Origin of the sequence: Desulfovibrio sp. (assembly GCA_016208105.1) — a bacterium.
GTDB lineage: Bacteria > Desulfobacterota > Desulfovibrionia > Desulfovibrionales > Desulfovibrionaceae > Fundidesulfovibrio.
Map to the genome: position 1 here is coordinate 1 of JACQYS010000011.1, position 115,343 is coordinate 115,343.

Below are 115,343 nucleotides of genomic sequence, written 5' to 3' on the forward strand. Positions count from 1 at the left end.
GCATCTTCAAAAATACCTCGATGAATTCTGCTACCGATTCAACCGCCGTTTCTGGCCTGGGCAGGGCTTCGACCGCCTCTTGAGGGCCTGCTCCAGTGCCACCCCTGTCACCTATGCGGAGTTAAGGGGATAGCCACGTATTTTTATCGATACATGAAATTTGTCAATAGGTATTTTCGAAACACTTTCTATGCATTGTATTTACTTATCAATTTTATATCGCCTGTGATTGCCACCATTTCCATATCATTTTCGGCGTTACAACCAACTCGTCGCCTCGACAAAATTCTATAAATTTAGTGATATATTCAGATATGTTAACAAGGTTGCGAGTAGGTCCATGGCCAACCCGCCCCCCCCGGAAAGGGCCATCATCACCGTCGATCCCATCCGCGAAAGCAAACGCATTCGCGCCATCAAGAAGATTTTGACTGACAAGTCGCGCACGTGGCCTTGTTCATGACCAAAAATAGTCGCGGGCCGGCTATTTCCTCAAAAACGCCTCCCTGGTCTTCACCGCCGTGTCCGCGAAGTCCGAGAACACCCCGTCCACGCCGAGCGTGAAGAACTGGAGATACTCCGCCTGGGGGTCGCCCTTGTAGTCGGCGGCCAGAAAGCGCGCTTCGTTTCTGAACGTGTAGGGGTGAACCAGCAGCCCGGCCGCGTGCGCGTCCGCGACCAGGCTCCCTGGAGCCTTCAGGGTCTTGTCCGGGTTCTCGCCCACGATGAGCCGCTTCCACGGCCCTATTCCCTTGGCGAACGTGGCGATTATCTTAAGCTCCTCGGGCCTGGTCAGGTCCGCGTAGGTCCGCGTGTCCCCGGCCATCACGAAATCATAGGGCCGCATGTCGGGCTCTCCCATGAGAAATATCAGCGGCACGTCGATCATCTTCTTCAGGGCTTTCAGGTTGGCGTACTCGAAGCTCTGGATGAACACCGGCGAATCCGCCCTGTCCCAGCCAGCGCGTTTAAGCGCCTCGACCAGCGGCTCCTCCAGGGGAAGGCCGATGGAGCGGAAATACGTGGGGTGCTTGGTTTCGGGATAGATGCCGATGGTGCGCCCCGTTTCGGCGCTCTTTTTCTTGGCCAGCTCGATGATCTGGTCGAGCGTGGGGATGTCGAACTTGCCGTCAAATGAGTGGTCCCGAAACTCCAGGCGCTCCTTGGCGCGCAGCGTTTTCAGCTCGGCCAGGGTGAAGTCTTCGGTGAACCAGCCCTCAACCTCCTTGCCGGCGATGATCTTCTTGGTTTTGCGGTCCGGGAATTTCTGGGCCGCGTCCGTGGTGCCGCCGATCTCGTTCTCGTGGCGGGCCACCAGCACGCCGTCCTTGGTTGATACCAGGTCCGGCTCGATGTAGTCCGCGCCGAGCTCCACGGCCAGCTCATAGGAGGCCAGGGTGTGCTCCGGGCGGTAGCCGCAGGCGCCCCGATGGCCGATGACGAGGGGGGATGTGGTGGCTGTCAGGGCTTTATCCTCCATGAGCGGAAACAGGAATGCTGTTGCGGCCAAGAGCGTGGCGAGAAGACGCATTGTGCCCTCCGTGTGCGGCTTTACGTATGTTCTCCTGGCCCATTTTCGCAAGCACCGGCATGTTGGCGTTGACAACCGGTGACGATACGGGGGATTTCTCGCGGCGCGCCAGGCCCGAACCCCACGCGGGCATTTACCCCGGCCGCATTTTGTGGAAACATCCGCCGAGCTTACGCATCAAGGACCATTCATGAAAGACCTCATGCTCGTGCACATATTCGGCGCCGACCGCCCTGGAATCGCCTCCACCGTCTCGGGCCTCTTGGCCCAGTACGGCGTGGACATCCTGGACATGGGCCAGGCCGTCATCCACGACGCCCTGTCGCTCGGCATTCTCATCCGCATCCCCGAGGGCGGAGAATCCGCTGCCGTGGTCAAGGACCTGCTCTACGGCGCGCACGAGATGGGCATCAGCTGCAAATTCACCCCCGTCAGTTCCGAGGGCTACTCGAGCTGGGTGGAGTCCGCGGGCAAGCCCCGCTGGATCGTCTCGCTTCTGGGGCTCACCATAAGCGCCGCCCAGGTGGCCGCCGTGTCCCAGGTGATCTCCTCCAACGGCCTGAACATCCAGTCCATCAACCGCCTCACTGGCCGCCCGCCCCTGGACGAGGCCGACGCCATGCGCCCGGCCTGCATCGAATTCTCGGTGCGCGGCGACCCGGGCGACGTGCACGCCATGCGCAAGTCCTTCCTGGCCATAGCCGCGCAGATGGGCGTGGACATCGCCCTGCAGGAGGACAACGCCTTTCGCCGAAACCGCCGCCTGGTGGCCTTCGACATGGACTCCACGCTCATCCGGGTGGAAGTCATCGACGAACTGGCCAAGGCCTGGGGCGTTGGCACTGAGGTGTCCGCCATCACGGAATCGGCCATGCGCGGCGAGCTGGACTTCCGCCAGAGCCTGAAAAAACGCCTGAGCCTTCTGAAGGGCATGCCCGTGGAGACGCTGGACAAGGTGTCGGCCCACATCCCCCTGAATGACGGCGCGGAAAAGCTGGTGCGCAACTTAAAGCGCTTCGGCTACAAGACAGCCGTTATTTCCGGCGGGTTCACCTATTTCGGCGAGAAGCTCCAGGCCAAATTGGGCATCGACTACGTGCACGCCAACAAGTTGAAGATCGAGGACGGCAAGCTTACCGGTGAGGTGGACGGGGAGATCGTGGACGCCCAGCGCAAGGCCGAGCTGCTTCGGACCATCGCGGCCAGCGAGAACATCTCGCTCATGCAGACCATCGCCGTGGGCGACGGCGCCAACGACCTGCCCATGCTCAATCTTGCCGGCCTTGGCATAGCCTTCCGGGCCAAGCCAGTGGTGAAGGAGGGGGCCGGGCACGCCATCTCCACCCTGGGGCTCGACGCCGTGCTGTATCTCTTGGGGTTCAGGGACCGCGATATAGAATAACACCGGAGGTTCGCCATGACCGACGTCAGCCCGCGCCCGCAAGGGATGTCCTTCGACTCCTCGCAGATGAAGCTGTTGGCCTGCGCGCTCATGGTGGTGGACCATATCGGGATCATCTTCTTCCCGGACGTTACCATACTCCGGGTGATAGGCCGGACCGTGTTTCCCCTGTTCGCCTATCTCATCGCCGAAGGCTTCCGCCACACCCGCGACGTCACCGGCTACCTGGGGCGGCTCTCGCTCTTCGCCCTGGCCTCCCAGGCCGTCTACCATTTCGCCTTCCGCTATCCCTTCCCCCAGGGCAACGTGCTCTTCACTTTGGCCGTTGGGCTCTACGGGCTTTACGTCTACGAGAAGACCAAGAGCGTCTGGAGCGTGGCCTTTCTGGGCATGGCCTGCGAGGTGGGGCACACCAGCTACGGCATGCCGGGCGTTCTCTTGATGCTGGCCATCCACATCAATTTCGACGACATAAAGAAGATGGCCCTGTGGGTGTTTCCGGTACTGGTGCTTATTTCCATCCGGGGGATTCTGTGGTCCTGGGCCACGAATCCCGAGTACGAGATGAGCTGGGCCGGAATCTGGGCCCACAGCAAGGCGTCTGTCGTGGAGCCGTTCGGGGTGGCCTTCCTCTTCTTCGTGGCCCGCTACAACCACCAGCTCGGCAAGCACAAGATGAAGTACTTCTTCTACCTGTTTTATCCGGTGCACCTGGGACTCTTGGGGCTTCTTCGAATGGCGCTTGGCAAGTAAGCCCGCATATTTCCAAACACGAACGGCCGGTCCGCAGCGATGCGAACCGGCCGTTTTGATTTGTATTTTTACAGGAGCGGCGAATTATTCAAAGGAGAGCGCGGTAGTCGATGTTGAGGGCAGCCGCGAGCCGAGGTCACAACCGGCATTGCTTTTGTCACTCTTGTTTCAGCAAAATACAGATTAATGTATTTCTTCTGTATGCCTTATAGAATCTTCCCTTGTATGGTCATTTTGTGCTACAGTTATGCAATAAATATTTAATTTATTGTAGGGGCTGACAAAATCGGGCGCAAGGCCGCAAGTTTGCTCAGGAAATGCCTGGCTCCAACCGCCCTCGTCAGTCTTCGAACAGGCCGCTGGTCAGTATCGCCTTTACTCAGCAGGGCCATGTAAGGGGCAAGGAAATCACCTGATTACCAAGGGGGGCACATGCGCTTTAAATCGCAGGTTTCAAATGGCTTCAAGGTCTTCGCGGTCACAGGTACAAACACCGTCTCCTTTGCCATCGATTATCAACAAGCCGACTTGAAAGGGCTTCTGGGCTTTGGTGTGGAGAGGTATGATCCACAGGAAAATGAGAAGTATTTTCTCTATGGATTCAAGGTGTTCAAGTCCGTCATTCCAGACCCGTTAGACGATGTTGCCGCTTCGACGCGCGATCACCCCATACAAAGTTTCGTGTACGACGATTTTACCGCCAAGCCGGATCGTCTCTACGTCTATACGTTCCATCCCTTGAAAGGCAAACCGAAGAATCTCGATCGATCGGCGAACCCCATCTCCATAGTGGTCAGGACCGAAAAAGCTTTTTCCTCCCTGACTCATGATGTCTTTTTCAATCGTGGCGCCGCCAGCAGCCAAGCCTATGCCAGACGGTTCGGCAACATGAGCCCCGAAGAGCTCGAAAATACGGGGCAAGGAAAAAAGAGCCTTGAAGCGAAACAATGGTTGAGCCGCGACCTCAAGAAAGCCCTTCTGGAATTCATAGCACAGGCTAAACCGGGCGACACGCTGCTTGGCTGCTTCTACGAATTCCGGTTCCCTGAAGCGGCGGATGCATTTAAAAAAGCCATCGACAGAGGAGTCGCGGTTCGCCTGATCATTGACGGCAAAGAGAATGGAAAGCCCGGGGAAGAACCCTTTCCGAGAGCGGAGAATCTCAGTCAGATTCAGCGTGCGGGTCTTGTCTTGGATAAAGACGTCATTCTCAGGGAGGCGAGGCCCTCCGATATTCAACACAACAAGTTCATCTTGCTTCTTAAAGGGACGGCTCAGACCCCGTCGGCTGTGTGGACCGGCTCGACCAACTTGTCGGATGGTGGAATTTACGGGCAGACCAACGTGGGCCATTGGATTCGCGATAAAGAAACGGCAACTGCATTCAAGGCGTACTGGGATATGCTCTCCTCAGACCCTGGTGGGCGATCCGGCGATGATCCGAAAACGGTCCGCGCCAAGAACGATGCCTTGCGCAAGAGCATGGCATCCCTCGTAAATGTTCCGGGCCGCTGGCAGGATATTCCCAATGGCATCACGCCGATTTTCAGCCCGAGAACCGGCTTGGCGGTGCTCGACATGTACGCGCAGATGCTCGACGATGCGAAAAACCTTGCTTGCATTACCCTGGCCTTCGGCATCAACAAGGCATTCAAGGGACGAATCGCCGATAACACCGGACAGAACGCCCTGACTTTCTTTCTCTTGGAGCGCGAGGACAAGCCGGTCGCCGGCAGCAAGGATACGTTCGTCCGACTGAACGCGGCCAACAATGCCTATACGGCCTTCGGTTCTTTTCTTCGGGACCCGATTCACCGGTGGGCGAAAGAGACTTCCACAAAGGCCATGGGTCTCAACACACACGTAATGTTCATTCATTCCAAGTTTCTGCTCAAGGATCCTCTCGGTGAAGACCCGATCATCGTCACTGGTTCAGCGAACTTCTCGGCCGCATCGACCAACGCCAATGATGAGAATATGGTGGTCATTCGTGGAAACAAACGCGCTGCCGACATCTATTTTACGGAATTCAACAGGCTGTTTTTTCACTACTACTTCCGGTCAGTCGTTGCGCGTGCCGCCCGAGGAAAGAACCCGTCCCATGGATTCAGCCCATTTCTTGATGAAACAGACGGCTGGCTTTCCAAGTACAAGCCGGGGACGCTGCGCCAAAAACGCGTGGCTGCCCTGACGGGAATGACCGGGGTGGCTATTCTACAACAGCCGTGATGTCATTCGTAAAGGACGAGTGAACGAACCAGCCGGTGTGTTGCGGTCCCTGGCTTTGAAGGAGGGGCCTTTGACCGTCCGCGCTGTTCCTACTATAGTTAGGCAGAAATTTGATTCGCAGGGGAAAGCTTCATGAACGCCCAGTCTGCCTCCGAACGGCGGATTTCAGCCGCGCTGCGTGACCTGTCTGCCCAGATTAGCCCTATCTTGCAGCGGTATCGTGTTGTGTCGGCTGCGGTGTTCGGCTCTGTGGCGCGTGGCGAAACAGGGCCGGAGAGTGACGTGGACCTGCTGGTGGAATTGCCCGACGACGCGACGCTCTTGACCCTGTCCCGCCTTGAAATGGAACTGACGCGCGAACTGGGGCGGGAAGTGGATGTCGTTACGCCGGGCGGCCTGAAGAAGATGATCCGCCCGCAGGTGATGGCGGAGCAGGTGCGTATTTATGGATAAGGCGCGTCGCGCCATACCGGTGTTGCTTGGTGATATGCTCGAGTATGCCCGGAAGGCCGTGGATATGGCCGGTGGGATGGGATGGGAACAGTTCGGCGCGGACGAGAAAACCCAATTAGCCACGGTTCATTGCCTGGAAATTATCGGCGAGGCCGCGGCCAAGCTGCCCCGCGATTTCCAGGACCAGCACCCGGCCATCCCATGGGCCGAGATAGTCGGCATGCGCAACCGGCTTATTCACGATTATTTCGAAGTGGATATGGAACTCTGTTGGCGCACCGTCAACCTGAGCCTGCCTCTGCTTATTGAGCAATTGCGGGAGATTGTTCCGTCTGAATAAACATGAGTATGGGCGTCGGGAACGATATGGCTGAAGGGGCTCAGGGCTTGTAAGTTGCTGATAATTTGTGGGCGTTGTCCCTGGAGTAGGGTGCAATCCACGCAATGGGCAAAACGATGAGGCCGGTTCGTGTTTCCACGGACCGGCCTCTTTATTTCATTGCGGAGCCGCGTCTCTACACCTCGAACAGCATCTCCAGATCGTTCCTGGTCAAGCTCTTCCAGGCGTCCTGGCCGGGAATAATCGCATCCGCGATGCCCTTCTTCATATCCTGAAGCTTCAGTATTTTCTCCTCAACCGTGTTCGAGCAGATGAGCTTGTACGAGAACACCTGCCGCTTTTGTCCGATGCGGTGGGTGCGGTCCGTGGCCTGGTTCTCCACGGCCGGGTTCCACCACGGATCGTAATGGATAACGTAGTCCGCGCTGGTCAGGTTGATGCCCGTTCCGCCCGCCTTGAGCGAGATGAGGAAGATGGGAATCTCCGGGGTGTTGTTGAAGCGGTCCACCTGCTCGAAGCGGTCCTTGCTGGAGCCGTCCAGGTAGGCGAACGGGGTCTGCTCGATCTGCAGCCAGCTGCGGATGATGTGCAGCATCTGCACGAACTGCGAGAACACCAGCACCTTGTGGCCTTCCTCCACGATCTCGGTGACCAGATCCTTGAAGGCGTCGAACTTGCCCGAGGGCAGGTTGGTGTTCATGCCGGGCATGTCGAGCTTCAGAAGCCTGGGGTGGCAGCAGATCTGGCGGAGTTTCAAAAGGGCGTCCAGAATCGACATCTGGGACTTGGCCATGCCCTTTTCGTCCACGTCCTTCAAAACCTGGTCCCGGAGCTTCTTGGCCAGCTGGGAGTAGAGTTCGGCCTGCTCGTCGATAAGCGCGCAGTACTGGACGTTCTCGATCTTGGGCGGCAGGTCCTTGGCCACCTCGGACTTGGTGCGGCGCAGGATGAAGGGCTTCACGCGCCCGCGCAGGTAGTCGAGCGTTTCCTCGTCGCCGTCCTTGATGGGCTTTACAATGCCCCGCTGGAACGAATTCTGGCTGCCCAGGAAACCGGGCATCAGGAACTCGAAGAGGCTCCACAGCTCGAACAGGTTGTTTTCGATGGGCGTGCCCGAGAGGCACAGGCGCATCTTGCCGTTCAGGCGGCGAACCGAGCGGGCGGTTATGGTGTTGGGGTTCTTGATGTTCTGGGCTTCGTCCAAAATGATGGAGTTGAACTCGAAGTTCAGAAGCTCTTCCAGATCGCGCCGCAACAGGGCGTATGTGGTGACCACCAGCTGCGAGTCCGCGATCTTCTTGAACATGCCCTCGCGCTTGGCCCCGTACACGATAAGGCGCTTCAACTGGGGCACGAACTTTTCGGCCTCGCGGTCCCAGTTGGGCAGCACCGAGGTGGGCACCACGATAAGGTTGGGGGCGTTGGAGCCCCTTTCCACCAGATGCTGGATGAAGGACAGGGTCTGCACGGTCTTTCCAAGGCCCATTTCGTCGGCCAGGATGCCGCCGAAGCCGTAGTCGCGCAGGAAATTGAGGTAGGAGAGGCCCTGAATCTGGTAGGGGCGCAGGCTCGCGTTCAGGTGGACTGGCGGCTTAAGCGGCACGATCTCCTTGAAGCTGTGGATCTTGTCGCGCAGGCTGTTCCAGAATGAGTCGGTATGGGCCTCGGGCAGGTCTTCCAGGATCTTGTCCAGAACCGGGGCCTCGAACTGCTTGAAGCGCTTCTGGGGCGGCTTGTCCGGGTCGTAGCCCAGGGCGCGAAGCTTATGCCCAATGCGCTTGAGCCAGCTCTCGGGCAGGCTGGTGTAGGAGCCGTCCTTTAGCTGCACGTAGCGCTTGCCCTGGGTCCAGGCCTTCCAGATTTTGTCGATGGGCACGCGCTGGTCGTCGTACTGCACGGCAAGATCGAGCTCGAACCACTTTTCCTTCTCGTCGGATTCCACGTCCGCCACGATAACGGGCTGGGACAGGCGCACCTTGTAGCGGGTGAGGTTCTTCTCGCCGTAGACCCGGTACTTCTCCACAAGCTTGGGGTAGGCGTCCAGGAGAAAGACGATGGCTTCCTCGGGCTCCAAAAACCAGTTGGCGTTGTTGCGCGGCTGGAATTCCATTTCCTGAAGCTGGGCGATGAGCGCGGCCTCGGCGTCCTGGTCGCGCGCCAGAAGGAAGCTCTTGCCCTCGAACTGGTAGGACCCGGTCTGGAGCTCGGGGTTGGGGCCTTCCTGGAACACCTCGCCGTGCTCTGTCTCGTAGACGTTCTGCACCTGCATGGTCAGCAGGCTGCCTTCCTCGTCCAGGAACAGCTTGGGATTGTACTTGGCGGGCAGGAAATTGGGCTTCATGCGCTCCAGGAATTCCTGCTGCCCGTGAAGGTCGGAGGCCGGAAGCTTGATCCAGACCCTGTCCAAAAACTCTGAGACGTCCGCACCGGGAACCAGCGGCGGGTTCTCCACCATTTCCCGTATGAACGGGGCGGGCAACCCTGTCTGCACCGGATAAAAGCTCTTGTTCCAGCACACCCACAGGGGCAGCTGGCCGTAGAAGTAGGTCTCCTGGCCCTGGATGGAGAAGGGGGCCTTGCCGGGCCTGGCCAGGTAGATGTCGAAGCGCAGGCCCTGGGCCTCGTCCATGATGGGGCGAAGCTGCAGGCGCATGGTGGAGGACTCGATGCGCACCGGGTGGTCGGTGTCCTGCCAGTAGAGGTAGTATTCCTTGCCGATGGACCACAAAAACCAGGAGATGAGCCCGGCCGGTATGTCCACCCGGTGGCCCTTGTAGTCCAGGAAGTGGCCGATCTGCTCGGCGATGGAAGGCAGGCTGGGGGCGGTTTCGCACCAGTCGGGATTCTGGATGATCTGCTCCAGGGTGATTTCCTGGTGCACCTGGGAGAGCCCGGACTTGTTCTGGCGGCCCCGGTAGAAGGCCACCTGAAGACGGCCGGGTTCGGGGAAGAAACGATAGATGATGTAGTGCTTCCCGGCCTCGGGCTCGAACGCGGTGGCGAAGAAATGGCGGAAGCTCTGGCGCCATTCCACGTTGGCGGCCGGCTCGCCCTGGCTGTCCGGGCTTTGTTTGCTGTCCAGGCTTTTTATGAACTTGAGAGCCGTGGCGCCCACGTGGCGGCACACGCCGGAGAAGGATTCAGGGCAGTTGCAGAAGAAATTGATGGTTTCGTCTTCGAGGTTGAGCCCTATCTCGGAAGTGTAAACCTGGAAGTCTTCCCCCTGGACTTGTCCCTCGACATCCCAGTAGTGTTCGCGCTTCTTGAGGTCGATTTTCTGGACGCCGTCGTTGGCGACGATTGAATGCGAACCGTCAATGATATATTCCGGGACCGTCTCCCGGACGAACTCCTGGAGGAGTTGTTTGGCTTTGTTCTCCTCGCTGGTGAGGGCCATGTCGTTTAATGCTCCGTTCGAAACAATATTAGGTTCAATTATAGCCAGAACCCAGTGCTAACCCCACACTCTATGCATTTCCAGAAGCAAAGCAAGCATTTCTCCCTTTCCCGGGGGATTGTCAAAGTATTCGGGGCATTGTTTTGCCTTTTTCCCCTGTTTTTTTGGGGATGCGAGTCGCCCAAACAGCCTGCCCCATCCAACCAACCCGTCCAAAACGGTCAAGATTCCCAGATTCCAGAGCACGGCGGACGCATCATCATGGCCACTTTGGGCGAACCCTCCAACCTCATTCCGCCGCTTTCCACGGATTCCGCCTCCCACGAGGTGGCCTCGCTCATCTACGTTTCGCCCCTTCGCTACGACAAGAACATCAAGATCGAACCCTATGCGGCCGAGTCCTTCGAGATAAGAGACGACGGCAAGCACCTTCTCTTCAAGCTGCGCGAAGGCATCCGCTGGTTCGACGGCACGGAGCTCACGGCCGAAGACGTCGAGTTCACCTACAAGCTCATGATCGACCCCAAGACGCCCACGGCCTACGCGGGCGATTTCCTGGCCATCAAGGAGTTCAGGCTCACCGGGAAATACACCTTCGAGGTGTTCTACGACAAACCCTTCGCCAGGGCCGTCTCCACCTGGGCCCAGGACATCCTGCCCAAGCACGCCCTTACGAACGAGGATTTGACCAACACCAAGTACGCCCGTCAGCCCATGGGCGCCGGGCCGTACATGCTTTCGCAATGGGTGGAGAACCAGCGGGTGATATTAAAGGCCAACCCGGACTATTTCGAAGGCAAACCCTACATCGACGAAGTGGTCTACCGCTCCGTGCCCGACCAGACCACCCAGTTCATGGAATTAAAGGCCGGCAACCTGGACTACATCGGGCTCACGCCGCCGCAGTATCTGTTCCTCACAGGTGGCCCCAAGTGGGAGCAGGGCTTTCGCAAATACAAGTACCTGGCCTCGGCCTACACCTATCTGGCCTACAACCTGGAGCATCCTCTGTTCAAGGAGCGCAAGGCCAGGCAGGCTCTTGCCCATGCCGTAGGCAAGGAGGAGATCGTCAAGGGCGCGCTCATGGGCCTGGGCCAGCCCACCATCGGCCACTACAAGCCGGATTCCTGGGCCTACAACCACGCCATAGCCGATTACGAGTACGACCCGGGCAAGGCCCTCATGATGCTCTCCGAACTGGGCTGGAAGCGCGAGACGCCCACCGGGCCCTTGAAGAAGGACGGCAAGGCCTTCGCCTTCACCATCATCACCAACCAGGGAAACGACCAGCGCATCAAGACCTGCGCCATCATCCAGAACCAGCTGGCGCGCATAGGCATCGAGGTGAAGGTGCGCACCATAGAATGGGCCACGTTCATCAAGGAATTCGTGGATCTGCGCCGCTTCGAGGCCATAGTGCTCGGCTGGACCATCCCCCAGGACCCGGACGCCTTCGATGTGTGGCATTCCTCCAAGGCCGCCAAGCCCGGGCTCAATTTCGTGGGCTACGCCAATGCCGAGGCCGACGCCCTGCTGGAACAGGGCCGCAACATGGTGGACCCGGTCAGAAGAAAGCCGCTGTACGACAGGTTCCAGGAGATTCTCCACGAGGACCAGCCCTACTGCTTCCTTTACACGCCGTACGCCCTGCCCATAATAACCGAACGAGTCCACGGCGTGGAACCGGCTCCGGCGGGCATTTCCTGGAACTTCGTCCGCTGGTGGATTCCGAAATCCCAGCAAAGAAACGCATACTCACAATGATCCGCATAAACGAGATAATGGACAAGGTCGCGCCGTACATGAACCAGGCCGACCAGGACCTCATCACCAAGGCCTACGTCTATTCGGCCGCGGCCCATGCGGGCCAGGTAAGGCTCTCGGGAGAGCCGTACCTGTCGCACCCGCTCGAGGTGGCCAACCTGCTGGCCGAGATGCGCCTTGACGCCCCGAGCATAGCCGCCGGACTCCTGCACGACACCGTGGAGGACACCATCGCCACCATCGACGAGGTGGAGGAGCAGTTCGGCGAGGAAGTGGCGGACATCGTGGACGGGGTCACCAAGATAAGCCTCATGACCTTCGAGTCCAAGGAGGAGGCCCAGGCCGAGAACATCCGCAAGATGGTTCTGGCCATGGCCGAGGACATCCGGGTTATCCTGGTCAAGCTGGCCGACAGGCTGCACAACATGCGCACCCTGGAGTTCCAGAAAACGCTCAAGCGCCAGCTGATAAGCCAGGAGACCATGGACATCTATGCGCCCCTGGCCAACCGGCTGGGCCTGCACAGACTTAAAGTGGAACTTGAAGACCTGTCTTTCAAGCACTTGAAGCCCGACATCTACGACCAGCTCAAGCAGGGCGTGGACCAGCACGAGGTCCTGGACGAGGCCTACATCTCCAAGGTGATCTCCATCATCGCCGGGATCATGGAAGAGAACGGCATCAAGGGCCGGGTGCACGGGCGCAAGAAGCACCTGTGGAGCGTGCACAACAAGATGAAGGCCCAGGGCCTGGCCCTGGACCAGGTGCACGACATCGTGGCCTTTCGGGTCATCGTGGGGAGCCTCAAGGACTGCTACGCCGTATTGGGGCTGGTGCACTCCATGTGGAAGCCGGTGCACGGGCGCTTCAAGGACTACATCTCCATGCCCAAGGCCAACATGTACCAGAGCCTGCACACCACGGTGATGGGCCCGGACGGCGAGCGCATCGAGATACAGATACGCACGGAGGAGATGAACCAGCTGGCCGAATACGGCGTGGCCGCGCACTGGGCCTACAAGGAGCGCGGCAAGGCCGGAAGGATGGCCGCCCGCGACGCCGAGCGCTTCACCTGGCTCAGGCAGATAATGGACTGGCAGCGCGAGGCCACGGACTCCAAGGAGTTCATGCATTCGCTGCGTTACGACCTCTTCCAGGAAGAGGTGTACGTGTTCACCCCCAAGGGCGAGGTCCGTGAGATGCCCGAAGGGGCCACCCCGGTGGACTTCGCCTACGCCATCCACACCGAGGTGGGCAGCCACTGTTCCGGTGCCAAGGTGAACGGCAAGCTGGTGCCCTTGTCCACGCCGTTAAAAAACGGCGACACCGTGGAGATAATCACCGACAAGCACCGCAACCCCAGCAAGGACTGGCTCAAGTTCGTCAAGACCGCCAAGGCCCGCACGCGCATCAAGCACTGGGTGAAGACCCAGGAGCGCGAGGAGGCCATATCGCTGGGCAAGGAACTCTTCGAGAAGGAGGGCCGCAAGCTGGGTGTTGGCGTGCAGCGCCTGATCAAGGAGAACGCCCTGGCCCCGGTTCTGGCCGAATACAATTTCCCGAGCATGGAAGAGCTGTATGTGGCCATCGGCTATTCCAAGCTCACGCCCAGGCGGGTGCTCAAGGCGTTTCTGCCCAAGCCCGATCCGGGAAAAGTCGAAAGCGCGGCCGAGGCCCAGGCCGCCCAGGTGGCCCAGGCCGCGGAAGTGGCCAAGGGCAAGGCCGGGGAATCGATCCGCATCAAGGGCGTGGACAACGTCCTGGTGAGCTTTGCCGGATGCTGCACGCCGCTGCCGGGCGAACCTGTGGTGGGCTACATCAGCCGGGGCAGGGGGGTCATCGTCCACACGCACGACTGCCCGAACCTGGGGCGCCTCGAGCCCGAGAGGCTTCTGCAAGTGTCGTGGGAAGGCCAGGAGGACACCCCGTATCCGGCCAAGATCGCCATTTTGACCCACAACAAGAAGGGCGTGCTGGCCAAGATCTCCGCCATACTGGCCGACGACGAGGTGAACATCGATTCCGGCACCTTCAATTCCCTGGTGGACGGCCGGACCGAGATCGTCATGACCGTGGAAGTGAAGGACTCAAGCCATCTCTACCGCACCATCGAGCATATCCAGAAGCTGCCCGAGGTCATCGAGGTCAAGCGCACCGTGGAGGACACCTCGGAGGGCTGAGAAGGCTGGGGTATTAATTTTTATTAAAGCCAGTAGATTCAGTTCTGATGTTATAGTCGTGTTTCGCATCGTAGTGAGGTGAATCATGCAGGTCGATGGTGTTAAGTTTAAAAATTATCGCTGTTTTAAAAATGAATGGGCTGGTTTTGATGACTTTTTTCCAATTAATATTGTTATAGGGAGAAATAACAGCGGAAAATCATGCCTTCTTGATCTTATTAATTTTATTGTTAGTGGTGAAGATTGTAAAAAACCACCTACTTGCCTTTTTTCATACAAAATTGAGCTTAGTGAGGAAGAATTAAAAAATAGATTTCGTGATCATGTTTCTGGAGGCGAATTGCGCGGAAATCATTGGCATAGTCATGGTGTACATCTTGTTGGTTGCGAATTGTATTTTGAAAAAGATAGTGCTGGAAATATTGCAAATATTGTGTGCGATAAGATATCAAATGGAGCTGATGCGAATGACATCTCCGCAAGAATCAATTTTATAAAGAATATTTTAGATGCCAAACGTCACAAGTTTCATAATAAAAAGATACTTAAGGTTGCTGCAGAGCGAGATATTGTAGTTGAGTCTGCAACCAGTGATATGACGCTGACTATGAATGGATTGGGTGCAACGAATGTTATTCATAACTGTATCAATAGTTCAAAGCTTCCCCGCGATATAATACAAAAGGAGTTGTTGGATAGTCTTAACTTGATCATGGGAAAAGATGCCAATTTTACAGAAATACAGGTGCAGTTTGACGAAAACAACAAGTGGGAGGTTTACCTTGGTGAGGAAGGTAAAGGGTTAATTGCTCTTTCACGATCAGGAAGTGGTTTGAAAACGGTAATATTGGTTTTGTTAAACACAATAGTAATTCCAAAAATACTGAAAAAAAATCCAAGTGACTGCGTCTATATATTTGAAGAGCTCGAGAACAACATGCATCCTGCCTTGCAACGTAGGTTGATTGACTATATTGAATGGTTCTGTTGCAGTAATAATTGCTTTTCATTTTTAACAACGCATTCAAGTGTTGCGTTGGACAAATTTTATACATCGAAAAATGCACAATTAATTAGGGTTGAGCACGATGGGGAGTCTGCAAAAACGTATTGCCTGAAAGAGCATTTTGATGGGCTAGGTGTTATAAAGGAACTTGGAATAAGAGCATCTGATTTGTTGCAAGCGAATGGCATTGTTTGGGTTGAAGGTCCGTCTGATGCAATTTATATAAATAAGTGGATTGAGATCGTTAGTGAAGGAAGGCTTCAAGAAGGTCGAGACTATCAGTGCGTTTTTTACGGTGGATCGTTGTTATCGCACTTTGAGTGTGTTTCCCCTGATGAATCTAATGAATTAATTAATTTAATTACAGTTAACCCGAACTCAATTATTATATGTGACGGAGACAGAACTGCAAAAACTGGAAGTGGTTCGCGTGTGAAAAGGCGAGTATCTAGAATTATTAAAGAGATGCATGGAAATAGATATGGATATGTTTGGGTTACAGATGCAAAAGAAGTTGAGAGTTATATTCCTGTTGAAGTACTAAAAATTATATGGAAAAAATCTTCACTCCTTCAAATTGATCAATTTGAGCCTTTTTGGCGCATCCCCACAGAAAACAATCCTGATGTAGGGTACTTTCAAAAGCATTGTCCAACAAAAACTGTAAACAAAGTTGGGCTAGCTCGAGCTGTAGTCGACAATCTTAACTATGACAATCTTTCTCGTGTATTCGATTGGAAACTTAACATGGATAAAATCCATGCAATCATTAAGAGTTGGAATTCAAACTGATCATGATGAATAATAATCTTGGGGGCAGGAAAGCAGACCGATAGAGGTCTGCTTTCCTTTTTTTGAGATCAGATCGACTTCATCGAGCCGTGTTCTTCCTCCGACAGCAGCTTGTCCAGGTCGATGAGAATCAGCAGCCTGTCCTCCAGCTTACCCACGCCGCTTATGTACTCGGACTCTACCCCGGACACCACGGCCGGGGGCGGCTCCACGGTGCTCGATTGAATCCGCAGGACCTCGGAAACGGAATCGACCACGAATCCCACGATCATTGAATGGATCTCAACGACTATTATCCTGGTTTGGCTGTCGTGCTTTTTGGATTCCATGCCGAAGCGCTTGCGCAGGTCGATGATGGGAATCACCTTGCCGCGCAGGTTGATGACGCCCTCGACGAAATCCGGCGCCCTGGGAACCTTGGTTATCTCCATGGTGCGGATGATCTCCTGGACCCGCAAGATGTCCAGGCCGAACTCCTCATTGGAGATGGTGAAGGTCACCAGTTGCAGCAGTGTGCCTGAGTCGTCTTGTCTGGCTGTGTCGCTCATATTCCGGGGCTCCTGTGAAATCGCTCATTTTGCGCAAGCGGGCGCCTGCTGGCTGTGGCCGCACTCGGCCTGATATCCAAGGGACTCATGCCCATCTTGAATACTTCCTGAGCCTGCTTCAAAACTTCGTCAATACATTTGATGGCGCTTGCCCAAGAAGTTGAACCGTATTCGGCCTGTTTCTTGGTGTTGGCCGCTTGATTTCCGGCATTGGAGGCGTGGCCCCGATAACATGATGCAATGAAACCGGGGGCGTACGATTGTTACGTTTGAATGGCTCTAGGAAGTTTCCGAGGCCAAGTAAACGCATGGGCGGGCTGGCGAGCCGTTTATTCATTTTTTGCCAGGGGATGAATCCGGGGTTTGAGTGTCCTCAGGCCGGATTTTCGGGGTGGGATGCTGCCGGTGGGTTCGGGGAACGCTTTATGGGGAGAGTCCAAACCACGCCAGGCGGGCCTCCTTGATTACACTTTTGATAGGGATTAAATTGTACCAGCCCAAAATATTGTGGCTTTTGGGGAGCTGGTTATAGTTAAGCCATGGATATCTCCCTCATCATCGCCGCTCTCGCAGGGGGTCTCGTGCTCCTGATATCCGCCAAGATGGTCAGGAAAAAGGTCCGCAGGCCATCCGAAGTCCGCATCAAGTTCGACCAGTACAAGTGCCGGGAACTCATCTCCAGGGTGGAAGGCCACCAGCGCTAGCCAGGGGCGTGGCAGCGAGCCATGCGCCAAAGAGTCGCCCAGCCTTGGTTCCGATCATTCTTCTCTCCCCCGTTTGTTTCTCCCCTGGTGCCCACGCGTGCGGGCCGCACTGGATGCTGTCAGGAGACGGCTAACGAAGCGTTGGCAGACTGTCTTTGGGGTAAGGCAGGAATGGCTGTTCGGCTACGCGTCGGCTTCGGACTGGGGCGATCCGGCGAGCTTGCCGTTTCCCAGGCTCATGGTGAAGCGCGCACCGAAGCCGAGGGCGTTGTCCAGGTAGCGTATGCGCGAGGGCAAGAATTCATGGATGGCCGCCTTGGCCATTGAGCGGGCCACCTGGGAGGGGTCGCTCATGAGCGCCTTGGCGAACGGAAATCTGGCCAGGTAGGCCGCAGTGGCCCGCACCTTGTCCGCAAGCTGGGTGATGGGCCTGGCCTCGCCTTCCATCTGCAGGCCGCGGATGTCCTGCCAGGATGAGGCCGCCGGGTGCGCCGTGGCCGCGCAGGCCGGATTGGCCGCCAGATTGAGGCAGTGCCTGGAGCCTGGCGAGGAATAAAACACCAGGCCAAAGCCTATGCGGGCGAAATAGACGTCCGTGGCCCAGGGCGAGCCTCCCGCGCAGGTGGCCAGGGTCATCACCGGAACCGAGTCGAGAATGGCCGTCACGGCCTTTTCGAAGTCCTCGGGAGTCATCACCGGCCCGGAGTCCGAACAGGGTGTGGTTGCACCGGACCCGTCTAGCATCTTGCCCACGGCCTGGTCCACCACGTCCATGATCGTCCTTTGGCCGTGAGCAATAGGCGACGCAGTGGCAGGTTTATTCCGCCCAAGTGCGCGACGAACGAGGCCATCTGAAAGGCCGCGCGGGCGGCAGGCCAGGAAAAAAAACGCTCCGCCACACAAGCATCCGTGGCGGGGCGTTTTATGCTTGTCGCCCGGTTTGTCGGCGGGCCTGCCCCGGCTGTCTGTTATTCGTCAAACGCCGCAACAAAGCTCCCTGGCTTGACTCATTCAGATGATGTCGACGCCTCCGAACAGCATCTGCTTCATGGCACCTAAGCTCATGCCGTTCACAACCATGTTGTTCTGTTGCTCGACCATGATATTCTGTTCAACTGCTTGGATGTTCTGGTTGGCGATGACCTGCTCCTGCTCAGCGATCTGATTGTTCTGGTTGACGATGGCCTGCTCCTGCTCGACGATCTGGTTGTTTTGGTTGACTATGGCCTGTTCCTGCTGGACTGCATTTAAATTTTGCTCAACGACGACCTGTTCATGCTGCACGTTCATGTCGTTGTGATCCTCGACAACGTTATTCTGTTCCTGAACAATGTTATTCTGCTCTTGGATAACGACATTGTTCTGTTCAATGATGATCTGCTGCTGCTCGGCTATCTGCTCTTGCTGCGCAACAACAACCTTCTTTTTTATGTGCAGATATTCGCACATGGACTCAATGCCGGTTTTCGAGGGTGTGTAGTCGTACTTGCGCGGTATGACGATGTCGTGGCGGGGGCCAAGAGAGATGTTCAAGGTTTCGCCCAATACGGTGGCCATCTTCATCCCGCCCGTGAAGCTCGAAGACTCCCCGAAGGTAACCGTGTTCCAGACCTGGCAGTTGACGCTGAAGGAATTCCCCGTGCTGATGGCTATTCCGTTTTTGGATGCCGCGTTGTTCCAGTTCCAGTCGCTGTCCGAGCTCGTGGCGGGCGGATCGTTGGGAGCGCCGATGCGCACCCAGGAGTTTTCCACGGGCGTGTGCAGCAAAAAGCGCTGGCTCCCTTCAAGATCCTCGATGTGGAACCTGTTGTCACCGGCGGTTGTGAGCCTGCACTGGGTGTTGTTGTCCTCGTTGACCACCATCTTCTGGGTCATGTTGGGCACGGCCCCGGCGATGACGGGCTTGTCCGGGTTGCCGTCGCGGAAGACCACCAGCACCTCCGTGCCCTTGTGCAGGGGGAAGTGCATGCCGTGGCCGTTGCCGCCGTAGGGGGTCATCATGCGTATCCAGTGCGAGGCCTTGCCTTCATTGCGGCCGGACAGGTCCAGGGGAAAGACCACCTTGTAGCGGCCCATGGAGTCGACTTCGGCATATTTGCCTTCTGCTTCGCCGTCGATCCAGGCAGTGACCGGGCCGGCCACGATGGGCCTGGGCGTCTTGGGCTCCGGCCTGAACTGCACGTCGGACGGGATGGCCACGAAGGTGTTGCGGTAGAAGGGCTTGTCCTGCGCGGCCTTTGTGTTCTGGCCTGCCAGGGTGGCGATGTAGGCCTCCTGGTGCCCTTCGTGCTTGAGTTCGATGGTGGTGTATTCCCGGTTGAAGTCGGAACGGTAGTGGTCGGAGAGGTGGAAGGTGAAGCCGGGGCGCAGAAATGGGGCGGCCGTTTCGCCGTGGAAGCGGCGGCCCTGGCAGGCGAGGCCGTCGGCCCTGGCCTTGGCCACGTAGTTGGCCTCTGAATTGGAGCGGAGGTCCTCCACGTGCCGGTAGATGGTGCCGAGCCCGGTCTCGCTCACCTCGTGGCGCCCCTCCACCTGCCTGAGCGTGCGGTAGTTGTAGTCCCGGATGAGCACCTCCTTGGGCAGGCGGTGCAGGGCGCACCGGAACGACCTGGCGGTCTCGGGGTCGAGCTGTGTGTCCAGGGCCGAAGGCGGGCGATAGGACAGGCCTCCCTCGCCGGTCAGGGGAACGTGGGACATGGCCGTGTCCGTGACCACGAGCTTCTCCCCGTTTTGCGTCTGCTCGAAGAAGAAATAGAGCCCGGCGCGTTCCATGAGGCGGTTGAAGAAGTTCCAGTGGGTCTCGTCGTATTGGCAGATCCAGTCGCGCTTTGGGTAATTGGCGGCCAGGCGGAATTCGAAGTCCAGGCCAGGCTGGAGGGCGGCCTGCTTGAGAATGCTTTCCAGCACGTGGTGCATTTCGTCGTCGAGAAATATCTGGGTGGTGCGAATCTGGGTGAGCCACCAAGCCCTGGGCACTACCAGGGCGCGGTAGAAGGTGAGGCCGTGGTTCTGCTCGAGCTGGTCGAAGTCCAGGACCATGCCGTTTAAGCCAAGTTCCTGCTTGCCAGGCCGGTGCACGCTCAGGCGCGTGCGTCCGCTGAGCACCGCGCCCAGGTCGATCTCATGGGAGGCCGAGGCCAGGAGAACGTCGAATTCGTAGAGCTGGGAGAGGCCTTCCGTGCCCGTGAACTTGACTACCTGGAACGAATCGTCGGGCAGGCCGGAAATGGTGAAATGGTAGCTGGGGGCGTCGGTTGGCGGCATGGTGGATCCTTGGCTGCTGAATTGACCGGATAATTTCCCGGCGTTCGCCTCCGCCAGTGGAGGCACGGCCTGGCCGAAATCCTGGAACAACAAGCGCGGATACCAAAAATACGACTAAGGAGTTCCAACCATTTCTACACGAAGAATGGCGCTAGCGGAATGGGTTGCCGGCGATAGGGTGAATAAATGTCGGAAAAGCAGTGCATTGGCTTGAAATCATTGGCTTGGAATGTTTGAGCCAAGTGCAGGCGAGTCTTTTGTGCGACTACAGCTAGGCGAATTCCAAAGTCTTAAGCGCGTTGTCCGGCTCGCTGATTGAACACACGCAAGCGGGCTCACATGATCAAGCCCGCTTACGCGTTATTGCAGGCTATTTACACTGCATCGTAGATGCGAATGTCAGGTGCTGATTTCAGATACGGGGCGAGCGAGTTCACCACGTCTTGCGTGAAGGGCGTGCTTTTGGCGATGTTTCATCATTTCCCGCGCAAATCCCCCAGGAGTGGCATTCTTGCCTCGGGCTTTGGTCCAACACCGTCCGCGGAACCTTCCAGACCGGCCTTGAACGCTGAAATAAGCGCCTTGGTGGCGTCTATGAACTCCTGGTCGTGGAAGGTCCGGTTGATTGTGGCGTGGAGCACGATCTTGCCGGGGTGCGGCGGGTATCCCGTGGTCACGGTCCAGGCCAGGGCGTTCGGGCAGTCCGGCACCCAGAAGCGCACGCCGCCCATTACCTCGTCGCGCCGGATGTGGTAGCGGCCCCACTGGAAAAAGTAGACCACACGGCCAAGCTCTTCTTCCTCATCCACCGACTCTATCTCGTCACAATAGTCCGGCAAGGCGCTCAACGTGAGCATTTGGCGGATTCCCTCGGGAGTGGCAGCCACATCCGCGAACTCGAAAAACTCCATCTCAACCTCCTGTGTGCAACGCCTTTGGAAACCATGAACACGCCGGCAGCGTCAATGCGCTCCTTCCGCTACTCGTTCTGCGCAATCATGGGGCTTCGTCGCGACAGCATGGTGCGAACCATGGCCAGTCCCTTTTCGCCAGGGACCCGCAGGGCCACCTCCGTGGCGCAACCCGAAGCGCAGGAGGCGCACAAGGTTACGGACCCGGGTGACGCGTTGCGAAATCCGCCAGGGATGAGCGCGTAGCGGCCTTGAACCCCCTAGACTCGGGTACGCCAAACAAAAGCGGCCTACGCCAAGAGCGTAAGCCGCTTTTTAAGTGTGCAGTGGCGTGAACGGGGGGCTATTGCTTGGGCTTGGCCCTCTCGTCCAGCCAGTCGAGAATGCGTTCGCTGGAGGCCAGGGGCGCGCCCAGCTGGCAGTGGAACTGCGTGCCCCGCAAGGCGTCGAACTCCATGTAGGTCTTCTTGGCCTTCACACCATTGAAGAACAGTTTGGACTGGGCGTTGGATGCGGCCACCTGGTCCTCGCTTGAGTTCACCACCAGCATTTCGGTCTCTATCTTACCCATGGTGTCGGCCTGGTTGAATTTCCTAAGCTTCGTGAACAGCGCGCTCGGGGTCTTGGCGTCGAAGGTCCAGAGCATCTGGTTGATGAACTGGGCCTGCTCCGGGTGCTTGGCCATCTCCTTGCCCACCAGCTCGTCCACCCGGGCCGCCTGGGCCGGAACGTCCACGCCCGCAAGCACCTCGGCCGGGAACTTGGACAACACGCCGTCAAAGGGGCTGACCACGCCGCCGTCGGCGATGCCCCAGGCAATGCGCTTCTCGAAGGCCAGGGCGCGCGGCACCAGATAGCCGCCCATGGAGTAGCCGATGACGGCCATGCGCCTGGAATCCACCTCGGGCAGGGTGACGGCGAAGTCCACCACGGGGGTGACCACCTTCTCCCAGTCGTGCCGGAAGGGCAGGCCCTGCTTGACGATCATCTCGCCCTGGCCGGGGCCTTCGAAGATCAGGCAGGCGTAGCCGCGCTTCGCGGCATGGGCGGCGATGATGAAGTAGAGGTCCTCGGCGGTGCCGTCCAGGCCGGTCTGGATGATGAGCAGCGGGCGCTTGCGTTTGGTGGTGTCCGGGGTGACCAGGTAGCCGGGCAGGGTGGTCTTTTCATACGGAATGCGCACGGGCTTAATGCGCCCCTCGGAGAGCTGGGCGGCCTTCAGAAAGGTGTCGCGGCCGTCCTGCCAGGCCACGGCGCCGCGCGGGTCGCTTCCGAAGAGGTAGATTCCGCTGGCCCGGTAGTATTCGGTGGCGCGGAAATACTGCTGCATGGCGCTTACGTTATGCCCGGCGGCGGCGTCCCGGTCGGCCGCGTCGCGCAGCCTGCGGGCCATGGCGTTCCAGGCCTGATACCAGCTCTCCTTGTCGTAGTCCTTCACCTGGCTTGTGATGGTGAGCATCTCGCCCAGGTCCGCCCCGCCCGCCGCGATGAGCCCGGCCCTCCACAGACATTGGAACACGAAGGCGCCGTCGTTGAAGAGGAACTTGCTCATGGCCCGGTCGGAGATGTCGCGCGCGGGTTTTTCCGGCTTGCCGCGGTAGTTGTCCCAGTGGGAGACCTCGCCGCTTATGTACACGTGCCCCTGCTGGGGGAAGTGGGTGTGGATGAAGACCCACTTCTTGTCGAGGCCCGTGTTCTTGGCCAGGGAGTCGGCGATGGCGGTCATCATCTTGGCCACCATGTCGTCGGTCATGAAGCCGGGCACGTAGAGGTCCACGAACATGGGCTTGTCCGTGGCGGGCTTGCCCATGCAGTGCACGGCGTCGAAGGTCTGCCAGTAGTAGGTGAGGAGTTCCTCGCCCAAACCCGTTGACTTGGACACCTCGCGGCTGACGGCGGCCAGCACGGCCGGGACGTCCAGGTTCGATTTCGTATAGGTGATGCGCACCATGGGGTCGGCAGGGTCGATGCCGCCCTCCGCGCGGGCCTGCCCGAAGGGGGCCGACACGGCGGCAAGAATGATGAGAAGCATGGCGACGGGATATCTGCGAATGAAATCCGACATAGCAGGAGTTCCTCCTTCAGGGCCTGGAATGGCGCTATTCGCCATACAGGTCATGAAGGAGAAACCTAGCAGTCCGTCCTTACAAAATCCTTACATCGGGCGGGGAGAGGGATAAAGCGCGGAGGATTTGCGGAAATATGGGAGAGGAGGATTGCGGGGAGTGGGGGGATTCTTCGTCCCGTATCGATTGTCCCGCGCTTTCGTTGCAATTTACCGTGTTTTTCGTAAATACGTTGGAGACCAAAGGAGTGTTCAATGCCAGAGTACTCTCCCAGTCGTCCTTTGTCAGAGAAAACGGCCTGGCCATCGGACAGGCTGATACTTCTGGGCAAGTCAGCCAGCTGGATTCTGTTGGCCTTGAGCCTCGCCGGTACCACCTTCGCCTGGTATCTCGCCAATGGAGCGGTCTCCTCGCATGCGCGGGCCAATTTCGAGTTTCGCACCACGGAAATAACCAACGCAATTCGAGACCGCATCGGAGCGTACGTGCTGGCCCTGCGAGGAGGGGCGGCCCTTTTCAACGCCTCGCGCACCGTCACGATGACCCAATGGAAAGACTTCGCCGCAACCATGGATCTCAACACGAATTATCCCGGCATTCAGGGGCTGGGATACTCCCCGGCCATCTTTCCCGACACCAAGGAGCAACACATAGCCGAGATGCGTTCGCAGGGTTTTCCCGACTACGCCATCCGCCCGCCCGGAGACCGCGAGGCCTATACGCCGGTGATCTACCTGGAACCGGACAACGCCCTCAACAAAAAGGCCTTCGGGTTCGACACCTTCAGCAACGACGTGCGCCGCGCCGCCATCGAACGCGCGCGGGACACCGCAAAGCCCACCATAACCGGCAAGATAACCCTGGTGCAGGAAGGCACCACCAATGTTCAGCCGGGTTTCATCATGTTTCTGGCGGTGTACAAGAGCCAGGAGCCTCCGGCCACGGTGGAGGAACGCCGGCTATCGATCAAGGGATACGTCAATGCGCCGTTTCGCATGTACAATCTCATGAACGGCATAATACCAGACACCCAGAACGATGTTGCCTTTGAGGTTTTCGATGGCTCGGAAATGGCGGATGCTTCGCTCATGTACCGCAGCGAAGCGCTGACATCGAATCGAGAGCAGATACGTCCCGCATCGTTTGTTTCCATTGAACGCATGGAGATTCTTGGCAGGCCGTGGACCGTCCGCTTGTCTGCTCTTGAAGAATTCGAGAATGCCATTGATCGTCGTGTGCCATATTTTATCGCATGTTCAGGACTGATTGTCAGCCTGTTGCTCTTTGCGGTTTTTCGGGCCTTCCTGCGCGATCGCGTCAATATCCTGCTGCTGGAACAGGCAAGGAAGCATGAATCGGAACTGCTCCGTGGGATACTGGACAATTTCCCGATGCCCTATATCCTGGTTGATGCAAAGCAACGCATACTCAAAACAAATACTCGCTTCATTGAGATGCTTGAATTGGATGTTTCAATAGAAGGCTGCAACGGAAAGACTCTTAAGGAAATATCCTGCCATGATGCTGAATATATAGAGTTGATCGAAAAGAGCATTTCTGACGGGGCGGTATTGCAAAATGCGGAGGTGCATACAAAGAGTTGCAAGGGAAAAGACAAGGTCATGCTGGTGAGCATTTCTCCCTTGTACGACATCGACAAGGTCTGCATAGGCGGACTGTGCATCTACATGGACCTGACGGAACGCCGTCAGATGGAGATCAAGCTTGCCAGCGTGGGCAAGATGGAGGCCATAGGCCAACTGGCCGCAGGCATAGCGCACGAGATAAACACCCCCACCCAGTATGTGGGAGACGGCGTCACCTTCCTGCGGGATTCATTTGCGGATATTTCCAGGGTGTTAACCCAGGTTGAACACTACGCTGCCCAGCCTGACGCGGTGGGAGAGGTTGCGGCACAGGCCATGAAGGAACTGTTGCATGATGTCGAAGCTGAATTTCTCCAGAAAGAAATACCCAGCACTATAAATAGAATTTTTGAAGGCATTGAACGCATCAGCACCATTGTTCAAGCCATGCGCCGATTCTCGCATTCTTCCGGAGACAGGATGCTGACAGTAGACCTTGAGAACGTTGTACGAACGACTGTGGAAATTTCACGCAACGAATGGAAATACGTCTCCACAATGGAACTCGATTTTTCCAAGGACCTCCCAAACGTCCGCTGCCAGCAGGATGAAATAAGCCAGGTTCTGCTCAATATCATTGTGAATGCATCTCACTCTGTAGCGGACGTGGTAAAGAACAAGAATGAACTTGGAAAAATAACCATACGAACCAGAAAAGTTGACGATATGGCTGAAATTTCCATCAGCGACACGGGTTCAGGCATACCTGAAGAAGTGCGCGACAAGGTTTTCAACATGTTCTTCACCACAAAGGATGTCGGGAAAGGCACCGGACAAGGGCTGGCCATCGCCTACGAGAGTGTGGTCAACAAGCATGAAGGCTCTCTTACATTCAGTACAGAAGTTGGTGTGGGAACAACATTCTATGTGCGCATTCCGATAGACGGCCCTAAAAACAGCAAGAATGAATTGTGAGAGACGTAAGCGAAGTGTTCGTTTCTCAATGCCGCAACAACTGGTTTTTAACGTCTCACTCCAAGCGATCCGAAAGGGCGACAGCCGGGGCGACCTGCCCCGGTTGGCGTGGTCCATGCCAATGGCAGGGGGGGGCAGGCACCCGGCCCTCTCACCCCGGAAAGACCACCTTCAGGTGCTCCTGGCGGTGGTCGAATATCTCCCGCAGCTTCTTGCGCACATGCAGGGCATGCATAAGGCTCCCCAAGGGCCAGAAGGGCAGGGAGTAGTGCACCAGGTCGTACATCTCGACTCCCCGGTCGATTTCGCGGAAATGGTGCTGGTGGTGCCAGAACCGGTAGGGGCCGAAGCGCTGCTCGTCCACGAAGAGAACGGGTTCCACCACGTGGGTGATCTCGGTGATCCAGTTCATGGGGATGCCGGCCAGGGCCGTGATCCTGTATTCGATGATCATGCCCGGGTGCATCCGTGGCGGCACGTTCGAGCGGATGTCGAAGCACAGCCACTCGGGGGTCAAGTCGCACAGGTTGTTCGGGTCGCTGAAGTATGCCCAGGCCTCGCTTAGGGTAATGGGCAATATCTGGGTGCGGCTCAAGGCGTGGAGCGTCATGTGGTCACCATGGCGAGCATTACTTGCACAGGAATTCGTGCGGATATGTGCAGGCTATCACGTTTCGCCTGCGCTTTGCCGCAATATTTTGCACAAAACCATTCATACCGTTTTGGTGTTAATTTGTAATGATTTCAAATAGCTAAACAATTATCTTGGTCTGATCTTTGCTTGAAGTATGGCCAAATACCAGATTGGAGTTCACGATACTCCATTTCTGCACAAGTTGTCTGTTTCATAACACTCTATCAAGGAGCAGCAACATGAAACGGCATGTTCTTTTGACTGTCGCCGTCCTGGCAATTCTGGCGCAACCGGCACTGGCCTGGGGGCCTCCCTGGGCTTCCGACTCGCAGGCATGGGGCCCGCAGTGCACCACGTGCATCGCCACCGGCACCACACCCGCAGGCATGGGGACAGGCAGTGTTGCCACCGGCCAGCAGCAGGGCGCCACGCCGCTCTATCTCGGGCTGGGCTACGGCGACGGCACGCAGCCCATGCCCCGGGACGGCACCGGTTTCGGCAGCCCCTGGTAGGTGAGCCCGGCCTTGGCGGTCGCGGCCGGGAACAGTGGACGGCCCGGCGGGCGTGAGTTTACGCTGGTCATTCCCGGCTTACGGGCTTCCGCCCGCTCCAGGTGAGGAGCCTGTACAAGGAGACGGTTGGGCAAGCGAGTGTCCAACGAACAAGGGGTTTGGTCTTTCGGGACCAAACCCCTTTCGCGTCTGCCGCCTGGGCGGACTTCACCATGGACAGCCCGGCCTTCCTCAACGCTCTTTTGCGAAAAAGGCCGGCGGATCACCCACCGGCCCCAGGTTGCATACTTCTAGTAGAACTTGAAGATTTTCACCAAGCCCGTCACCGGCAGGCCGCCGGAAGTGACGGTCACCTTGTTCTTGTCGCCGGTGCCCAGGTACAGGTTGCTCCCGTTGGCGGTGTAGATGGTGGAGCTTACCGGGTTGGTCTCCTCGGCCCTCTGATTCAGCCGGTACATGAAATGGCCCGCGTAGCTGTAGTAGGAACCCTCGATGTGGAAGTAAGCCAGGGGGCCGGAGCCGATGAGGTTGGGCGGAACAAGGCCGTGCGACCCGTAAAGCACGTCGGTGCTGGTCTGGAGCACATGCCGGGCCACGTGGTTGTGGATGCGGTAGTGGTTGGCGTCCGTGTCGCCGTCAACCAGCATCCTCAGCGGATTGGCGTTGGCAACGAGCGCCGAGCCCCTGAAGAAGAAGCCGGACCAGTCCTCCAGGTCGATGTCGAAGCATACGGGCTCGTTCGCGAATTGCTCGTGGAAGGTGAGTTCCATCGGGTGCCCGGTGATCAAGTCGTCCCACGCCATACAATCCTCCTGTGTTTCTGGGGTGGTTGCCCCGTTTGCGACGCTGTTTCCGAAAAGTGCGTCATGTCGGGCCGTTGCCCGCTTTGGCCCGGCAACGCCGCCAGCGGGGCCTTCCCGCAGGCGCTAGTAGCCGACGCTTCGCCAGGCGGCGTCCAGCCCGCTCATGATCGGGTCCTTGGTCCAGGCTTCCAGCAGGGCCTCGGTGTGCGGGCAGGGGATCTGCGTGATGGGCTGGAGGCACGGCTCGCGCGGACGCTCCACCTTGCGCTTGGCGTACCTGGCATTGGGCTCGCGCCCCGCCTTGGCAGCGTCCAGCAGCTCCTCCACCGTGAAGCCGTAGCGGATGCCGTTTCTGGCCAGGTAGACCGAGTGGAAGTCCTTTTTGAGCACCTGGAAGTTCTCGGCCTTGCGCACCTGCAGGGTGTCGCTCACCTCGTAGCGGGAGAATCCGGGGATGGGGCGCCAGGCCACGGCTACCGTCCTTCCCTGGCGGCGCGCCAGGCGTCTGCCCTCTGGTGCCAGCCCTCGTCCGGCCCCATGCCGGCCACGAACTCGCGCCACACGGCCTTGTCGATAACGGCCTCGAAGGCCCGCATGTCCGCGTCGTCCATGCTCCGCAAGGCCTCGAACCCCTGGGGATCGTCCGCCAGCGTGCCGTCCTCGTGGTAGGGCCGGGCCTTCATGGAGGTGACGGAGTAATGAAGCGGGGCCTTGGGCGGGAAGCTCACCAGGGCCTCGATCCGCCAGGTGCCGATGTCGGCCGTTACCTCCACGCAGCGCATGCTCACCGGAGCGCTTCCGTGAAGATGGGCTCGAGCCACAGGAGAGCCAGGGCGGCCAGCACGGCGGCCGTGAACACGAAGGTGAAGAACACTTCCCAATGGATGGCTTGCATGAGTTTTCGCATGGTCATCCTTCCTTTTTGGACGCACCCCTCCCACGACGGGCTCGCGCCAGCCTGAAGCAGCCAGTCCGAATGATGTGACGAGCGATGCGGGCGCCCCGAACGCACTGGCGCACGTGGGGCGCCCGCCGACTTGCCGCCCCCGGCAACACCACGCTCCGGGGGGTAAGTGTTTCATTTCGTTCCGCTAGGTCCCCAGCCGCCTGGCGCATCCTGCGCCAACCTGTCCGTCTCGACGCGCGCCCGCTTGGATTGCAGCCTTCCCCTTCCCGCCGTGGCCTCTTGTTTGGCCTTGGCCCCCGTGGGGTTTGGGTCGTTCGCATGGCCTCACCGCGTTTGGCTCGCCGGGAAACATATAGAAGATAATCCTCTTGTTGTAAATATCAAAAAAGAGGATTATCCTCGCTTAGAAGAGGTAGGGATTCTATAGGATAAACGAATTATTTTGGTGAGTCAGGCAGTAACTGAAGACTGGCGGGGATTTTGCAAATATTGTTTTCTATACATGCGCGCCGTACGCAAAAGAGGAGAATGACATAATCCTCTAAGCGTATTCGTAGAAATAAGGCGGTACGACGCTTTCGTGGGGACCTTAATCGGGAATGGAGTATCGAGAATGGCGTTTCTGAAGTTTTCGAGCGATAGCGATCTGAGTGAAAATCTCGACTTGTCTATAAAGTTCCTGGAGGCGGTCAGCCGGGCGATCCAGTGCGACGCCACGGACGAGGCAGATGTGGCTATCCTGGCCCTTTCCCAGGAGGTGGTGTGTAAGTCCTTGCGCGGCCTATTGTCCGCCAGCGGGCTTCTCTGATCGTCTGCCCTGCTTCTCGCGGCACGTGGGGGAAGGGTCGTCCCGTTCAAGATCCCAGCCGTTTTTCAGGGCGTAGTCCACTTCTATGAGCAGAGCGTGCAGGGGTTCGCCCACCACGTCGGCCAGGGCGATGGCTTCGCCAAGATTCAGACGCTGGGGTTTCTTGGGGCGGTCAAAATTTCGTATGTCGCGCCAGGTGTTCACTCCGTTCTTGCGGTCGGAGAAGGCCGTATTGGCCGCCTTGGAGTGGTTGATGCCCGCTTCCTTCAACTTCTTGCAGATGATGCTTACGAAGCAGCGTTCGACGACGTAGCCCCTGTCCATCACGCCTCCTTTGGTTAGCTTATAATTAGCTGATAATCCCCTAGCTGTCTTCCGGACAAATTCCTCCTTGTCTGCCAGAGGAATATCCTCTAAATACCCTCCATGAACATCATGTCGCTCCGGCGCGCTGGAAAATCCACCCGCCAACATATGTGGCAAGCGCCGCGCAAAGTAAACAGGACCGCTGGGGAGTAGGGCGTGCCGCTTGAATGCCGCCAGTGCGCGCACAACATGGCGCCCCCGCCGTATTTCTGCATGGCCGGCGTCACCTGGGTTGCCGGGCTATGCCGGTGTCCGGAGTTCAGGCCTGCCGCATCCGCCAAGAAAAAGGCCAACGAGGTTGTTCACGTGAACGAAGACCACTCCCTTTTGCCCGGGGCTAGCACGGAAGTGCAGTTGAACCACGCCGACGCAAGGGCCCGCAGGCAGGCCGAGCTCCAGGCCAGGGGCAAGCCCTGGACCTGCGCCAAGCGCAGAATAGCCGTCACCCGTGAGCGCTGCGCCATGGACAAGATCGCAGCCGTGGGCGCGGGCGTTCAGGGCCATCCCTGCCGCGAGTGCGGGCTGCCGCTCGCCCTCAAGTGGGTAACCAGGGACGATCTGTCCCGGGCCTTGCGGGCGTGCGAACGCGAGGAGCGGGGGTAGGGCGGATGCGCGCGCGGCAATTGAAGCCCGGATTCTTCAAGAACGAGGACCTGGCCGAGTGCTCCCCCTGGGCCCGGCTGGTCTTCGCCGGGCTGTGGACCATGGCGGACCGGGCCGGAAGGCTGGAGGACCGCCCCAAGCGCATCAAGGCCGAGCTTCTGCCGTTCGACCCCGAGCCCATCCTCCCCATCCTGGACGAGCTGGAGCGCTGGGGGTTCGTCAGGCGTTATAGGGCGGACGGGCGCGACCTCATGTGGATTCCCAGGTTCGGCGCCCATCAGAACCCGCACAAGAACGAGAAGGAGAGCGAGCTGCCGCCCCATCCGGACGACCCGTGGGGACAGGCGGACGATCATGGCGCGAACGGGCCTAACGGCCGTGACGGTACCGGTCACGACGGCGCACCAGACGGGCACGGTGCCAGCACGGTGCAGGCACGGTGCGAATTCGGAACCCGCCGGGCCTCTTCTCCGACTCCCTCATCTCCTAAAGCTTCTTCTCCGAACACGTCTTCTCCGATGCATGGGGCAAAGGTTCCTGCCCGGTCGCGGCCCCATGCGGCCGCTCTCCTCTCAGAGCCGCCCGGGCCCGTGTCCGGTTACGCGCCAGGCGAAAGAAGCGACGCAAGGGGAGGGGGAAGGGTGGATGCCTACGAGGCCCAGGCCTATGCGGTCTCGCTGGAGATCCAGCAGATCGGCGAGGGCTATCCGCCCGAGCGGTTCGATCCGGGCGCGGCGGACACGGCCCTGAAGGAGCTCTCCAGACGCCGCCAGTGGCCTGGGCTTGGCCGGGTGCTTGATGATCTCACGGCCAGGCTCGCAAGCGACCAGTGGACCCGCGAGAACGGACGCTTCGCGCCCATGCTGTCGCGCTACATCCGCGAGCGCATGTGGCTGATGAAGGTGCCCGAAGCCAGGGCCGAGCCGGACAGGTTCGCGTCGCCCGAGTCCAAGGCCATCGACGACATCGCCGAAAAACTGCGCCGAAAGGAGCACACACATGAACAGCCTGAATTGCCGGATGGTGACCCCGCAAAGCGCCCTGGAAGTGCTGCAGCGCCTGGCGCTGCATTTCCCCCAGTCCAAGCAGGTGAGCGTGCTGGACCTGCTGGCTGAGGATTACGCCCGGGCCTGCCGGGACATGACCCGGGAGGACTTCGAGGAGGCGGCGCTCAAGTGCCTGGAAACGGCCAGGTATTTCCCCACCGTGGCCAGCCTGCGCGAGGCCTGGGACGAGAACAGGGCGCAGAGGCGCCGGATGGATGCCGAGGGCCGCGAACGTGAGGGAGGCCTTCGAGGCGAGCGGGGCTGCGAGGGTGAGATGTGTACGGACCGGGCCCGTGAGGTGCTGGAGGCCTTGAGGTTCGGGCACCGCCCGGGATTTATGCAATAGGTCAAACGACTAACCGCGAGGGCAGGGGAGATGGAGATGATGAGGTTCGACCTGGTGGGACGCAAGGCCATCCTGCACTACCTGAAGCTCACCAACTGGGGTCAGGTGGAGAGCCGCATCCGCCGGGGCCTGCCCGTGGTGAAGGAAGCCGGGGAGCTGCGCTGGCTTGCCTGCTCGAAGGATTTGGACGCGTGGATAGTGCCGCCGCCCAAGGGGTGAGAGGCGGGAACTAGCGGGCCGGGATTTTCAGCCCGGCCCTGCGAACTCTAAGTCTGCTTACGGTGTTCCATGTACTGGCGCAGCACGTTGTTGATCATCGTCTGGTAACCACGTTTCCCGCCTGTTTCTTCCTTGAAAAAAGCGATTACATCTTCATCAAGAAACATATGAACATCCTTTTTTTTGATGATGTTTGGTTTAATGCTTCCCCAGGGAACAGCCCTGGCGAACATCTCCCGGGGAACAGGCTGGGCGTCGGGGTCTTCAAGAGCGGCCTGGCGCAACTGCTCAGGGGATTTCTTTCGAATTGTCTCTAACTCGCTGTGAGTCTTTTTCTTATTTCCCATAATAGTATTGCCTCTCATCCTCATCCGCTGGACGGAACGAAATAATTCGAATGATGTTTGGTTCCCGTAATGTGAATACCACTATCACAATGATGTCTTCGAGTTCTCCGAATCCGACGTAACGAACCTCATCGTAGTCATTGCGGTCATCGGTGACCACCAGCAACGTGTCGGTAAAAAGCGGCTTCGCATCTTCGAAGTCCAACCCATGCTTGCGAAGGTTGAAGGCTCGTTTCTTGGGGTCCCAATCGAACTCGTACTCGTCACTCATTGATTAAATGTACATATAAATGGGTTGTTGTCAATGGCCTCTTCGCGGAGGCGGAAATGCCACCTTTGAAGAATCGCCAAGGGATGGCGCGGATAGGCGCAAGTGCTCCGCCGGTCTCCCCGGTGTATGGGGGGTGTGTATCAACCGCGGGCCGGGTTTCCCGCCCGCCAAAAAGCAGCAGAAAGGAGTTCAATATGAAGAAGATCATGCCGGTTCTTTGCGCATTGGCCCTGGCCCTGGCGCTTGCCGCGCCCGGCGTCATGGCCCAGACCACCACCTCGGGCGGACAGGCCTTGGTCCCGCCATTTCACCTGTTCTATTCGAGCTCAACCGAGCGCATCGACTTCTCGCTGCAGGTGGCGAACCTGTCCAACGACAGTATACACGTGCGGATAACATACATTGATCAGAACGGCACGGTGGCCAAGACTGAAGAGTTCGACCTTGGCGCAAAGCAGGCATGGGGTTCCTCGCTGTCCACAGCCTCGACTCCGGGCACCACACCCCTGGTGTTCTACGCGTCCGTGGAATGGACAGGCCCGTTCAGCACCCGCAAGCCCATGATCGCGCACGCCTACACCCGCTACTATGTCCAGTCGGGCTCCAACTACAGGGCTCAGGACGTCAATTCCCTTCCCATAAACTGCGGCCTGCCCTTCTAGAGTTCGTCAGTTCATAGGGCATAGCCCCTAACCCTTCCCACGCCTATTGTCTCTTTCCCAGCCATTGCGGCCAGTTCGCGCCATCCCAAAACGATAAAGCGCCCCACGGCGAAATGTGTCCGTGGGGCGCTTCATTTGTTCCGCCTTAGGCCAACCCTTCATCGCTCATCCGTGATTCAAGTCCTCGAATTTTTTAATGGAGATGCTGTGATCCGGGAACCTGGCCACAATATCCAGGCTCCCGCCCATGGCTTCCACAAAGCGCCGCAAGGTGCTCACGTACATGTCCGTGCGTTTTTCAATTTTCGCCACGGACGCCTGGCCGATGCTCAACACCTGGGCAAGTTCCTCTTGTGAAAGACGCCTTGCCTTGCGCAGTTCGGCCAGGTCCATTTCTTCACGCAGCAGATTCGACTTTTGTTTTACCCGCTCCTGCGCTTCGGCAGACATGGCCGCGCGCAGCTTTGCGAAAGAGTTTCTACCTGCCATGGTGTTTATCCTTCATTAATTCTTCAAGATGTTCGTCGTAAAGCCTGTCCGCAACGGGAACCATTCTTTCATAAAACCTGTCGTCGCCTGTCTTGTCGCCGCCAATAAGGAGAATCGCTGTGCGTGAGGGGTCGAATGCATAGAATACTCGAATCGGATGGCCTCCGCTTTGTATCCGCAATTCGCGCATATGCGAATGCCTCGACGATTCAACACCGCTTGAAAACGGAAACGGAAGATTCGGCCCCCTGCGTTCGAGTTCGCCAACGGTTGCGGCGATGTCTTCTTGTTCTGACCCAAGAGTCGCCCACCACTCGCCGAATTCGTCCGTGTACTCAACTTCCCATGCCATGGATGGAATGTATTCTTTGGAAGGAATATGTCAACGATCTTTTCCTGGCTGCAAAAAGATGTGACAGAGTGATGCAAGCCAACCCTTTCACCAAACCCCAAACCATCCCCATGAACTGGACCGTCTACCTCCTAACCTGCGCTGACAGCACCCTCTATTGCGGCATTACCCGCGACGTTGCCCGCAGGCTGGACGAGCACAACGGCCTCATCCCCGGCGGGGCCAGGTACACCCGGTCCCGCAGGCCGGTTGAGTTGGTGGGGAGCAAGCTGGTGGCGGACAGGTCCGAGGCCTTGAAGCTTGAACGTACAATCAAACGCATGAAGCGGGCGCAGAAGCTGGCCTTCTTTCAGAATGCCACCCCCGAGCCCGCTTCGGAAAACAGTTAGCCCCGCACCCTCTGCGGGCCGCCCAGTCTTTCAGCCAGCGTTACTTCTTCACTGCACCCTTCACCCGGGTGAACAGCTGCCCGTTCCCGACGATGCTGTCACTGCCCTTCACGTAGCCGAACCGGATGGTGCCGGACGGCCCGAACCCCACGCCGCCGTAGACGCTCAAAAGCCCGTTCTCGATGGCCGCCGGGCACAGCTGCGGCCCGCCGAACACCATGCCGCTCACGGCCACCACGAAGATGTTGTCTTCTTTGGTTATCTCCAGGGTGATGCTGGGGCTGCCCTGGGACTTCCAGGTGCCGATGAAGTCCTTGTCGCTGGCGGCCATGGCCGTCAATGCGCCCGAGAGGATAAGAATGGCCAGAATGGGTACGATGGCTTCGTTCTTGAACATGGCGCGCCCCCTCCGGTGAGAGTTGTTGGTCAGGCTCACTAGTACACTTCGGCGTGCTGCTTGTGCGCGGCCCATTCGCCGCTGTAGAGCTTGGCCATCTCCTTGGACCGGATGACCAATAGATTCTCCGCGTTGTTCTCCTCAGCGCCCCTGGTGAAGTTGAAGCTGCCGGTGATGACGGTTTCCGCGTCGATCACCATGACCTTGTTGTGGGCCATGGCGTGCATGGCGTCTATCATGACCGGGATGCCCGCGCTGCTGAGCATGGGAGCCACGCTGGCCTTGTCGGTGCGGTTGCTCTTGTCGAGTATGGCGGCCACGGCCACGCCGCGCTTCTTGGCCTCCACCAGGGCCTGGGCGATGGCCCTGTTGTTGAAGTTGAAGGCCTGCACCAGAATCGAGGTCTTGGCCTTGCCGATCTCGCGCACCACGGCGTCCTGGGCGCCGCCCTTGGGGCTGAAGAAGACCTCCACGGGCGTGTTGTTAAGCGTCATGGACTCGGCCACGGCCAGGCCGGGCGCGGCCAGGGCCAGAAGAAGGCTCAAGGCGAAGGCGAATCGGTGCATGGGTACCCCCCTCTTTTCCTCGGGTTCGGGTTTCGTATTAGCTGCCGGCCTTCCCGGCCGGCGGTTTGTCCGGAGTCTTGGTCGTCCTTTTCCGTGTGTGGCGTCCTGGCAGGGGGGCATCCCCAGCCAGCGTGTGCGCTTGGGCCTCCTGCTGCCTCTTCCAGGCCGCGAGCAATTCGCCGATGTAGCTCTGGTAGCCCTTGCCGATGCTCCGGTACCAGTTGAGCACCTCGGCATCGAGGCGGATGGAGATCATCACCCGCTTTGGCCTGGGCCGTATCTGCCCGGCCAGGTCTTCGATTCCCGGAAACTCGCCCCCCGGCTTGCCGCCCGCAGAGCTCCCCGAAATGTTCCCGGCCTCGCCCCGCCGCGCGCGCATCCGGGGTTTGCTTTCGTTTGCCTCGCCGGACGGGCCGGACGCCTCCGGCGGTGCCGCAAGCTCCAGGCCGTCCTTGGAGACCCTCTTGCGGTCTTTCTTCTTCATGCCGTCGCTTTCTTTTCGCAGGCGCTCGCCAAGTGTCTGTTTTAACAGATTGAAATAGAAGTATTACGCAGCTTTTGTGATGTTTTGTATATACTTTTTGTATATCTGTCTAGAGGGTGAAAAATATTTGTTACCCAAAAGCAGTGTTCCGGATATTGGAATTCTAGGTACGGCCGTCCAGACCCGAGCCATTTTCGGCATCACCCCCAGTGGACATTTGGGGGGAGTGCATATATGAAAATAGCGTCAAAGAGTTTAAAAAAAATCCAATAAATTAAACCGTTACTATGGTGTGTTTGGCATAGATCACTGAGCATGTACTGAAGAAACAAAGCATTGCCTTGCGCCGCGTTATGCACAGGGGGTGACGAAGCAGTAGTACGATCAACCCACTCGAGTAAGGCCAAGCAGACGAAACGACGGGGCCGGTAACGGCCTGCGAAACCGCGCAAGCGCCAAGAGTGAGGATGATATGCAGCGCTACAGCATAACCGAGTACCAGGACGCCACCCCCGCCACCCGTGAAGTCTACGACGACTTCATGCGTTCAACCGGCGACACCCAGGTTCCCCTGTGGCTGAAAACCCTGGGCCACAGCCCGGCCCTGGCCAAAGCCTACTGGGAACGCGCCAAGGGCACGCTCCTTAGCGGCTCACTGCCGCTGCCCCTAAAAGAGATGATCGTGTTCGCGGTGTCGGCCAAAAACGGCGCCCGCTATTGCTCCGCCTGCCACGCCCACTGCGTGTTGAGCCTGGACACCTCCCTCACCTTTGACGACCTGCAAAACATGATAGCCTCGGGCACCAGTGACAAATTCCCGGCCTACTACCGCAGCGTGGTGCGCTTCGCCCTGAAGGCAGCCGCGGACGCAAACGCCCTCACCGACGCCGACTTCGAGGAACTGGCCGGGGAGGGGTTCACCCAGGGGGAGATCTGCGAGATAATAGCCGTCATCGACATGACCACCATGTTCAACGTGTACACCAGCTCGCTTAAGATCGACCTCGATCCCGATTATCGCGCCATTCTTTAGCGCCTGTTTCTGCAGAGCATAGAACAGCGGAACCGCCCATGAGCGACAGGACCACCCACCAGCTGGTGCGCTACGAGGCGCTCTTCAAACTGCTCTCGGACATTCAGTCCGTGGACGACGTCCTGGTCATCGGGCGGCGAGTGGCCACCCAGTGGAAATATTTCGCCGACGTTCCCAGCTGGCGCCTGGTGATCCGCACGGGCGAAGATTTTCTGGTGATGGACGGCCTGCCCGGCGAGGCGAGCATCGCCACTGTCAGGGAGCTCGAGGCCTGGGACAGGCACCACCTGGACAGCAAGCTGCCCCGCATAATGGATGTGGCAAGCCGGACAGACGAGCTTTCACCTCCGGCCCATCTGGCCGGAGAGTCCATCAGAGCCGTCTACGTGCTGCCCGTGGTGCGCGCGGGCAGCGTCCTTGGCCTTGTGAGCGCGGCCGTCCGCCACTTTCCCGTAAGCGACCTGGACGCGAAGTTCATCCACCTTTTCGGAAACTATCTGGCCGAGCGCGTGTCGGACATCACCAGGCGCAAACAGGCCGAGCAGTTCAGGCGGCACGTGGAGCGAATCATCCGCCACGACATCAAGTCCCCGCTGTCCGGGCTGCACGCTCTGGCTTCCTGCGCCCTGGACGACCCCGTGGACGAGGGGCTGCGCGAAATGATTCCCTTCATATTAAACTCGGTCCAGCGGGTGGTCCGGCTGGTTGATGCCTCCGACGCCTTTCTCAAGATGGAGAGCGGCGCGTACCAGCCGGATGCCAAGTGGTTCGACCTGGGGCAGACCTGCGCCAACATCGAGCTGGGCCTGAGAACGCTGGCCAGGTCGATGGGGGTGCGCCTTGTCCTGCCGGACGGCGATCTGCGGGCCTACGGCGAGGAGTTCCTCGTAGAGGACATGCTCATGAACCTGGTGAGAAACGCCGTGGAGGCCTCGCCGGAGGAGGGCGTGGTCACGCTGTCTTGCCGGAAGGAGAAGGACAGCCTGCGCATCGACATCCACAACCATGGGGCGGTGCCCGAGGACGTGCGCGCGGTGTTCTTCGAAAAATACGCCACCTTCGGAAAACCCTGGGGAACCGGGCTTGGAACCTACTCCGCCCAGCTCATCGCCAGGGCCCACGGCGGCAGCATCGGGTTTGTCACCTCCAAGGAAGAGGGTACCACGGTGAACGTGGTGCTGCCCCATCCTGCCACGCAGCCGGAAGCAAGGGCGGGGCACTGGGCCACGTAGCGGCCCTTCCCAAATATTCCCGCGGGCGTCGCCGCCGCTCAACAGCCGACCATTAAGGCTTGGTGCGCATGCCGCATACTCTGGTTTCCCGGGAGTACACTCCAGGACCTTCTGACCGTATTCCGCGCCTCCTCCATGCTGTCTGATCCGGGATTCGCCCCAGTCTCAGTTCTTTCGCCATTGCCGCTTCCGGTGTGCCTGGAATGCTCTTCCCGGCGGATGCACTGCTTGCTTGGGCCGTACTGTAAATAGTGGGCGGCAAATATCCGGTTTCTTTTATTCCCCAGACACCTGAATCGGGGGTCATGTTTGGACCAATGGTTTTACATCCTGTGGATCGATTTTTGGAATAAGTTTGGCGCATTTGAACTTGCGTACACAATAATTGAAGGATATTGCCCCGATATTCCGTTCAGCACCTACTTCGTTTTCGCAACAGGAGTTCCAAACCGTCGCTTCAAAAGGGGGGGATGTCATGGCCTTTTTGCGTGATTTGAGCATCTATTTCAAACTGGCGGCAAGCTTTCTGGTCATGCTTCTCTTGACCATGGTCCTGGCGGTGAGCGGCTACTCCATCCTGGGCACCATCCACGACTCCTCCAGCGAAGTCTCAGACGTCTGGCTGCCGGCCATGCGGGCCACGGCCATCATGACGGACGCTGCCAACAATTTCCGCCGGGCCGAGTTCCAGCATATAATCACTGAATCCACTGAAGATCATAAGATGATCGAAGAGCGCATGGCCAAGGCCAAGAAGAACATGGCCGAAGCCGAGGCGCAGCTTGCGAAGCTTTCTCTGCCCGAGGAGTTCAAGTCCACCATGAAGGCGTATGCCGCCTCCTGGCAGGATTTCCTGCGGGTGAACGTCAAGCTGGTCGAGATCTCCAACAAACAGAACGACGCAGAGGCCATCAAGCTCATCCGCGGCGAATCCGCCAAGGTGTTCAACCAGGCCCTGGGCTCCCTGGACAAGCTGAACTCCATGGCCCAGGATCGCGGCATCCAGGCGGGCAACGCCGTGGACCAGACCATCATGTCCGGCAAGACGCGCACCATGATAATAGCAGGCATCATCCTGGCTCTGGGCCTTTGCGCCACCATAGCCCTGCCGAACCTCATCACCAAGCGGCTCAAGGAAACCCAGATGCACGCCGAAGAGGTGGCGGCAGGAAATCTCGACAGCTGCCTGGCGGTATGCGCCCACGACGAGATCGGTCGCCTGCAGAAGGCGCTTATGGATATGCTCTGCAAGCTAAAGGAGCAGCTCTCCTTCTCCGACGGTGTGCTCAAGGGCATGACCATTCCCTGCTCGGTGTTTTCCCCCCAGGACACCACGGTCTTCACCAACCAGCTCATGATCGACCTTCTGGAGCGTGGTGGAAAGCCCGAGGACTACTACGGACAGACCTCGGGCGGCTTCATCTGGGGCGAACCCGGCAAGGACACCATCTCCAGCATCGCCCTGCGTGAGAACCGCTCCATCACGGCCGAGCGCGAATTCACCACCCACAAGGGCAACAAGCGCCATGCCCGCATCTCCTCCTCGCCGTTCTACGACCCCACCGGCCACGTGCTGGGCACCCTTTCGGTGTGGATCGATCTGACGGCCATCAAGGAGCAGGAAGCCCTGATCGCCCAGCAGAACGAGAAGATCACCCAGGTGGCCGTGCAGGCCGAACAGGTGGCCGAGGCCGTGTCCGCGGCTTCCGAACAGCTCTCGGCCCAGATCGAGCAGGCCGCCAGAGGCGCCGAGACCCAGCGCGACAGGGCCGCCGAGACCGCCACGGCCATGGAAGAGATGAACGCCACGGTGCTTGAGGTGGCCCAGAACGCCCACACCGCCGCCACCCGTTCCGAGCAGGCCCGGGGCAAGGCCCAGGACGGCCAGGGCGTGGTGGACAACGTGATCAATTCCACGGAGATCGTCCGGACCCAGGCCCTGCAGCTTCTTGAGAAGATGGGCCAGATGGACGGACGCGCCCGGGATATCGGGCGGGTGCTGAACGTGATTTCCGACATAGCCGACCAGACCAACCTGCTGGCCCTGAACGCCGCCATCGAGGCCGCCAGAGCAGGCGAAGCCGGGCGCGGGTTCGCCGTGGTGGCCGACGAGGTGCGAAAGCTGGCCGAGAAGACCATGACCGCCACCCACGAGGTGGAGGAGGCCATAACGAGCATCCAGCGCGAATCCAAGGACAACATGCTAAGCGTGGACCAGACTGCCAAGGCCATCGAGGAGGTCACCTCCCTGGCCGCCGAGTCCGGGGACGCCCTGAAATCGATCGTATCCCTGTCGGATTCCTCCACCATGGAGGTGCACGCCATCGCCACCGCAGCCGAGGAGCAGTCCGCGGCCAGCGAGGAGATCAACCGGGCTGTGGCCGAGATCAACAGGATATCCATGGAGACCGCCCAGACCATGTCCCACTCCACGGACGCGGTCATCGATCTCTCCCGCCAGGCTTCGGCCCTGCATGAGCTCATCTTCAGCATGCGCGGGACCAGCGGAAAGAAGTCCATCGGGGCCTGATTACTCCCCCAGAGCACGGCTTTGCCTTGAATGAAATGCGCCCCGGGTGAACGGTTTCACCCGGGGCGTTTGTTTTGGCAGGCTGGCCAGGGGAGGGAAGAGCGCCCACTTTAGTCCTTCCTTTTCTGCAAAAGCTCCACGTCGAACTCGTCCAAACGCTTCTCCTTGTGCGCCTGCGCGCCGTTCTCCGCCGCTTCCTTGGCCATCTCTTCCTTGGACGGCCTGTGCCAGAGGGTCACCTTCTCGGGCAGCGGGTCGAACTTGTGGTAGGATCTGTGGTGGGCCATGGATATTTCCGCCACGAAGGCGCCGTACGCGGTGGAAAATGGAACGGAGAGTATGGGGGCAGGGCTTATGTGGCTTATCACGTGGCCTTTGCCCGTGATGACCGATGGCGTGGCCGCCTTGAGGTGGATGCCGTCCGTGGAGAGGTGCATGCGCGCCTGGCCCGCGATCATGTTGGTCAGCTCGCCCACTGCGTCCGCGATGTTTTCGTCGATCTCGGTGTAGTTTTCCCCTAGCATGGCGTTGGTGATTTTTAGGATCACGGCCTTCTCGAACGTCACCGAGAGCACGCCCGTCATGTCCCCGGTAAGGCCTATGACCCCGGTGACGTCCCCGGCGGCCGTGCGCGCCAGGTTGACGTAGGGTTTGCCGGGCTCCACCACCACCTGGGCCATTTTGAGCAGGACGTCCGTAACGGCCTGGAGAATGGGGTTTATGAAGGTGACGCTGTAGTCTGAGTCCATGGGGGATCCTCATGGTGGTTGCGCGCCGAATAAGCCTGCCCGCTTGGAGCCGGGAATGAACTAGCTTCTACAAGAAAACGTATTTCATTAAATATGTCCAGGCCCGGGAAGCCCTTATGGGCGAAGCACTTTGCTTCGAGGCTGGCCGGGGGTTCTTCCCTTGGCGAGCCGCTCCTGCTGATAACGTTTTTTTTTAAAAATCCCTCTGGACAACCTTCTGGGAGAGGCCTATATTGTAGTCGTGTTCCAGGAGACTGTTGGTTCACCTTCAACGGAGGCGATACCATTGGGCCAATCTGAAGAAGAGCAGCATTTTCTGAAGTAGAGCACCAAGAGGCCAGAGAAAAAACTACATCCTGGCAAACTCAAGATGGAGTAACCATCCGCTCTACAGGTACGGCAAAGACAGCCACTTGAAACCATTAGACTACTACAGAGTTTGAACCTACTGGCCCTGTCCTTCACTGGACGGGGCCTTTCTTTTGCAGTGCTTGCGGCTTGCAACAACAGCTCACTGCTTTGTCGCATGCGCGACGCATTGTCCGCGTGGATTGATACGGCGAGCCGCACAGGGCCTGCCAGCTCGGGCCGCCGGTGTGTGCGAGTGCAGCAGGGGCAACGTCAGTGAGGCGTCAATCCGGTGATGTACACGGCCCTCTCATACGCCCAGGTGAAAGGTGCGGTGTCGACATTTATCAACCCCACGAACGGCGTATTGAGGTCTATTATTATAGTTATCACCAAAAGGATGATGATGAACGTGCACACCTCGTATGCGGTCTGGGTTTTCTTGTTGCTTACGCGCGTGAGGTACACCTTGACGAGCATCACGTAGTAGCCGACCACAATCTCAAGGCAAACACCATATTGAAGCTTTCCTCATGAGTCGTGATTTCAGGCGCAATATATTCAAGCCGCATGCGCCTGGGCAAGCCTTAAGAATACGCATCAATCCTGAGGGCCTTTCAAGAAGGCTCGCCATAAAAGCTCATGCGGTCCGGCAACAAAGCACCGCCAGCGCTTGCCCAGAATCTCATTTATCTGTTACGGCCACGAAGGATCACGCAATCTTTCGGTGCTGGGTGCCACGCCCAACTGGAGTACGGCCAGCGCATGAAGCTCTTCCGGTTCGATTCCATCCGTCTGAACCTCATCCTGGTGGTTCTTTTCGGCGCTCTTCCCATGCTGGCCATGATCCTCTGGTCCGGCGTGGAATTACGGGAAAAGGAGGTTCGAGAAGCCAAAGCCGATGCCCTGAGGATGGTCAGGTCCTTCGGGGAGCAGCAGGAGAGCGTCACCCGTGGCGTGGAGCTTCTGCTTTCCACCCTGTCGCTGATGCACGAACAGCACCTGGACCACGCCTCGTGCACCACGCTTTTCAAGGCCCTGGTGCAACAGCATCCCGTCCATGCCAACTTCATCCTGCTCGACCCGAACGGGAACGTCCTCGCGGCCGCGCTTCCCTTTGCCGCGGACAATTTCGCCGACCGCAAGCATGTGGCAGAAACCATGAGGACTCGCGACTTTTCCGCCGGGGAATACATCGTCAGCCGGTTCGAGGCCGGGCCGGTGATCGCCTTTGCCTATCCGGTCATTGGCCAGGGGGGGGAGCTCACGGGCATACTGACCACCAGCCTGAAGCTCGACCATTTCGTGAACATGTTCGACATGGCCATGCTTCCGGAAGGCTCGAGCCTCGGCATCTTCGACGGCAAGGGAACACGCCTGCTGTTTTATCCGTACAAACCCGAAACAAACCCCGTGGGAGAGCGCATTTCCCCCCACGCCATGAGCGCCTTTTACGGCCCGGAGGATGAAGGAGTGGCCTCCTTTACTCCCCTGGACGGGGTCCGGCGCTATTTCGCGTTCCAGAAATTGCGCCTTAAGCCCCAGGACGCGCCGTATCTGGTGATAGCCGTCGGCATTCCAGAGGCCGTAATCCTCGCCAGGGCGGACAAGCTTACCCGGCAACACCTCTACGCGTTCGGCCTGGCCGCGTCTCTTTCGCTCCTGGCGGCCTGGCTGACGGGTAAATACGGAATCATAAACCCCTTGAAGCGATTCGCCGGGCTGGCCAGACGGGTGGGGGAAGGCGATCTGGACGCCGTGTCCGGCATGAGCGGAGGCAGCGGCACCTTGAACATCGTGGCCACCGCCTTTGACGGCATGGTCAAGGCGCTCAAAAGCCGCGAGGCGGAGCGGCGCGTTGCCGAACAAGTCCTGCGCGCAAGCGGCGAGCGCTTCCGCCATGTGGTGGAGGGAACGGACAACCTGATCACCCAGGTGGATGGCTCCGGGCGCTTTCTCTACGTGAATCCGGTGGCCCGCAAGGTTTTCGGCCTGGAACCCGAAGAATGCGTCGGGCGCCTGGCCTTCGAATTCGTGCACGAGAACGACCGCGAGACCACGGAGCGCGCCTTCAAGGGCTGGATAGCGGCCGGGCTCAAACACATGGTGTTCGAGAACCGGCTGGTGTCCCTGTCCGGGGAAGTGCGGCGCATGTCCTGGACCATCGACATCCACTACGACGACTCCGGGAACGTTTCCGTGGTGGACAACATCGCCCAGGACATCACCCTGCGCAAACAGGCCGAGCTGGTCCTCATGGAGAACGAGGAGCGCTTCAGGCTCCTGGTGGAGGCGGCTCCGGAAGCGATCATCGTGGCTGATGCCAACGACCACCGCGTCATCATGGTGAACAAGAACGCCGAGGCCCTGTTCGCCACAAGCGCCAAGGATATTCTGGAGCACGGGGTCTTCAGGTTCTTCGCCAAGAAACAGCCTGACGGCATGGAGCTCGAGCAATCCATAGCCCGCAACCGCGAAAGAATCCTGGACGGGGAGATACTCACCATCGAGCGGGCCATCAAAAACGCGGATGGCAAGGACCTGCTGTGCGAGGTCCGGCTGGTTAGGTTCCTGTATTGCGGCAGGGACACCATACGCTCCAGCTGGACCGACATCACGGGGCGCAAGAAAATAGAAAAACAGCTGCTGGAGAGCCAGGCCAAGCTGGAAACCGCGCTGGCGAGCATTGTGGACGCGGTGTTCATTTCCGACGAGAAGGGCAACTTCATCCACTTCAACGAGGCCTTCGCCACCTTCCACAAGTTTGCAAGCAAGCAGGAGTGCGCCAGGCACTTCGACGATTACCCGGCCATACTGGATGTCTATCTGGAGAACGGCGAACTTGCGCCGCTTGATCAATGGGCCGTTCCCAGGGCGCTTCGGGGCGAAACCGCCACCAACGCCATCTACAGGCTCAAGCGAAAGGACACCGGCGAAACCTGGATCGCCAGCTACAGCTTCAGCCCCATCCGGGGCAAGAAAGGCAAGATAGTTGGTTCCGTGGTGGTTGGCCGCGACATCACCGAGGCCAAGCAGCTCGAGAGCCAGCTGGTGCGAAGCGAGCGCGACCTGAAGGCCATTCTGGACAACCTGCCCTCGCTGGTAAGCTACTGGGACAAGGAGCTCAATTGCCGCCTGGCCAACAGCGCCTACCTGGTCTGGTACGGCCTTAATCGCGACACCATGCCCGGGATGCACCTGAAGGACCTGCTGGGAGAAGAGACGTACCGCAAGAGCCTGCCCTACATAGAGGCCGTGATGGCAGGCCAGCCCCAGCTCTTCGAGCGGGCCATGCCCTCTCCCGACGGCAGCCACGTGCGGCGCGCCCTTCTGAACTACATCCCGGACATTTCGGACGGCGCGGTGCAGGGCTTCTACGCCCTGGTAACGGACGTCACCTTCATCAAGAACGCCGAGGAGGCCATGGCCGCTTCGCTTAAGGAGAAGGAAGTGCTCCTGCGCGAAATCCACCACCGGGTGAAAAACAACCTCCAGATCATCTCGAGCCTTTTGAGCCTCCAGGAGGAGGGCTTGAAGGACCAGGCAGCCCTGGAAGCCCTGGCCGCAAGCAGAAGCAGGGTGATCTCCATGGCCATGATCCACGAGCAGCTCTACCGCTCGGAGGACCTCTCCGGCATCGACGCGGCCGAGTATCTCAGGCAGTTCGTGCCCAAGCTGGTGGCGGCGTACAGGGGCGCGCAGGACGTCACGCTGCGCCTGGACGATCTCTCCCCGGTCACCCTGGCCCTGGACCAGGCCGTCCCCTTCGGGCTCATAGTGAATGAACTGGTGACCAACGCCATCAAGCACGCCTTCAAGGGCCGCGACATGGGCGCCGTAACCATCCGCACTAACCTCGCCGGGGGCTCGGTCTCCCTGGTGGTGGCCGACGACGGCGTGGGCCTGCCCGAAGACTTCGAGCAATTGAAAACCAAAACCCTGGGCCTTCAAATGGTGGCCATGCTCGCCAACCAGCTGCACGGGGCGCTTGCGGTGGACTCGGGCCGTGGAACCTCGTTCACGCTCACCTTTCCCCACCGGACAGGCCATTGAACCTGGGGGTGCAGACGCGATTGACGCGGAATCGTCCGCATGTGAAAACACTGCCAGGATGCGCATGATGTATGGCCAAGAACTCCAAACCTCGTAAGACCTTGCATGTCTGACAGCGTAAAGACCAAGGAACAGCTCATCGCCGAGCTTGAAGCGGCCCGCAGGCGTATCTCGGAACTTGAGGCGGATGAAAAAGCCGGAAGAGAGGCCCGGGCGTCCCTTCATGCCAAGGACGCCCTGCTCGGCGCCATGCTGCGCAACCTTCCCTTCGATTTCTGGGCGCGCGACACATCTGAGCGCGTCATCATGCAGAGCGATGAATCCATAAGGGTCTGGGGCGACCTGTCGCGGGCCTCGATTGACGAGGGGGACACCGCCCGCGAAATCGTCGAATCCTGGCGAGCAAGCAACAGGCGCGCCCTTGCCGGGGAAATCCTTTCCGAAGACAGGCACTACGCTCCCACCAATGGCGAGCCCGGCATCTTTCACGCCATTCTGGCCCCCATCCGGGACAAGGACGCGATCCTGGGCATCCTGGGCATCAACATCGACATCACCAAAAGCAGGCGGGCCGAGGAGGCCCTGCGCGAAAGCGAGGAGCGCATGCGCCTGCTGGTGGAGAACGCCGGAGACGCCATCTACCTGGCCGACCAGACCGGCAGGTTCCTGGACGTGAACCCCGAGGCCTGCCGCCAGACCGGCTACTCCCGCGAAGAACTGCTCGCCATGAGAATAAAGGACGTGGATGCAGATGAAAGGCCGGATCTGGACGCCTTCGTCGAGTACCTGCGGTCCGTTGAAAAGACCTCCTTCGAAACCCTGCACCGACGCAAGGACGGATCGACCTTTCCGGTGGAGGTGCGGGCCGCCATCATTGATAATGGCGGCAAGGCCCTGCTCCTTGGCTTCGCGCGCGACATCTCCGAGAGAAAGAAGACCGAAGAGAAGCTACGGAAAAGTCAGGAACGCCTGCGCATCGTCTCCGAGAACATCTACGACTGGGAGTACTGGCGCGGACCGGACGGGAAGTATCAATGGATGTCGCCGTCGTGCGAAGCCATAACGGGCTACACCCCCGAGGAGTTCATCCAGGATCCGGATGACCTTGTCCTTAAAATCGTCCACCCGGACGACAAACACATCTGGATAAGCCATATCGAAGAAGTGAACAGCCACCAGCCGCCTCATCAGGAACTTGATTTTAGGATAATTACCCGCAGTGGCGACACCGTGTGGCTTAGCCACACCTGCAAGCCCATCTACAACCAGGACGGCGTTTACTTGGGCCGCCAGGGCTGCAACCGCGACATCACCGACCGCAAGCTGATTGAAGACGCCTCGCGGGAAAGCGAAGCCCGTTTCCGCATGCTCTTCGAGAACGCCCCCCTGCCGTACCAGTCGCTGGATGAAAGGGGGTATTTCCTGGACGTGAACAAGAAGTGGCAGGATACGCTGGGATACGCCAAGGATGAGGTGGTGGGGCGGTGGTTCGGGGATTTTCTCGGCGAGGGCTTCGTGGAGCACTTCGACCGCAATTTCCCCATGTTCAAGCAGGCCTGCATGATCGATGGCGTCGAGTTCGACATGGTCACCAAAGACGGCCGGACCGTCCGGGTCGCCTTCAACGGCAGGGTGCAACAGGGCGACAAGGGCGAATTTTTGAGAACCCACTGCATCTTCACCGACATAACTGAGCGCAAGCAGGCGGAACAGGCCATAGCGACGTCCTTGCGGGAAAAGGAAATTCTTCTTCGCGAGATCCACCACCGGGTGAAAAACAACCTCCAGATCATCTCGAGCCTTTTAAGCCTCCAGGCGGACGGGCTGAACGACCCCGTGCTCCGGAACGTACTGGCCGAGAGCAGGGGGCGGGTGATGTCCATGGCGCTCATTCACGAGCAGTTGTACCGCTCGCACAACCTGAGCGGGATCAACATGGACGACTATCTCCGGCAGCTCCTGCCCCGGCTGGTGACGGCATACAAAGGCCAAAGGACAATCTCGCTGCGCCTTGATCTGTCCGCCATCTCCCTGACGCTCGACCAGTCCATCCCCTTCGGGCTCATCGTGAACGAACTGGTCACCAACGCCCTCAAGCACGGCTTCAAGGACAAAGACCAGGGCACGGTGACCGTGGCGGCGTCGCTGGCCCCTGACCGCGTGACCGTGGTGGTGCAAGACGACGGGGTGGGGCTGCCCGAAGGCTTCCAGATCCAAACCGCCGCCACGCTGGGGCTCCAGATCGTCTCCATGCTCACCAACCAGCTTCGCGGGGAGCTTTTCGTGCAGTCCGAGGCGGGAGCCGCCTTCACTCTCACGTTTCCGCACCGGGCTCGTTGACAGCGGGCTGGTAAAGAGCGGGTCGTGCGCCGCACATTCCCGGGTCGAAAGCGAGACAGGCGCGAGCATCATTTGCTAGCATGGGCCACCAGGCCGGGAGGAGGAAGCTATGAACAGGATTCTACTCGCATCGTTGGTCGCGGCTGTGTTGCTCGCTGGCGGATGCGGGCCGGTAAAGCCCATGACGGAGAAGGATTTCAAGGGATTCTGCTACCAGTACGGCGACGGCGAGAACGGCGGGGATTGCGACACCATCGCCGTGTGCGACCCGTATACGGCAGTCATAAACAGGCAGCAGGCCTCGCTTGACGCCTGCATGCAGGAATGCGCGGCCATCCACGGCCAGCAGTTCGGCAAGTATGCCGGCTCCTCCTGCAGCGGTCCGGCGGACGCCGCCCGGGACTGGTGCGTGAAGTATTGCCGGTCGGCCTACCCGAAATAATCGGTCACTGCTGATGCTCTGCCATTACGCGGCCCGTCTCCTGTAAGGCGGGCCGTTTTCTTTTGCTCGGAGAATTCTCGGGACGATCCGCCAAGCTGCCGGAGGTCAATCTGAGGCTTTCGGGCAGGGAAGGGTGACCGTGACTGTGGTCCCTTCGGCCTGCGAAGTGGTGAACGAGATGTCCCCGCCGTGGGCCCGGGCGATGAGCCGGGCGCTGTATGTCCCAAGCCCGGTGCCGTAGCTTTTGTCCGCGGTGGCGAACTTCTCGAAGAACGTGTCCCGCACGGCTTCCGGGATGGCGCCCTGGTTGTGGATGTCGATGCGCAGCCTGTTGTTTTCGATGTGCCAGGAAACTGTGACCTGGCCGCCTTTGGGTGAAGCCTCCACGGCGTTTTTCACCAGGTTCGTCAGCATTATCTCCACAAGGAACTGCTCTCCCGAAAGCAGTGACGCTTCCTGCGCCATAGCCGGACCCGAGTCCCAGGAGTGAACGAGCCGGACCTGGCGGGCTTTGGTCAACGGCGCAAGAGACGCCTCGACGTCGTGCATCACCTCCAGCAGATCGAAGCGAACGGCCTGGGGAGCGTACGTGCCTTTCTCCATCTGGTGTATCTTCTCGGTGGAATCCAGGAGGCCTATCACGTTGCGGACCCCGCGCATGAGACCGGGAAGCAAGGCGCGGAATTCGTCATTCAATTTATCCTCGAACGCGAGTTTCGCCATGCTCTGCAGCCCAATAAGGGGCGACTTGATGTCGTGGCGGATGATGCGCTCCACGTTCTCGCGCACCTGCTCGGCCTTCTTGCGCTCCTCGATCTCAAGCTGGAGATCGCGAAGCAGCAGGTCGTAAGGCTTGGTGAGGCCGGTGACTATTATGGCCTGGTACATGAACCAGAACGAGACGATCTTGAACAGGTGCCCAAGCAGGTTGCTGGGGGCGTAGAGGTGCACGTAGAGCGTGAAGCAGAACTCCGTGGCGATGGTGGCAAGAATCGAGAGAATGAGCAGGCGCAGCACGTCGGGCTCGAACCTGTCTTTGTTGCGTAAAAGCAGCGCAGTGGCGACGACAAGGATGGCCATGATCGCGTATTCGCTTACGATCTTGAAAGAGGTCAGGCCCACTCCGGGCAGGAAGCAGTCCGGGAATACTTTCCAGTGGAAGATCGCCAGCAGGGCAACCAAACTTATGGTAAGGAAGCAGCCGAACGTTACGGCGGGGAAAACCCGGCGGCGAAAGAACAGGGGAGCGAACAACAGGGCCAGGGCCTCCATGTAGCGCGCCACCAGCCATATCTGGGGCGGGAGGTTGTTGTCGTCGAAGCCCGGGAACACGTCCATGCCCTTGTAGGCCATGGTGTGCAGCACGTCGAAGAGGGCCACGAAGAGATAGGCGATGCCGATGAACAGCAGGTAGCCGTTCTTGTGGTAGGGCCTTGAGTTCCAGGCCATGAAGAAGACGCCGCTGGCGATAATTATGCTGAACAGTTCGGCCAGGGTGTGGAAAAGAAGGTAGCTGTAGAGCGTGGTGAGGCTGAGGGCGGCCAGGGCCGCGCACCCGGCGAGCACGCCAACCCACGATGTAAAACCCGTCAAAGCTGCCACAGCCTCCCCCCTAAAATAAGTCCCGTTTGTGTGGAACGGTCTTCAGGCCTGTACCAGCCTGTTCTTTCCCCTGCGTTTGGCCTCGTACAGGGCCGCATCTGCCCTGGCCAGCACGTCTTCGATCCGTTTCCCGTGCAATGGCCAGGTCGCGGCGCCGATGCTGACCCCGACGGTGGCCGTCTGGCCTTCCAGCACGAATGGCTGTTCAATCGATTGTAAAATGCGCCCGGCCAGGAGAGGAACCTCGTTTCGCTCCTGGCCCTTTGTTTCCACCAGAACGATGAATTCGTCACCACCCTGGCGCACGAGCACATCCTCCCCCCTCAGGCAGCCAGTCAGGCGCCGGGCCACTTCCCTGAGCAGTTCGTCGCCGGCCTGATGGCCCAGGGTGTCGTTTACCGCCTTGAATCCGTCCAGGTCCAGGCAGAGCACCTCAAGCGATGCGCCTTGGCGTGTGAGGCGCGGCAGGGCCGTGGCCAGATGTTCGGACAACCCCAGCCGGTTGGAGAGCCCGGTGAGCGGGTCCCTGGTAGCCAGGCGCTGCATGCGGTCGCGTACGATTTCGCTTTTGGTCAGGCTGTCGATGAGCGAGGAAAGCGAGGCGGCCAAGGTCTTTATTTCCGGGATGTCCTGGTTCTCCGGGATGGCCACATCCTCGCCAAGGCGTATTCTGTCGGCCGTGTCGGTAATGGTCTTGAGCGGCTTTATCACCCGCCCCGCGATGAACAGTCCCGCTCCGGCGAACAGAACGGAGAGCAGTGCGCCCACCAGGAAGATGTCGCGCATGAGCACGCGCACCGGCGCATAGGCCTCCTTAACGGGCTGGCGGGCGATGACCGTCCAGCCGAGCCCGCCGTACTCCCGGAAGCCTTTCCCGAAGGCGGCCCCGGTGAGGTACTTTTTTCCGTCCGGCCAGGTCTCCACGGCCCAGACGCTTGGGGCGCTGCGGCTATGCGCCAGAAGCGGTAGGTCCAGGGTTTTTCCGTAGAGCGTGGTGTCGCCCAGAAGTATCGTTCCTCCCTGGGCCAGGATGAAGAGGTCCAGGTCGCGTTCATCCTTGAGCGAACTCAGGATGGAGGCCTCGACCTCCTTGGCCCACTGCCAGCCAAGATGGGTGGCCAGCACGCCGATCAGTTTGCCGGAAGCGTCCTTTATGGGGAGGCTTATGTCCACGAATTGCATGGGTTCGCCCGTGGGGTTGGGCAAAAGCTTGGACAGGAGCACGGCGTCGTGGACGTCGCCGATGAAAAGCCCTTTGATGCCCTCGACGTACACGGGGCGCTGGGAGATGTTCTGGTCCTTCAGGATGGAGCCCGTGGACTCGATGACCGTGCCGTCCGGCGCCAGGAAGCCGACCCAGGAGTAGAACGGGATGGCGGCGTGCAACTGGTCGATCGCTTCCCGGATGTCTCCGAACCTGCCGGGCGACTGGAAGATGTCTCGCCCGGAAAAGAGGATGACTTCCCTGGTTCTGGTCCACATGGTGCGGTCCAGCTTGTCCGCCATTTGGGCGGCTATGTCCGCCAGGTGCGAGCCGATCTGCGCCTCGGCCACCTGGCTGGCCCGCATGCCGATGAGAATGCTCAGCACGCCGCTCGACAGGATGATGAGCACGGAAAAGGTAAGGGCGAACCGGGCGCGGAGACTGAGCTTTTTTGGCATGGCCGTCCTTTTGGGGGGCACTGCAACGTCTCGTTGGGGTGGGTGCCGGACAGTGCTCCACGGCTCTGCGCGAGCCTTCCGGCCGGCAATGTGCGCACGCTGCCTGGCTGATACCGGCACCCATGATACCCCAAGACTTTTCAGGATGGTAGCCTCGCCTGGCGACTTTGCCCTGGCAATTACGGTATGGGCGGTGTATTTTGCTTTATGGTGCGGCATGTGTTTGCAGGCATACTGGCCCGGGGTTGCCGGGGCGTGCCTGGAGGCGTCAGGGAATACATCTTCGCGGAGGAACCATGAGGCATGTCGAGCGGATGGCGGGACGTCTGGCGGGGCTGTTGGCCTTCGCGGCCCTTGTTTGCCTGGCGGCCTTTTCCCCGGCCCTGGCCGCTGGCGAGGCGGGCGAACAAACGGGCAAGGTGTGGAGCTTTGTGCTGTTGGGCGACACCCGCGACGTGACCAAAAAAAGCGCCACGGGCATAAGCGCCGGGCTGGCCGACCTGGCCGGGCACATAGCGGCCGAGCCCGTGAAGCCGGATCTGGTGATCCACGCCGGAGACCTGACCAACGGCTATTGGCTCAAAGCCCCCAGCCCGCTTTTGAAGCTTGATCCTACGGTTCGCTACCGCGAGATGTACAGGAACTTCCTGGAGGCCACGGCCCCCATCCGCGAGGCGGGTATCGCCATGTATTATGTGCGGGGCAACCATGAATTCGGCGGAGAAATAAACCCCGGGGCTGGCGTGCCGGAGCTCATAGCGGCCTACGGCGAGCTGTTCGCCGCCAGGATGCCCCAGAACGGGCCGGAGGATTCCAAGGGCCTGAACTACAGCTTCACCCACAAGTCGGCCAATTTCATCGTCACCGACCAATATACCGGCAGCCAGGGCCGCAGCGTGCGCATCAACCTGCCCTGGATCAAGGGGCAGCTCGAATCCGGGCAAAGCCCCGTCACCTTCGTTTTGGGCCACAGCCCGGCCTTCACCACCAGCGTGTCCGAGGAATACGAGTTCCAGCTGGCGGCCGTGGCGGATCGCGACCCGTTCTGGCAGGCCCTCACCGCTCACAAGGTGAAGGCCTACCTGTGCTGCCACGAGCATTTCTACGCCCGGGGCGCGGTGGACGGTATCTGGCAGGTGGTGCAGGGCAACGGCGGGGCCAGCCCCATGACCTACGACCCCAAGGCGCAGGACAAACGCCTGACCAACATCTTTCCGCACAAGCGCGTGCCGGCGAAGGAGATGCTGCGCGGGTACATGGTGATCACCGTGGACGAGACCACCGGGACGGTGACGGCCCAGGAGAAGTGCGTGAAGGACGGGAAGATGGTGGTGACGGACAGCTTCACCATGTGAAGCGCCGGTACGGTGATGCGGGTCCGCCTGGTATTTCGTCTAATGGTCGGCCGCCCCGTCTGCTTCGGTCATGGGCAGGAGCACCCGGAAGGGCTGGCGCACTCCCTGGGCCTTGGCCAGGTTCTGCAGGCGCATCAGGCTAAACGAGTTCACTTCCAGCCCCTTGGCCAGAAGCAGTTCCCCCGCCTCGCTCATGAGGTCTTCGCCTAAGATCATGCCTTCCTTGAGCTCCACCAGCCGGATGTCCCTGGGCACCACGCCGGTGTCGGCCAGGATGTAGCGCTCGAACACGTCCAGGATGTGGCTGTCGTAGACGCCCGTGCGCTGCTTCATGCGCCCTATGGCGTCGAGCTTGTTGCCCAGGCAGCTCTCCAGGTTGTCGAAATCCAGGCACACCTTGAGTATCCTGGCCCCCCGGCTCATGTCCGGCGAGGTCAGCAGGGTGTCCTCCTGGTGGAGCATCATCTCGCGAACGTCTTCCAAACGGGGGATGCTCGAGAGCAGCTGATACCCCACGGTGGGATGCATCTGGAATATCTGAAGCTCTTCGGAGGAAAGCTCCTCGGCGGAACACCTGCTCTTGTGGACGATGTCCTCGGGTATGAAAATGCAGCCGATCTGGGAGAGCATGGCCGCCAGCTCGAATTTCCAAGGGTTTTTGAGCCCCAGCCTCTGAACCACGTTCTTCACGTGCCGTTTTATCCTGTCCGAGCGTCCGAAAGCCTCGGGATTTAATTGCCCGAGGATTTCCGTGAGCACCTTGATGCAGCCCTGCAGCGTGCCGTGCAGGAGCTCCTTCTCCGAGATGATCAGCCGGTGTTGTTCAAGCGCCGCTTCAAGGCAGCTGACCAAGTTCGAGGTGGAGCAGGGCTTGGTGAGGAACCTGAAGACCCGGCCTTCGTTGATGGCCGAGGTGGCGGAATCGATGTCGGCGTAGCCCGTGAGCATCACGCGCACGGTGTTGGGTGATATTTCGCTTATGCGGGTAAGCAGCTGCACGCCGTTCATGCCGGGCATCTTGAAGTCGGAAACCACAACGGCAAACGGCCCCTCTTCGGCCACCATGCGCAGCGCCTCTTCCGGCCCATGGGCTACGAACACGTCCTGGCGCTTGCGGAGCATGGTGCTTATCGTGTCCAGGATGTTTTGTTCGTCATCCACAAAAAGTATTTTGTGCGACATGTGTCAGCCCTTTGTATGCTTACTCAAATGCGCAAGTTACTCTTGAACATGCTGAACGCTCCAGGAAATACTGCGAAATAAACAGCAAAATGTAAACAACTACCCGATAGGAATCCGTATGTGTATTGTGGTGTGCCCGGGTTCCGAAGTGTCCAGGTGGATATCCCCGCCCAGTGCAGTAACCATCAACTTTGCCGAGTATGTTCCGACCCCAGTTCCATACGGCTTGTTCTGGGTGACGTATTTCTCAAAGAAACGCTCCTGTATGTCCGCCGGGACCTCGCCGCAGTTTCTGACTGAGATCAGCATGTCCTTGTCCCGTTTGACGTCTATGATGATGACATCCTTGACGCAAGACGCTTCCACTGCATTTTTGAGAATGTTGCCCAATATGCACGTCAGGAGATGTTCGTCACATTCTATCAATTGGTCAAACGCGTCAAAGTATTCCTGACCGTCTATTGTTATTTTGATGTCAATTTTCTTGCTTTCAAGAATTTTCGCTTGTTCCCCAATCGCGTCTTTAATTGTTTTGAATATTCTTACGCCGCTTACATTCTTTTTGTAGACTCCCCTTTCCATTTTCTCGAGCAGTGCTTTGGATTCGAGAATCCTCAGTATTTTCGATCCGGAGGTGTGTATCGCCTGAAGCGCCTCTTTCGTATCCAGCGGAACATTTTCAGAACCCAGGAGCATGGAACTCAAACTTACGATCCCGAGCATGGGGCCCTTTATGTCGTGGTTCATTATCACTTTTGCGCTGTTTTCGAATTTTTCAAAAATCGTCTTGTTGTACAAGGCGATGCAGTCTTCAATCATCTCTCGTAGTTCGTGCGTCTTGTAGGGCTTCTCAAGGAACTTGTAGGCAATGTTGTTGTTCACGGCGAAAAGAGCGGTTTCCAGGTCCGCAAAACCGGTGAGCATCACACGCACTGTATCAGGAGTTAGACCGCGCACGGCGCTTAAGAAGTCCACTCCACCCATGTCAGGCATCTTCAAGTCGGAAACGATAACGGAGTACTCCTCGCCGTTCTTTATCTTTGCAAGGGTGTCCCGGGGGTTTGCGCACGTCTCAATGGTGTAATACTTTTTCAGGTTCGACCGCACCGCGTCGAGAATATGCTGTTCATCGTCCACGAACAGTATGCGCTCATTCATGACACTTTCCTTCGGACAGAGATTGTTCGCACAGGCTTCGCCAGTTCTTCAGGCGCTCGGAAGTGTCCTCCAAATCCCGGGTCTCGAGCTCGAAGGGGCGAAGGGCGTAGCCGGAGTTTATCCTCACCATTTCGTGGTCCAGGACGTTGGCCGCGTACACGGACAGCTGGGGCGACAGCGTCTGGCTGTCCTGGCGCTGCGGGGTATGGTGCCAGCAGACCGTCTCGATATGGGAGCTGCTAAACCCCCACAGGCCCATGAGATAGGCGCCCACCTCCGCGTGGGTGGCCCCGAGTATCTCGCGTTCGGCCACGTGTACGGGGCAGTTCTTGGCGCGCACCATGGCGAGCACCTGGCCGAATTCCTTTTCCATGTTGGTGGCCAGAACGAGCTTGCCCACATCGTGGAGCATGCCGGCTATGAAGCTGTCGTCGCAGTCGGACTGCTGCGCCCCGTCCACGTCGGTTATGCTCCTAGCGAAGCAGGCCACCCTTAAGCTGTGCTCCCAGAGCATCTTGATTGAAAACGGGTGTTGATCCACGTCTTTAAGCGAGGAGAACAGGTGGGTGCCGAGCACCAGGGCCCGCAACGTCTGCCCGCCAAGGTGGTTCACGGCGTGATGGATGCTTGCAACGCGGGTGGGAAGGCCGAAGAAGGCGGAGTTGGCCAGGCGCAGGATGGAGGCCACCATGGACACGTCCTGGCTTACAATGTCTCCCAGTTCCTTCAAGGTGGAGTTTTCGTTGGAGAGCGCCGCGACCAGCTGATTGTAAATGGCGGGCAATGTTGGCAGCGATTCCAGCCTTGCCACGATGGATTTCAATTGGCGGCTGGCCAGGACGTCGCGCAGGCTGAGCGAGTTGTCGATGGCCCGTATCAGGTCCACGGGGCGGCAGGGTTTTCCGAGATACTGGTGCGCCAGCTCCACGGCCTTCAGAACGCTCTCTTCCTCGGAAAAGCCCGATAGGATTATGCGAACGCTTTCCGGGTAGAGGCGGCGCACCTCCCGCAAAAGCTGGGCGCCGTCCATGCCGGGCATGCGCATGTCGGACACAACCACCTCATGGGGGTTCTCGGCCAGAATGGCCAGGGCCTCCTGGCCTCCAAGGGCGAAGGACATGTCCCACTTCTCGCGCATGGGCCGAAGGCTCAGCCGGAAGCTGGTCAGGATGTTCTGCTCGTCGTCGACGAAGAGTATCTTTGGTTTCATGCGGTTCTCTAGATGAGCGGTTTATTCACCCGTCACAGGGAAGACGGATGATGAAGGTCGTTCCCGCGCCCGGCTCCGATTCGTACTCCAGGGTTCCTCCGTGTTTGTTTACCACAATGTCGTAGGCGATTGCCAACCCCTGGCCAGTGCCTTTGCCGACTTCCTTGGTGGTGAAAAACAGGTTGAACACCTTGTCGCCGACGTCCTTCGGGATGCCTGTGCCGGTGTCCCTGATGCGGATCTCCGCGAAGTCGCCGTCGGCTTTGGTGGTAATGGTGATGAGCCCCAGGTTGGATGTGCCCTGGACCACGTCGCCGATGGCATGGGCGGCATTGACGATGATGTTCAAGAGAACCTGGCTGATCTCGCCCGGCATGCACAAAATGTCGGGGAGGTCTTTGTCGAAGTCGGTTTGCGCCTCGGCCACGTATTTCCATTCGTTGCGCGAGATAACCAGGGTGTTCTCTATGGCGTTTTTCAGGTTGAAGGCCCGTTTCTCCTCCCCGCCAGCGAAGGAGAAGCGCCGCATGGCCTGGACGATGGTGCTTATGCGTTCGATGCCGTCGAAGATTCGTTCGATGGTTTTTGGGATCTCGGCCTGAAGGAAATCGGCGTCGATTTTTTCGAGAAGGTTCCTCAGGGCCAGGGCCGCCTCCTGTCCCACCTTTTCCGGTTCGTTGCTGTACCGCTCGGCCGTGGTGAACAGCTGGCCGATGTCGTCGAAGGACTCCTTGAGAAAGGTCACGGAATCGCCCACGTACTGGGTGGGTGTGTTTATCTCATGGGCGATGCCGGCGGCCAGCTGGCCTATGGCTTCCAGCTTCGCGGCGTTGGCCAGCTGGGCTTCCAGGAATTTCACCTCGGAGATGTCGTCACCGAGTATCAGGTAGCCGTCGTAGCCTCCCTCCTCATTCCAGAGAGGACCGATAGTGACGACAAAAAAGCCGTCCTGGCCGTCGATTCGCTCGTACCAGAGGTTGTAGAACCGTTTGGGCTTGAGCTCGGTGCGGGTCTGTAAAACCCCAGCCACTATCATTTCCCAATCCCAGGGGATGGGAAGGTCGTACAGGGGCTTGCCGATCACATCCGGCGCATTCAGGCCGAAGATGTTCGCGGCGGCGTCGTTCCAGCGGACCACGGCGCCCTGGCAGTCAACGCCGATGAGGATGGAGGAAATGGAGGAGAGTATCTGGTTTATCTCGCGGTGGGCCAGCTTTCTGTCTATGATCTCGCTCTGGAGAAGCTCGTTGGCGCGGGCCAGCTCCTGCGTGCGGTTGGCAACGCGTTGTTCTATTTCGGTATATGCGGCATGGAGCTCACTCTCGGCGTTTTTCATCGCCGTGATGTCCAGGTTCGTTCCAACCATGCGCAGCGCATTGCCGTTTTCGTCGCGCTTGATGAGAGCGCTCGCCTTTATATAGTGGATCGACTTGTCGATGTCCCAGAATATGCGGAATTCGAATGAGAAGTCCTCTTTACCGTTCAACGCTTGCATGATGGCTGTTCTGCTCGCGTCGAGGTCGTCCGGATGAATCCTTGATTCCCAGTCTTTATATGTGACTGCATGGTTCTGGTTCTCAAATCCGTACAGCTTGTACATCATGGGGTCCCATATCAAGGACTTGTGCACCAGGTCATAATCCCAGATGCCTATGTTGGATGCCTCTGTCGCAAGCTGCAGGCGTTCGCTGGTTACCCTGAGCTTTTCCTGCTGTTGCATGCGCTCGGAGATGTCTTCAATGGTCACTATGACGTCTGTGGGCGGTTTTCCCGGGTTCACCGGGTTGAAAACCATTCGTATATAGCTTGTTTTGTTTCCTGTTGCGGACGTGTAGATGTCCTCGAAAAAGGATGGCTTGCCGTTGAGCGATTCTTTGACCACGCTTTGCAGTTTGGAATCGGTCTGCGTGGCGACATTGAAATGAAGAAGCGCCTCTTTTGTTGAGCCCATCTGCTCGGCGAGCTTGTCGTTGCAGTTTATGACGGTTCCGTCGGACCCGATGTGCATAATTCCCAGCGGCGAGTTGTCGAACATTATCCTGTGCCGGTTAGCGCCCTCGCGAAGCTCCTTGAATATCCGCGTCGTCCAGGTCGCAAGGAAGAAAACCAACACCGACAGGCACGCGGCGAACGCGAAATAGACGTTTCTTCTCGAATAGAAGCCTGCCAACGCGTCGCTCTCGGAGACGCTTGCTATGACGGAAAGGGGAAAACCTTTCACCGCACGGATGCTTAAAAGTATCGTTTGGCCCTGGGCCTCGGTGTAGGTGATGTTGTCCAATTTGTTCGGTGATTGGTTCTTGACGAAACCGGCCATCTGGTCGTCGATGGGTTTGCCAACAGTGTCGGCCGTCATGTCCTTCTGGGCCCGGATGATGCCGTCATGGCCGACCAGTATGATCTTGCCGTGCGGCCCGATGTCGATGTCCTTGTAGAACGACGACAAATAGAAGGGGTCCAGGGAGACGACCACGACGCCTCCGAAGGACTTGTCGGCCTTCACCAGGCGGGTGGTCAGCTGGATGGACCATTTCCCGGACACCTTGCCCAGGACGGGTTTGCTGACGAAGAGATTGTTGGTGGTGGAATTCACGTGCACCTTGAAATGCTCGCGTTCCGAGAGATCGACCGGGGTGAAGTCCGCCTTGCTGCTGCCGGTGTTGATGCCCTTCTCGTCTATAATGGAAAGCAGCTGGAAGATGCTCATGGAATTGGGGTCCACCTTGGCCAGGGAGCCCAGGTTCAGCTTATCGTCTAGCTCGTAGCGGGATCTTATGGATAAGGCCAAAAGGCTGGCCTGTTCGAAGGTTCGTATGGCGTGCTCTTCCACGGCCCTGGAGATATTGGCCGTGTCCCTAAATGCGGCTTCGATATCCGATCTTTTCTCATCGACGCACTTATAATAGGTGCCGATGAAAAGCAGTATGACTATTAACGATGAGATTCCGTAACAAACCGCAACGGCGTTTTCCTGCATGAATTCGAATCGGGAGGGTTTTACGCGAGCGATCTTTCTGTTCATAAGCACTTTATCTCCGTTGTCGCGGGAGTGCGGTGACGATTGAAGCCTGTTTCGTGGTCTCCGTTCTATGCGCGGCGTCTTTATCCGGTGTGCGAATGAACCAGCCGGCAGTGTCCTCGCGGCCACATTCTCCGGGTTCGCGCCGGACATGCTGTGCGTGCCGCGTGTGTCTCTCCGGGTTCGCGTACATGGTGCTGCTTGGTTGTCATGCCCGCGGGTGGTCAGGTATGAGACAATGTATTCATAGACAGAAATCGGAGTTGAGAGAAGCGTTTGGAGTACGGAAAATATACGGAGAGAAAAAACTTTTGGCCGCCGCTGAGCTAGGAACACTGGAAGCACCATGACGGACAGAATCCTCATCGTTGATGACGAGCGACACATCCTCTCCGGGATGAAGGCCATGCTGCGCAGGAATTTCAGCGTGGAAACGGCGCTCGGAAGCGAGCAGGGCCTTGAAATGGTGCGCTCCTCGGGGCCGTTCGCCGTGGTACTTTCGGACCTTAAAATGCCCGGCATGAACGGCATCGAGTTTCTCACCAAGGTCCGCGAACTCTCGCCCGCAACCGTGCGCATAATGCTCACAGGGCATGGCGACCTGGACGCGGCGGTCAAGGCCGTGAATCTGGGCGAGGTGTTCAGGTTCTATACCAAGCCCTGCTCGTCCGAGGTGCTTGGCGAGGCCCTGAAGGCCGGCCTGGAAAAGTACCGCAAGGACGCAAGCGTCGAAGACTCCGCCTTTTTCAAGGCCCTGCAAAAGCTGGCCGCGGCGAACCGGCCAGACCCCGAAGTTTCAGCGGATAACCGGGGGGCCGAGGAGCAGGACAACACGCTCTCGCTGCGCGAACGCACCATAGCGGCTATGATACGCAAGGGGAGCTCCACCAAGGAGATGGCGGAACACTTGAACATCTCGCCAAGAACCGTTGAAACCTACCGCGACAACATCCGCAGGAAACTGGGGCTGGCCGGGCGCAAGGTGAACCTCCAGAGCGTTCTGATCTCGGTGGAGGAGTGAGGCTTCGCGGGTGGCCGTAGCCTAACCGTTCCGAAAGGGCCTGGCATGCCGTTTCCGTTACCGGAACACGTGCAACATGAGGGCGCAAGACCTTACCATCCGTACCGGGCTAAAAGCGGAAAAGGCCGTCCGGGCAGGACGGCCTTTCGCGTTGCATGCGGCGGCATGCGGTGGGGAGGAGGGGCGGAAAGGGCGGGAGCTACATTCCTGGAGCCGTGAAGCGCCAAAGGTGGGGCGGGATCTCGATGTGCATGTCGGCATCCAGTTCCTTCAGGTGGAACAGGAAATACAACGAATCGCTTGGCGGGGCGGAGTAGAGGTTCTTTTTCATGGCGTTTCGGATGATCCCAAGCGGAATTCCATACGTCCTGGACATCTCGATCATTCCAAGGCCAATGGCCGCCATGCCCTGGGTGGTGAACTGAACTGTATGAAGGGCCACCCGGATGGCCGTGCGCCCATTGAGGGTCACTGTCCGCTTGCAAGCGCAGGGGCTTAAGCTGTCGGGTATGAACATGCGAACTCCTTTTCTGTCTTTCCCGCACGGGATGGGGTCGACCTAGATGAAAATGATAATCAATGTCAATAAGGATTGCTCACACTGTGCGCTCAGGGCCACTGGCCTAGATGACGCCCGCTCAAGAAAGCCTGTCGAGAAGCATGGGAGGGGGGAAGAATACAAAAAGGCGCTCCCGCGAGGCTGAGGACGTCTCGCGGGAGCGCGGCGGGTCTATTTATTGAGCCCTTTGTGAAACCGGCCTGTGTGGCCCGTTCGCACGGCCAAGCAAACCGAAAACTCAAGGCGGCGCCGCTGACCGGACTTGCCGGGCAGGCCCCGGTGTCTACCAGTTCTCGCCGAGCAGCTCGAAGTACGCCTGGGGATGGGCGCAGGCAGGGCACATGCCCGGAGCCTCTTCGTGCGTATGCAGGTAGCCGCAGTTGCGGCAGCGCCAGGTGACCGGCTTGTCACGCTTGAACACGCGCCCGTTCTCCACGTTGGCCAAGAGGTCGCGGAAGCGCTTCTCGTGCTGCTTTTCCGCAACGGACACCGCGTTCCACACGGCAGCGATCTCGGGGAAGCCGTCGGCCAGGGCCTGCTGCGCGAAAGTGGGGTAGAGGTCGCTGTGCTCCTCGTGCTCACCCATGGCCGAAGCCAAAAGGTTTTCCGCCGTGGTGCCGATCTTGCCGGCCGGGAAACAGGCCGTTATCTCCAGGTCCCCGCCCTGGAGGAACTTGAAGAAGCGTTTGGCGTGCTCCTTCTCCTGGTTGGCGGTTTCCTCGAAGATGTCGGCGATCTGGACGAAGCACTCTTTCTTGGCCACGCCGGCGAAATAGGTGTAGCGGTTGCGCGCCTGGCTTTCACCGGCAAAGGATTTCAGCAGGTTCTGTTCGGTCTTGGTTCCTTTCAAGCTGGGCATGTCGTATCGCTCCTTTTTTGTCTTTTGTGTTTCCTGAAGAAATAACCGGCCTGTATCAAGGCAAGTTATTAATAATTATTCTTTACAAGAAACGATTATCAAGAAGCTTCAGGCTCGTCAAACCAATTTCTAGTGAAAATGCATGCGGCAAGGCTTAATCCTCTTCGTACCTGATATGTGGAGTTTTTCCAGCCTCTTTTGGTCCGGGTGTTTTCAAGCGCTTTTGTGGAGGGGAAAAGTCAGGCGCCGTCCCGCGCCTCCTGGATAAGCGCGGGACGGCGCCACGCATTGGGAGGAGGTCCCAAAGTTTGGCAACGTGCAGGTGTGATGGTCTGACTACCAAACGTTCATGACTTTTTGGCTTTCACCAGGAACATCCGCAGCACCACCACGAAGAACACCGGTATGAAGAGCACCGACCGCCTGTTCATATTGGGCTAAAAAAATGGGCGTATCGTTACAAATGCATGGGTGTTCGTAAAATGTTCCTGCCGTCATGATGGATGCTCCTAACCGAGCCAGGATGGTGCATAGGCTGTTCGTTCACTGTTCGCATTGTTGGCCAAGGCTGTTCGCAAACTGTTCCAAATTGCCTGAACACCTGAGAATCTCTGAGTTTTTCATCTCGCCAGATCGCCGGATGCCGGCTGTGGCCGAAAGCTGGATCCTTCCGGACGTGCGTTAAGCCTGGGCTTGCCTGAGAAGGCGAAAGCTGGCGCTTAAGGTGCACAAAGCGCAAAGCTTTTGCCAAAGCTTGGCTGTGGCAAGCCTTCTTGCACATTGAAAACTAGGGAATCCCTACTTGTTCAGTTGGGTATTTTGAGTATGGTCCAGGCAACAATTCTAAACGTTGGACGCCATGAGGGGTTGGGGCGTTCAAAATCCGGCATGCCGTCCCGGAGAGATTCGCCAAACCTCAAGTCCCAAGCGGAGAGTCGGCAATGCCTTTCATCGACTGGAATGACGACATGTGTGTCGGGGAACCGATGATCGACGACCAGCACAAGAACCTGGTCAATCTGATTAATGACATCGATGATGCCACCAGGCGATATGTCAGCCATGCAGAAGTGTCCGAGTACATGCAAAGGTTCTTCAAATACATGATGGACCACATGCAGGAAGAAGAGTCTCTCATGGACCAGAGTACGTACAAACAGTACTTCACGCATGTGCAGGAGCACATTGAGTTTTCTCAGAAGACCATGGATTTCTATAAGAAGTTCATCGACGACCAGAAAGTCGACATACAAGAACTGCTCAACTATCTTGTTTCCTGGTTCATAAATCACACGACTGTGATGGACAGGACGTTGGCCCTGCATCTGCTCGAGAAGGGTGTGAAGCATTAGGAAGAGCCTTTTGCCCTTCTTTTGATCATCCTCCTTATCCTGCTGTAACGCGCCTGTTCGAAGTTCTCAGCCAGTTCCAGCCGGGAGCTGGCTTCACGTCCCGTTCCAGCATCGCCTCCATCTCCTCTGCGCCCGCAGGCTCCAGCTTTTCCAGAGGCTTCTTGAGTACTCGCAGAAGTCCCTGGTCCTTTTGCCGCCATCTCAAACCATGTTCCCAAATGGGAACATCGGCTGAAAAAGCGTTCCGCATCGGCCCATAAAACCCTGGCAAATCAGGAGGCGCTTTCTGTTAACGCACGGGTATTATTGCACATGTTTCTCTGGCACCGACCTTGCTCAAGGCTGAAACACCACAGCACGCAGGAGGGACCCATGTCCGAGAACGTTATTTCGCAACCATTCGAAAAGCAGCAGGCATTCGCCCAGGCCATCATCGAGAGCCTGCCAGGGCTTATGCTGGTCACGGCGGTGGCTCTTGTGGCCAACTTCGTGGCCCCGAAGCTTGAAGCCTATCCCCTGTTCAAGACCTACCTTTCGCTCAAGGACTTCATCCTGGCCATCATCTTCGGCATCATAATCCGCAACACCGTGGGCGTGCCCGCCGTGTTCCAGCCGGGTCTGCGCTACTCCACCATCATGACCAAGACGGGCATCGTGATCATGGGTTCCAGCTATTCGCTGGCAGGCCTCGTCTCCATCGGCGGCCAGGCCTTGGCGTTCATCGCCGTGTTCCTGTTCGGCACCGCCGTGGCCATGATGTGGCTGTGCAACAGGCTCGGCATGTCCACTTCGCTTGGCGCCTGCCTGGCGGCCGGCATGTCGGTGTGCGGCGTCTCCGCCACCATCGCCATCGCCCCGGCCGTGAAGGCCAAGAACGAGGACATGGCCTATTCCATCGCCGTGGTCCTGATGTTCGGCCTGCTGGCCCTGGTGGCCTTCCCCTTGGTGGGCAAGGTCTTGAACCTTAGCGCCGAGCAGTTCGGGGCCTTCGCGGGCGTGGGCATCGTCAACTCCGCCCAGGTGCTCGCGGCCGGGTTCGGCTACAGCCCGGACGCCGGCAAGGTGGCAGGCATCTACAACATCGGCCGCGTGGTCTTTCTGCCCTTCGTGGTGCTGATGCTGGCCCTCATGGCCGCCGCTCAGGAAGCCAAGCAGGGCAACGAAGTGGCCAAGATCAACAAGCTGCAGATGATCCGCGACAAGTTCCCCCTGTTCATCCTGGGCTTTATCGCCATCGTGTGCATGAACACCATGGGCATGCTCAGCAAGGCCGAGATCAAGGTGGCCAAGTCGTTCATGGAATGGGCCTTCCTCCTGGGCTTCGCCAGCATCGGCCTCACCACCCGCCTTTCCGACCTGCGCGCGGCCGGTTTCGGTGGTTTCCTGTTCGGTTTCGGCGTCGCGGGCCTGAAGGCCGCGTTGGCCCTGGCCGCTGTCCTCTACTTCCTGAAATAACGAAAAAGGAGCAAACCATGCAGTTCTTCAAATCCATCTCCAAGTCCCGCCGCCAGGACTCCATCGTCATCCTGCTCGGTTTTGTTGTCATCGCGGTGTGCAAGGCACTCGCCTAAAGATTCCTTGCATCCAAGCATCCAGGCGGCCGCCGGACGCGTGTCCGGCGGCCGCGCTTTTCAAGGAGAATTCCATGAGACGCATCCTCCTGGGCAGCGACGGCTCACAGCAGGCACGCCACGTTGAAGACCACGTGATCTCCCTGGCCCACGACGGCGGCGGCAGCGTCATTGCCGTGCATGTTGTGGAGAAAGACCTCATGCATTATGGATTGATAGACCAGCTCGCCACCCAGGGCGACAAGGAAGGCTTCATGCGGTACGTGCGCGAACTGGGTGAACGCGAATGCCTGGAACGGCTCGGCGGCTTTCGCGAGCGCGCCCGCCAGCGGGGCGTGGAAGCCCAGCTCATGGTCCGCTGGGGCGATCCTCTAGGGGAGATACTGGCTGCCGCCACGGAAAGCGGCGTGGACGAGGTGTTTTTGCCTTCGCGCGGTTGGGGAAAGGATTTCACGAATGCGCGTCTTGCGGAAAGCTTGAACAGGAAAAGCCCCAGCAAGATCACGGTTCTTCCAGCCAATTAACGTCGATTCATGGCCGGGGCCGATGCCGCGGGCCGGAGCTGTCCATGGGGCACACGTTCGCCAAGCTGCTCGCCGTCCTGCACATCCTTCTCGCCCTGTGCGCGGCGGCCCCGAACGCCCGGGCGGACGAACCCGCCACCGGACGCATCTACAAGTTCGGCGTCATCACGCTGAACCATCCATTGGTCATCTACCAGCAGTACCAGCCCTTTCTCGACTATCTTTCCGAGCGCCAGCCCTGGCGCTTCGAGCTGGTGCTGGAGCAGCGCTACTCGGCCATTGTGGACCGCCTTCAGGCCGGCACCCTGGACATCGCGTTGCTTGCCGGGCGCACCTTCCTGCAGGCCCGCGAGCGCACGCCCCTTGAGCCCATATGCGCCGTGACCGGCGTGGACGGCACCCCCACCATCCGAAGCCTCATCGTGGTGCGCGAGGACCGCGCCGACATCCGCACCGTGGGCGACCTGGCCGGAAAGCGCTTCGCCTTCGGTTCGCCGGACTCCACCGCGAGCTATCTCATCCCGCTTGATTATATGAAGCAGCAGGGCGTTGGCCTTGAGAATTTTTCGCGCTGGGACAACCTGGGCACCCACGACGCCGTGGCCCGGGCCGTGCTCCGGGGCGAGTACGACGCCGGGGCCGTGGGCGAACCCATGGCCATGCGCTATCTGGGGTCGGGCCTTCGCATGCTGGCGGCCACGCCGCCGTTTCCGGGCTTCATAATCGTGGCCCGGCCGACGTGCCCCAACCCGTTCGGGAGGCCTTAAGAAAAACCCTGCTGGCCATCGACCCCGCATCGCCCGAGGTGGCCGCCCGTTCCACCGGATGGAGCGAGGTGCTGCGCCACGGGTTCGTTCCGGTGGACGCCTCGGTGTACGAGGCCTTCCGCGCCATGGAGACCCGCATGGGCCTGCCGGCCCCGGGCCAGCGCAGGGCGGAGGACAAGCCGTGAAGATGGGCATGCAGGCCAAGTTCATCCTGTTCGCGGTGCCCTGCATAGCGGTGTTCATCGGCGTCATAAGCTTCGTGACCATACAGCGCGAGGAGGACCTCCTCCTGCGCGACGCCACCCAGCAGGGGCTGGACATCGCCCGCATCTCGTCGGTTTTGTTCACCAACGCCAGCATCTACGAAAGCCTGGGCATGGTGGACTCCACCGGCATGACCGACTATCTGGACTATTTCGTGGCCGACGTGATGCGCCTGGATGCGCGCATCGTCTCCTTCATGGTGTTGGACACCGAAGGGCGCGTGGTGGCCCACAACAACCTGCGCGAATACGGCAAGGTCCTGACCGACGAAGCCACCGTGGCCGCCCTTAAAGCCACGGAACCTCTCGTAACCCGCAAGGACAGCGCGGACCTGGGGCCCTATCTGGACATCGCGGTTCCCCTGGCCATCGGCTCGAAGCGCTGGGGAGCCTGCCGCATCGGCTATTCGCTTTCCGTCATGTACCAGGGCTTGCGCACGCTTCGCTCGGAGGTTCTGGGCATTAGCGCGGCCATGCTTCTGGTGGCCCTGGCCCTGGTGTGGTACGCGGGCAGGCATTTCTCCAGGCCCCTGACGGCGCTTACCCGGACGATGAACGACATCACCGCTCGCGGCGACCTCACCGCGCCCATACGCGAGCTTCCCCCGCGCGAGGACGAAATAGGCGCCCTGCAGGCCAGCTTCCTGTGGATGGTCGCGCGCCTGCGCGACGCGGAGCGCGAACGCCTGCGCAGCATTGAGGGCATGCACAGGGCCGAGAAGCTGGCCACCATAGGCCAGCTAGCCTCGGGGGTGGCCCATGAGATCAACAACCCCCTGGGCGGGGTGATCCTGTGCTTTCGCAACCTCACCGCGGGCGGCATGGACGAAGAGGCCAGGCGCCAGCACGAGAAGGTGATCGACGACGGCCTGGAGAAGATCCGCCGCATTGTGGGCGAGCTCATGCACTATGCCCGTCCCTCGCCCCTGGCCGTGAGCCGGACGCGCGTAGAGGACCTGTTCGCCAGCGCCCGGTCGCTTACGGAGTTCACCCTGCAGCGAAAGGGAGTGGCCCTCGTGACCCATGTGGCCCCGGACGTGGCGCCGCTTCTTGTCGACCCGGACAAGATGGGGCAGGTGATCCTGAACCTGGTGCTCAATGGCGCCGACGCCATGCCTGCGGGAGGGACGCTCACCCTGGACGCCCGAATGGACACCCGGATGGATGGCCAAATGGATGGCCAAATGGGTGGCAAGGATGTGCTCATCACCGTGTCCGACACGGGGCCGGGCGTGGCTGCCGAGCACCGCGAGCGCATCTTCGATCCCTTCTTCACCACCAAGCCCTCGGGCAGCGGCACGGGGCTCGGCCTGGCCGTTTCCGCGGCCATTGTATCCAGGCATGGCGGCACGCTCTCGCTTCTTTCCAAGGACCAGCCGGAACCGGACGCGGCCGGGCAAGAGGGCTCCGCCAAGCCCGCACCAGGACCCGGCGCAACTTTCGTTATCCGCCTGCCTCTTTCAAGGGACATACCATGACCAAGAACTCGGTACTTCTCGTCGAAGACGAACTCTCCATGCTCCTTGGCATGCAGCACGCCCTGTCCCAGGCGGGGTACGAAGTGGCCACGGCCGGTGATGCCGAAACAGCCCAGCAGTTGTTGCGGCAACGTCCCTTCGACCTGGTCATCACGGACCTCAGGCTCCCGGGAAAGAGCGGCATGGAGCTTCTGGAGGGCATAAGCGAGCTCTATCCCGGCACCGGGGTCATACTCATCACCGCCTTTCCCGAGGTGGAGCTTGCCGTGCAGGCCATCAAGGCCGGAGCCTTCGACTTTCTGTGCAAGCCCTTCCCGCGCGACGGACTGCTCATAGCCGTTGAGCGCTATTTCCGGTTTCTGGACCTCAAGCGCGAAAACGCCAGGCTTCGCGGCGAGCGCGACGACGGAGAGTTCATCGGCGAGAGCCCGGTGATGCTCAAGGTGTTCGAGCGCATCCGGGCCATCGCCGGGTCCTGCGTGCCGGTTCTGGTGCTTGGGCCCAGCGGTTCGGGCAAGGAGCTGGTGGCCGGGGCCCTGCACCGCCTGAGCAAGCGGCGCGACAAGCCGTTTATCAAGATAAACTGCGCGGCCCTTCCGGAGCATCTGTTGGAGAGCGAGCTCTTCGGGCACGAGAAGGGCGCCTTCACCGGTGCGCAGCAGGCCCGCAAGGGCAAGTTCGAGGCAGCCGACGGGGGCACGCTCTTTTTCGACGAGGCGGGCGAGATGCCCCTGGCGGTGCAGGCCAAGCTCCTACGCGTGCTGGAGGACCAGGAGGTTACGCCGGTGGGGGGCAACATGCCCCGCAAGGTGGATGTGCGCACCGTGTTCGCCACGGCCCGCGACCTCGAGGAGGCCATAGAGGCGGGAACCTTCCGCGAGGACCTGTACTACCGCATAAACGTGGTGCCAGTGACCCTGCCCCCCTTGCGCGAGCGCGGCAGCGACGTGGCCCTTCTGGCGGAGCGCTTCCTGCGGCGCTTCTGCGCCCAGCACGACAGGCAGGTAACGTTCTCCGAGCAGGCCCGCAGCGCCCTTCTAGCCTACGACTACCCGGGCAACGTGCGCGAGCTGCGAAACGCCATCGAGCGCGCCGTCATCTTGTGCACCGAGGACAAGATCCACGTGGGCCACCTGCCCAAGCGCATCCGCGAGGTCACGGAAACCAGCCAGGATCATCAACCTGCCCAGCCCGGGTTCGTCCATCTGGCCGACGGCGTGGCCCAGTTCGAGAAGAAGCGCATTTTGGAGGCGCTGGAAAAAACGGGAGGGAAAAGAATTCAGGCGGCCGAGCTTCTGGGCATCACCCGCAAGCAGCTGTGGCTGAAGCTCAAGGAATTGGACATCAAGCTGTAGGAGCGGAGGAGGGCGCATGGCGGTGGCGCCTCTCTGGTTCTCTGGTCAGGCCCGAACTCCCGGCACGCCGCGAAGTGGTGCGATTCCCACCCACACCCGCGCTCTCCCCAGCAGAAAAGGCGGTTTCAAACACAGGGGCAACGGCCTTGTCCTCATTTTTGCCCCGGAATACGGCACGAACCGGGCATTTTTCCAACCAGGCGAAGTGGACCGGAAACCAGTCTGCTCCCACACGCCCGGGCGAGCCCGCGAATGAGCCCGGTAAACAAGATGTGGTGGGGAATGAACAGGGCGTACCAGTAGACAAGTCCGGACAGGCCGCGAGGCTGAAAGCGATTACGGAGTGTGACCCGGCTGCATCCGCCAGTTTCAGGTTCCAGGGCGATCTCCAGAGCGCCTTCGCCAGGAGATTTCATCATCGATAAAAGGGTCAACTTGTTCGGTGGCGAGTTCTCCCAAACCCGGAAGCAATCCAGGTAATCCCCTTTCACCAGGTGTTCCGGGTCGCGCCTTCCCGCACCCAGGCCCGCTCCTCCGCACAAACGGTCCATGCCGGCGCGAATCTTCCAGAGAAAGTTCGCAAAATACCACCCACGCTCGCCTCCGATGGATTCCAGAAAAGGCCAGACTGTTTCCGGCGGTGCATTAAGCACTGCCTGGAAGCACATTTCGTGAACCGTTCCCCCGGCATAGGGAACGTCTCCGCATACCACCCACTCAGGAGGCTGGACCAAGCCCGCGTCTGCCCAACAGCTGGGGACGAGACGATCCTTGAGCTCCCGCCGGGCCGCCATGAAGGTTTCACGGCAGCTTTGCAGCGGCACAGGGATGATCTGGCGGATGCGGCTTTCACGGCAGACCACCTCGTTTTTGAGTCCCTCAATCAGGGGTCTCGCTACAGAAGGCGGTACGGGGGTGACGAGGCCGATCCATAACCCAGACAGCCAGGGGGAGAGAAAGGGCACCGGGATGATGAGACGTTTTCCGAGCCCAGCCACCTGGGCGTAAAGCTGGAACAGGTCCGCATAGGTGAGAATGTCTGGCCCGCCTATGTCGTAGGTTTGTCCTGCGGTCTCCGGGTGCTCCAGGCAACCGGCCAGGTAGTCGAGCACGTTGCGGATTGAGATCGGCTGGCAACGGGTGTGCACCCAGCGTGGAGTTATCATTACCGGCAGGTGCTCCACCAGGGAGCGAAGCAGTTCGTACGAGGCGCTGCCCGCTCCCAGGATGGCCGCCGCGCGCAGGTACGTGACCGGCACCGGGCTTGAGGACAGGGCCTTGGCTGTATCCATTCGTGAACGAAGATGATGGGACAGGTCGGCATTTTCGTCGCCAAGGCCGCCCAGGTAGATGATGCGCGAGACGCCCGCTTCCGCGCAAGCCCTTGCGAAAGTGCGGGCGGAATTAAGATCTGCCGAAGCGAAATCTTTGCCAGCCGATCCCATGGAGTGGACCAAATAGTACGCCGCATGGCAACCTTCCAGGGCTGCGCGGAGGCTTTGATAGTCGCGGACGTCGGCCTGGACCAGCTCACAGGATGGATGGGAAGCAAAGGGCCGGCAAGCCAGCTTGTCGAGCGAGCGGGCTCCAGCCCTTACGCGCCACCCTCTTTCCAACAGCAACGGAACGAGCCTTCCGCCAACATAGCCGGTGGCCCCTGTCACAAAGAGTGTGCCCGCATCATCTGTCGTGGTCATCATGGCATCCATCCGGGGTTGTTGGTGGAATATTCCATATATGTAGTCATGGCGGCTGAAAGGAGTCCAGGGTTTTCAGTGATAACTCTTGGCTCCTTTGCGAAACGTGCAGCAGCCGAGACGGCTTGACAAGGCTCAAGCCGGGATTATCCCAGAGTTTGCTGAAAAGGTTGTCCGTTTCAACCTCGAACCCAATTCTGGTTCAGCCTCTATGAGCTTTACTTTTTCTGGGCGCTAAGCCAACTCTTTCGCGCATGCACGAAGTCACCCTAGCATCTCATGCTCTTAGCTAAGACAACCCCCAATTCAATATGAAGAAGAATCACCAAGGTGATGTTTCATTCGTTACGAAAAGCGCCGGGCAGTTCGTACGCCTGCTCCGATTAAAATGGCTTACGCTTTTGCGTATAAAGAAAACTCCTCATGAAATAGCTCTTGGTTTTGCATTCGGTGTCTTCTTTGGCTTTATTCCAATAATTCCGTTCCAGTCCATCTGGGCCATAGGTTTATGTTGGATATTCGTAGGGAGCAAATTGGCCGCTTTCGCAGGGGCCTGGGTATCCAACCCGGTAACTGTTACTCCACTGTTCACAGCGTTCTATTTTGTTGGCAAGCTTGTTTTACCAGAACTCGATCTGGATTCTCCCCCTTCCATCCTCCATTCGGATTGGCTTGACTGGGATTTCTTCCTGGACACCGGGTGGAAGCTTGCCTTGATTCTCAACACTGGTGGAATAGTGTTAGGGGTTCCAGCCGCCTTACTCTCGTACTTCCTCGCTCATTTTTTTGTGAAAAAATATCAGGGCCGCAAGGGCGGCAGCCCAAGCACGGGGTATGGACAACCCCCAAGCCAGGATTATTAGATGACTGCAGGTGAAAATGCCCGTTGAAACCTCGAACCCAATTCAGGGTGAGCAAGAAGGAGAAGGTGACTCGATTATCCGACCAGACTATTGCCACACTTGAACTCACACTCGACTGGCAGTGCCTAGAAGCTGCCCATCGTGAACGTTTCCTCGCCCGTAAGGTCAACCCCTGGCGTGACATCTTCCCGCCTGGGCTGCAGGATGCCCTGACCGGCCTTGAGGCGGGCCAGTCTGCCAAGATGGATTACGCTCCTGGCCAGGCCATCTCGGATTACGATCCATCTCTTGTCTATCATTTGCCCGAAAGTGCGTTTTCCATCTCATCGCTCAACGGATGAGGGATTGTGCCCAGGGACGGCCGGTACTACCCTCGCGGGTTGTTTGCCGGGCTGCCCGGAGTATTTCCCCAGGATACACGCCCCGCTCGTGTCCTCCAAGCCGGGCCGGACGGTTTGGTGGTTGACCTGAACCATCCCTTGGCCGGGAGGGCGACCAGCCTGACGGCCCGCGTCGATTCCGTAACCCCCAAAAGGTCTGACACAGGCGGCAGGCTTTCCCATTGGCTGGAAGAGATGGCTGATTTTGGCCCAGGGATGCAGGCGAGACGATGCGTGGGAGTGCCCACGGATTTCAGCGGTCCTGAAGGTCCGGCGCGCTTGGACGAGACGGACGATGCCCTTTTCTACTCGAAGGCCCGCCTGATTGGCCATGTGGATTCCCAGGCATCGATAAACCTTTGCGACATATACTCAAAGAGGCTTCAACCCGGAGACAAGGTTCTGGATCTCATGTCCAGCATGCAGTCCCACCTGGGTTCCGAGCCAGACCTGATGGTAACCGGCCTCGGAATGAACGCCGAGGAACTCGAGGCCAACCCTGTCCTCGCCCGGCGTACGGTCCGGGATGTGAATGCCAGCCCCTCTCTGCCATATTCGGACGGCGAATTCGACGCGGTGGTCTCGAGCCTGTCGATTGAGTACTTGATTGACCCCAGAGCCGTGGTGCATGAATGCGCTCGGGTTCTGCGATCCGGCGGGCGGTTCATGGTCGGGTTTTCAAACCGATGGTTCCCTACCAAGGCCAACTTTCTGTGGCTCGATTTGCACGAGTATGAAAGAGTTGGTCTGGTGCTTGATTATCTTCTGGAGAGTGGCTGTTTCAAGGAATTGTGGACGGAAAGTGTCCGCAACTGGTGGCGGCCGGCCGACGATCCTCACGTGCGGCAGACCTGGATCAGCGATCCGGTCTATGTGGTTGGGGGGACGAGAGTATAGAACTGCATCCCGGCTCTGGCCGCAGGGCAAGTTGCATCCAGATATATGTTTCAGACCGATCTCTTTGACATGGAGACCACAATGGTTATGATTTCGTCTATTTCTGCAGGTGGATGCACATGATGGAAAACAGCAGTTCAAAATCTCTCCAGGATAAAACGGACGATCACCTGATGAACGTACTTGTTAAATTGCTACGCTATGCAGTGCGCATTTTGGCAGTACTTATGGTCCTGGTGATCTGGTGGGGCGTTGCAGATGTAGTCTACGTTCTATACTCTCGTATTTCATCGCATCCTCATTATTTGCTTGAGATCAGCGATATTTTTGCTACGTTCGGTGCGTTCATGGCCGTGCTGATTGCAATAGAAATTTTCGTAAATATTACAAGTTACTTACGAGAAAACGTCATTCACGTTAAAGTGGTTCTGGCGACAGCTTTCATGGCTGTTGCCCGAAAGGTCATTGTGCTGGATTATAACAATGTCAGTTCAGACTATGTTTTTGCTACCGCTGCACTGGTACTCGCGCTGGCTGTGGCCTATTGGCTGGCCGTGGTCAAAAACACCTCGGGTGAAAGCCCTGGGGAACTCTAATCGTGGTCTATCCGTAAAATGAGTAGTACCTGGTCCCCGGATGCTGCCCCTTGCTGGCTTGGGTGCAATGAGGGAGGGTGTCGGAGCAGCAAAGGCGAAAAGACGGCGGGTATCTGAAGCATGGTCGCCCAGGCGAATGGAAATTCCGATGACCAAATCCTTCAAGAGGTTCTTGGCAATGTCCATGTTGTCAGTTTTGTTCGCCGCATGCACGTCGGGCCGTCCAGACCTCCCGGCCGAGGGGGAGGGCACATTCGCGGCCTGCCCCGAATCTCCGAACTGCGTATCGAGCCAGGCAACAGACGAACGCCACCACATCGCTCCGCTGGGCTTCAAGGGCGATCCCCAGGAATCATTCGACAAGCTCAAGAAGTTGCTCGCCGGGCGAAAGGACACAAAAATCATAACCGAAAGCCCGACCCGCATCGTGGCTGAATTCCATACGCTTCTTTTCGTGGATGACGGCCTGTTCCTGCTGGACCCGAAAGGGCAGGCCATCCATGTGCGCTCCGCCTCCCGCATAGGGTATTGGGACTTGGGCAAGAACCGCACGCGGATCGAACAAATCCGCAAAGAATTCTATGAGGCTGACAAGACGTAGCCCATGCCGTGGAAACGTTGGGATGCCTTTAATCCGACCGACCACTGCCGGTGAATGCGCGCATGGTGTGCAAAGCATGTGTCCCCATTGCGGGAGAGCTGCTCTTTCACGTCCATCGCGACATTGACATGGCTCACCTAGCAAGTGCGAATTGGGCGGGGCCAGGGCACTCTTTCGTCCCTCACTCCTCCCGGGTCGACTCGCCCAGGATCTCCCGGGTCCATTTCATGGCTTCAATGTAGAGAAGGCTTGTTTCCCAGGGGTTCAGCCGCTTTTCCTTTATCATCTGGCTTATCCTGTCCCAGTTGGCCTGCTCGAAGTTCTCCACCAGTTCCAGCCAGAAGCGGGCCTTGTCGTCCCGGCCCAAGAGGGCGTCCTTCACATCGTCGCCAAGGGGCAGCCCCCCCAGCACGTCTTCCATGGGGATGCCCAGAAGCACGTCCAGCATGGAGAAGATGCCCATGAAGAACATGGACTCCGAGGGCATGTTCACGTGCTTGTCCGACTCGCTCAGAAGTTCCAGGAACCTGGCCCGCTGCACCGAGGTGAGGGCCGCGGCCTGGGCGTTGCCCATGGCGTCCATGTCCGAGAGGATGATGACCCGAAGCCAGCGCACGATCTGCTTCTGGCCCAAAATCATGATGGCCTGCACCAAAGACTCCACCTTCTTGGCCTGGCCGAAGTAGGCGGAGTTCACGTACCGGAGCAGCCGGTAGCTTATGGACACGTCGTGGGAGATGGTCTTGGCCAGTTCCTTGAAATCGAAGTCCTCCTTGCCGATCTCCTGCATGAGCTTGAGTTTGGAGGTCTCGTTGGAACTGATCTTCTTGCCGGGGATTATCTCGGGCTTTTTGAAGAAGAAGCCCTGGAAGTAGTCGAAGCCGAGCTTTCTGGTAAGCTCGAAGATCTTGCGGTTCTCGATCTTCTCGGCCAGGAGCTTACAGCCGTAGGGCTTTAAGGTGTTGAAGATCCGTATGACTTCCTGGGGCGTCTGGCCCAGGATGTCCACCTTCACGATGTCCGCCAGGGCTATGAGCTCCTCGTAGCCGGGCTGGCCCACGAAGTCGTCCAGGGCCAGCTTGAACCCGGCTTTTTTAAGTTCCTGGCAGGCCCCGATGACCTCTGGGCTCGGCTCCACGGTCTCTAAAATCTCGATGATGCACTTGTCCGAGGGCAGGGTGTGGGCCGCGCCGCTTAAAAGCATGTGCTGCGGGAAGTTTATGAGCACGCACTTGCCCTTTTCGATGCCGGGCGCGGCCAGGAAGAACCCGTCGCACAGCACCTGGGAGGTGGCCACGTCCTCGTCCACGAAGGTGGCCTCCCCGGCCTTGCCCGAGCCGCGAAAGAGAAGCTCGAAGCCCCAGATCTGGCCCTTACGGTCAAATATGGGCTGCTTGGCCACGAAGATGGGGGAGCCTGAAGGCTCCGCGCTGACGACGGTTTCGGTCTGGCTCATGTCATGCGTTTTGTTTCACGTTATCCCCGAACAACTGGTTGTTTTTGAAAACCTTACACGTATTCCTAGCACTCCAGGCGGACCGGGGCAACGGGGATGCCCGTTCCGTGGTTCCGTTCGCAGAGGGGCCCGAAGTGTACAGGCGGCAGTAAAACCAACGTCAATTCGTGTGTTTTCACGCGCGTAAGCTCCGTAACCGCGTCAATCCCCTTTGGTCTGCTTTTTTAAGGGGGTAGCCTGCCTCTGGTTAAGTTGCGCCCGCGCTGTTGACATATGATTTTTAAATTAGTAGCACGACTTTCCGGTAACACGAAATTCAAAAAAAGGTACACACCTGGCAGATAATGCTTAATAGACTGTAATTTCACAATTTAACCATTAAATTCGTTCAAGGAAGTGCCATGAAAACCTGTCTCGCGTTCGTGCTGGCCGCCGTCATCCTTGCCGCTCAACCTCAAAGTGTTCGGGCACAGGACGCGAAGGGGGAACAGAAACAGGAAGTGGCCCTGGACGAGGTCAAGGTGGTCGCTCCGCCAATCATCGAGGGCAACCAGGTGGACCGATACGCCGGACAGACCACCACGGTCACCAAAGAACAGATTTCGGACATGAACGCCCCGGATATGACCTCTGCCTTAAGGCGCACGCCCGGGGTCAACATATCCCGGTACAACGTCATCGGGTCCTACGGCGGGGCGGAAGGCGGCGGCGTTTTCGTGCGGGGCATGGGCACCAGCAGGCCCGGTTCCGAACTGGCCACCCAGATCGACGGCGCTCCCGCCTACATGGGGCTGTGGAATCACCCTCTTGTCGATTTTTTGAGCGTCGACCCCGCCTACAACATCCGCGTGTTCAAGAGCGCCCAGCCCATGAGCGCGTTCAACAACGCCTTCGCCGCCCTGGACGTCACCCCAAAGCGCATGGAGAAAGAGGGCTTCTTCACCAAGGGCACCGGACAGTACGGAAGCTTCAACACCTGGATGCAGACGGCGGAACACGGGGGGAAATCCGGCAATTTCGATTACTACGTGGGCCAGAGCTTCCGCAGCTCCGACGGCCACAGGCCGAACTCCGACGGCAGGCTCACAGCCTACTACGCTCTGGCCGGGTACAAGCTTTCCGACAATCTGGAAGTGACGGGCACCGTGCTGCACACCGACAACCAGGCCAATGATCCAGGCCCCGAGGGACAACCGTCAAGCCGCAGCGGCCTGTACACCACCCAGTTCACGCACGGGGTGGTCACCCTGGCGGACAACTTCGACTGGGGCAAAGGGCACCTGAAGCTCTACGCCAACTCGGGCACAGGCTATTGGTACAACCAGTCGGGAACCGCCAACGACACGCTCTCCGACTCGGTTCTCTACGGCGGCAGGTTCCGCCAGACGTTGAACCTCTGGAAGGGCGGGGAAATCCTGGCTGGCGCCGACCTGGATTTCATGAGCGGCCATGCCATTTTCACCAACGACCTCACCATCGGCACTGTGAGGCTTGGCGGGCTGGCCGTGCCGGTGATCACCAACAATCCCCAGGCGGAATTCGCCTGGCGCACTTGGAGAGTGTTCACCCCGTACCTGGGCGTTTCGCAGAAGTTCGGCGAGGGCGACAAGGAAAAGAACAAGGACGACTGGTACGTCATCCCTTCAGGGGGCGTCCGGCTCTACACCCACAGCGAATTTCCCTCGGAGTGGTCGCCCCAGGCCGGAGTGATTCTCGGCTGGAAGGGCTTAGAACTCCACGGGAACTACTCCCGTGGCGTAAGCTATCCCGGACTCAACGTGGCAGTCTTTTCGGCCAACGTCATTTCAACTCTCGGCCAGCGCTGGCGCGACCTCAGGGCCGAAGTCACGGACCATTTCGAGGCCGGAGCCTCCTACAGCTACGATGACAAGGCCAAGCTGGACGTGACGTTCTACTCGGACCACGGGTCGAACAAGTACGTGATGTATCCGGCCACGGGAGCTCCGCAAGGCTTCGCCAACATCGCCAAGTTCGACATCCAAGGCGTGGAATCCACCCTGACCGTCACCCCGCTCAAGAACCTGTCTTTGTTCGCTGGAATGAATTACCTGAACGTGGACCCCAAATCCCTGCCGTATTCCCCCAAGTGGACCCTCTCCTTCGGGGGCAACTACCTCTTCCTGGACCATTTCAAATTGTCCGCCGACGCCCAGTATGTCGACCAGCAGTACGTGTTGTCCCAGGCCAGGCGCATCAATGCCTACAACACCAGCAAGGTGGACGCCTTCTGGCTCTTGAACGCCAAGTTCTCCTATCTGTTCAGCTTCGAGGCATGGAAAAAAACCGATGCTGAAGTGTTCGTGGCGGTCAACAACATCACCAACACCTTCTACAAGTACCGTCCCGGCTATCCCATGCCGCCCACGTCGGTCATGACCGGCCTGTCTGTCAGTTTCTAACGAATGAGCCCGGGTGGATAAGTCCGGATACGCCATCCGGAATCCTTCCCGGCCTGGGAGTCGGCATGGAGCGCAAAACGGAAGTGAATGCGGGGTTCGACCGCTGGAGCGTGTTCGAGAAAGCCCGGAAAGCAAACCGCATGCACCACGCGCAGGCTTACCAGACCCTCCAGCACACGCTCGCAGAAACGTTCTCAATGCCGCCCCGCATCCTGGACCTGGGATGCGGCGACGCGGGCGACATGGCCGGCGTGCTCCGCTTCCAGCCCGTTCAATCCTACACCGGGGTGGACAACGACCCGGACGTGCTTTCGCGCGCGGAGATGGCTTTCAAGGAGCTTTCCGTGCCCGCGCGCCTTATTCTTGGCGGATACGAGGACGCGCTCCGCAGTGGACCCGGCAGTTACGACGTGATCTGGCTGGGGCTTTTCCTCCATCACCTCCCCGGTGCGAAGAAGCGGGAGTTCTTTCAAGAGGCCCACAGGTTGATCCGCTCCGGCGGGGTGCTGCTGGTCCACGATCCGGTGCTTAAGCAGGGCGAGACCCGCCAGGAGTACATCGCGCGCATCGAAAGCGCCTGCCGGGCGGGGTGGCCGGAACTGACGGCCGCCGAGAAGGACATGATGACCAGGCACTGGAGCCTGCACGGCCGCCAGGAAAGCCTTTCCGCGCTCGAATCCATGGCCCTGGCGGGTGGATTTGGCTGCATGGAGGTTCTCTGGAACGACCCGTGCCAATTCTATGCGGTGATGGCCTTTTGGAATTGAAGGAGAATTGCATGAGCGATCCCAGGTCAGCATTTTTCGACGAACGCGCCGCCGGGTGGGAGTCCCTGTGTTATCCGGACAAGGTCCGTGCCCGGCTGTGGCCCCTTGTGCAATCCTTGGGACTCCCCTGGGGCGGCACTGTCCTGGACATGGGCTCGGGCCCGGGGACGCTTCTGCACTATGAAAGGCGGGCCATAGGGCCTGAAGGCACCCTTTTTTCCTTCGACGTATCCTTCGAGATGATGCGCCAGGCCATGGCCAAGGACCCGGGCGGGGCCATGTGCCGCATGCAGGCAACGGCCATGCTCCTGCCGCTCAAGGACGCCTCCTTCGACGCCCTGGTCTGCTTCGCCGCCTTCCCCCATTTCTCCGACAAGCCGGCGGCCATGGCCGAAATGGCCAGGGTGTCCAAAAGGGGTGGGAAGCTTTTCATAGCCCACCTGCTCAGCCGGGCGGAACTCATGAGCCACCACAAGACGCATCCGGCCGTTGCCGATGACCACCTGCCGGACACGCCCGCGATGCGGCGGCTTTTCATGGAGGCGGGCTTCGAAGACCCGGTCATAATCGATGAGCCGGGGCGGTATCTGGCCACGGCCCGCAAACCCTAGCGGGGAAAAGCATGACTTCTCTCGTCAGATTTGGCGTTCTTTTGCTTTGCCTGGCCGCCGGGCCCGCCCTGGCCGATGCCCCGGTGCCGGTCATGGCCGGGACCACGCTGGTGGAGGACATCCTCACCGGCCTTGGCGGGAAGGATGTGGCCGTGAAGACGGTCATCCCGGGGGCGGCCTGCCCGGGCCATTACGACGTAAAGACCTCGGACGTGGCCTTTCTCGCCAGGGCGAGCGTCATTCTCCTGCATGACTGGCAGGAACGCATGCCCGCCCTGGTCTCCATCATCGATGCCGTGCCGGGCGCGAAACAAAAGGTCCGCGTGCTCAAGGCCAAGGGCAACTGGATGGTGCCCGAAAGGCAGGCCGAGGCAGCCATGGAAATAGCGGAGGTTCTGCAAGAACTGGCTCCGGGCCGGGCCGGACGGTACGCTGAGGCGGTCCGCGGACGCCTCGCCTCGATTCAGGCCGTGGCGGAAAGAGAGAAGGAGCGGATACGGTCCGCCGGTCTTGCGGGGGCTCCGGTCATCTGCGACGTGATGCAGCGCCCGTTGGTGGAGTTCTTGGGGTTTAGGGTGGTCGCGGACTATGGCCGGTTCGAGGAGATGGGGCCGGAGGCCCTGGGCAGAACCATCACGGCCGCGAAATTGTCCGGCGCGAAACTCGTTCTCGACAATCTCCAATCCACCGGGGCCGCCGGGAAGTCCCTGGCTGAGGACATCGGCGCGGGGCACGCCACGCTGACCAATTTCCCCGGCGGCTTCCCAGGCGCGGACACCTGGGAGGACGCTGTGAGCCGCAATGTGGACCTTATCTTGGCGGCGGGGAAATGACCGCCACCGGCTGGCACACACAGGCCGAGCCGGTGGCCAGGCTTGAAAACGTGCGGATTTTCCGGCGCGGGCGTCTGACCCTGAGTGTTGATGCGCTCGACCTGCAACCGGGGGAGTGCCTGGGAATCATCGGGCCAAACGGGGCCGGCAAAAGTACGCTGCTGTCCGCCTTGTCCGGTTTTCTGATGGCGGACGCTGGTACTATCACCCTGTTCGGCCAGCGTGTCAGCAATGCAAACGCCACGCGGCTGAGAAAACGCGTGGCCACGGTTTCGCAGTTGTCCGCGGTGGACCCCAGGCTTCCCATCACCGTGCATGAATCGGTCATGACGGGCGGTTTCGGAAAGCTTGGCCTGTGGCGCAGGCCGGGTAGGGCGCTGGCAGACAAGGCGGCCCGGATGATGGAACTGACCGGCATCGGGCATCTGGCCGGGCGCCCCCTCGGGCTTATTTCCGGCGGAGAGCGCCAGAGGACGGCCATTGCCAGGGCGCTTACCCAGGAGCCGGACATCCTGCTTCTTGATGAACCCACCTCGGCCCTGGACTGGAAGGCCCAGCGGGAAATCCTGGCCCTCATCCGGGACATCCATGCGGAAATCAAGCTCTGTGTGGCTCTTGTCACCCACGATCTGAACGCGCTGCCAGGCATGTGTACCCGCGTGGTCCAAATGCAAGGCGGTTCCATCTGCTGGTCCGGACCCGCCGCCGAAGCGCTCGACCCGGCCCGCCTGACCGGTCTGTATGGAACGCCGTTTCAGGTGATCTCACATGCCGGAACGTCCGTTGTTCTTTTTTGAGGCCGCAATGGAAGGATACATTTTCGAACACGCCTTCATGCGCAACGCGCTCCTGGCCGGGATTTTCGCCGGAATATCCTGCGGCCTGGTAGGCGTGTTCGCGGTGCTCATGCGCTTGACCTTCATAGGGGTGTGCCTGGCCCACGCGGCTTTCGCCGGGGGGCTGGCATCGCTGCTGTTGGGAGCCGACCCGCTCTTTGGGGCGCTTGTTCTGAGCATTGGGGCGGCGGCCGTTATTGGCCCTCTTGCCGACAAGGGAGACGTGTCGCCGGATACGGCAGTGGGCGTCGTGTTCACGGCCATGCTCGGGGTTGCCATCTTGTGCCTGGGGATCATGCCCGGGTCAAAAACGGCCGGACTGAACCTCTTGTGGGGCTCGCTTCTTACCGCTGGCAAGCGCGACGTCCTGCTGCTGGGAGGAGTGGCCACCGCCGTTCTGCTGGGGATAATTGTCTTCTACAAGGAGATACTGGCGGTGGCCTGCCACAGGCAGGTGGCGGCCTGCGTGGGCATTCCCGCCACGGCGGTGTTTTATGCCATCCTCTTCGCCACCGGAATGACGGTTACCGCCTGTTTGCCGAGCGTGGGAGGCCTTTTGGTGTACAGCCTGATTATAAACCCGGCTGCGGCGGCCTACCAGCTCACCTACAGGCTGCCCACCATGTTTGTGCTGGCGGCGCTTCTGGGCATGGCCAGCTCCATCTCCGGGCTTCTTCTGGCCTGGCATACGGATGTGCCAGCCGGTGCCGCCATTGTGGTCTGCTCCAGTCTTTATTTTCTTGCCTGCGCTCTCTTTTCGCCGAAGAAACGCCTGCCCCGGGAGTGAGTCATGCGCCCTGCGGAACTCTTCGAGCATTCCTGGGAGAACCCAGGCCCCAGAAGGGCGGAAAAGCTGCTGCTGGGCGCCGGTGTGTCCGTGGTTGTGCATTGCGCTGCGATTCTCATCGGGTTGGCGGTCTTAAATATCTCCGGACACGAGGGCGGCGTGGCCGCGGGCCGTGGCGGGGAGGCCGGGCCGGGATTCATGGTTGTCGATCTGGGTACTCTGCCCGGGCTGGCCTCCTTGCAGGGTGGGACGGGACACGCGGGAATCGATGGTCCCGTCCGGACGGATAAGAATGCGCCCACGGAAACGGACAAGAAGGTCAGACGCGCCTCACCGGACGCAAACGGCAAGGCCGCCGTCACGAAAACCTCTGAGCAACCGGCCATCCTTCATGAGAAGAGCGCTCCCCCGGACAGGAAACAGCCGCCTCCCCGGGCGAACGAGACCCAGAGCGCGGCCTCTGGCGAGAATGCGGTCCCGGGAAAGCAAGACGGCGCCTCTTCCGGTGCTGAAGCGTCCGGACGCCCGGAAGGGGGTGGGCAATCCGGTCCGGGGCAGGGGAATGGCGCACAGGCTGCCGGATCAGGCCAGATTGGCCAGGGGGGCGCTGGAACAGGTTCAGGATCGGGTGAGGGAGGAGTGCTCTCCCTGGTTGATGTTGAAAACAAACCGCGTCTCATAAAGCATGTGGAACCGGACTACCCCGAGGGTGCGAGGAAAAGGGCGATTTCAGGCAAAGTGGTGGCGCGCTTCATAGTGGACGAGGCAGGCATGGTTCACAACCCCGTGGTATCCTCCTCCGATCCGCCGGGAATCTTCGAGGTCTGCGTGCTGGAAGCCGTGAAGCGCTGGAAGTTCGAGCCCGGAAGGCATCGGGGCCAACCCGTCAGAGTCTTGGTGTCGGTCCCTGTGCGGTTCGACATCGCCAAACGGTAGAAGCGGTACTTGAGCTCCTGAGGGGTGGGGCGGTTTGCTTCAGCGTGCCCGCACGGCAAGTTGCAGGCTGAAGCCCGGGCAACCTACCTGAAGAGTTCCTGGAAATGCAGCCGGCACTGCTTGTTGGTGAGGGTGTCGACGATGTCGAAGCGCTTGTTGTCCTCAGCCATCAGGTCGATGTCCTTCTGCTTGCAGTAGGCGTTGTCGGCATCAAGAATGACGCGCACGCGCGGCCTGAGCAGGTTGTCCGAGTTCTGCTGGGTGACGAAGGCCTTCTGCCCTGAGCGAAGAACCACGATGGAGCCGATGGGGTAGATGCCGAACATGCTTACGGCCTTGTCCACCAGTTCCGGGCTGAAGGATTTGCCCCGGAGGTTGTAGATGACGCACAGGGCTTTGTGCGAGCTTATGCCCTCGCGGTAGTACCTGTCGGAACGCAGCGCGTCGTACGTATCCAATATGCTGACAATGGACGCGAATTCGTCGATCTCCGCCCCGGCCAGGCCTTGGGGATAGCCGCTGCCGTCGTAGTTCTCGTGGTGGGCGTACACCACGCTGACCACTTCCTGGGGCACGTTGCCTTTTTTCAAAAGGATATCCCGGCCGTATACCGGGTGCTTCTTCACCTCGGCATACTCCGCGCTGGTGAGCCTGCCGGGCTTCTGCAAGATCTTGTCTGAAACGAGCACCTTGCCCACATCGTGCAACAGGCCTGCCGTGCCGAGCCGCTTCTGAATCTCCTGCGAATACCCCAATCTCCTGCCGGCCAGGGTGGCAAGCAAAGCCACGTTCAGGGAATGCGAATAGTTGTAGGGATCATTCTGGCGCATCCGGGAAACGAGAGCCAGCGGGATGACCATTTCGGTCTCGGTCTCGCTTATGGTCTGGGCCAGCATGCCCCAGGCCTCGGTGTCTATGTTTTTGGAGGCTTCCAGATCCTTGTAGAGAACTTTGCACTGGGCCACGAGCTTTGTGTACTGGGCGTCGGCCTTTTTGATGTGGCCCACCATGTCTTGTAACGCCGGGGTGTCGGTGTCGTTCTCCGAAGGCGATGCCAGCGGTCCGAACACGGATTCGAACAGCTCTTTCTCCTTGGGATGCTTACGGAAGTAGGTTCCCGCTTCGGTTTCCACATAGGCTTCGGAATACTGCTCGGCCAGCAAGGCGGCTATTGCGTTCTGGTCCTTAAGAACCCCCTCCTGCAGGTAGATGTGGGGGTTGCCATCTTGAGACAGGCCGGGATTGGTGGTGTACATTCCGGGTTTGAGCTGCGTGGTGGCACATTTAACGATCATGTTCGGTTCTTCTCCCAGGTATCGCCAGGTACGAAACGCCAAAGCCCTTCACCGCACGGCTTGGCGAGTGCGTCATCCTTTCGGAAATGCGTCCTTTTTGCGACGCTCTGGCTGTTTGACCACGCGATAAGGCTGACAAACTTTTGAACTCTATTATGAGTTCTTGAGGAGAGTAAAGTAGGGCATCAAGAATTTTCATTGGAGAAGGCAGTCCGGTCCCGGGCCGTTTTCCTTCTGGACTGGGGCGGGGTGAGGGTTTAACGCCAAGACGGCAGAAGAGAGACCATCACTGACGCCAAGGATGCCACGATGAGCGATTACATGTTTGTGGAGTGTACGTACGTGCGGCATGCTGACAAGGTTCTGGAAATCCTGAACGAGGCCATCTTAAACTCCACCGCTTTGTACGACTACGAGCCAAGGCCGCCGCAGAGCATGGTGGGATGGTTCGATGCCAAGCGGACCGGCGGTTTCCCGGTGATCGGCGCTGAAGACGAGTCCGGCGCGCTTTTGGGGTTCGCGAGCTACGGCACGTTTCGGGCTTGGCCCGCCTACAAGTACACGGTGGAGCACAGCGTGTACGTGCACCAGGGCCATCGCGGCCGGGGGGTCGGCCGGGCTTTGATGCTGAAGCTGATCCAGGCGGCCCGTAGTAGCGATGTGCATGCCATGATCGGCGGGATAGACGCCACGAACGCCGGGAGCATCGCGCTGCACGAGAAGGTTGGGTTCAGGCACGCGGGTACGCTTCCCCAGGTGGGCTTCAAGTTCGGCCGCTGGCTCGACCTGGCCTTCTATCAGCTCCTTCTGGACACGCCGGAAAATCCTGCCGACGGTTAACCCCCCTAAGATGCTCACGGATCTCCTCTCGGACCAGCCGGTGCAGGCAGGGAAGTAAGCCCGGGGAGGAACCTTTTCGGTCGGTATCGCAGTCTCTGGACTTGGAACATCCATCCGGATTATCAGGCGTATAAAGCACTTGGGCGGCCTCTTTGAATGGTCGCGCCGTGGGCGCTTATGGTGTCCGGATACGTAAAAACCCGCCTGGAGGTTGGAATGCTCTCTTTCAAGGCCGTTTTGCGAAGTGTCGGTTTCCTTGCGCTCTTTACCGGGGGCGTCTGCCTGGCCGCGCCGCCCTGCCCAGAAGGTTCCACCTGCACCACGGCGCCCAAGCCCGCCTCCCAGGCAACCAAGGCCGCCAACGAGAAGCTCAAGGCGCTGCTCGACTTCGGCGACATGCGCGACTTCGAGGAAGCCTCCCGCGGCTTCATCGCCCCATTGCCGAACGACGGGGTCATAAAGAACAGCTCCGGCCAGACCGCCTGGGACTTGCGGCCCTACGCCTTCATCGAGCGCACGGAAATCGCGCCGGACACGGTCAACCCCAGCCTGTGGCGCCAGTGCCGCCTGGTGATGAAGGGCGGGCTCTTCAAGGTTACGGACGGCCTCTACCAGGTGCGCAATGCCGACGTCTCCAACCTGACCATCTACGAGGGCAAGACCGGCATCATCCTGGCCGACCCCCTGGTCTCGGCAGAGACGGCCAAGGCCGCCCTGGAGCTCTACTACGCCCACAGGCCCCGCAAGCCCGTGGTGGCTGTGTTGTATTCGCACAGCCACACCGACCACTACGGCGGCGTGCGCGGCGTGGTGGATGAAAACGACGTCAAGGCGGGCAAGGTCAAGATCATCGCGCCGGTGGGCTTCATGGAGGCCGCCGTGGCCGAGAACGTGCTGGCTGGCACGGCCATGGGCAGGCGGGCCATGTACATGTACGGCAACCTGCTGGAGCCCTCCCCGGTGGGCCAGGTGGGCTCGGGCCTGGGGCTTACGCTGTCTTCGGGCACCATCACCCTCATCGCGCCAACGGATTTGATCACCCGCACCGGCCAGGTCATGAACATCGACGGCCTGGACTTCGAGTTCATGATGGCCCCGGACACCGAGGCCCCGGCCGAGATGCACTGGTATGTGCCCAAAATGAAAGCCGTAACCGCGGCCGAGAACTGCTGCCACACCATGCACAACATCTACACCCTGCGCGGGGCCAAGATCCGCGATCCGCTCTCCTGGTCGAAGTATCTGGACCAGACCCTGGCCCTGTGGGGCGACAAGGCCGAAATAATGTACGGCATGCACAACTGGCCCGTGTGGGGAGGTGACAGAGTGCGCGAGGTGCTAAGCCTCGGCCGGGACGGCTACCGCTTCATAAACGACCAGACCCTGCGCATGGCCAACCACGGCATGCGCCCCGACGAGATAGCCGAGGCCATCGCCTTCCCGCAGTCCCTGGAGCGCCATTGGGCCATGCGCGGCTACTACGGAACGCTCCGGCACAACGTGAAAGGCACGTATGTGAAGTACCTGGGCTGGTTCGACGGCAACCCGGCCAACTTGAACGTCCTGCCCCCGGTGGACGCCGCCAAGCGCTACGTGGAGTACATGGGCGGCGCGGACAAGATACTGAAGAAGGCCAAGAGCGACTTCGAAAAGGGCGAATACCGCTGGGTGGCCGAGGTGATGAACAAGGTGGTGTTCGCGGAACCAGGCAACAAGGCCGCCCGGGAGCTGGCCGCCGACGCCCTGGAGCAGATGGGCTACCAGGCAGAATCCGGCCCGTGGCGCAACTTCTATCTTACCGGCGCCAAGGAGCTGCGCGAGGGCATGAAGCCCCTGACCGGCGGCAAGAGCGCCAGCGTGGACATCCTGCGCGGGCTCTCGCCGGACCAGATCTTCGACGCCCTGGCCGTGCGCCTGAATGCGGAGAAGGCCGAGGGTAAGCGTTTGGCCATCAATTTCATCTTCCCCGACCTCAAGGAGAAGTTCTCGCTCAGCCTGGAGAACTGCGCCCTGTCGCACCGGGCGAACGCCCAGGCCCCGGACCCGGACGCCACCGTGACCCTGCCCAGGGAGGTGTTTCTGGGCGTGCTCCTGGGCAAGACCACGCTCGCCAAGGAGATGGAGGCGGGCCGCGCCTCCGTGCAGGGCAAGATCGGCGCCCTGGCCGAGCTTCTGGCCATGGGCGACGCCGTGAACCCCTGGTTCGCCATAGTCACGCCCTGATGGGGCGTGCGCAGCAAATATGAACAAGGCAGCCACAGCGGCGTTTCCCGCCCTGTGGCTGCCTTGCCGTAGGCCCTTTGGCATCGCCGCCAACCAAGTGGCGTCAGACTGCCATTGAGGGCTGGCTGTTCATGGATGCACAGCCAAAATGCTAGTACGGGCTGCCCAGCAGCTTCTGGGCGCCATCCTCGTGCAGTGTCCAACCGAGACGTTTAACGGCCTTTTTTGTTGCCGGGCTTGCTTTTCCGGTAAGCCAGAACTCGACGCTCTTGGCCGGGAGGGACCGCGCGCCAGCGTTCAAGGCCTCCAGGATGTCGGAGTTCGTCCTGGTGCACACCAGGTAATCCAGAGGGAAAGCCAAAATCAGACTGCCATTCTCACGCACAGCTCCCACGAACCGGCCGAGCTGAACAAAACGAGCGAGCTTGCCGACGTTTTTGTCATACCCGGCGTACATCTGGCTCATGCGCTGGCGGAACAGCGCCACGTCCTGGTCCTGCGTCCCGGCAACGAACTCCACGAACTCGTCCCTGTCCCGGGTGCCGGTCATGGATGACAGCGACCTGGCGATGATCGTCTGCTGGGTGGGAGTGAACTGCTCGTTGTTGATGAAAAGCCGCGCCAGCGCGTCCTGCACGCCGGCCTTTTTCAGCGCATCGCGGTTTTGCATGCGCAGTTCCGCCGGTGGCACCGTCAGGTCGATGCTGCCGAGCAGGGCGGTGCCGCTCACGCTGGAGACCGCGATGCCCACCCCGCCCGGGATCAAAGCCTGCAAGGCGCTGCCGGTGATGCTTCCGGCGTAGCCTGCTTCCGACAGGCGGTTGAGCTTCTCCTGCAGCACCGGATTGGTGGAGTAGGGGTCCACCCCGAACTCTTTGGCGTAGTCGCGCTTGGTCTGGGAATAGCCGATCACGTTCTGGATTCGGCTGTCCTCGTATTTGCTCGGGGTGCTTTCCACCAGGTTCTCGTGCGCCCTGGCGAACATCTTGCCAACGCCCGACAATGCCCCGCCGATGGTGTTCAAGGGGTCGGTGACGATGTTCACCGCACCCTGGACGGTCTGCTTGCCCTTGTCCGCCAGAGAGGTTCCGAACGCATTGGCGCCGGCCACCTCGTCCATCTTCTTCATGGCGGCGATTTCGGCAATGCGCGTGTACAGGAGGGCCGTGGATTCCGCCTTGATATCGCCGTACCGCGAATGAATGGTATAGGTGTTGAGATAGCTGTCGTTGGTGACGGTGTTGTCCACGCGGTAGTCAGGTCCGGACAGTACCGCCTTGGGCAGGAGCGACGACGCCTGGAGCGTGGGGGGGGATTCGACTTCCTGGGCAAAGGCGAAAACCGCGAGCTGGGCAGCAATGCACAAGGAAAATACGGACATGATGGCGAATTTCACTGCTTTCATGAAGTTCCATAACGCCGGAAACGGCAGACGAGAGTTTTTTGAAAGTCGATACGCCTTCCCCAGTTCGTTCGCCCACACAAAACAGCACACCTACAAGCCACAATTCCTTCAAATATGCTCCAACGCCTGTGCGGATACACCGCTGCTTGCGACCAATGGCAGCTGTCGATCATTTCTCATCGGCCATCCTGGTGATTGATGACCAAACAGGCGGCTTGGGTCACGGGGTTTTCTCCCTGTTTATCAACGCGTGCTCTTTCATGATGCGCCTGACCTCGCGGATGGCCAGGGGATGCTCGTGCGCGCCGTGGCCGGACTTGACGATCAGCTCGGTCTGGGCCGCCTCCAGGTGGGAGCTCCAGTAGGGAACCACGCCGTCGGTTCCGCCAGGGACGCCTGCCTTGCTCTCGTTGCCGATGATGGAGTGGAAGGGGACGGCCACGGGCATGTCGGCCGAGGTCGTCAGCACCGGGTTTTTCGGGGAGAGGCCGTCGATGCCGGTGGGCAGGCCCTTGACGTGGATATTCTTCCCGAAGGTGGCCAGAGTGCCAAGAAGGGAGGCGCTGGCCTTGGCCAGGGTGAACGGCAGCGTGACCAGTTTTCTGCCGATGGCCCCTATCGTCCCCAGGGCCATTCCCGAGCCCCGGTGCGGCGCGGAGATGAACACCGCCTCGGTCACGAAGGGCAGGGGCTTGAAAAAGAACATCTTCTCCACCAGCTTCCGGACATCCTCGGAAACGGGCAACTCCGAGGGGGGCACCTTGGACACGGCGTCCCACAGCTTGTCGCCGCTGTCCTGAACCATGGCCTTGGCCAAAAGCCCGCCCATGCTGTGCCCCACGATGAGCATGTTGTTGAAGGCGGGGTTCGTTCCGTCCGGGTCGTACGTGTTGCGGACATTCAACAGGGATTCGCGAAGCAGCATTTCGGAATAGAGCACCGGGTTCCCGGTAGGGTAGGAGAAGTACCAGAACTGGTAGCGTTCGCGAAGCTCCGGGTCGGACATGAGGCCGTTTATCATGGGCAGCCAGGTCAGCGGGGAGCTTATGAGCCCGTGCACGAACACCACCGGAATTTTGTCCTTCTGGTAGGGCTGGAGCATGTAGAGCCCCTGCGCCCCTTTCAGGGCCTCGGGGTCCATGAGCCCCTTGATGCCCTGGGGCGCGGGAGCGTTGGCGGCCATCCAGGCCAGGGGCGTGGTGGTGTCCGTCTCCAGGGGGACCGTCATGCCCTCCACCTGCACGGAGTTCACCCGCATGGGGTCATAGATTTCCAGCCTGCCTATATATTCGTGCCCGCCATCCGGCTTTGCCGCAGGGCTGGTTTCGATGCGCATGATAAGGGTGGCGGGCAGGACCTGGCGGATTTTGGACAGAAAGCGCGTGTCCTGTCTGTCTTGGTCTTGGGCGGCGGCCTCGCGCACCAGGATGAGCGGTACCCCGAGGCCCGGTACGGAGTGGGTTGCATCCAGGCCGGAGACGGCGAATTCGAAGGCCAGATGGATGCTGGAGAATTCCTCGGGGTTGAAGGGCAGGCCGCTGAGCCTTTCCTTGAGGGCAACGGTTCCCGTGGCCATGGGCAGCTTCATGTCCGGGTGGAAGCGGACACCCTGCTTGCGGGCGTAGAGAATATAGCGCGACAGCGAACGGTTGTGGAACAAAGCGGCGAGACGGGCGTTGGGGCGCAGGTAGTCCTTCGGTGGCGTTACCTTGGGGTCGAACAGGAACAGGTAGGAATACACCGCGCAGGCCAGGTCGAACGATGCGGCCCTGTCCGGCTGCGATGCGTAGCGCTTGGCCTGTATGTGGGCCAGTTCCATGAGGGCGAACAGCGTGCCCGGCCCCGGGTCGGCCTGGTACTTGGCGTCCAGGCGGCTTATGAGGCCGTCGGGATCGCTTTGCCACTGTTCGAGCATGTCCCGCTGCGAGAGGAAGGCCAGGGTGAGCTCGCTGGGGCTTGAAGAGTTTATGGCGGAGCGGTCCAGGGCGTCGAAGCGTTGGGACAGGGTGGCGGGTTTGACGACCACGCCCGCGCAACCTGAGATCATGAAGGCCAGAGCGATTACGGCCAGCAGCAGCAACGCCTTGCGGCTGGCGGCGGGGGGAAGGGAAAATGTGATTGGCATGGTGGCTGTTCGTAACGAACTGGGCCAAGGCTGTCATTTGGTATGTTCTTATGCCGGATATGACAGGGCATATGACAGGGCCTGCCGATTAAGCTGCCGCGCTCCTTCTTTTCATTACCCGATCAATCACTTCCTCCAGCGCCGCCCTTTCCACAGGCTTGGCGATGTAGCCGTCTATGCCTGCCTCAAGGAACTTCTCCTTGTCGCCGGTCATGGCGTAGGCAGTCATGGCGATGATCGGGATGTTCGACTTCGAACTGGAATGATTGCCGCTTCGGATGGCCCGCGTTGCCTCCAGGCCGTCCATGACGGGCATCTGAATGTCCATGAGGATCAGGTCGAAATCCTGGTTGTTCAGAAGCTCCAGCGCCTCCTGGCCGTCCCTGGCGGTGGCGACGAAGTTGCCTGCCTTCTCGAGCATGCGCTTGCTGGTGACAAGGCTCACTGAATCGTCTTCGGCAATGAGAATGCGCAACGGTGCTCGCGCCATGCCAGGCGAGGGATGCGCTTGAGGCTCCGTGTGTTTGCGCCCTGCAGCCGGAAGCCTGAAGGGCAGCGACACAAAGACGGTCGTGCCTTCTCCGGGGCTGCTGTCTATCGTGATGTGGCCACCCAAGAGGTTTACAAGCCGCCGAACGATGGAAAGCCCGAGTCCCGCCCCCTGAAAGCGTCTGGAGTATGAACCCTCGGCCTGGACGAACGGCTCGAAGATGTCTTTCAGGTTCTCCTGGGGAATGCCGATGCCGGTATCGCTTATGGTGAGCAAAACATTGATTGATGCGTCGTTCGTGTTCGGCAGAAGCGACGCCTCGACCCGGATGTCCCCCTGGTCCGTGAATTTTATCGCGTTGCCGACAAGGTTGAAGAGAATCTGGCGCAAGCGCGCTTCGTCGCCCACCAAAACCATGGGGAGTGTGTCGTCGTGTCCGAACGTTAAATTGACTCCCTTGGCTTTCGCCTCGGCGTCGAACAGTTCTTTTATGGAATCCTGGGTCTTTATGAAGTTGAATTGTGCCTCGACGATCTCCATTTTGCCCGCTTCGATCCGTGAGATGTCCAGAATATCGGCAAGCAGCCGGCTCAGGCGGTTGGTGGAGCGGATGGCGCCCAGCAGGTACTCGCGTTGCTCTTCATCAGGCTCGGTGGTCTCAAGCAACTGGAGCATGCCGAGAACCCCGTTTAGGGGGGTGCGTATCTCATGGCTCATGTTGGCCAGAAATTCGGATTTGGCCCTGGTGGCGGCTATGGCCTGGTTTTTGGCCTCTATCAGGGCTTCCTCGATCCTTTTGCGCTCGGTGATGTCCTGGGCCGCCCCCCAGATGCCGCTGATGGCCCCGTGAGAATCGAAGATGGGTTCGCCGCGCACCCACATCCATCCGGTGCCCCCATCCTTCCTTAAGGTTTGCAGTTCCAGCTCGTAGGGTGCCCCCGCCATTCTGGTCCTGGCCAGGGCGGTGGACAAGGCTTCCCAGCTTTCAGGCGTGAACAGCTTCCTGTGCTCGGTGTAAGGAGGGGGCGGGAGTGTATTGTCAAAGCCGAATATCTTGTAAAGTTCTTCCGACCATTCCACTTCGTTGGTGGCAATGTCCAATCGCCAGCTGCCAACATGGGCGATGCGCTGCGATTCCAGCAGGTCCTTTTCCCTGCGGAGCAGCCGCTCCTCCACATTCTTGCGGTCGGTTATGTCCTGGATCGTTCCGCGCAGGCCGATGATGCCGCCGTGTTCGCCCCGGACAGGCTCGCATCGCATGGATACCCATATGGGCGCCCCGTTACGCAGTGCCGGAACATCCAATTCGAAGCCGACACCGGTTTGTACGCTCTCCAGCGCTGCGGAATGGATACGCTCCCAGGAATCGACCGGATAGAGCGTGCCCCGCTGCGCCGTGAAGTCCTGCAAGTTGTTGGTTTCGTCCAGGCCGAATATGGCACGCGCTTCCTCGGAACCCACCGTGGTGCCCGTGGCCGCTTCCCAATACCAGCTGCCCACCCGGGCCACGCGCTGGGCCTCACTGAGTTCCGATGCGATATCCTTGAGTTCCTGCTGGGCTTTAAGGTGCAAGAGCTCGCTGCTGGCCCGGGTGCCCACCAGGCTCAAGACGGTTTCCGCAAGGTGGGTACGCGTGAACGGAGTTTTCCAGATAAGGGCGATGAGGCCGATGGGGTTGTGTTCCAGGTCCCAGAGGGTGATGCCGACGTAACTTTCGGCAGCCATCTGTTGCAGAACCTCATCGTTGGGAAAGAGCGCCCGGACATCGCGCGGAAAGCAACAGACCGTTTTTCCGACCACATCTCCGCATGGAGTGTCCTTCAATGTGTAGGTGACGTTGTCTTCGAATTTTCCATTGAAATACATGGACAGTGTCGTGGCGTTCAGCAAGGCCCCATCAAGCTTGTCGATGCACACGAAATCGGCTTTCAGCGTGTCAGCGAGAAACTTCGCCGTATCGTTGAAGAACTGCCCGCTGGACTGTTTTGGCGTGTATGTGGCCAGGAACAAAAGCGTGTCTTCGGTCAGTTTGCTTTCAGTTATGTCCTGAATCGCCCCGTAGAGAACATACTCGTCCGGGTCGTCGCCATGATCGCAGCGGAAGGTCTCTCGTAGCCATAAAACAGAGCCGTCCTTATGGGTCAGACGGAAATGCTCCTGCCCGGATTCGCCGGGCTTTATGCTTTGGAGACGCTCGGCAACGCCTTGCCTGTCCTCGGGGTATACATGGCCAAGCCAGCAGCCGTCTGCCAGGAGTTCGGCCACGCTGTAGCCCGTCACCTCGTCCACGGCGCCGCCGATCCAGTCGATGCGGTAAGGGGCCGTCCCCTTGCGCCGGCAAAGGTGGTGGAAGCTCGACGAGAGGGCCAGGAGTTTGTTCAGGTGCTGCTGGGAGACCCCATGCAACAAGTTGCCCATAGATTGTCCTTAGGCTGCGAAGGTCTGTATGGTTTCAGTTTGAGTGTACCATGATTGCCATTGAAAGCAATGAAAGGAGAACGACTTGGCCTTGTTTTGGGGCAGCTGGGCAAGAATTCCCGCTGACACCAGAAAGGCACAGGGCTCGGGCCTGTGGGCGTAAGCCCTTGTCGTCCTGGATACCATGGCAGGATAAATGAGACAGGCTGGCCGGTGCATGCCGTGTATTCCAGCCGTGTGGAGCGCCAATATACCTGAGGCATGCGGGCGTACGATTTGTTTTTCCATGCGCAGTGAAACGATTTGGTATATCGTAAGCGTAAACCCATACCCGGAGGTGCTTCATGCGCAAATGGCTCGCTTTGGTTCTGATGGTCCTTTTTGTGTGCGCCGCTTCGGCCGCGCTGGCCGCTGACCCCACGAACCTGGTCGGCACCTGGGAGGGCGCCACCGCGGTGCACTCGGCCAAGGCCGGGTATCTTACCGGCAAGATGGTTCTCACGGTCGAGGGCCAACAGGGCAGCGTGTTCAATGGGAGCAAAACATACATACAGGCGGCCACCAAGAAAACCAGGGCCGAGAAATTCAGCGGCTCCATAAGCTCCGACGGCCGGATCCTCATCGCGGACCACGAGGAGGGCTTCATGGTAGGAACCATCACCAAGGACGGAGAGATGGAGCTGCAATACGCCCATCAAGGCAAGAACGCCGTTGCCGTGCGGATGCTGCTCAAGAAGAAGTAAAGAACCCCCAGCACATACAATTTCGTGCCCGGCTTCCCCTTCGGGAGGTCGGGCACGCCCTTACACGCGCTGACAAATCCGCAGGACTGGTGCGTGAAGGTAAGCCCGGTTATAAAGAACCTGGCCGGTGTGTTCAGGTCTTTTGCAAGCTCATTCCGGCCTGGCCGCAACCTTTAGTGTCTTATGCGTGCGGCAAGGGAGAACGTGCCCCATGATACGCCAGCTCTCGGTCTGCCTTCTTCTGTACTTTCTCGTGTTTGTGAACCAGATCGTCGTGCATTCGTACATCCTGCATGCTTCCGTACGGAACAGGGCCAGGAATGCTGTGGATGGAGAGCTGGTGAATGCGCTGGACTACTTGTTTCGCACCATGGCCGTTATAGTGTCTTGCCATTTGGTGAACATAACCATGTGGGCCATTGTCTTTCTGGTTATTGGCGTAACAGAAGACTTTGAGATGTCTTTCTACGTATCCATAACCAATTATACCACGCTTGGCACCGGCGACGTGGTGTTGCCGAAGCAGTGGAACCTGCTGGCACCCTTCGAGGCGCTGTGCGGGATAATAATGTTCGCCTGGTCCATTTCGTTTTTCTACTCCATTCACCAATACATCATGACCAAGCGCCTTGATCTCGGGAAAATCAACTGACGCACCTCCCGGTGCAGAGGCTGTCGGAAAAAAGCGGGCCGGGTTGAAACCCCGGCCCGGATACGCAGCCCCCCACACCGAATTGAGGGCGCCGTAGGTCCGCTCCGATACGTCACATCTTATTTCGACTCGTAAACCACCTTGCCGCCGACAATGGTCTTGACCACAGTGATGTCCGCGATCTTTTCCTTGGGCATGGTCAGCAAATCGCCCGAGATCACCGTCATGTCGGCTAATTTGCCGGGTTCGATGGAGCCTCTGGAATCGGCCTCGCCCATGGCCTTCGCCCCCCAGACGGTCCACATCTTAAGTGCCTCCTCGGGCGTGAGCGCCTGCTCGGGCTCAAAAAGTCCCATGTCGGACTGGCGGGTCACCACCGCGGCCATGGCCTTGAAGGGGTTTATGTTGCCAAGGTAGATGCCCGTCATGTCGCTGCTGGCGGCGGGCTCCAAGCCGGCGTCCACCATGGAGCGGAACTTGAAACCGGTGGCGGCCAGCTTCGGGTCCATGTTCTCGAAGTCGGCCTTCACAAGCTCCGAGAGCCAGATGGGCTGGACCACCACGCGAAGCCCGCTCTTCATCATCTGTTTGGCCCGGGCGAGCTGTTCGTCTTTGAGCTGGAACATGCCGAAGTGCTCGATGCGCATGATGGGCGCGGGGGTACCTGCCTTGAGAAGCGCGTCGTAGGCGTCAAGGCCCATGGTCACCGCCTTGTCGCCGGAGCAATGGATCATGCTGATCACGCCGTTCTTGGCCGCGATGGCCGCGAAGCGGTTGGCGCCAGCCTGGTCCGTCACCAGCGTTCCCCGGTTTCCGACCGGGTCGGTGTCGGCATGGCCCACGTAGGGCTCGCACATGTAGCCGGTGCGGGCGTCGTTTTCGCCGTCAATCCAGTCCTTTATGGCCGCGAACTTGTACCAGGACGGATCAGCCTCCTTGGGCATGCGAAAACCGCTCACGTCCTCGGGCATGTTCTTGGCGTTGGACGAGGTCCACACCGAGGTGCTGAAGCGGATGGTGGGTTTGACGCCGGTCTTCGCCACCGCCTGGAGAACGGGCAGGGCCGTGGCCGGGGTGATGGCCATGAGCGAGGTGAACCCGTTCTGGTTCCAGAACGACTGGATGCCCGTGGTGTAGAAGCGTTCCAGGTCCTTCACTGTCGGGTTGGTGGGGACATCGGCCTGGGCGTCGGCCAGGGCTCCGGTGGGCTCGCCATTCTGGTCCATGATGACGGTGGTTCCGTGCTGGAGCTTGGTGACGCCCTTGGTTATGCCAAGCAGTTTAAGTGCCGGGGAGTTCACCACGCACAGATGCGCGCCGTCGGCCAGAACCACGGGGTTGTCCGGGGCAACCGAGTCAAGCTCCGCCTTGGTGGGCAGCCGCTTTTCCTCGAACTTGTTCTGGCTGGCCGAGGCGCAGGCCACGAAGACCCACTCGCCCTTGGGCGTCTTCTTGACCCACTCCGCGATGTTTTCGAGGGCCTGCTTGACGGACTTGGTCCCCGGATACCTGGCATCCACCCAGTTGTCCTTTAAGAACACCGTCTCCATGGGGTGGCAATGGGCGTCGATAAGCCCGGGCAGAACCGTCTTGCCGCCCAGGTCGACCAGCTGGGTGGCCGGGCCTGCGAGTTTCTTCATCTCCTCGTTGGTCCCGACGGCCAGGAATTTGCCGTCAGCCACGCAGACAGCCTGGGCGATGGCCCCCCCGGGGCCCATCGTGACCACCTTGGCATTGAAGAACACGGTGTCCGGGGGTGCGGCGTAGGCGGGCAGCGTTGCCAGACCCGCAAGCATGACGGCCAGGGACAGTATCCCCGGAACGCACAATCGCCATAATGAACGAAAAGCTCGCATGGCGTTCTCCTCGATGATGGTTGGCTTAAAGGCTCTCCTCTTTCGGTCCCGCGTGGCCCGGCCTAGAACTTCACGGCGAAGGACCCGTAGATGACGTCACCCGTGAGCCTATTCTGCCCGCCGATGTCGTGGATCCACTTGGCGATGAAGCTCACGTCCTTGCCGAAAACGGGCGTGGTGTAGCTTACCAGCGGGCCAATGCCTGTGCTGGAGGAGTTGTAGGGCCCCATGGTTGCGCCCTTGCCCGAGTCCGGCGTGGTCTGCGCCACAACGTAGCCAACGGCCCCGAAGGCGAAGCGCTCGTTGTAGTGGTAGGCGGCTGTCCAATCCAGGTGGAACTGGTTGCCGGACAGGTACTTGGTGGCGGTGTTTTCGCTGTTTATCATGTAGCCGGCATTGAGCGATATCTCGTACCCCTTTTTGCTCAGCCACGTGAAGGCCACGTTGCCGTCGAAGGAGAAGTAACCCATGCCCAGGTTGGTGAGCACCTTCTTGTCGAAGTAGCCGGTGGGGAGAAAGACCGTGGGCATGAGCGCCAGATGGCATTCTCCGAAGCTCCAGGCGGCCACCGGGGTTATGAAGATGTCGGAGAGCCCACCCCTGTTGCCGTCGCCGGTTTTTGAAAAACTGTGGCCCTTGCCCCGTGGGTCGAAGATGTTCACGTTGCCGCCCACGTTGGTGTTTATGATGACCGGTACGCCAACGGCCAGGCCCAGGAGTCCCCCAATGGCCGGCACGTCCGCCACGTAGGAGAGCTTGGTGAGGTTCAGCACCGTGTAGGCGTTCAACTGGCCGTAGACGTAGCCTCCCTTGAAGGCCTGCTTCAGGCTCTGGGCCATGTAGATGGTGTCGTTTCGAACGTAGAAGCCTTCCCCGGGAATAAGCCCCATGAGGAAGTCGCCGTAGGCGCCCTGGATGTAGTGGCTGGTTCCGCCCTCGGTGGCGCGCGAATCCACGGCGAAGGCCGTGAGCAGCGTGGCCGCGCACAACGCCATGAGAGCTGCGCGGCCAAGCCGATGAGTCAGCATGTGCAGGTTCCGTAACATAGTAAGCCCCTTGCGATATTTTTTATGACGATTTCCGCCACGGATTACTGCGGCATGGGTTTGGCCGCAGCCGAAACATCGGGATAGTCCGCGGGCTTGTTGATGGCGATGCTCATGGGTGACTTGGCCCCGGCCAGGGCCTTGGTCAGATCCACATAGCTCCAGTTCTTGTTGTCGTAGGTGCGGTAGTAGTAGCGCTTGCGGGCCACGTCGGCCACCACGGTCCAGTCCGTGATCTCGAGGTCGACCCCGGTGGCGGTTTTCTGGCGCACCGAGCCCACGGGGATGTCCACGTTGTTTATTATGGTCATGGCCAGGGTGACGCCCGCATCGGGCCCGGTCACGGGTTCGGCGGTCTGGGTCAGGGCCACCATGCGCACGAAGCGGCTGGGGGAGGTGAAGTCGCCGGGGAGGCCCAGCAGGCCGGAGCCCTGGCTGAAGGGCAGGACCTTCACACCGCTCATGGTCGTGCCATTGGCGTTGTCCGGGGAGAGGTTGACGTAGTTGGAGAGGTTGGTGAGCATCCAGTCGAAGTTGGGGGAGTTGGTCAGTACGCCTATGGGGTTGTCGTGGAGCTTCAATGCGCCGTCCACGTATTCGATCACCAGGCTTTCGCCGGTGGCGTCGTGCACGGTGAAGTGCAGGGGAGTGGCGCCTGTTTTCTCCATTGGGCCCTGGCACACGGTAGCCGACTTGATGCCCTTGCGCACTTCGGCCACGGTGGCGAAGCTAGAAAGCAGCCAGGTGTTCACCTCGAACTGGGCCAGGGTGGAGGAGGCCTTGGCGGACGAGTAGGGCTGGTATTTGACGTAGGCGGGGATGTAGAGGCTGCCCACGATGAGGCCCTTTTCGTTCATGCCGTCGGTTACGATGGGAACGCCCTCCACGTTCATGCCCACGAACCCGTACTTGGCGGTCCATTTCATGCCCCGGGACTGACCGTCGGGCAGGGTTCCCTGATATTTCGAGCCCTTGGGGACCACGCACACGCTAGAGGGGAAGTTGGCGAACTCCATTGTCCTGGCGTAGATCACGGCCCCATCCGCGGTTTTCAGGCGGATGCTGGTGCAGGCCTGGGCGGGCTGGAACCAGGCCAGCAGGGCGAAGGCAAGAAGGCATGGAATCAGGAAGTATCTCGACATGACATTCTCCTTGGCTGTGTTCTTTAAAAGAGTTTCGGCAGAATCGGGGTCACGGTGAACTTGAAGGTCCATTCGTTGCCCGGGATGTTGCGGGGGCGAACCACGGAATAGTCGGCCTCGATGCCGAACTTCACAGGCACCTTGCCCACCTGCACCAGCTTGGACACGCCAAGGCCCACGGGCACTGTCCAGCGGTCCTCGGCCTTGGACTGCATCCAGTCGACGAGGATGTTGGGAGCCATGCCCACCTGCCACGTGGGCGCGGGGGAATACCAGATGAAGTACTGGGCCTTGGTGAGGCTCACGTTTCTGCGTTTGGCATCCCCGCCAATGGACCACCAGTGCTGCGGGAACACGCCGACAACCCATTTTTCGTCCATGTAGAGCGCGGCCACGGCCGGGCCGAGCTGCCACTTGCCGTTGCCAAGGTGCTTGTCCGTGGCCGTGGGGAAGATGGCGGTGGGGCCTGCTCCGAAGATGAAGCCGGAGGACTGCTGGCTGTTGGGAGTGAGCAGGGCCATGAATTCTATGTCGCCAAGCCCGAACTTGTAGTCCACCTTGGAGAGTCCGGCCTCGTAGGGAGAGTTGTAGATGGGAATAACCGGCCTGGTGATAAGGCGTAGGTCGCTTGAAAGGTCGAAGGTGAGCACCGGCTGGAAGTTCCAGTTGAACTGTAGCTTGGGGTCGCTGTAGAGCTTGCCTTTTTCCGACTGAATGAGGTTGAAGTTGAACTGGTTGGCGATCATCCACAGATCGCCCACCGGGTTCGAGGATTGCTGGGTGAGCTTCTGGAGGTCCTTGTCACCGCCGGGCGCCGCTTCTTGGGCGAAAGACGCCTGGTGACAGACGCCAAGCAGCACAAACAACAGTGCCGCAGCCCATGTTTTGGGGGTCATTTTCAAGTTCTGGCCTCCACAGGGTTGGTACGTCGTTATGGCTTGGTTGCCGGGATGCGAGATCAGTCGTCATCTGGTTTCGGTAAACCAACCAGCTAAAACAGGGCGTACGAAATCCTGTCTGGCCCATTGTGATGGGAGTGGGGTATTTTATTACGAATTGCAGGAGGGAAGGCAAGCCCGAAGAATACGGAAGAAGCGGGGGGTTGTCTTGCGCGCACGTTTCAATTTATCTGCGCGCATGACCAATACGAACGACACCATACCCCAGGAAGTGATCGACCTGGCGGGAAACGGGCGAAAGAGCCTCTGCCGGGCCTGGCGCGAGCATCTTGGGCTTGCCAAGGAAGAGGTGGCCAGGAGGATGGGCATATCGCCCGCGGCGCTTGAGCAGATAGAGGCCCGCACGGCCAAACCGCGCAAGGCCACTTTGAGCAAGGTGGCCACGGCTCTCGGACTGACTGTCGAGCAGCTGTGCATGAAAACCTGACGCCACGGCCAAGCGCCCTCGACATGGTTGACCAAACACGTTGTCGGTGTCAGGGATACTCATGATGGCCCTTCGGGCCTCGAAAAGCCAACGATCACAGGAGCTACCATGCGCGCCATCGCCATCTTAAGCCTGCTCGCCCTCGTGGCCTGCGCCACTCCCGCAAAAAAACCCGCCTACGACGCTGCCGATGCCAACAAGGACGGGAAGATCTCCCGCCAGGAATTCAGGAATCTGTTCAAAGACAACGCCCAGGACAAGGCCGACGAGATGTTCAACCGCCACGACACCAACCGCGACGGCAATCTCACCGGCCCCGAGTACGACCTCTGGGACGTGGTGGGCTCGGACGACAGCCTGCGCCCCTGGTAGGCGGTCGGCCTGACGGGCGTGCGCCCGGCCATTGGGCCGAAAAGCCCAAGGCCGTGGCGGTCCCGTTCGTGAGCCGGCACCGTATTGGGGAGGCCATTCGGCCTCGCCCGTAACTCTCTTGGTGCGCCCGGAGGCATTCCCTGGGACCTCCTTGCCTGGCCCGCGTACCTTCGGCGGGGGTCTGGCAGACGCACGGGCTTTTTGTCTTTCAGGCCGTAACTGCTTTGGTCCGTTATGATTACAGCGGGAAGAACACCATGAGCGAAAACGACAATAATACCCAGCACAGTCAGGCCGTTCGCTTAAGCATCGCCAATGGAGCGGAGCTGAGCCTTGCGTATGTGTTCATGAACATGCTCGCGGCCACCATCGCGAGCTATGGTCTTCTTGCGAACAGTCCGGCCGTTATTATCGGCGCCATGATTATCGCCATGCTTCTCGGCCCCATTACGGGAGTGTCCTTGGCGCTGGTCGACAGCGACATGAAGTTGCTGCTTAGAAGCCTGGTCACGCTTGGAGCCGGCGCGGTGAGCGTTATTGCTGTCGCGCTTACGGTTGGTGTCATTCATGGCGATGTGCCAATAACCAATGAAATAATCGCCCGGACCACGCCGAATTTCGCCGACCTGATGGTCGCCCTGGCCGGAGGAGCGGCCGGCGCGTATGCAACGGTGTCGCCCCGCCTGAGTGTCGCGTTCGTTGGCGTGGCCATCGCCACCGCGCTTGTCCCGCCGCTGTCGGCCGCGAGCATCCTTTTCGCGCGCGGGGAAATCGTTCCAGCTTCCGGCGCGCTCCTGCTTACGTTCACGAACATTGTGGCCATTCAGTTCGCTTCGTCCGTGGTCTTCTGGTTCACGGGGTTTCGGAAGATCAGCCATGCGTACGGTGTGTCATTCTTTAACTTCATTAAAATGAACGGCGTGAGCATTTGCATTCTGGTCGTTCTGGCCGGCGTTTTGACAGACAGCATGCATGAGGTTCTCTCCAAAAAGATCTTTGAATCTTCTTCAAAGCACTCCTTGCAGCAGGAACTTGAAAGCATTGAAGGAAACTACCTGGTTTCCGTTCGTTTCGAGGAGCAAAAAGGTGGAGGCCTCATAGTGCGCGCCGTTGTTCGCGGGCCCGAACCGCCAAGCGCCGCTCAAGTCGCGCAGATCGAGAAGAAGCTGCCCAAACATCCGAAAGGCAAGCCGCAGGAGCTTCGAGTCCGGTTCGTCCCCACAATGACCATCAACCGCGACGGGCTGCTCTATCAGGACCCGGATGACGGCTACCCGGCCAAATGACTGTCAGGGTGGAGATGAGAGCGTCGACACCATTTCATTCAGTTACATTCCACCCCGCTTCCCGGGTAAATGGTTCACGCCTTTGTCGTCCGTATTCTTTCCGTATTCCCGCTGGTTGAGGATGCCTTTGCCCCGAGAGAAATAAGAATATCATGTGAAAATGTGCGGGTGACAATGGAGTGAAGAGCGCAATGCAAGCCCGTCCCTCCCTGCGACCCGGATGGTACCGCCCGTGCCTTATGCATGCCATTGCTGGATTACTTATCGCCCTGTTTTCGATTGCATAAGCTCTGACTCATGTTTCGAAAGAAAGTCTTGCATATCAGTTGAAGTGTGCCTATATGATGTGACCTTAATACTCTCGGATATAATTTCAAATGTAGAAACCGGAGGCACACATGGATGACTGTTTGAAAGAAGCCTTGGATATTGTTAAAGCGCAAGCCAAGTTCCGCTCGATGACTGCCGGGGAAATCACTTCCATGGTGGCAAGCCTGACAGCCAATCTGAAAGGCATTGTTGAACCTGGGGGATGTGTCTACGAATCAGGCTCCGCAAAGGGCCAGGATCCGAAGAAGGCCATCAAGGAAAAATCCGTCACCTGTCTTGAATGCGGGGAATCGTTCAAGGTTATAACCAAGCGCCATCTGATCACACACGGTCTGGACAAGAAGTCCTACCTTGAAAAGCATGGACTCAAACCTGGAACCGCATTGGCCAGCAAGGAACTTACCCGCACCAGGCGGACAAAGATGAAGGACATGAAGCTCTGGGAAAGGCGGACAAAGAAGACGGTTAAGGGTTAGTGCAACGGTTTGTGTACCACGCATCTGGTTTTACATATTTCAAGTCATAGAGAGCGCGGACCGGGCGGGCCGCATCGTGCGACTTCACCATGGCCCGTCCGCCAGTGCGCTCCCGGAAAGGCCCGGCCGTGCGGTTGCCGGGGCAGGCACTGTCCGGCTTGAAGCGCGGTCTCGCGCAAGCCCACGGCACGGTGCATCCCCGCCGCGAGACGCCGCCAAAGCGGCGTTTTTCGCGTTCCAATTGACCATAAGCACGCCTTCGGGGTACAAACGTACCACTCTGCGACATGTAATTGGAGTTCATGCCGCTTGTTGAGCAAGACCACACGGGGAGCCATGCGCGACAGCGCAAATACCAGCGACGAGCTCCTTGCCGAGCTTCAAGCCGCCCGCCGGAAGATTGCTTTTCTTGAATCTCGCAGCGCGACGACCGGACACGCCGGAGAACTCCGGATGGACACGTTGTGCTGTTCGCGGATTCCATCCACTGATTCCGCGACGATCGATTTCAAGGACCTTTTTGACATCTCGAAATTGCAGCGCCTGCAGGACGAATTCGCCACGGCCACGGGCGTGGCCTCGATCATAACCTATCCTGACGGCACCCCCATCACCAACCCCAGCAACTTCTGCCGCCTGTGCAGCGATCTCATCCGCAAGACCGAGAAAGGATGCGAAAACTGCAGGATGTCCGACGCGTCCATCGGGCGGCATTGCGCCACGGGGCCCATTATCGAGCACTGCAAGAGCGGGGGGCTGTGGGACGCCGGAGCCGGTATTACCGTTGGCGGCCAGCATGTGGCCTGCTGGCTCATAGGCCAGGTGCGCGACGAAACCCAGACCGAAGAGTCCATACGCGCCTACGCCAGGCAGATCGGCGCGGAAGAGGACGAGGTGGCCAAAGCCTTTGGCGAAGTCCCGAAGATGTCGCTTGAACGCTTTCAGAATCTGGCCCAGGTGCTTTTTACTTTGGCCAACCAGCTCTCAGCCATGGCGCACCAGAACCTGCGCCAGGCCCGCCTGATAGCCGACCTGGAGCGGACCGAAAAGGAGCTCAAGGAGAGCACCGCCCGCATCAACCGCATAACCGACGCGGCCCAGGACGCCATCATCATGATGGACCCGGACGGGAGGATAAGCTTCTGGAACCTGGCTGCCGAGCGCATTCTCGGATACTCGCGCGAACAAGCCCTTGGAATGGAACTGCATGAGATTCTGGCGCCGGAGCGTTACCAACAAGAGGCCCGCGCCGCGGTTCACAGGTTCAGGTCCGCGAGCCAGGGCGGTGTTTTGGGCAGGACCGTGGAACTGGCCGCGAAACGCAAGGACGGGGCGGAGCTTGATGTCTCGCTTTCCCTCTCCGGGCTTGAAATCGAGGGGCGCTGGCATGCCGTGGGCATCATGCGCGACATCACCAGCCGCAAACAATCCGACCGGGAGCTGGCCGACGCCAAGGCCATGCTCGACGCCACCTTCGAGCAGAACCCGGTCCCCATGGTCCTGGTGACCATGCCCGGCGGCGTGGTCACAATCGCCAACAAGGCCAGCAAGGACTTCCTTGGCGTCGAGGACGGGTCGGAATACCTGGGCCGCTCCCTTTTAGACATCGACAGGAAGTGGGCGGAATACGACCCGCAGGGGCGCCTAGTGTCCGTTACTGATCTGCCGCTTTCGCGGGCCATGGCCGGGGAGACCACCAAGAACGAGCTATTGCGCATCCAGTGCGCCGACGGAGCCACCCGCTGGGAGCTGGTGAGCGCCGCGCCCATTTTCGGCCGGGACGGGCGCATGATCGGCGCGTTCACCACCTTTCCGGACATCACCGACCGGGTGCACGCCGAGGAAGCCATCAAGGAGTCGCTCAAGGAGAAGGAGGTACTCCTGCGGGAGGTTCACCACCGGGTGAAAAACAACCTCCAGATCATCTCCAGCCTCTTGAGCCTTCAGGAAAACTCCCTGGACAACCCGGCGGCCCTGGACGCACTGGCCAGCAGCAGGGGCAGGGTGGCCTCCATGGCCCTTATCCATGAGCAGCTCTACCGCTCCAGGGACCTCTCCGGTGTGGGCCTGGACGAATACCTCAGGCAGTTCCTCCCCCGGCTGGTCTCGACCTACGCGTCCGGGCGCAGCATCTCCCTGGTGCTTGAACCTTCCACCATAGCCCTGTGCCTGGACCAGGCCATCCCCCTTGGGCTCATAATAAACGAGCTGGTCACCAACTCCCTGAAGCACGCCTTCAAGGACACGGGCCAAGGGTGCATACGCGTCGTGGCGACACTGCACGACGGCACGGTCAGCCTGCTTGTGGCCGACGACGGCACGGGCCTGCCCGTTGACTACGAGGCGCGAAAGGACCAGTCCCTGGGCCTGCAGATCGTCACCATGCTGGCCAGGCAGCTACGCGGCAAGCTTGCCACGGACATTTGCGAGGGGACCACCTTCAGACTCAGCTTTCCCTTAAGTGTTCGCCCGGCGTAGGCTTGCGCGCCGTACGAACGCCTCCTCTTAATCCAAGGACTCCGCTGCGCCAGTATCTGGCCCGGATGGCCCTGCGGTTTCTCAAGCAACGCCCTTTATTGTTTGCAGTCCCTGCCTGGAATTGCGTTGCGAAGTCATCATGGATAAAGAGCTTTCAGGAAAGTGCAGAAAGTTCCAATACCAAGGAATTACACATGATACATGCAAGCATGTTCTACACCGGCGTTCGCGTCGTGTGCGCTCTGGCCCTTGCGTTGGGTCTTACTCTTGGCGCGGCTTTGGCCAAGGACGTGTCGCCTGTGGGGGAAAAGATCGCCGTGGACGGGAAAGGCCACGCCATCTACCAGGTCGAGGCCAACGGGATCAAGATAGGGTACAAATTGATCGGTTCCGGGGAGCCGCTTTTGCTGCTCACCGGGCTTGGCTGCACCATGGACCGCTGGACCCCCGAGTTCATCGACGCGGCCTCCGCCAAATACCAGCTGATCATCATGGACAACCGCGGGATGGGGTACACCACGGACAACGGGCTGGATTTCAATTACAAGCTTTTCGCCAAGGACGTGATCAGCCTGCTTGATTCTCTTGGAGTGAGCAAAACCAATGTGCTGGGGTATTCCCAGTCGAGCGTCACCACCCAGAATCTGCTTCTCGACTATCCGGACAGGGTGGGCAAGGCGGTCATCCATGCCACGTCGACCGATGGAAAAGCCGTGGCCGCCGCATTTAAGAGCGGACCCCTGCCAGACAACCCGACCATCAAGAAGCAGATCCAGGCGGCAATGGGTTGGGAGGCCCCCCTGGACAGGGTGGCGCTTATCACGAACCAGGTGATGCTGCTGGTGGGCACCGCGGACACCATCGTGGGCACGCAGAGCTCGAAGACCCTGGCCGGCCTTATCCCCGGCGCCTGGCTTGTCCAGTTCAAAAACGGGACCCATCACCTCCAGTTCGAGGCCCCGGCCGAATTTGCCCGCATCGTCCTGACTTTTCTTGAGATGAACGAAACCGTACCGGCGCCTGCCAAATAACAGTTCCGCTGGAGCGCGGGAGCGTTGCCCGAATCCTTGCGCCCAGGTTCGAGAACTGCGCGGCGTTTCCGCCGACATGGCTAAAAAGGTATCGCACACTTGCCGTGTGCGTTTACCGCCTGAATTCACGCGATAATTATGGCGATCACGCCTGACGCCGTAAGCCGGTCGTAACAGCCGGAATCCCTAGCAAATCCATCCCCCGAGTCGTCCGCTTCACGTACTGTTTTCCTTTCGTGGGAAGGTGAGCAAACCTCTTGACAGTAACACGAGTCACGAATAAATGCTACGCGCATACGAAATCCTCAGGAGGCAGCATGTTCCCGCGTTCGGTTTTCTTCACCCTGGCAGCGCTTGTAGCCCTCGTCGCCTTGACGGCAAATCCGGCTCTGGCCCACGAATTCATCGTCAAACCGGGCAAGACCGTGGTCAAGGCCGGGGAGAGCGTTCCCGTTTCGGTTGTGTCTTCCCACGCGTTCATGGTGAGCGAGGAGCTTGAGGACGCCGCCGATGTGAAGGTGTCGGCAATGGATTCCACGGGAGCCAGGGACGTGGCCCTCACCGCTGACCCCAAAACGTTCACCTACGACGGCAAGGCCAGTTTCACGAAACCCGGCTACGCCATGCTGGTGGGCCACCGCCTGCCGCAGGTCTGGAGCAAGACCCCGGACGGCATGCAAAAGGGCGGCAAGGACAAATACCCCGGCGCCACCTTTGCCAACGCGTACGAGAAGTTCTGCAAGACCCTGCTGGTGGTGGACAAGCCCGACGAGGGCTGGAAGAAGCCCGCCGGACAAAAGCTTGAGATCATGCCCCTGTCCGACCCCGCAGGCTACAAGGCCGGCCAGGAAACCGCCTTCCAGATCATCTACGACGGCCAGCCCCTGTCCACCGAGGTTTTCGCCACCTGCGACGGCTACACCAAGGCCGAGAACTCCTACGGCTGGTACACCGAAACCAGCGACAAGGGCGTGGCCCAGGTGAAGTTCATGCAGAAGGGATTGTGGATGGTGCGTGTGCAGCACAAGGTGCCCGGCAAGGACGGCGTAAAGGAGCACGTGATGCGCTCCGTGCTGGTATTTTCGGTCAATTAGCCAGGACGAATGATGATGACGAACACTCTCCTTGGACAGGGCGTTTCCGGAGCGCGCTTGCAGGAATCGGGTTCCGGCCAGGCCTGCCCGAGGGGGTTCGCCCCGGGCGTCCGCACTGGCCGCGGACGCCCGGCAATCGATGTTCGCATACGCCTCGTAAGCCTCGCGGTTGTGTTGGTTGCGGCCTGGGCGCTCCCCCCAAGCGCCCGGGCCCATGGCACGGGCTCGCGCTGGCTTGACGGCGGCCAGCGGGCATTGGCGGTGTATTTTCACTATTCAGGGGGCGAACCCATGGCCTGGAACAAGGTGAAGGTCTTTGGCCCCGGGGATGAGAAAACGGAATTCGTGGCCGCCAGGACCGACCGCAACGGCAGGTTCGCCTTCCTGCCCGACCGGCCGGGACTCTGGCGTGTGGAGGTCGCGGACGACGAAGGGCACAAGGCCGTGGCCGAGACCGATTACCACCCGGCCTCCCCACCGGCTTCCCAGGCGGCTCCATCCGAGGCGGCCGCGCCGGGAACCGGCCCGGCGTCCGGGAACGCATTGCCCGACAACGCGCGGCTCGGGCCGCTCTGGCTGCGGATCCTCTTGGGGGTGAGCCTTACGCTGAACCTCTTCGTTGGCGCGGCGTTTCTGAAGCGAAAACCCTGATGAAGGGTTCGCGCCTTTGCCCGCATTGGGCTTGGCCGCTTTGCGCCTCTGGCACAGCCACACGGCAAGATGCGGTGGATGGCGCCCGGCAATAACGGGGATTCAGGCGCGGTACGCGTTGAGAGGGATGGTCGGAGTGATGAACAAGCTGGAGGACTGTTTCGGGATTGGCAGCGTTACCGCGAGTTCGGGGAACTATTTCTCGTCATGCAGCAGGCAATACCGGGACACTCTGTTTTTTCCTTTGCATTTGCCGTGGTACATGGCCTGGTCCGCCGAGTTGAGCAGGTCATCCGCCGTCCAGTCTCCATGGTACTCGGCCACGCCTATGGAAACCGTGAACCGGACGATGGTGTCGGTCAGCTTGCCGCCTACCCTCGACCGGAACTCGTAGTTCTGCACGGCATACCGGATGGCGTCCGCATGGTTCTCCGCCTCGTCTCCGGTGAGCGGGCACACCAGAACGAGCTCGTCCCCGCCGTAGCGCGCCGCGAAGAAGCCGTTCTTGGAAGCTATGTCCGTGAGTATCTTTGCCAGGGTCCTCAGCACGTCATCCCCCACAGGATGGCCGTAAACATCGTTCACTGTCTTCTTGAAATCATCAATGTCGATCATGAGCAGTGAAAGGGGCGTGTTCTTGGACTTTGACTTCTTGATCGCCTTGGTAAGGTAGTTGTCGAGTGATCTGCGATTGTGCAGCGTGTTCAGCATGGGGTCGATATTGATGAGCTGCTCGAACTTTCTGGCCTCCCGTTCCCATTTTTTTGCTTCGTCCCTGTAGTGCTGGAGCATTGTTGTCACAAGGTCGCGCAGTTTTAGAATAATGGAATTGGCGTCATCTTTTGATGCCATGAGGCTCAGAACATCGCGTTCAAACTCAGTGACTATCTTGTCTCTGCCGGTGCTCGTGGACAAAGAATTGGAAATGAAATCCGATATGGATTCGGCCAGGGAATGGGAGCTGCTTTTGTACAATGCGAGCTGCGATTTCAAGGAATGCATTCTCACATTGTCTGCAACAATGTCTTCAACCCCGTGTATTATTTTATAAAAGCCATTTGTTGAGGAATCCTTAGCAGCAATGCCGTTAAAGACAACCTGCTGAGCCTGTTTCTTCTGGTCCTGGTTCAGAATTGAAAACGATGTGACGATATTTCTTGCGAACAATACGACAGCCAGCCAGCTTGTGGTGTCTGTATAGCCAAGTTTCTGCAATTCTTCGCAGAGCTTGGATGTTTCATTTGAAACAAAGTTATTGTGTCCGGACACTAGAGACTCCTGAGATATACACATCATCTGCCAATCAGGCGGGTAAGAGCCCGCGAAGAAAACGGCAAAAGCGAATTCGGATTCTTTATCACATTCTATACTGATTCGTATCGCTTATTCGGGCTGGCACAGGAAGTTTCTCGTAACCCTCCCTTTTGGTGATGATATGATGCGTGCACGCGACCGCCTTTTCGGTCGAGTTCTTTCCGCACACAACGGCATGCGGCGATAGCGACTGGCGTGTCGGGTTACGCCGGTTCAATCGCGATCGATCGGAAATTCCAGGCGAAACCGGGTGCCACCGTCCGATTCCACCGCAAGCGTTCCGTGCAGCTGGTTGGCCAGCAGGGTGACGATCTGCAGCCCCAGCGTGGACTGCCCGTCGAGAGAAAAGTCCCCGGGCAGGCCCTTGCCGTTGTCGGCGATGGTGAAGGCCACGTTCTGGCCGTTCCTGACGGCGCTTATGGTAATGGTGCCTTTCTGGACGCCGTTGAAGGCGTGCTTGAAGGCGTTGGTGGCCAGCTCGTTGGCGATGAGGCCAAACGGGATGGCCTGGTCCAGGGAAAGCGCGATGGAGGCGATGGCAAGCTCCATGGTGATGTCCCGTTTGCCTTTGTAGCCGATGGCCAGGCGCCGCAGGAGCTCGCCCAGGTAGGGGGCCATGTCGATTCCGCCAAGATTGTCCGACCGGTGGAGCTGGTCGTGGACCAGGGCCATGGACATCACCCGCCCCTGGCAGTCCAGAAGGATTCGCTGAGCCTCGGGGTTCTCGATCCCTTTTTCCTGGAGGCTCAAAAGGCTCGAGATGATCTGGAGGTTGTTCTTCACCCGGTGGTGGATCTCCTTGAGCAACACCTCCTTTTCCCGGAGCGAGGCCATGAGCGCTATCTCGGCCGTCTTCACCTGGGTGATGTTCGTGATCAGCGAATAGAAGCCCAGAACCGCGCCATCGGCAACGTCCGGGATGTATTGCACGAAGGAGTGGCGGATGGAGTGCCCGTCTGGGTTTTTGGCGGCGCGCTCGAAGGCCTGGGCTGTCCCGGCCAGCACACCCTGTATGTAGGGCTGGTTGCTGGTGAAGGATTCTTCGCCAATGACGTCTCGCAGGTGCATGCCGTCGATCGTGTCGGCGTTTATTCCGAACCATTGCAGGTAGGTCTGGTTGGCGAATCCGTTGCGGAGGTTCGCGTCCCAGTAGGAGATCATGGCGGGCAGGCTGTTGAGCGTGGCCCGAAGCTTGCTTTCGCTCTTCTTGAGTTTCTCCTCCAAAAGCTTTGCCTCGGTGATGTCCTGGAAGATGGTGACGAACCGGCCCTTGTCCGGGGAGAAGGCGGAAATGCGGAAATGCTTGTTAAGGGGCGGGAAGTAGGTTTCGAACCACTCCGGCTCCGCACCCTCGGCCACCCTGGCATAGATGTCGAGATAGGGCGGGGCGTCCGAGCCGTACACCAGCGAGGCCAAGGCTCCCACCGCCTTCGAGCGGTCTATGCCCGTTTGGCGCTCGAAGCTTCGGTTCACGTCCAGGATTCTGTAGTCCACGGCCTTACCAGGGGCTTCGTAGACCATTTCGTGGACCGCGGCCCCCTCGGTCATGGACTCGAAGAGGGTGCGGAATTTGCGCTCGCTTTCGCGCAAGGCCTCTTCGGCCATCCTCTGGACGCTGGTGTCGGAAAAGAGGGTGACCACGAGCCCGGAGGGGAGCCTGAAGACGTAGTTTTCCGCGCTGTGGGTGAGGCGGTTGTCCGAGTAGATGTTAAGGGGCAGGTGTTCCGGCTCCCCCGTGGAGTGGACGCGCCGCATCGCTTCCAGCAGTCCGAACTGCCTGACGCTCGGAAACACATCCGTGACGCGCCTGCCTGCCACATCATTCAGGGTGACATTGCCCAAGGCCTGGCCAGCCCGGTTGAGTGACACGAACACGAAGTCCTGCCCCTGGTCCACGGGCCGGTAGATGGCCAGGCCCTCCTGCATGTTGTCGAAGAGCTGCCGGAAACGCTCCTCGCTCTCCTTTATGGCCTCGACCTGCCTGCCCACCAGCTTCCTGCCCAGGAGCCTGGCGATGATCATGGCCAGAAGCGCGGCCCCGGCCATCAGGGCCAGGTTCGCCATGAGCGTCTTGTCGGCCTGTCTGTAGATCACGGACAGGGGAATGTTCAGAAGCACCACCATGTAGGGCGGTTCGCTTTCGAGCAGCCTGAGCTTGCTGAAATAGAACAGAACGGTGGTGCCGTCGTAGCGGGTGGCGATGAACGAACCGGATTCCTCTTTGGACTCCACGATGGTGCGCCAGTTCTCGGCCACGATGGGCTGGCCGATGGGCGGCGGATCGGACCCTTTTGCCAGGGCCAGCAGCCGGACGCCGCCCCGGTCCATGAGGGTCAGGCGGCTGTCGGCGGGCAGCGTGAGCTGGGCAAAAAACGGATGGTACTTGCCAAGGTCGTAGGTGACCAGCACCACGCCCAGAAGCCGGGAATTCTCATCCAGAACCGGGGTGGAGAACTGCATCACCGGCACCTTGGCGATCCGGCTGACCATGAAGTCGCCGGCGCTGAAACTCTTGGTGCGAACGGCGTCCCTAAACGAGGTGCGGTCCGACAGGTCGAGGTCGTTCGAGGCTGGCAGGGCCGACGCCTGCACCTTCCCCGTGGCATCCAGGAGCACGATGTTGGCCAGGGCTTTATTCTCGTGCAAGAGGTGAGCGAACAGGTTCGAGCAATCCAGGGCATCGAAGTGCCGGACCTGGGGCAGGGCGGCCAGGGTATGACCAAGGGTTCTGGCCAGGTGCGTCTTCTCGGATTGCAGGGTGGCGATGCTCTCGGTCAGGTTGTCGAGCCGGTTGCGCGCTTCCGAGAGCACCTGCTCGCGCAAGGTGAACCCGTTGTAGAGGATGATCGACAGAGCGGGAAGGATGGCGCAGGCCACCACGGCGTACAGGCTTGTATTGACCGAGAGCCAGCTTTTCGGCCCTTCAACTGAGACCTCCCCATTACCCGTAACTCTCTCGCTCATGCCTGTCCTTTGGGTCGAATGCCTGCCGGGTGCGACGGCACCAGTACACTCATCCTATGCCCCAGGTGCGTGAACGGGTCAATGGAAACGGGCGGATGTGATTGCCATTCGTACCGGCACGTGACGGCTTGCACTGCGCGGTACAGCTAAGACGCATCCGTCCTTCGGATCTTTTTCGTTCCCCTACTTTCTCATCCCCCTGTTTATGTGCTAAGGTGCAATTTGCCAGGGGTCATCATGAACCTGGGCGCAACGCATCACGCATCAGCGAGTGAGCATGACAAAGCGTACCAGCGTATCCGGAGTATCACGTTCCTGGGCGGCCCTCGGAGCCGCTTTGCTGGCCCTGGGCGCATTCTTCGCGGTGTTTTTGTTCGAGGAAAAGACCCGCATCGAGGCCAGGGAAGAGGCGGAACTCCTCTCCAACACCAAGACCATCGAACAGCTCATCAACAGCCAGATTACGTCCCTGAACGCTCTTTTGGCCACCCTTTCGGATGATTGGGCCAGGCGCGAGTCCGGCCAGCGTCTCGATGAACGTCTGGCCGTACTCAAGACCGGGCTGCCCGGGGTGCGCTCGTTCGTTCTTATGGACAGGCATGGAAACGCCGTGGCTTCCAGCCGGGCTGAGCTTCGCGGCAGTAATTTCAAGAACGGCGAGTCGTTCAGGCACATTGAGCGGACAGCAAATCCAGGCGCGCTCTACATCTCGGCTCCGTACACCACGGTGCTTGGCACATACACCATAAACGTGGCCCGCATGGTTTCGGGCCCCCTGGGCGAGTTCGACGGGGTGGCCATGGCGGTTCTTGATCCGGAGTTTTTCGTTCCCATCTTGAACTCGGTTCTTTCTGCTCCGGACATGCGCGCAAACGTGCTGCACAGCGACGGAATCCTGTTTATGAACGAACCGGAATTCAAGGAAATACTGGGGAAGAACTTCGCGCTGGAAGGAGCGTTTTTCACCCGGCATATCGCAAGCGGAAACCCCACCAGCATCTATTCCGGCCCAACCCGCGTCACCGCAGAGGGCCGGTTGATAGCCCTGAGGACCGTCCGTCCGTCCGGCATGCTCCTTGACAAGTACCTGGTGGTCACCTGCTCCAGGAGCTTGAGCGTCATCTTTGCCGGATGGCGCTGGGACCTCTACAGGATCGGAGGCTCTTATCTGGTGCTGGTGTTGCTTGGCTGCTGGGGGATGTATGCCTACCAACGGCGTCAGCGTGAGTTCGCCAAACACGAGGAGCTGTCGGCCGTAAAACTCCAGATGGCCCTGGACGCGGCCAAGGCCGGGATTTGGGAGTGGAACCTCAAAACCAACGAGAACCGGTGGTCGGACCAGCTCTGGGGTCTCTACGGCCTCAAGCACGGCGATGATGAACCGTCGTACGACAAATGGCAGTCCACCATCCATCCCTCGGACAGGGAGAGGGTCTGCTCCGAGGTTTCCACCGCAGCTGCAACAGGCAGCAACATCGTCATCGAATGGAAGGTGAATCTGCCTGACAACCAGATCCGCTGGCTCACCTCCCAGGGCAGCCCGGAATACGGCCAGGACGGCAATATAACCCGCTACCGGGGCGTGGTGATGGACATCACGGAGCGCAAGCGGATGGAGAGCACGCTGTCGCAGAGCCGCCGCGACCTGCGGGCCGTCCTTGACAACATGCCGTCCATGATCGGCTCCTGGGACAAAAACTTGCGCAACCGGTTCGCCAACCACGCCTATTATACATGGTTCGGTATCGACCCGGAGACAATACCGGGTATGCACATTCGAGACGTGATAGGAGAGGAGCGCTACCACCTCAACCTCCCCTATATCGAGGGCGTGCTCGCAGGGGTGCCCCAAGTGTTCGAGCGCGCCATCCCGACTCCCGATGGTACGAGCGTGTTGCATTCCCTGGCTCATTACATCCCAGATATCGTTGACGGCCAGGTGCTGGGCTTCTACGCCCTGATAACCGACATCACCACCGTCAAGCAGGCCGAGGAGGCCATGGCCGCCTCCCTCAAGGAAAAGGAGGTCCTGCTTCGGGAAATCCACCACCGGGTGAAAAACAACCTCCAGATCGTCTCAAGCCTGTTAAGCCTCCAATCGCAGGGGGGGAGGGCCGCCTCCGTCCAGGACGTCCTTACCGAGAGCAAGGGGCGGATCATGTCCATGGCGCTTATCCATGAACAGCTCTACAGCTCGCACGATTTGTCCCAGATACAGGTGGATGTGTATCTCAGTCAGCTCCTTCCCAGACTTCTGACGACCTATAGCGGGAAGAAGGA

Annotated in this window: 99 protein-coding genes and 1 pseudogene (1 of these 100 running past the window's edge); 58 read left to right on the forward strand and 42 right to left on the reverse strand. The window is 59.4% G+C overall.

Going from position 1 to position 115,343, the window contains the following annotated elements:
- Positions 1-484: 484 nt before the first annotated feature.
- Positions 485-1,531, reverse strand: coding sequence for a glycerophosphodiester phosphodiesterase (locus HY795_06040; protein ID MBI4804776.1), 1,047 nt, complete (start codon positions 1,529-1,531; stop codon positions 485-487).
- Between the two features lie 190 nt (positions 1,532-1,721).
- Between HY795_06040 and serB the strand changes: the two genes are divergently transcribed.
- From serB to HY795_06065, 5 genes are all read left to right on the forward strand, one after another.
- Entirely contained in the window at positions 1,722-2,933 is a 1,212-nt protein-coding gene (gene serB / locus HY795_06045; protein ID MBI4804777.1) for a phosphoserine phosphatase SerB, read from the forward strand.
- Between the two features lie 15 nt (positions 2,934-2,948).
- A complete protein-coding gene (locus tag HY795_06050) occupies positions 2,949-3,686 on the forward strand; it encodes a hypothetical protein (protein MBI4804778.1) in 738 nt (245 codons plus the stop codon).
- Positions 3,687-4,118: 432 nt separating this feature from the next.
- Entirely contained in the window at positions 4,119-5,915 is a 1,797-nt protein-coding gene (locus tag HY795_06055) for a hypothetical protein (GenBank protein ID MBI4804779.1), read from the forward strand.
- Between the two features lie 132 nt (positions 5,916-6,047).
- On the forward strand, positions 6,048-6,368 hold the full coding sequence (locus HY795_06060; GenBank protein ID MBI4804780.1) for a nucleotidyltransferase family protein: 321 nt from the start codon (positions 6,048-6,050) through the stop codon (positions 6,366-6,368).
- Positions 6,361-6,708 (forward strand): DUF86 domain-containing protein, encoded by a 348-nt coding sequence (locus HY795_06065; GenBank protein ID MBI4804781.1) that lies wholly within the window; start codon positions 6,361-6,363, stop codon positions 6,706-6,708. The genes HY795_06060 and HY795_06065 overlap by 8 nt, the downstream gene beginning before the upstream one ends.
- Before the next feature lie 175 nt (positions 6,709-6,883).
- Here the strand turns inward: HY795_06065 and HY795_06070 are convergent, their stop codons facing one another.
- The gene (locus HY795_06070) at positions 6,884-10,105 is read right to left on the reverse strand and encodes an SNF2 helicase associated domain-containing protein (protein MBI4804782.1); all 3,222 of its coding nucleotides are present in this window, start codon (positions 10,103-10,105) and stop codon (positions 6,884-6,886) included.
- Positions 10,106-10,177: 72 nt separating this feature from the next.
- Here HY795_06070 and HY795_06075 point away from each other — a divergent pair, with 72 nt between their 5' ends.
- The 3 genes from HY795_06075 to HY795_06085 all read left to right on the forward strand — a co-directional run bounded on the left by HY795_06075 (position 10,178) and on the right by HY795_06085 (position 15,847).
- Entirely contained in the window at positions 10,178-11,869 is a 1,692-nt protein-coding gene (locus HY795_06075; GenBank protein MBI4804783.1) for a peptide-binding protein, read from the forward strand.
- The gene (locus HY795_06080) at positions 11,866-14,049 is read left to right on the forward strand and encodes a bifunctional (p)ppGpp synthetase/guanosine-3',5'-bis(diphosphate) 3'-pyrophosphohydrolase (GenBank protein ID MBI4804784.1); all 2,184 of its coding nucleotides are present in this window, start codon (positions 11,866-11,868) and stop codon (positions 14,047-14,049) included. Before HY795_06075 ends, HY795_06080 begins: the two co-directional genes overlap by 4 nt.
- Positions 14,050-14,134: 85 nt before the next feature.
- Entirely contained in the window at positions 14,135-15,847 is a 1,713-nt protein-coding gene (locus HY795_06085) for an AAA family ATPase (protein ID MBI4804785.1), read from the forward strand.
- A 68-nt stretch (positions 15,848-15,915) separates the two neighbouring features.
- On the opposite strand, the gene HY795_06090 is transcribed toward HY795_06085, so the two are convergent.
- The gene (locus HY795_06090) at positions 15,916-16,395 is read right to left on the reverse strand and encodes a chemotaxis protein CheW (protein ID MBI4804786.1); all 480 of its coding nucleotides are present in this window, start codon (positions 16,393-16,395) and stop codon (positions 15,916-15,918) included.
- A gap of 539 nt (positions 16,396-16,934) precedes the next feature.
- On the opposite strand from HY795_06090, the gene HY795_06095 reads away from it, so the two are divergent.
- Positions 16,935-17,099 (forward strand): hypothetical protein, encoded by a 165-nt coding sequence (locus tag HY795_06095; GenBank protein ID MBI4804787.1) that lies wholly within the window; start codon positions 16,935-16,937, stop codon positions 17,097-17,099.
- A 183-nt stretch (positions 17,100-17,282) separates the two neighbouring features.
- On the opposite strand, the gene HY795_06100 is transcribed toward HY795_06095, so the two are convergent.
- From HY795_06100 to HY795_06110, 3 genes are all read right to left on the reverse strand, one after another.
- Complete coding sequence (locus HY795_06100; GenBank protein ID MBI4804788.1) at positions 17,283-17,792, reverse strand: pyridoxamine 5'-phosphate oxidase family protein; 510 nt, start codon at positions 17,790-17,792, stop codon at positions 17,283-17,285.
- Positions 17,793-18,110: 318 nt separating this feature from the next.
- A complete protein-coding gene (tssI, locus tag HY795_06105) occupies positions 18,111-20,363 on the reverse strand; it encodes a type VI secretion system tip protein VgrG (protein ID MBI4804789.1) in 2,253 nt (750 codons plus the stop codon).
- A 476-nt stretch (positions 20,364-20,839) separates the two neighbouring features.
- A complete protein-coding gene (locus HY795_06110; protein MBI4804790.1) occupies positions 20,840-21,274 on the reverse strand; it encodes a hypothetical protein in 435 nt (144 codons plus the stop codon).
- Positions 21,275-21,307: 33 nt separating this feature from the next.
- Here HY795_06110 and HY795_06115 point away from each other — a divergent pair, with 33 nt between their 5' ends.
- On the forward strand, positions 21,308-21,520 hold the full coding sequence (locus tag HY795_06115) for a hypothetical protein (protein MBI4804791.1): 213 nt from the start codon (positions 21,308-21,310) through the stop codon (positions 21,518-21,520).
- 97 nt (positions 21,521-21,617) lie between these two features.
- Here the strand turns inward: HY795_06115 and HY795_06120 are convergent, their stop codons facing one another.
- Positions 21,618-23,339, reverse strand: a complete 1,722-nt coding sequence (locus HY795_06120; protein MBI4804792.1) for an alpha/beta hydrolase — start codon at positions 23,337-23,339, stop codon at positions 21,618-21,620.
- Between the two features lie 255 nt (positions 23,340-23,594).
- On the opposite strand from HY795_06120, the gene HY795_06125 reads away from it, so the two are divergent.
- The gene (locus HY795_06125; protein MBI4804793.1) at positions 23,595-25,901 is read left to right on the forward strand and encodes a CHASE domain-containing protein; all 2,307 of its coding nucleotides are present in this window, start codon (positions 23,595-23,597) and stop codon (positions 25,899-25,901) included.
- Positions 25,902-26,052: 151 nt separating this feature from the next.
- Here the strand turns inward: HY795_06125 and HY795_06130 are convergent, their stop codons facing one another.
- A complete protein-coding gene (locus tag HY795_06130) occupies positions 26,053-26,511 on the reverse strand; it encodes an SRPBCC family protein (protein MBI4804794.1) in 459 nt (152 codons plus the stop codon).
- Positions 26,512-26,774: 263 nt separating this feature from the next.
- Between HY795_06130 and HY795_06135 the strand changes: the two genes are divergently transcribed.
- Entirely contained in the window at positions 26,775-27,047 is a 273-nt protein-coding gene (locus HY795_06135) for a hypothetical protein (protein ID MBI4804795.1), read from the forward strand.
- Positions 27,048-27,337: 290 nt separating this feature from the next.
- Here HY795_06135 and HY795_06140 read toward each other — a convergent pair whose 3' ends face one another.
- The 3 genes from HY795_06140 to HY795_06150 form a co-directional block, all read right to left on the reverse strand.
- Positions 27,338-27,850, reverse strand: a complete 513-nt coding sequence (locus HY795_06140) for a hypothetical protein (protein ID MBI4804796.1) — start codon at positions 27,848-27,850, stop codon at positions 27,338-27,340.
- A gap of 123 nt (positions 27,851-27,973) precedes the next feature.
- Positions 27,974-28,321, reverse strand: a complete 348-nt coding sequence (locus tag HY795_06145) for a hypothetical protein (GenBank protein MBI4804797.1) — start codon at positions 28,319-28,321, stop codon at positions 27,974-27,976.
- Between the two features lie 2 nt (positions 28,322-28,323).
- Positions 28,324-28,638, reverse strand: a complete 315-nt coding sequence (locus tag HY795_06150; GenBank protein MBI4804798.1) for a hypothetical protein — start codon at positions 28,636-28,638, stop codon at positions 28,324-28,326.
- Between the two features lie 732 nt (positions 28,639-29,370).
- Here HY795_06150 and HY795_06155 point away from each other — a divergent pair.
- Complete coding sequence (locus tag HY795_06155; GenBank protein ID MBI4804799.1) at positions 29,371-29,565, forward strand: hypothetical protein; 195 nt, start codon at positions 29,371-29,373, stop codon at positions 29,563-29,565.
- On the opposite strand, the gene HY795_06160 is transcribed toward HY795_06155, so the two are convergent.
- Positions 29,539-29,889 (reverse strand): hypothetical protein, encoded by a 351-nt coding sequence (locus HY795_06160; protein ID MBI4804800.1) that lies wholly within the window; start codon positions 29,887-29,889, stop codon positions 29,539-29,541. The two genes, HY795_06155 and HY795_06160, sit on opposite strands and share 27 nt — an antisense overlap.
- A gap of 198 nt (positions 29,890-30,087) precedes the next feature.
- On the opposite strand from HY795_06160, the gene HY795_06165 reads away from it, so the two are divergent.
- Genes HY795_06165 through HY795_06180 form a run of 4 tightly spaced genes read left to right on the forward strand, consistent with a single transcriptional unit; the run spans position 30,088 to position 32,145 of the window.
- Positions 30,088-30,534: a hypothetical protein gene (locus HY795_06165; GenBank protein ID MBI4804801.1), complete on the forward strand. Its 447-nt coding sequence runs from the start codon at positions 30,088-30,090 to the stop codon at positions 30,532-30,534.
- A gap of 5 nt (positions 30,535-30,539) precedes the next feature.
- The gene (locus tag HY795_06170) at positions 30,540-31,649 is read left to right on the forward strand and encodes a hypothetical protein (GenBank protein MBI4804802.1); all 1,110 of its coding nucleotides are present in this window, start codon (positions 30,540-30,542) and stop codon (positions 31,647-31,649) included.
- Positions 31,534-31,926, forward strand: a complete 393-nt coding sequence (locus HY795_06175; GenBank protein ID MBI4804803.1) for a hypothetical protein — start codon at positions 31,534-31,536, stop codon at positions 31,924-31,926. The genes HY795_06170 and HY795_06175 overlap by 116 nt, the downstream gene beginning before the upstream one ends.
- Before the next feature lie 36 nt (positions 31,927-31,962).
- Positions 31,963-32,145, forward strand: a complete 183-nt coding sequence (locus HY795_06180; GenBank protein ID MBI4804804.1) for a hypothetical protein — start codon at positions 31,963-31,965, stop codon at positions 32,143-32,145.
- A gap of 47 nt (positions 32,146-32,192) precedes the next feature.
- Here HY795_06180 and HY795_06185 read toward each other — a convergent pair whose 3' ends face one another.
- Both HY795_06185 and HY795_06190 read right to left on the reverse strand, forming a co-directional pair.
- The gene (locus tag HY795_06185) at positions 32,193-32,492 is read right to left on the reverse strand and encodes a BrnA antitoxin family protein (GenBank protein MBI4804805.1); all 300 of its coding nucleotides are present in this window, start codon (positions 32,490-32,492) and stop codon (positions 32,193-32,195) included.
- Positions 32,482-32,763: a BrnT family toxin gene (locus HY795_06190; GenBank protein MBI4804806.1), complete on the reverse strand. Its 282-nt coding sequence runs from the start codon at positions 32,761-32,763 to the stop codon at positions 32,482-32,484. Before HY795_06190 ends, HY795_06185 begins: the two co-directional genes overlap by 11 nt.
- A 194-nt stretch (positions 32,764-32,957) precedes the next feature.
- Between HY795_06190 and HY795_06195 the strand changes: the two genes are divergently transcribed.
- Positions 32,958-33,425 carry a hypothetical protein gene (locus HY795_06195; GenBank protein MBI4804807.1) on the forward strand — a complete coding sequence of 156 codons (468 nt, stop codon included), beginning with the start codon at positions 32,958-32,960 and terminating at the stop codon, positions 33,423-33,425.
- A 165-nt stretch (positions 33,426-33,590) separates the two neighbouring features.
- Here HY795_06195 and HY795_06200 read toward each other — a convergent pair whose 3' ends face one another.
- Together HY795_06200 and HY795_06205 are read right to left on the reverse strand one after the other, a co-directional pair.
- Complete coding sequence (locus HY795_06200; protein ID MBI4804808.1) at positions 33,591-33,914, reverse strand: XRE family transcriptional regulator; 324 nt, start codon at positions 33,912-33,914, stop codon at positions 33,591-33,593.
- Entirely contained in the window at positions 33,904-34,266 is a 363-nt protein-coding gene (locus tag HY795_06205; GenBank protein ID MBI4804809.1) for a type II toxin-antitoxin system RelE/ParE family toxin, read from the reverse strand. The genes HY795_06200 and HY795_06205 overlap by 11 nt, the downstream gene beginning before the upstream one ends.
- Before the next feature lie 110 nt (positions 34,267-34,376).
- Here HY795_06205 and HY795_06210 point away from each other — a divergent pair, with 110 nt between their 5' ends.
- Positions 34,377-34,655 carry a GIY-YIG nuclease family protein gene (locus HY795_06210; protein ID MBI4804810.1) on the forward strand — a complete coding sequence of 93 codons (279 nt, stop codon included), beginning with the start codon at positions 34,377-34,379 and terminating at the stop codon, positions 34,653-34,655.
- 40 nt (positions 34,656-34,695) lie between these two features.
- Here HY795_06210 and HY795_06215 read toward each other — a convergent pair whose 3' ends face one another.
- Genes HY795_06215 through HY795_06225 form a run of 3 tightly spaced genes read right to left on the reverse strand, consistent with a single transcriptional unit; the run spans position 34,696 to position 36,102 of the window.
- On the reverse strand, positions 34,696-35,052 hold the full coding sequence (locus HY795_06215) for a hypothetical protein (GenBank protein MBI4804811.1): 357 nt from the start codon (positions 35,050-35,052) through the stop codon (positions 34,696-34,698).
- 38 nt (positions 35,053-35,090) lie between these two features.
- Positions 35,091-35,618 carry a phospholipase D family protein gene (locus HY795_06220; GenBank protein ID MBI4804812.1) on the reverse strand — a complete coding sequence of 176 codons (528 nt, stop codon included), beginning with the start codon at positions 35,616-35,618 and terminating at the stop codon, positions 35,091-35,093.
- Between the two features lie 37 nt (positions 35,619-35,655).
- Positions 35,656-36,102 carry a BrnA antitoxin family protein gene (locus HY795_06225; protein MBI4804813.1) on the reverse strand — a complete coding sequence of 149 codons (447 nt, stop codon included), beginning with the start codon at positions 36,100-36,102 and terminating at the stop codon, positions 35,656-35,658.
- Positions 36,103-36,574: 472 nt separating this feature from the next.
- On the opposite strand from HY795_06225, the gene HY795_06230 reads away from it, so the two are divergent.
- From HY795_06230 to HY795_06240, 3 genes are all read left to right on the forward strand, one after another.
- Positions 36,575-37,135, forward strand: coding sequence for a carboxymuconolactone decarboxylase family protein (locus HY795_06230; protein MBI4804814.1), 561 nt, complete (start codon positions 36,575-36,577; stop codon positions 37,133-37,135).
- 38 nt (positions 37,136-37,173) lie between these two features.
- Positions 37,174-38,367 carry a HAMP domain-containing histidine kinase gene (locus HY795_06235; GenBank protein ID MBI4804815.1) on the forward strand — a complete coding sequence of 398 codons (1,194 nt, stop codon included), beginning with the start codon at positions 37,174-37,176 and terminating at the stop codon, positions 38,365-38,367.
- A gap of 475 nt (positions 38,368-38,842) precedes the next feature.
- Positions 38,843-40,897 (forward strand): MCP four helix bundle domain-containing protein, encoded by a 2,055-nt coding sequence (locus HY795_06240; GenBank protein ID MBI4804816.1) that lies wholly within the window; start codon positions 38,843-38,845, stop codon positions 40,895-40,897.
- A gap of 110 nt (positions 40,898-41,007) precedes the next feature.
- Here HY795_06240 and HY795_06245 read toward each other — a convergent pair whose 3' ends face one another.
- Both HY795_06245 and HY795_06250 read right to left on the reverse strand, forming a co-directional pair.
- Positions 41,008-41,646 carry a chemotaxis protein CheX gene (locus HY795_06245; GenBank protein MBI4804817.1) on the reverse strand — a complete coding sequence of 213 codons (639 nt, stop codon included), beginning with the start codon at positions 41,644-41,646 and terminating at the stop codon, positions 41,008-41,010.
- Between the two features lie 621 nt (positions 41,647-42,267).
- Complete coding sequence (locus HY795_06250) at positions 42,268-42,492, reverse strand: hypothetical protein (GenBank protein MBI4804818.1); 225 nt, start codon at positions 42,490-42,492, stop codon at positions 42,268-42,270.
- 267 nt (positions 42,493-42,759) lie between these two features.
- On the opposite strand from HY795_06250, the gene HY795_06255 reads away from it, so the two are divergent.
- From HY795_06255 to HY795_06265, 3 genes are all read left to right on the forward strand, one after another.
- Positions 42,760-46,047 carry a PAS domain S-box protein gene (locus HY795_06255; protein MBI4804819.1) on the forward strand — a complete coding sequence of 1,096 codons (3,288 nt, stop codon included), beginning with the start codon at positions 42,760-42,762 and terminating at the stop codon, positions 46,045-46,047.
- Positions 46,048-46,152: 105 nt separating this feature from the next.
- The gene (locus HY795_06260; GenBank protein ID MBI4804820.1) at positions 46,153-48,387 is read left to right on the forward strand and encodes a PAS domain S-box protein; all 2,235 of its coding nucleotides are present in this window, start codon (positions 46,153-46,155) and stop codon (positions 48,385-48,387) included.
- Between the two features lie 109 nt (positions 48,388-48,496).
- A complete protein-coding gene (locus HY795_06265) occupies positions 48,497-48,829 on the forward strand; it encodes a hypothetical protein (protein ID MBI4804821.1) in 333 nt (110 codons plus the stop codon).
- 105 nt (positions 48,830-48,934) lie between these two features.
- Here the strand turns inward: HY795_06265 and HY795_06270 are convergent, their stop codons facing one another.
- Both HY795_06270 and HY795_06275 read right to left on the reverse strand, forming a co-directional pair.
- A complete protein-coding gene (locus tag HY795_06270) occupies positions 48,935-50,431 on the reverse strand; it encodes a GHKL domain-containing protein (protein MBI4804822.1) in 1,497 nt (498 codons plus the stop codon).
- Between the two features lie 42 nt (positions 50,432-50,473).
- Positions 50,474-52,093 carry a GGDEF domain-containing protein gene (locus HY795_06275; protein ID MBI4804823.1) on the reverse strand — a complete coding sequence of 540 codons (1,620 nt, stop codon included), beginning with the start codon at positions 52,091-52,093 and terminating at the stop codon, positions 50,474-50,476.
- Between the two features lie 296 nt (positions 52,094-52,389).
- Here HY795_06275 and HY795_06280 point away from each other — a divergent pair, with 296 nt between their 5' ends.
- The gene (locus HY795_06280; GenBank protein ID MBI4804824.1) at positions 52,390-53,448 is read left to right on the forward strand and encodes a metallophosphoesterase; all 1,059 of its coding nucleotides are present in this window, start codon (positions 52,390-52,392) and stop codon (positions 53,446-53,448) included.
- Positions 53,449-53,487: 39 nt separating this feature from the next.
- Here the strand turns inward: HY795_06280 and HY795_06285 are convergent, their stop codons facing one another.
- From HY795_06285 to HY795_06300, 4 genes are all read right to left on the reverse strand, one after another.
- Complete coding sequence (locus HY795_06285; protein ID MBI4804825.1) at positions 53,488-54,630, reverse strand: response regulator; 1,143 nt, start codon at positions 54,628-54,630, stop codon at positions 53,488-53,490.
- Positions 54,631-54,729: 99 nt separating this feature from the next.
- The gene (locus tag HY795_06290; GenBank protein MBI4804826.1) at positions 54,730-55,788 is read right to left on the reverse strand and encodes a hybrid sensor histidine kinase/response regulator; all 1,059 of its coding nucleotides are present in this window, start codon (positions 55,786-55,788) and stop codon (positions 54,730-54,732) included.
- A complete protein-coding gene (locus HY795_06295) occupies positions 55,781-56,998 on the reverse strand; it encodes an HDOD domain-containing protein (protein MBI4804827.1) in 1,218 nt (405 codons plus the stop codon). Before HY795_06295 ends, HY795_06290 begins: the two co-directional genes overlap by 8 nt.
- Positions 56,999-57,023: 25 nt before the next feature.
- The gene (locus HY795_06300) at positions 57,024-60,020 is read right to left on the reverse strand and encodes a PAS domain S-box protein (protein MBI4804828.1); all 2,997 of its coding nucleotides are present in this window, start codon (positions 60,018-60,020) and stop codon (positions 57,024-57,026) included.
- Between the two features lie 343 nt (positions 60,021-60,363).
- Between HY795_06300 and HY795_06305 the strand changes: the two genes are divergently transcribed.
- Positions 60,364-61,038, forward strand: coding sequence for a response regulator (locus HY795_06305; GenBank protein MBI4804829.1), 675 nt, complete (start codon positions 60,364-60,366; stop codon positions 61,036-61,038).
- 199 nt (positions 61,039-61,237) lie between these two features.
- On the opposite strand, the gene HY795_06310 is transcribed toward HY795_06305, so the two are convergent.
- The 3 genes from HY795_06310 to HY795_06320 all read right to left on the reverse strand — a co-directional run bounded on the left by HY795_06310 (position 61,238) and on the right by HY795_06320 (position 62,954).
- A complete protein-coding gene (locus HY795_06310) occupies positions 61,238-61,555 on the reverse strand; it encodes a hypothetical protein (GenBank protein MBI4804830.1) in 318 nt (105 codons plus the stop codon).
- Positions 61,556-61,880: 325 nt separating this feature from the next.
- The gene (locus HY795_06315; GenBank protein MBI4804831.1) at positions 61,881-62,456 is read right to left on the reverse strand and encodes a rubrerythrin family protein; all 576 of its coding nucleotides are present in this window, start codon (positions 62,454-62,456) and stop codon (positions 61,881-61,883) included.
- Positions 62,457-62,792: 336 nt separating this feature from the next.
- Entirely contained in the window at positions 62,793-62,954 is a 162-nt protein-coding gene (locus HY795_06320; GenBank protein ID MBI4804832.1) for a hypothetical protein, read from the reverse strand.
- A gap of 443 nt (positions 62,955-63,397) precedes the next feature.
- Between HY795_06320 and HY795_06325 the strand changes: the two genes are divergently transcribed.
- The 6 genes and pseudogenes from HY795_06325 (at position 63,398) to HY795_06350 (ending at position 69,766) form a co-directional block, all read left to right on the forward strand.
- A complete protein-coding gene (locus HY795_06325) occupies positions 63,398-63,808 on the forward strand; it encodes a hemerythrin family protein (GenBank protein ID MBI4804833.1) in 411 nt (136 codons plus the stop codon).
- 372 nt (positions 63,809-64,180) lie between these two features.
- Complete coding sequence (locus tag HY795_06330; GenBank protein ID MBI4804834.1) at positions 64,181-65,263, forward strand: putative sulfate exporter family transporter; 1,083 nt, start codon at positions 64,181-64,183, stop codon at positions 65,261-65,263.
- Positions 65,264-65,453: 190 nt separating this feature from the next.
- A complete protein-coding gene (locus HY795_06335; protein ID MBI4804835.1) occupies positions 65,454-65,903 on the forward strand; it encodes a universal stress protein in 450 nt (149 codons plus the stop codon).
- 44 nt (positions 65,904-65,947) lie between these two features.
- A pseudogene (phnD, locus tag HY795_06340) lies at positions 65,948-66,855 on the forward strand (phosphate/phosphite/phosphonate ABC transporter substrate-binding protein).
- 2 nt (positions 66,856-66,857) lie between these two features.
- Positions 66,858-68,411, forward strand: coding sequence for a HAMP domain-containing protein (locus tag HY795_06345; protein ID MBI4804836.1), 1,554 nt, complete (start codon positions 66,858-66,860; stop codon positions 68,409-68,411).
- Entirely contained in the window at positions 68,408-69,766 is a 1,359-nt protein-coding gene (locus tag HY795_06350) for a sigma-54-dependent Fis family transcriptional regulator (protein MBI4804837.1), read from the forward strand. The genes HY795_06345 and HY795_06350 overlap by 4 nt, the downstream gene beginning before the upstream one ends.
- Positions 69,767-69,918: 152 nt before the next feature.
- On the opposite strand, the gene HY795_06355 is transcribed toward HY795_06350, so the two are convergent.
- Positions 69,919-71,463 (reverse strand): DUF2867 domain-containing protein, encoded by a 1,545-nt coding sequence (locus HY795_06355; protein ID MBI4804838.1) that lies wholly within the window; start codon positions 71,461-71,463, stop codon positions 69,919-69,921.
- A 311-nt stretch (positions 71,464-71,774) separates the two neighbouring features.
- On the opposite strand from HY795_06355, the gene HY795_06360 reads away from it, so the two are divergent.
- The 5 genes from HY795_06360 (at position 71,775) to HY795_06380 (ending at position 74,800) form a co-directional block, all read left to right on the forward strand.
- Positions 71,775-72,326, forward strand: a complete 552-nt coding sequence (locus tag HY795_06360; GenBank protein ID MBI4804839.1) for a DUF2062 domain-containing protein — start codon at positions 71,775-71,777, stop codon at positions 72,324-72,326.
- A 65-nt stretch (positions 72,327-72,391) separates the two neighbouring features.
- Positions 72,392-72,667 carry a hypothetical protein gene (locus HY795_06365; GenBank protein MBI4804840.1) on the forward strand — a complete coding sequence of 92 codons (276 nt, stop codon included), beginning with the start codon at positions 72,392-72,394 and terminating at the stop codon, positions 72,665-72,667.
- A 6-nt stretch (positions 72,668-72,673) separates the two neighbouring features.
- Positions 72,674-73,603, forward strand: coding sequence for a methyltransferase domain-containing protein (locus tag HY795_06370; protein MBI4804841.1), 930 nt, complete (start codon positions 72,674-72,676; stop codon positions 73,601-73,603).
- Between the two features lie 119 nt (positions 73,604-73,722).
- Positions 73,723-74,199, forward strand: a complete 477-nt coding sequence (locus HY795_06375; GenBank protein MBI4804842.1) for a phosphate-starvation-inducible PsiE family protein — start codon at positions 73,723-73,725, stop codon at positions 74,197-74,199.
- Positions 74,200-74,383: 184 nt separating this feature from the next.
- Positions 74,384-74,800 carry a DUF1499 domain-containing protein gene (locus HY795_06380; protein ID MBI4804843.1) on the forward strand — a complete coding sequence of 139 codons (417 nt, stop codon included), beginning with the start codon at positions 74,384-74,386 and terminating at the stop codon, positions 74,798-74,800.
- Between the two features lie 181 nt (positions 74,801-74,981).
- On the opposite strand, the gene HY795_06385 is transcribed toward HY795_06380, so the two are convergent.
- Positions 74,982-76,256 carry an HDOD domain-containing protein gene (locus HY795_06385; GenBank protein ID MBI4804844.1) on the reverse strand — a complete coding sequence of 425 codons (1,275 nt, stop codon included), beginning with the start codon at positions 76,254-76,256 and terminating at the stop codon, positions 74,982-74,984.
- Positions 76,257-76,657: 401 nt separating this feature from the next.
- On the opposite strand from HY795_06385, the gene HY795_06390 reads away from it, so the two are divergent.
- From HY795_06390 to HY795_06420, 7 genes are all read left to right on the forward strand, one after another.
- A complete protein-coding gene (locus HY795_06390) occupies positions 76,658-78,676 on the forward strand; it encodes a TonB-dependent receptor plug domain-containing protein (protein ID MBI4804845.1) in 2,019 nt (672 codons plus the stop codon).
- A 65-nt stretch (positions 78,677-78,741) separates the two neighbouring features.
- On the forward strand, positions 78,742-79,443 hold the full coding sequence (locus HY795_06395; protein ID MBI4804846.1) for a class I SAM-dependent methyltransferase: 702 nt from the start codon (positions 78,742-78,744) through the stop codon (positions 79,441-79,443).
- Positions 79,444-79,454: 11 nt separating this feature from the next.
- Positions 79,455-80,054, forward strand: coding sequence for a class I SAM-dependent methyltransferase (locus HY795_06400; GenBank protein ID MBI4804847.1), 600 nt, complete (start codon positions 79,455-79,457; stop codon positions 80,052-80,054).
- Between the two features lie 11 nt (positions 80,055-80,065).
- Entirely contained in the window at positions 80,066-80,887 is an 822-nt protein-coding gene (locus HY795_06405; GenBank protein MBI4804848.1) for a zinc ABC transporter substrate-binding protein, read from the forward strand.
- Entirely contained in the window at positions 80,884-81,684 is an 801-nt protein-coding gene (locus HY795_06410) for an ABC transporter ATP-binding protein (protein ID MBI4804849.1), read from the forward strand. Before HY795_06405 ends, HY795_06410 begins: the two co-directional genes overlap by 4 nt.
- Before the next feature lie 7 nt (positions 81,685-81,691).
- Positions 81,692-82,510: a metal ABC transporter permease gene (locus HY795_06415; protein MBI4804850.1), complete on the forward strand. Its 819-nt coding sequence runs from the start codon at positions 81,692-81,694 to the stop codon at positions 82,508-82,510.
- Positions 82,511-82,513: 3 nt separating this feature from the next.
- Positions 82,514-83,446, forward strand: coding sequence for an energy transducer TonB (locus tag HY795_06420; protein MBI4804851.1), 933 nt, complete (start codon positions 82,514-82,516; stop codon positions 83,444-83,446).
- Positions 83,447-83,529: 83 nt separating this feature from the next.
- Here HY795_06420 and HY795_06425 read toward each other — a convergent pair whose 3' ends face one another.
- Positions 83,530-84,741: an HD-GYP domain-containing protein gene (locus tag HY795_06425; GenBank protein MBI4804852.1), complete on the reverse strand. Its 1,212-nt coding sequence runs from the start codon at positions 84,739-84,741 to the stop codon at positions 83,530-83,532.
- Positions 84,742-85,050: 309 nt separating this feature from the next.
- Between HY795_06425 and HY795_06430 the strand changes: the two genes are divergently transcribed.
- Both HY795_06430 and HY795_06435 read left to right on the forward strand, forming a co-directional pair.
- Positions 85,051-85,581 (forward strand): N-acetyltransferase, encoded by a 531-nt coding sequence (locus HY795_06430; GenBank protein ID MBI4804853.1) that lies wholly within the window; start codon positions 85,051-85,053, stop codon positions 85,579-85,581.
- A gap of 216 nt (positions 85,582-85,797) precedes the next feature.
- A complete protein-coding gene (locus HY795_06435; GenBank protein MBI4804854.1) occupies positions 85,798-87,804 on the forward strand; it encodes an MBL fold metallo-hydrolase in 2,007 nt (668 codons plus the stop codon).
- Between the two features lie 151 nt (positions 87,805-87,955).
- Here HY795_06435 and HY795_06440 read toward each other — a convergent pair whose 3' ends face one another.
- The 3 genes from HY795_06440 to HY795_06450 all read right to left on the reverse strand — a co-directional run bounded on the left by HY795_06440 (position 87,956) and on the right by HY795_06450 (position 94,242).
- Positions 87,956-89,209 carry a hypothetical protein gene (locus HY795_06440; protein ID MBI4804855.1) on the reverse strand — a complete coding sequence of 418 codons (1,254 nt, stop codon included), beginning with the start codon at positions 89,207-89,209 and terminating at the stop codon, positions 87,956-87,958.
- A 220-nt stretch (positions 89,210-89,429) separates the two neighbouring features.
- A complete protein-coding gene (locus tag HY795_06445; protein MBI4804856.1) occupies positions 89,430-91,256 on the reverse strand; it encodes an alpha/beta hydrolase in 1,827 nt (608 codons plus the stop codon).
- Between the two features lie 166 nt (positions 91,257-91,422).
- Positions 91,423-94,242 (reverse strand): PAS domain S-box protein, encoded by a 2,820-nt coding sequence (locus HY795_06450; GenBank protein MBI4804857.1) that lies wholly within the window; start codon positions 94,240-94,242, stop codon positions 91,423-91,425.
- A 344-nt stretch (positions 94,243-94,586) separates the two neighbouring features.
- Here HY795_06450 and HY795_06455 point away from each other — a divergent pair, with 344 nt between their 5' ends.
- Positions 94,587-94,985 carry a hypothetical protein gene (locus tag HY795_06455; protein MBI4804858.1) on the forward strand — a complete coding sequence of 133 codons (399 nt, stop codon included), beginning with the start codon at positions 94,587-94,589 and terminating at the stop codon, positions 94,983-94,985.
- A 211-nt stretch (positions 94,986-95,196) separates the two neighbouring features.
- Positions 95,197-95,637 carry a hypothetical protein gene (locus HY795_06460; GenBank protein ID MBI4804859.1) on the forward strand — a complete coding sequence of 147 codons (441 nt, stop codon included), beginning with the start codon at positions 95,197-95,199 and terminating at the stop codon, positions 95,635-95,637.
- A gap of 119 nt (positions 95,638-95,756) precedes the next feature.
- Here the strand turns inward: HY795_06460 and HY795_06465 are convergent, their stop codons facing one another.
- The 4 genes from HY795_06465 to HY795_06480 form a co-directional block, all read right to left on the reverse strand.
- Positions 95,757-97,493: an amidohydrolase gene (locus tag HY795_06465; GenBank protein MBI4804860.1), complete on the reverse strand. Its 1,737-nt coding sequence runs from the start codon at positions 97,491-97,493 to the stop codon at positions 95,757-95,759.
- A 62-nt stretch (positions 97,494-97,555) separates the two neighbouring features.
- The gene (locus HY795_06470) at positions 97,556-98,521 is read right to left on the reverse strand and encodes a transporter (GenBank protein ID MBI4804861.1); all 966 of its coding nucleotides are present in this window, start codon (positions 98,519-98,521) and stop codon (positions 97,556-97,558) included.
- 62 nt (positions 98,522-98,583) lie between these two features.
- The gene (locus HY795_06475) at positions 98,584-99,681 is read right to left on the reverse strand and encodes a choloylglycine hydrolase family protein (protein MBI4804862.1); all 1,098 of its coding nucleotides are present in this window, start codon (positions 99,679-99,681) and stop codon (positions 98,584-98,586) included.
- Between the two features lie 23 nt (positions 99,682-99,704).
- Complete coding sequence (locus HY795_06480) at positions 99,705-100,577, reverse strand: hypothetical protein (GenBank protein MBI4804863.1); 873 nt, start codon at positions 100,575-100,577, stop codon at positions 99,705-99,707.
- Between the two features lie 241 nt (positions 100,578-100,818).
- Between HY795_06480 and HY795_06485 the strand changes: the two genes are divergently transcribed.
- The 8 genes from HY795_06485 (at position 100,819) to HY795_06520 (ending at position 108,785) form a co-directional block, all read left to right on the forward strand.
- Entirely contained in the window at positions 100,819-101,067 is a 249-nt protein-coding gene (locus tag HY795_06485; GenBank protein MBI4804864.1) for a helix-turn-helix transcriptional regulator, read from the forward strand.
- A gap of 108 nt (positions 101,068-101,175) precedes the next feature.
- Positions 101,176-101,439 carry an EF-hand domain-containing protein gene (locus HY795_06490; protein ID MBI4804865.1) on the forward strand — a complete coding sequence of 88 codons (264 nt, stop codon included), beginning with the start codon at positions 101,176-101,178 and terminating at the stop codon, positions 101,437-101,439.
- Positions 101,440-101,696: 257 nt separating this feature from the next.
- Positions 101,697-102,725 (forward strand): DUF389 domain-containing protein, encoded by a 1,029-nt coding sequence (locus HY795_06495; GenBank protein MBI4804866.1) that lies wholly within the window; start codon positions 101,697-101,699, stop codon positions 102,723-102,725.
- A gap of 398 nt (positions 102,726-103,123) precedes the next feature.
- Positions 103,124-103,531: a MucR family transcriptional regulator gene (locus tag HY795_06500; GenBank protein ID MBI4804867.1), complete on the forward strand. Its 408-nt coding sequence runs from the start codon at positions 103,124-103,126 to the stop codon at positions 103,529-103,531.
- Positions 103,532-103,867: 336 nt separating this feature from the next.
- Positions 103,868-106,009 (forward strand): PocR ligand-binding domain-containing protein, encoded by a 2,142-nt coding sequence (locus tag HY795_06505; GenBank protein MBI4804868.1) that lies wholly within the window; start codon positions 103,868-103,870, stop codon positions 106,007-106,009.
- Positions 106,010-106,203: 194 nt separating this feature from the next.
- A complete protein-coding gene (locus tag HY795_06510) occupies positions 106,204-107,040 on the forward strand; it encodes an alpha/beta hydrolase (protein MBI4804869.1) in 837 nt (278 codons plus the stop codon).
- Between the two features lie 317 nt (positions 107,041-107,357).
- Positions 107,358-108,134, forward strand: coding sequence for a DUF4198 domain-containing protein (locus HY795_06515; GenBank protein ID MBI4804870.1), 777 nt, complete (start codon positions 107,358-107,360; stop codon positions 108,132-108,134).
- A gap of 15 nt (positions 108,135-108,149) precedes the next feature.
- Positions 108,150-108,785 (forward strand): hypothetical protein, encoded by a 636-nt coding sequence (locus HY795_06520; protein ID MBI4804871.1) that lies wholly within the window; start codon positions 108,150-108,152, stop codon positions 108,783-108,785.
- 195 nt (positions 108,786-108,980) lie between these two features.
- Here the strand turns inward: HY795_06520 and HY795_06525 are convergent, their stop codons facing one another.
- Both HY795_06525 and HY795_06530 read right to left on the reverse strand, forming a co-directional pair.
- Positions 108,981-110,078, reverse strand: a complete 1,098-nt coding sequence (locus HY795_06525) for a GGDEF domain-containing protein (protein ID MBI4804872.1) — start codon at positions 110,076-110,078, stop codon at positions 108,981-108,983.
- Positions 110,079-110,312: 234 nt separating this feature from the next.
- Positions 110,313-113,063: a PAS domain-containing protein gene (locus HY795_06530; protein MBI4804873.1), complete on the reverse strand. Its 2,751-nt coding sequence runs from the start codon at positions 113,061-113,063 to the stop codon at positions 110,313-110,315.
- Positions 113,064-113,340: 277 nt separating this feature from the next.
- Between HY795_06530 and HY795_06535 the strand changes: the two genes are divergently transcribed.
- Positions 113,341-115,343, forward strand: partial view of a PAS domain S-box protein gene (locus HY795_06535; GenBank protein MBI4804874.1) — the 5' portion only. 349 nt of this gene lie beyond the right edge of the window; 2,003 of the gene's 2,352 nt are visible here — the first part of the coding sequence; it begins with the start codon at positions 113,341-113,343; the stop codon falls past the right edge of the window.

Coding starts and splice junctions, on each gene's coding strand:
- HY795_06390 (MBI4804845.1), top strand. CDS start 76,658: ATGAAAACCTGTCTCGCGTTCGTGCTGGCCGCCGTCATCCTTGCCGCT.
- HY795_06440 (MBI4804855.1), bottom strand. CDS start 89,209: ATGAAAGCAGTGAAATTCGCCATCATGTCCGTATTTTCCTTGTGCATT.
- HY795_06205 (MBI4804809.1), bottom strand. CDS start 34,266: ATGGCATGGGAAGTTGAGTACACGGACGAATTCGGCGAGTGGTGGGCG.
- HY795_06175 (MBI4804803.1), top strand. CDS start 31,534: ATGAACAGCCTGAATTGCCGGATGGTGACCCCGCAAAGCGCCCTGGAA.
- HY795_06300 (MBI4804828.1), bottom strand. CDS start 60,020: ATGAACAGAAAGATCGCTCGCGTAAAACCCTCCCGATTCGAATTCATG.
- HY795_06280 (MBI4804824.1), top strand. CDS start 52,390: ATGAGGCATGTCGAGCGGATGGCGGGACGTCTGGCGGGGCTGTTGGCC.
- HY795_06475 (MBI4804862.1), bottom strand. CDS start 99,681: ATGTCGAGATACTTCCTGATTCCATGCCTTCTTGCCTTCGCCCTGCTG.
- HY795_06450 (MBI4804857.1), bottom strand. CDS start 94,242: ATGGGCAACTTGTTGCATGGGGTCTCCCAGCAGCACCTGAACAAACTC.
- HY795_06075 (MBI4804783.1), top strand. CDS start 10,178: ATGCATTTCCAGAAGCAAAGCAAGCATTTCTCCCTTTCCCGGGGGATT.
- HY795_06460 (MBI4804859.1), top strand. CDS start 95,197: ATGATACGCCAGCTCTCGGTCTGCCTTCTTCTGTACTTTCTCGTGTTT.
- HY795_06410 (MBI4804849.1), top strand. CDS start 80,884: ATGACCGCCACCGGCTGGCACACACAGGCCGAGCCGGTGGCCAGGCTT.
- HY795_06400 (MBI4804847.1), top strand. CDS start 79,455: ATGAGCGATCCCAGGTCAGCATTTTTCGACGAACGCGCCGCCGGGTGG.
- HY795_06495 (MBI4804866.1), top strand. CDS start 101,697: ATGAGCGAAAACGACAATAATACCCAGCACAGTCAGGCCGTTCGCTTA.
- HY795_06120 (MBI4804792.1), bottom strand. CDS start 23,339: ATGTCGGATTTCATTCGCAGATATCCCGTCGCCATGCTTCTCATCATT.
- HY795_06245 (MBI4804817.1), bottom strand. CDS start 41,646: ATGGACTCAGACTACAGCGTCACCTTCATAAACCCCATTCTCCAGGCC.
- HY795_06190 (MBI4804806.1), bottom strand. CDS start 32,763: ATGAGTGACGAGTACGAGTTCGATTGGGACCCCAAGAAACGAGCCTTC.
- HY795_06465 (MBI4804860.1), bottom strand. CDS start 97,493: ATGCGAGCTTTTCGTTCATTATGGCGATTGTGCGTTCCGGGGATACTG.
- HY795_06525 (MBI4804872.1), bottom strand. CDS start 110,078: ATGTGTATATCTCAGGAGTCTCTAGTGTCCGGACACAATAACTTTGTT.
- HY795_06125 (MBI4804793.1), top strand. CDS start 23,595: ATGCCAGAGTACTCTCCCAGTCGTCCTTTGTCAGAGAAAACGGCCTGG.
- HY795_06050 (MBI4804778.1), top strand. CDS start 2,949: ATGACCGACGTCAGCCCGCGCCCGCAAGGGATGTCCTTCGACTCCTCG.
- HY795_06110 (MBI4804790.1), bottom strand. CDS start 21,274: ATGGAGTTTTTCGAGTTCGCGGATGTGGCTGCCACTCCCGAGGGAATC.
- HY795_06195 (MBI4804807.1), top strand. CDS start 32,958: ATGAAGAAGATCATGCCGGTTCTTTGCGCATTGGCCCTGGCCCTGGCG.
- HY795_06305 (MBI4804829.1), top strand. CDS start 60,364: ATGACGGACAGAATCCTCATCGTTGATGACGAGCGACACATCCTCTCC.
- HY795_06480 (MBI4804863.1), bottom strand. CDS start 100,577: ATGACCCCCAAAACATGGGCTGCGGCACTGTTGTTTGTGCTGCTTGGC.
- HY795_06220 (MBI4804812.1), bottom strand. CDS start 35,618: ATGCACCGATTCGCCTTCGCCTTGAGCCTTCTTCTGGCCCTGGCCGCG.
- HY795_06505 (MBI4804868.1), top strand. CDS start 103,868: ATGCGCGACAGCGCAAATACCAGCGACGAGCTCCTTGCCGAGCTTCAA.
- HY795_06210 (MBI4804810.1), top strand. CDS start 34,377: ATGAACTGGACCGTCTACCTCCTAACCTGCGCTGACAGCACCCTCTAT.
- HY795_06285 (MBI4804825.1), bottom strand. CDS start 54,630: ATGTCGCACAAAATACTTTTTGTGGATGACGAACAAAACATCCTGGAC.
- HY795_06040 (MBI4804776.1), bottom strand. CDS start 1,531: ATGCGTCTTCTCGCCACGCTCTTGGCCGCAACAGCATTCCTGTTTCCG.
- HY795_06510 (MBI4804869.1), top strand. CDS start 106,204: ATGATACATGCAAGCATGTTCTACACCGGCGTTCGCGTCGTGTGCGCT.
- HY795_06135 (MBI4804795.1), top strand. CDS start 26,775: ATGAAACGGCATGTTCTTTTGACTGTCGCCGTCCTGGCAATTCTGGCG.
- HY795_06215 (MBI4804811.1), bottom strand. CDS start 35,052: ATGTTCAAGAACGAAGCCATCGTACCCATTCTGGCCATTCTTATCCTC.
- HY795_06310 (MBI4804830.1), bottom strand. CDS start 61,555: ATGTTCATACCCGACAGCTTAAGCCCCTGCGCTTGCAAGCGGACAGTG.
- HY795_06375 (MBI4804842.1), top strand. CDS start 73,723: ATGATGGAAAACAGCAGTTCAAAATCTCTCCAGGATAAAACGGACGAT.
- HY795_06435 (MBI4804854.1), top strand. CDS start 85,798: ATGCTCTCTTTCAAGGCCGTTTTGCGAAGTGTCGGTTTCCTTGCGCTC.
- HY795_06160 (MBI4804800.1), bottom strand. CDS start 29,889: ATGGACAGGGGCTACGTCGTCGAACGCTGCTTCGTAAGCATCATCTGC.
- HY795_06290 (MBI4804826.1), bottom strand. CDS start 55,788: ATGAATGAGCGCATACTGTTCGTGGACGATGAACAGCATATTCTCGAC.
- HY795_06235 (MBI4804815.1), top strand. CDS start 37,174: ATGAGCGACAGGACCACCCACCAGCTGGTGCGCTACGAGGCGCTCTTC.
- HY795_06140 (MBI4804796.1), bottom strand. CDS start 27,850: ATGGCGTGGGACGACTTGATCACCGGGCACCCGATGGAACTCACCTTC.
- HY795_06100 (MBI4804788.1), bottom strand. CDS start 17,792: ATGACTCCCGAGGACTTCGAAAAGGCCGTGACGGCCATTCTCGACTCG.
- HY795_06405 (MBI4804848.1), top strand. CDS start 80,066: ATGACTTCTCTCGTCAGATTTGGCGTTCTTTTGCTTTGCCTGGCCGCC.
- HY795_06330 (MBI4804834.1), top strand. CDS start 64,181: ATGTCCGAGAACGTTATTTCGCAACCATTCGAAAAGCAGCAGGCATTC.
- HY795_06060 (MBI4804780.1), top strand. CDS start 6,048: ATGAACGCCCAGTCTGCCTCCGAACGGCGGATTTCAGCCGCGCTGCGT.
- HY795_06065 (MBI4804781.1), top strand. CDS start 6,361: ATGGATAAGGCGCGTCGCGCCATACCGGTGTTGCTTGGTGATATGCTC.
- HY795_06420 (MBI4804851.1), top strand. CDS start 82,514: ATGCGCCCTGCGGAACTCTTCGAGCATTCCTGGGAGAACCCAGGCCCC.
- HY795_06335 (MBI4804835.1), top strand. CDS start 65,454: ATGAGACGCATCCTCCTGGGCAGCGACGGCTCACAGCAGGCACGCCAC.
- HY795_06230 (MBI4804814.1), top strand. CDS start 36,575: ATGCAGCGCTACAGCATAACCGAGTACCAGGACGCCACCCCCGCCACC.
- HY795_06425 (MBI4804852.1), bottom strand. CDS start 84,741: ATGATCGTTAAATGTGCCACCACGCAGCTCAAACCCGGAATGTACACC.
- HY795_06225 (MBI4804813.1), bottom strand. CDS start 36,102: ATGAAGAAGAAAGACCGCAAGAGGGTCTCCAAGGACGGCCTGGAGCTT.
- HY795_06320 (MBI4804832.1), bottom strand. CDS start 62,954: ATGACGGCAGGAACATTTTACGAACACCCATGCATTTGTAACGATACG.
- HY795_06520 (MBI4804871.1), top strand. CDS start 108,150: ATGACGAACACTCTCCTTGGACAGGGCGTTTCCGGAGCGCGCTTGCAG.
- HY795_06485 (MBI4804864.1), top strand. CDS start 100,819: ATGACCAATACGAACGACACCATACCCCAGGAAGTGATCGACCTGGCG.
- HY795_06430 (MBI4804853.1), top strand. CDS start 85,051: ATGAGCGATTACATGTTTGTGGAGTGTACGTACGTGCGGCATGCTGAC.
- HY795_06115 (MBI4804791.1), top strand. CDS start 21,308: ATGAACACGCCGGCAGCGTCAATGCGCTCCTTCCGCTACTCGTTCTGC.
- HY795_06445 (MBI4804856.1), bottom strand. CDS start 91,256: ATGATCTCAGGTTGCGCGGGCGTGGTCGTCAAACCCGCCACCCTGTCC.
- HY795_06275 (MBI4804823.1), bottom strand. CDS start 52,093: ATGCCAAAAAAGCTCAGTCTCCGCGCCCGGTTCGCCCTTACCTTTTCC.
- HY795_06490 (MBI4804865.1), top strand. CDS start 101,176: ATGCGCGCCATCGCCATCTTAAGCCTGCTCGCCCTCGTGGCCTGCGCC.
- HY795_06515 (MBI4804870.1), top strand. CDS start 107,358: ATGTTCCCGCGTTCGGTTTTCTTCACCCTGGCAGCGCTTGTAGCCCTC.
- HY795_06380 (MBI4804843.1), top strand. CDS start 74,384: ATGTTGTCAGTTTTGTTCGCCGCATGCACGTCGGGCCGTCCAGACCTC.
- HY795_06055 (MBI4804779.1), top strand. CDS start 4,119: ATGCGCTTTAAATCGCAGGTTTCAAATGGCTTCAAGGTCTTCGCGGTC.
- serB (MBI4804777.1), top strand. CDS start 1,722: ATGAAAGACCTCATGCTCGTGCACATATTCGGCGCCGACCGCCCTGGA.
- HY795_06070 (MBI4804782.1), bottom strand. CDS start 10,105: ATGGCCCTCACCAGCGAGGAGAACAAAGCCAAACAACTCCTCCAGGAG.
- HY795_06325 (MBI4804833.1), top strand. CDS start 63,398: ATGCCTTTCATCGACTGGAATGACGACATGTGTGTCGGGGAACCGATG.
- HY795_06095 (MBI4804787.1), top strand. CDS start 16,935: ATGGATATCTCCCTCATCATCGCCGCTCTCGCAGGGGGTCTCGTGCTC.
- tssI (MBI4804789.1), bottom strand. CDS start 20,363: ATGCCGCCAACCGACGCCCCCAGCTACCATTTCACCATTTCCGGCCTG.
- HY795_06130 (MBI4804794.1), bottom strand. CDS start 26,511: ATGACGCTCCACGCCTTGAGCCGCACCCAGATATTGCCCATTACCCTA.
- HY795_06530 (MBI4804873.1), bottom strand. CDS start 113,063: ATGAGCGAGAGAGTTACGGGTAATGGGGAGGTCTCAGTTGAAGGGCCG.
- HY795_06415 (MBI4804850.1), top strand. CDS start 81,692: ATGGAAGGATACATTTTCGAACACGCCTTCATGCGCAACGCGCTCCTG.
- HY795_06085 (MBI4804785.1), top strand. CDS start 14,135: ATGCAGGTCGATGGTGTTAAGTTTAAAAATTATCGCTGTTTTAAAAAT.
- HY795_06170 (MBI4804802.1), top strand. CDS start 30,540: ATGCGCGCGCGGCAATTGAAGCCCGGATTCTTCAAGAACGAGGACCTG.
- HY795_06455 (MBI4804858.1), top strand. CDS start 94,587: ATGCGCAAATGGCTCGCTTTGGTTCTGATGGTCCTTTTTGTGTGCGCC.
- HY795_06360 (MBI4804839.1), top strand. CDS start 71,775: ATGAAGAAGAATCACCAAGGTGATGTTTCATTCGTTACGAAAAGCGCC.
- HY795_06260 (MBI4804820.1), top strand. CDS start 46,153: ATGTCTGACAGCGTAAAGACCAAGGAACAGCTCATCGCCGAGCTTGAA.
- HY795_06090 (MBI4804786.1), bottom strand. CDS start 16,395: ATGAGCGACACAGCCAGACAAGACGACTCAGGCACACTGCTGCAACTG.
- HY795_06255 (MBI4804819.1), top strand. CDS start 42,760: ATGAAGCTCTTCCGGTTCGATTCCATCCGTCTGAACCTCATCCTGGTG.
- HY795_06185 (MBI4804805.1), bottom strand. CDS start 32,492: ATGGGAAATAAGAAAAAGACTCACAGCGAGTTAGAGACAATTCGAAAG.
- HY795_06500 (MBI4804867.1), top strand. CDS start 103,124: ATGGATGACTGTTTGAAAGAAGCCTTGGATATTGTTAAAGCGCAAGCC.
- HY795_06395 (MBI4804846.1), top strand. CDS start 78,742: ATGGAGCGCAAAACGGAAGTGAATGCGGGGTTCGACCGCTGGAGCGTG.
- HY795_06200 (MBI4804808.1), bottom strand. CDS start 33,914: ATGGCAGGTAGAAACTCTTTCGCAAAGCTGCGCGCGGCCATGTCTGCC.
- HY795_06385 (MBI4804844.1), bottom strand. CDS start 76,256: ATGAGCCAGACCGAAACCGTCGTCAGCGCGGAGCCTTCAGGCTCCCCC.
- HY795_06355 (MBI4804838.1), bottom strand. CDS start 71,463: ATGACCACGACAGATGATGCGGGCACACTCTTTGTGACAGGGGCCACC.
- HY795_06295 (MBI4804827.1), bottom strand. CDS start 56,998: ATGAAACCAAAGATACTCTTCGTCGACGACGAGCAGAACATCCTGACC.
- HY795_06240 (MBI4804816.1), top strand. CDS start 38,843: ATGGCCTTTTTGCGTGATTTGAGCATCTATTTCAAACTGGCGGCAAGC.
- HY795_06265 (MBI4804821.1), top strand. CDS start 48,497: ATGAACAGGATTCTACTCGCATCGTTGGTCGCGGCTGTGTTGCTCGCT.
- HY795_06155 (MBI4804799.1), top strand. CDS start 29,371: ATGGCGTTTCTGAAGTTTTCGAGCGATAGCGATCTGAGTGAAAATCTC.
- HY795_06315 (MBI4804831.1), bottom strand. CDS start 62,456: ATGCCCAGCTTGAAAGGAACCAAGACCGAACAGAACCTGCTGAAATCC.
- HY795_06470 (MBI4804861.1), bottom strand. CDS start 98,521: ATGCTGACTCATCGGCTTGGCCGCGCAGCTCTCATGGCGTTGTGCGCG.
- HY795_06345 (MBI4804836.1), top strand. CDS start 66,858: ATGGGCATGCAGGCCAAGTTCATCCTGTTCGCGGTGCCCTGCATAGCG.
- HY795_06180 (MBI4804804.1), top strand. CDS start 31,963: ATGATGAGGTTCGACCTGGTGGGACGCAAGGCCATCCTGCACTACCTG.
- HY795_06080 (MBI4804784.1), top strand. CDS start 11,866: ATGATCCGCATAAACGAGATAATGGACAAGGTCGCGCCGTACATGAAC.
- HY795_06350 (MBI4804837.1), top strand. CDS start 68,408: ATGACCAAGAACTCGGTACTTCTCGTCGAAGACGAACTCTCCATGCTC.